Origin of the sequence: Bradyrhizobium genosp. SA-3, from assembly GCF_004212635.1 — a bacterium.
GTDB lineage: Bacteria > Pseudomonadota > Alphaproteobacteria > Rhizobiales > Xanthobacteraceae > Bradyrhizobium.
In genome coordinates this window covers 1-97702 of sequence record NZ_PSRT01000010.1, presented here as the reverse complement: position 1 = coordinate 97702, position 97702 = coordinate 1, and the positions used below count along the sequence as shown (strand labels likewise).

87 protein-coding genes, 1 tRNA gene and 3 pseudogenes are annotated in these 97702 nt (G+C 63.9%); 48 read left to right on the top strand and 43 right to left on the bottom strand.

Going from position 1 to position 97702, the window contains the following annotated elements; all coding sequences use genetic code 11:
• Together CWO91_RS05185 and CWO91_RS05180 are read left to right on the top strand one after the other, a co-directional pair.
• A pseudogene (locus CWO91_RS05185) lies at positions 1-377 on the top strand (long-chain fatty acid--CoA ligase); the annotation flags it as partial.
• An 84-nt stretch (positions 378-461) separates the two neighbouring features.
• Positions 462-1685: a GGDEF domain-containing protein gene (locus CWO91_RS05180; RefSeq protein WP_130212512.1), complete on the top strand. Its 1224-nt coding sequence runs from the start codon at positions 462-464 to the stop codon at positions 1683-1685.
• 132 nt (positions 1686-1817) lie between these two features.
• On the opposite strand, the gene mfd is transcribed toward CWO91_RS05180, so the two are convergent.
• Positions 1818-5336, bottom strand: coding sequence for a transcription-repair coupling factor (gene mfd, locus CWO91_RS05175; RefSeq protein ID WP_130212511.1), 3519 nt, complete (start codon positions 5334-5336; stop codon positions 1818-1820).
• Positions 5333-5623, bottom strand: a complete 291-nt coding sequence (locus CWO91_RS05170) for a succinate dehydrogenase assembly factor 2 (RefSeq protein ID WP_130212510.1) — start codon at positions 5621-5623, stop codon at positions 5333-5335. Before CWO91_RS05170 ends, mfd begins: the two co-directional genes overlap by 4 nt.
• A 198-nt stretch (positions 5624-5821) precedes the next feature.
• Here CWO91_RS05170 and recG point away from each other — a divergent pair, with 198 nt between their 5' ends.
• Complete coding sequence (gene recG / locus CWO91_RS05165; protein WP_130212509.1) at positions 5822-7930, top strand: ATP-dependent DNA helicase RecG; 2109 nt, start codon at positions 5822-5824, stop codon at positions 7928-7930.
• A 589-nt stretch (positions 7931-8519) separates the two neighbouring features.
• Complete coding sequence (locus CWO91_RS05155) at positions 8520-8945, top strand: DUF1236 domain-containing protein (RefSeq protein WP_130212508.1); 426 nt, start codon at positions 8520-8522, stop codon at positions 8943-8945.
• 50 nt (positions 8946-8995) lie between these two features.
• Here the strand turns inward: CWO91_RS05155 and CWO91_RS05150 are convergent, their stop codons facing one another.
• The 3 genes from CWO91_RS05150 to glmS all read right to left on the bottom strand — a co-directional run bounded on the left by CWO91_RS05150 (position 8996) and on the right by glmS (position 12638).
• Positions 8996-9850 carry an NAD(P)-dependent oxidoreductase gene (locus CWO91_RS05150; protein ID WP_130212507.1) on the bottom strand — a complete coding sequence of 285 codons (855 nt, stop codon included), beginning with the start codon at positions 9848-9850 and terminating at the stop codon, positions 8996-8998.
• Positions 9851-9954: 104 nt separating this feature from the next.
• Positions 9955-10728: a DUF502 domain-containing protein gene (locus tag CWO91_RS05145; RefSeq protein WP_091894454.1), complete on the bottom strand. Its 774-nt coding sequence runs from the start codon at positions 10726-10728 to the stop codon at positions 9955-9957.
• An 83-nt stretch (positions 10729-10811) separates the two neighbouring features.
• Positions 10812-12638, bottom strand: a complete 1827-nt coding sequence (gene glmS, locus CWO91_RS05140) for a glutamine--fructose-6-phosphate transaminase (isomerizing) (RefSeq protein WP_130212506.1) — start codon at positions 12636-12638, stop codon at positions 10812-10814.
• A 218-nt stretch (positions 12639-12856) separates the two neighbouring features.
• Between glmS and CWO91_RS05135 the strand changes: the two genes are divergently transcribed.
• Positions 12857-13075 carry a hypothetical protein gene (locus CWO91_RS05135; protein WP_130212505.1) on the top strand — a complete coding sequence of 73 codons (219 nt, stop codon included), beginning with the start codon at positions 12857-12859 and terminating at the stop codon, positions 13073-13075.
• A gap of 6 nt (positions 13076-13081) precedes the next feature.
• Here CWO91_RS05135 and glmU read toward each other — a convergent pair whose 3' ends face one another.
• Positions 13082-14449, bottom strand: a complete 1368-nt coding sequence (glmU, locus tag CWO91_RS05130) for a bifunctional UDP-N-acetylglucosamine diphosphorylase/glucosamine-1-phosphate N-acetyltransferase GlmU (protein WP_130212504.1) — start codon at positions 14447-14449, stop codon at positions 13082-13084.
• A 172-nt stretch (positions 14450-14621) separates the two neighbouring features.
• Here glmU and CWO91_RS05125 point away from each other — a divergent pair, with 172 nt between their 5' ends.
• Together CWO91_RS05125 and CWO91_RS05120 are read left to right on the top strand one after the other, a co-directional pair.
• Positions 14622-16043 carry a hypothetical protein gene (locus tag CWO91_RS05125; protein WP_130212503.1) on the top strand — a complete coding sequence of 474 codons (1422 nt, stop codon included), beginning with the start codon at positions 14622-14624 and terminating at the stop codon, positions 16041-16043.
• A gap of 181 nt (positions 16044-16224) precedes the next feature.
• Entirely contained in the window at positions 16225-16482 is a 258-nt protein-coding gene (locus CWO91_RS05120) for a hypothetical protein (protein WP_091894444.1), read from the top strand.
• A 127-nt stretch (positions 16483-16609) separates the two neighbouring features.
• On the opposite strand, the gene CWO91_RS42700 is transcribed toward CWO91_RS05120, so the two are convergent.
• Positions 16610-16756: a hypothetical protein gene (locus CWO91_RS42700; protein WP_165405232.1), complete on the bottom strand. Its 147-nt coding sequence runs from the start codon at positions 16754-16756 to the stop codon at positions 16610-16612.
• 154 nt (positions 16757-16910) lie between these two features.
• Between CWO91_RS42700 and CWO91_RS05115 the strand changes: the two genes are divergently transcribed.
• Entirely contained in the window at positions 16911-17291 is a 381-nt protein-coding gene (locus CWO91_RS05115) for a hypothetical protein (protein ID WP_130212502.1), read from the top strand.
• On the opposite strand, the gene CWO91_RS05110 is transcribed toward CWO91_RS05115, so the two are convergent.
• Positions 17251-18810: a beta-(1-6) glucans synthase gene (locus tag CWO91_RS05110; protein WP_130212501.1), complete on the bottom strand. Its 1560-nt coding sequence runs from the start codon at positions 18808-18810 to the stop codon at positions 17251-17253. The two genes, CWO91_RS05115 and CWO91_RS05110, sit on opposite strands and share 41 nt — an antisense overlap.
• Before the next feature lie 329 nt (positions 18811-19139).
• Here CWO91_RS05110 and CWO91_RS05105 point away from each other — a divergent pair, with 329 nt between their 5' ends.
• From CWO91_RS05105 to CWO91_RS05095, 3 genes are all read left to right on the top strand, one after another.
• Complete coding sequence (locus CWO91_RS05105) at positions 19140-19733, top strand: beta-1-3, beta-1-6-glucan biosynthesis protein (protein ID WP_130212518.1); 594 nt, start codon at positions 19140-19142, stop codon at positions 19731-19733.
• Positions 19734-19949: 216 nt separating this feature from the next.
• Positions 19950-22616, top strand: a complete 2667-nt coding sequence (locus CWO91_RS05100; protein WP_130212500.1) for a glycosyltransferase — start codon at positions 19950-19952, stop codon at positions 22614-22616.
• A gap of 291 nt (positions 22617-22907) precedes the next feature.
• Positions 22908-22983: transfer RNA gene (locus CWO91_RS05095), tRNA-Lys, on the top strand.
• 73 nt (positions 22984-23056) lie between these two features.
• Here the strand turns inward: CWO91_RS05095 and CWO91_RS05090 are convergent.
• Entirely contained in the window at positions 23057-23332 is a 276-nt protein-coding gene (locus CWO91_RS05090; RefSeq protein ID WP_130212499.1) for a hypothetical protein, read from the bottom strand.
• Positions 23333-24474: 1142 nt separating this feature from the next.
• Here CWO91_RS05090 and CWO91_RS05085 point away from each other — a divergent pair.
• Together CWO91_RS05085 and CWO91_RS42695 are read left to right on the top strand one after the other, a co-directional pair.
• Positions 24475-24867, top strand: coding sequence for a hypothetical protein (locus tag CWO91_RS05085; RefSeq protein ID WP_130212498.1), 393 nt, complete (start codon positions 24475-24477; stop codon positions 24865-24867).
• 944 nt (positions 24868-25811) lie between these two features.
• Entirely contained in the window at positions 25812-25970 is a 159-nt protein-coding gene (locus CWO91_RS42695) for a hypothetical protein (protein WP_165405231.1), read from the top strand.
• Between the two features lie 720 nt (positions 25971-26690).
• Here CWO91_RS42695 and CWO91_RS05075 read toward each other — a convergent pair.
• Both CWO91_RS05075 and CWO91_RS05065 read right to left on the bottom strand, forming a co-directional pair.
• Positions 26691-27362, bottom strand: a complete 672-nt coding sequence (locus tag CWO91_RS05075) for a hypothetical protein (protein WP_165405234.1) — start codon at positions 27360-27362, stop codon at positions 26691-26693.
• A gap of 1188 nt (positions 27363-28550) precedes the next feature.
• Positions 28551-31657 (bottom strand): annotated as a pseudogene (locus tag CWO91_RS05065) (DEAD/DEAH box helicase).
• A gap of 748 nt (positions 31658-32405) precedes the next feature.
• Here CWO91_RS05065 and CWO91_RS05060 point away from each other — a divergent pair.
• Entirely contained in the window at positions 32406-32651 is a 246-nt protein-coding gene (locus tag CWO91_RS05060) for a hypothetical protein (RefSeq protein ID WP_130212495.1), read from the top strand.
• 432 nt (positions 32652-33083) lie between these two features.
• Here the strand turns inward: CWO91_RS05060 and CWO91_RS05050 are convergent, their stop codons facing one another.
• Both CWO91_RS05050 and CWO91_RS05045 read right to left on the bottom strand, forming a co-directional pair.
• Positions 33084-33473 carry an NUDIX hydrolase gene (locus CWO91_RS05050; protein WP_130212494.1) on the bottom strand — a complete coding sequence of 130 codons (390 nt, stop codon included), beginning with the start codon at positions 33471-33473 and terminating at the stop codon, positions 33084-33086.
• Between the two features lie 147 nt (positions 33474-33620).
• Positions 33621-34700 (bottom strand): AI-2E family transporter, encoded by a 1080-nt coding sequence (locus tag CWO91_RS05045; protein ID WP_130212493.1) that lies wholly within the window; start codon positions 34698-34700, stop codon positions 33621-33623.
• 455 nt (positions 34701-35155) lie between these two features.
• Between CWO91_RS05045 and CWO91_RS05035 the strand changes: the two genes are divergently transcribed.
• Positions 35156-35383, top strand: a complete 228-nt coding sequence (locus tag CWO91_RS05035; RefSeq protein WP_128933662.1) for a hypothetical protein — start codon at positions 35156-35158, stop codon at positions 35381-35383.
• Between the two features lie 84 nt (positions 35384-35467).
• Here the strand turns inward: CWO91_RS05035 and CWO91_RS05030 are convergent, their stop codons facing one another.
• Complete coding sequence (locus CWO91_RS05030) at positions 35468-35680, bottom strand: hypothetical protein (RefSeq protein WP_130212491.1); 213 nt, start codon at positions 35678-35680, stop codon at positions 35468-35470.
• A 188-nt stretch (positions 35681-35868) separates the two neighbouring features.
• On the opposite strand from CWO91_RS05030, the gene CWO91_RS05025 reads away from it, so the two are divergent.
• On the top strand, positions 35869-36171 hold the full coding sequence (locus CWO91_RS05025; protein WP_027575377.1) for a hypothetical protein: 303 nt from the start codon (positions 35869-35871) through the stop codon (positions 36169-36171).
• A 5-nt stretch (positions 36172-36176) separates the two neighbouring features.
• Here CWO91_RS05025 and CWO91_RS05020 read toward each other — a convergent pair whose 3' ends face one another.
• A complete protein-coding gene (locus CWO91_RS05020; protein WP_130212490.1) occupies positions 36177-36410 on the bottom strand; it encodes a hypothetical protein in 234 nt (77 codons plus the stop codon).
• Positions 36411-36660: 250 nt separating this feature from the next.
• Here CWO91_RS05020 and CWO91_RS05015 point away from each other — a divergent pair, with 250 nt between their 5' ends.
• From CWO91_RS05015 to CWO91_RS05005, 3 genes are all read left to right on the top strand, one after another.
• A complete protein-coding gene (locus tag CWO91_RS05015; protein WP_130212489.1) occupies positions 36661-37248 on the top strand; it encodes a formyltransferase family protein in 588 nt (195 codons plus the stop codon).
• A 172-nt stretch (positions 37249-37420) separates the two neighbouring features.
• Positions 37421-37771 (top strand): hypothetical protein, encoded by a 351-nt coding sequence (locus tag CWO91_RS05010; protein WP_130212488.1) that lies wholly within the window; start codon positions 37421-37423, stop codon positions 37769-37771.
• Entirely contained in the window at positions 37716-38261 is a 546-nt protein-coding gene (locus CWO91_RS05005; RefSeq protein ID WP_165405230.1) for a hypothetical protein, read from the top strand. The genes CWO91_RS05010 and CWO91_RS05005 overlap by 56 nt, the downstream gene beginning before the upstream one ends.
• A gap of 49 nt (positions 38262-38310) precedes the next feature.
• On the opposite strand, the gene CWO91_RS05000 is transcribed toward CWO91_RS05005, so the two are convergent.
• On the bottom strand, positions 38311-38709 hold the full coding sequence (locus tag CWO91_RS05000; RefSeq protein ID WP_130212486.1) for a RidA family protein: 399 nt from the start codon (positions 38707-38709) through the stop codon (positions 38311-38313).
• A gap of 149 nt (positions 38710-38858) precedes the next feature.
• Here CWO91_RS05000 and CWO91_RS04995 point away from each other — a divergent pair, with 149 nt between their 5' ends.
• Both CWO91_RS04995 and CWO91_RS04990 read left to right on the top strand, forming a co-directional pair.
• Positions 38859-39734 carry a DMT family transporter gene (locus CWO91_RS04995; protein ID WP_130212485.1) on the top strand — a complete coding sequence of 292 codons (876 nt, stop codon included), beginning with the start codon at positions 38859-38861 and terminating at the stop codon, positions 39732-39734.
• 202 nt (positions 39735-39936) lie between these two features.
• On the top strand, positions 39937-41367 hold the full coding sequence (locus CWO91_RS04990) for a caspase family protein (protein WP_130212484.1): 1431 nt from the start codon (positions 39937-39939) through the stop codon (positions 41365-41367).
• A gap of 212 nt (positions 41368-41579) precedes the next feature.
• On the opposite strand, the gene CWO91_RS04980 is transcribed toward CWO91_RS04990, so the two are convergent.
• Entirely contained in the window at positions 41580-41822 is a 243-nt protein-coding gene (locus CWO91_RS04980; RefSeq protein WP_128933653.1) for a BrnA antitoxin family protein, read from the bottom strand.
• Between the two features lie 3 nt (positions 41823-41825).
• Entirely contained in the window at positions 41826-42803 is a 978-nt protein-coding gene (cysK, locus tag CWO91_RS04975) for a cysteine synthase A (RefSeq protein WP_091897794.1), read from the bottom strand.
• 219 nt (positions 42804-43022) lie between these two features.
• Between cysK and CWO91_RS04970 the strand changes: the two genes are divergently transcribed.
• Positions 43023-43241 carry a hypothetical protein gene (locus tag CWO91_RS04970; RefSeq protein WP_130212482.1) on the top strand — a complete coding sequence of 73 codons (219 nt, stop codon included), beginning with the start codon at positions 43023-43025 and terminating at the stop codon, positions 43239-43241.
• A gap of 1 nt (position 43242) precedes the next feature.
• On the opposite strand, the gene tgt is transcribed toward CWO91_RS04970, so the two are convergent.
• Positions 43243-44388 (bottom strand): tRNA guanosine(34) transglycosylase Tgt, encoded by a 1146-nt coding sequence (gene tgt, locus CWO91_RS04965; protein WP_130212481.1) that lies wholly within the window; start codon positions 44386-44388, stop codon positions 43243-43245.
• A 243-nt stretch (positions 44389-44631) separates the two neighbouring features.
• Here tgt and CWO91_RS04960 point away from each other — a divergent pair, with 243 nt between their 5' ends.
• From CWO91_RS04960 to CWO91_RS04945, 4 genes are all read left to right on the top strand, one after another.
• Entirely contained in the window at positions 44632-45777 is a 1146-nt protein-coding gene (locus CWO91_RS04960) for a patatin-like phospholipase family protein (RefSeq protein ID WP_165405229.1), read from the top strand.
• Positions 45778-45912: 135 nt separating this feature from the next.
• Entirely contained in the window at positions 45913-46656 is a 744-nt protein-coding gene (locus CWO91_RS04955; RefSeq protein ID WP_130212516.1) for a TetR/AcrR family transcriptional regulator, read from the top strand.
• 253 nt (positions 46657-46909) lie between these two features.
• Positions 46910-47512 carry a PepSY domain-containing protein gene (locus CWO91_RS04950; protein WP_130212479.1) on the top strand — a complete coding sequence of 201 codons (603 nt, stop codon included), beginning with the start codon at positions 46910-46912 and terminating at the stop codon, positions 47510-47512.
• 226 nt (positions 47513-47738) lie between these two features.
• A complete protein-coding gene (locus CWO91_RS04945) occupies positions 47739-48776 on the top strand; it encodes an aspartate-semialdehyde dehydrogenase (protein WP_130212478.1) in 1038 nt (345 codons plus the stop codon).
• Between the two features lie 97 nt (positions 48777-48873).
• Here CWO91_RS04945 and queA read toward each other — a convergent pair whose 3' ends face one another.
• From queA to coaD, 5 genes are all read right to left on the bottom strand, one after another.
• A complete protein-coding gene (gene queA / locus CWO91_RS04940) occupies positions 48874-49947 on the bottom strand; it encodes a tRNA preQ1(34) S-adenosylmethionine ribosyltransferase-isomerase QueA (RefSeq protein ID WP_130212477.1) in 1074 nt (357 codons plus the stop codon).
• Between the two features lie 144 nt (positions 49948-50091).
• On the bottom strand, positions 50092-50556 hold the full coding sequence (locus tag CWO91_RS04935; protein WP_008563933.1) for a peptidylprolyl isomerase: 465 nt from the start codon (positions 50554-50556) through the stop codon (positions 50092-50094).
• Positions 50553-50963, bottom strand: a complete 411-nt coding sequence (locus tag CWO91_RS04930; RefSeq protein WP_130212476.1) for a hypothetical protein — start codon at positions 50961-50963, stop codon at positions 50553-50555. The genes CWO91_RS04935 and CWO91_RS04930 overlap by 4 nt, the downstream gene beginning before the upstream one ends.
• An 8-nt stretch (positions 50964-50971) precedes the next feature.
• The gene (locus CWO91_RS04925) at positions 50972-51535 is read right to left on the bottom strand and encodes a peptidylprolyl isomerase (RefSeq protein WP_130212475.1); all 564 of its coding nucleotides are present in this window, start codon (positions 51533-51535) and stop codon (positions 50972-50974) included.
• Positions 51536-51575: 40 nt separating this feature from the next.
• Positions 51576-52070, bottom strand: coding sequence for a pantetheine-phosphate adenylyltransferase (coaD, locus tag CWO91_RS04920; RefSeq protein WP_091897761.1), 495 nt, complete (start codon positions 52068-52070; stop codon positions 51576-51578).
• A gap of 248 nt (positions 52071-52318) precedes the next feature.
• On the opposite strand from coaD, the gene CWO91_RS04915 reads away from it, so the two are divergent.
• The 6 genes from CWO91_RS04915 (at position 52319) to CWO91_RS04890 (ending at position 58919) form a co-directional block, all read left to right on the top strand.
• On the top strand, positions 52319-52576 hold the full coding sequence (locus tag CWO91_RS04915) for a hypothetical protein (protein WP_130212474.1): 258 nt from the start codon (positions 52319-52321) through the stop codon (positions 52574-52576).
• 199 nt (positions 52577-52775) lie between these two features.
• The gene (locus tag CWO91_RS04910) at positions 52776-54629 is read left to right on the top strand and encodes a potassium transporter Kup (protein WP_130212515.1); all 1854 of its coding nucleotides are present in this window, start codon (positions 52776-52778) and stop codon (positions 54627-54629) included.
• Between the two features lie 212 nt (positions 54630-54841).
• On the top strand, positions 54842-56065 hold the full coding sequence (locus tag CWO91_RS04905) for an acyltransferase family protein (RefSeq protein ID WP_130212473.1): 1224 nt from the start codon (positions 54842-54844) through the stop codon (positions 56063-56065).
• Between the two features lie 10 nt (positions 56066-56075).
• Entirely contained in the window at positions 56076-57209 is a 1134-nt protein-coding gene (locus tag CWO91_RS04900) for an ABC transporter permease (protein WP_130212472.1), read from the top strand.
• Entirely contained in the window at positions 57206-57940 is a 735-nt protein-coding gene (locus CWO91_RS04895; RefSeq protein WP_130212471.1) for an ABC transporter ATP-binding protein, read from the top strand. Before CWO91_RS04900 ends, CWO91_RS04895 begins: the two co-directional genes overlap by 4 nt.
• A gap of 31 nt (positions 57941-57971) precedes the next feature.
• Positions 57972-58919 carry an alpha/beta hydrolase gene (locus CWO91_RS04890; protein WP_165405228.1) on the top strand — a complete coding sequence of 316 codons (948 nt, stop codon included), beginning with the start codon at positions 57972-57974 and terminating at the stop codon, positions 58917-58919.
• A gap of 70 nt (positions 58920-58989) precedes the next feature.
• Here the strand turns inward: CWO91_RS04890 and gyrA are convergent, their stop codons facing one another.
• Together gyrA and CWO91_RS04880 are read right to left on the bottom strand one after the other, a co-directional pair.
• A complete protein-coding gene (gyrA, locus tag CWO91_RS04885; protein WP_130212469.1) occupies positions 58990-61734 on the bottom strand; it encodes a DNA gyrase subunit A in 2745 nt (914 codons plus the stop codon).
• 359 nt (positions 61735-62093) lie between these two features.
• Positions 62094-62588, bottom strand: a complete 495-nt coding sequence (locus CWO91_RS04880; protein WP_130212468.1) for a single-stranded DNA-binding protein — start codon at positions 62586-62588, stop codon at positions 62094-62096.
• A 452-nt stretch (positions 62589-63040) separates the two neighbouring features.
• Between CWO91_RS04880 and CWO91_RS04875 the strand changes: the two genes are divergently transcribed.
• The 3 genes from CWO91_RS04875 to uvrA all read left to right on the top strand — a co-directional run bounded on the left by CWO91_RS04875 (position 63041) and on the right by uvrA (position 68013).
• Complete coding sequence (locus CWO91_RS04875) at positions 63041-63811, top strand: outer membrane protein (RefSeq protein WP_130212514.1); 771 nt, start codon at positions 63041-63043, stop codon at positions 63809-63811.
• Between the two features lie 238 nt (positions 63812-64049).
• Entirely contained in the window at positions 64050-64748 is a 699-nt protein-coding gene (locus tag CWO91_RS04870) for an outer membrane protein (protein ID WP_130212467.1), read from the top strand.
• Positions 64749-65037: 289 nt separating this feature from the next.
• Complete coding sequence (gene uvrA, locus CWO91_RS04865) at positions 65038-68013, top strand: excinuclease ABC subunit UvrA (protein ID WP_130212466.1); 2976 nt, start codon at positions 65038-65040, stop codon at positions 68011-68013.
• A 16-nt stretch (positions 68014-68029) separates the two neighbouring features.
• Here the strand turns inward: uvrA and CWO91_RS04860 are convergent, their stop codons facing one another.
• From CWO91_RS04860 to CWO91_RS04850, 3 genes are read right to left on the bottom strand one after another with little or no spacing between them, the layout of a single operon-like run.
• Entirely contained in the window at positions 68030-68413 is a 384-nt protein-coding gene (locus CWO91_RS04860; protein WP_283810928.1) for a barstar family protein, read from the bottom strand.
• Position 68414: 1 nt separating this feature from the next.
• Positions 68415-68750: a DUF5615 family PIN-like protein gene (locus CWO91_RS04855; protein WP_130212465.1), complete on the bottom strand. Its 336-nt coding sequence runs from the start codon at positions 68748-68750 to the stop codon at positions 68415-68417.
• Position 68751: 1 nt separating this feature from the next.
• Entirely contained in the window at positions 68752-68979 is a 228-nt protein-coding gene (locus CWO91_RS04850) for a DUF433 domain-containing protein (RefSeq protein ID WP_130212464.1), read from the bottom strand.
• A gap of 97 nt (positions 68980-69076) precedes the next feature.
• Between CWO91_RS04850 and CWO91_RS04845 the strand changes: the two genes are divergently transcribed.
• On the top strand, positions 69077-69736 hold the full coding sequence (locus CWO91_RS04845; RefSeq protein ID WP_130212463.1) for an HAD family hydrolase: 660 nt from the start codon (positions 69077-69079) through the stop codon (positions 69734-69736).
• 116 nt (positions 69737-69852) lie between these two features.
• On the opposite strand, the gene CWO91_RS04840 is transcribed toward CWO91_RS04845, so the two are convergent.
• From CWO91_RS04840 to CWO91_RS04815, 5 genes are all read right to left on the bottom strand, one after another.
• On the bottom strand, positions 69853-70821 hold the full coding sequence (locus CWO91_RS04840; protein ID WP_130212462.1) for a cytochrome D1 domain-containing protein: 969 nt from the start codon (positions 70819-70821) through the stop codon (positions 69853-69855).
• A 2-nt stretch (positions 70822-70823) separates the two neighbouring features.
• Positions 70824-71387, bottom strand: coding sequence for an SRPBCC family protein (locus CWO91_RS04835; protein WP_130212461.1), 564 nt, complete (start codon positions 71385-71387; stop codon positions 70824-70826).
• Positions 71388-72412: 1025 nt separating this feature from the next.
• Positions 72413-73210 carry an AAA family ATPase gene (locus CWO91_RS04825; protein WP_091885450.1) on the bottom strand — a complete coding sequence of 266 codons (798 nt, stop codon included), beginning with the start codon at positions 73208-73210 and terminating at the stop codon, positions 72413-72415.
• Between the two features lie 117 nt (positions 73211-73327).
• Positions 73328-74188, bottom strand: coding sequence for a PCC domain-containing protein (locus tag CWO91_RS04820; protein WP_130212460.1), 861 nt, complete (start codon positions 74186-74188; stop codon positions 73328-73330).
• 9 nt (positions 74189-74197) lie between these two features.
• Positions 74198-75805: an acyl-CoA synthetase gene (locus tag CWO91_RS04815; protein ID WP_130212459.1), complete on the bottom strand. Its 1608-nt coding sequence runs from the start codon at positions 75803-75805 to the stop codon at positions 74198-74200.
• A 253-nt stretch (positions 75806-76058) separates the two neighbouring features.
• On the opposite strand from CWO91_RS04815, the gene CWO91_RS04810 reads away from it, so the two are divergent.
• Entirely contained in the window at positions 76059-76418 is a 360-nt protein-coding gene (locus CWO91_RS04810) for a hypothetical protein (protein WP_130212458.1), read from the top strand.
• 109 nt (positions 76419-76527) lie between these two features.
• Here the strand turns inward: CWO91_RS04810 and CWO91_RS04805 are convergent, their stop codons facing one another.
• Complete coding sequence (locus tag CWO91_RS04805) at positions 76528-76923, bottom strand: SPW repeat protein (protein ID WP_091885462.1); 396 nt, start codon at positions 76921-76923, stop codon at positions 76528-76530.
• A gap of 318 nt (positions 76924-77241) precedes the next feature.
• Here CWO91_RS04805 and CWO91_RS04800 point away from each other — a divergent pair, with 318 nt between their 5' ends.
• Entirely contained in the window at positions 77242-77517 is a 276-nt protein-coding gene (locus CWO91_RS04800) for a GNAT family N-acetyltransferase (RefSeq protein ID WP_130212457.1), read from the top strand.
• A 53-nt stretch (positions 77518-77570) separates the two neighbouring features.
• Here CWO91_RS04800 and CWO91_RS04795 read toward each other — a convergent pair whose 3' ends face one another.
• Complete coding sequence (locus CWO91_RS04795) at positions 77571-77957, bottom strand: DUF3597 domain-containing protein (protein WP_165405227.1); 387 nt, start codon at positions 77955-77957, stop codon at positions 77571-77573.
• Positions 77958-78289: 332 nt separating this feature from the next.
• Here CWO91_RS04795 and CWO91_RS04790 point away from each other — a divergent pair, with 332 nt between their 5' ends.
• The 8 genes from CWO91_RS04790 to CWO91_RS04755 all read left to right on the top strand — a co-directional run bounded on the left by CWO91_RS04790 (position 78290) and on the right by CWO91_RS04755 (position 88850).
• A complete protein-coding gene (locus CWO91_RS04790) occupies positions 78290-79198 on the top strand; it encodes a DUF2189 domain-containing protein (protein ID WP_165405226.1) in 909 nt (302 codons plus the stop codon).
• A 126-nt stretch (positions 79199-79324) separates the two neighbouring features.
• On the top strand, positions 79325-80149 hold the full coding sequence (locus tag CWO91_RS04785) for a lytic murein transglycosylase (RefSeq protein ID WP_130212454.1): 825 nt from the start codon (positions 79325-79327) through the stop codon (positions 80147-80149).
• Positions 80150-80552: 403 nt separating this feature from the next.
• Positions 80553-80705 carry a DUF1127 domain-containing protein gene (locus CWO91_RS04780; RefSeq protein ID WP_007590701.1) on the top strand — a complete coding sequence of 51 codons (153 nt, stop codon included), beginning with the start codon at positions 80553-80555 and terminating at the stop codon, positions 80703-80705.
• A 126-nt stretch (positions 80706-80831) separates the two neighbouring features.
• Positions 80832-82259, top strand: a complete 1428-nt coding sequence (trmFO, locus tag CWO91_RS04775; RefSeq protein ID WP_130212453.1) for a methylenetetrahydrofolate--tRNA-(uracil(54)-C(5))-methyltransferase (FADH(2)-oxidizing) TrmFO — start codon at positions 80832-80834, stop codon at positions 82257-82259.
• Positions 82260-82266: 7 nt separating this feature from the next.
• On the top strand, positions 82267-83361 hold the full coding sequence (locus tag CWO91_RS04770) for an AMP-binding enzyme (protein ID WP_165405225.1): 1095 nt from the start codon (positions 82267-82269) through the stop codon (positions 83359-83361).
• A 90-nt stretch (positions 83362-83451) separates the two neighbouring features.
• Positions 83452-84000, top strand: coding sequence for a CAP domain-containing protein (locus CWO91_RS04765; protein ID WP_165405224.1), 549 nt, complete (start codon positions 83452-83454; stop codon positions 83998-84000).
• A gap of 336 nt (positions 84001-84336) precedes the next feature.
• A complete protein-coding gene (locus CWO91_RS04760) occupies positions 84337-88446 on the top strand; it encodes a GAF domain-containing protein (RefSeq protein ID WP_130212450.1) in 4110 nt (1369 codons plus the stop codon).
• Between the two features lie 14 nt (positions 88447-88460).
• Entirely contained in the window at positions 88461-88850 is a 390-nt protein-coding gene (locus tag CWO91_RS04755; protein WP_130212449.1) for a response regulator, read from the top strand.
• Between the two features lie 122 nt (positions 88851-88972).
• Here CWO91_RS04755 and CWO91_RS04750 read toward each other — a convergent pair whose 3' ends face one another.
• Complete coding sequence (locus CWO91_RS04750) at positions 88973-89446, bottom strand: VOC family protein (RefSeq protein WP_130212448.1); 474 nt, start codon at positions 89444-89446, stop codon at positions 88973-88975.
• Between the two features lie 149 nt (positions 89447-89595).
• Here CWO91_RS04750 and CWO91_RS04745 point away from each other — a divergent pair, with 149 nt between their 5' ends.
• Positions 89596-90774 (top strand): aminotransferase class V-fold PLP-dependent enzyme, encoded by a 1179-nt coding sequence (locus tag CWO91_RS04745; protein ID WP_130212447.1) that lies wholly within the window; start codon positions 89596-89598, stop codon positions 90772-90774.
• Positions 90775-90788: 14 nt separating this feature from the next.
• Here CWO91_RS04745 and CWO91_RS04740 read toward each other — a convergent pair whose 3' ends face one another.
• Genes CWO91_RS04740 through yajC form a run of 6 tightly spaced genes read right to left on the bottom strand, consistent with a single transcriptional unit; the run spans position 90789 to position 96423 of the window.
• Entirely contained in the window at positions 90789-92033 is a 1245-nt protein-coding gene (locus tag CWO91_RS04740; protein ID WP_130212446.1) for a threonine ammonia-lyase, read from the bottom strand.
• Between the two features lie 45 nt (positions 92034-92078).
• Positions 92079-92942 (bottom strand): phytoene/squalene synthase family protein, encoded by an 864-nt coding sequence (locus tag CWO91_RS04735; RefSeq protein ID WP_130212445.1) that lies wholly within the window; start codon positions 92940-92942, stop codon positions 92079-92081.
• On the bottom strand, positions 92939-93322 hold the full coding sequence (locus CWO91_RS04730; protein ID WP_091885494.1) for an Mth938-like domain-containing protein: 384 nt from the start codon (positions 93320-93322) through the stop codon (positions 92939-92941). The genes CWO91_RS04735 and CWO91_RS04730 overlap by 4 nt, the downstream gene beginning before the upstream one ends.
• A 60-nt stretch (positions 93323-93382) precedes the next feature.
• Complete coding sequence (secF, locus tag CWO91_RS04725; protein ID WP_130212444.1) at positions 93383-94402, bottom strand: protein translocase subunit SecF; 1020 nt, start codon at positions 94400-94402, stop codon at positions 93383-93385.
• A 10-nt stretch (positions 94403-94412) separates the two neighbouring features.
• Positions 94413-96017: a protein translocase subunit SecD gene (gene secD / locus CWO91_RS04720; protein ID WP_130212443.1), complete on the bottom strand. Its 1605-nt coding sequence runs from the start codon at positions 96015-96017 to the stop codon at positions 94413-94415.
• Positions 96018-96066: 49 nt separating this feature from the next.
• Positions 96067-96423, bottom strand: a complete 357-nt coding sequence (gene yajC, locus CWO91_RS04715; RefSeq protein WP_130212442.1) for a preprotein translocase subunit YajC — start codon at positions 96421-96423, stop codon at positions 96067-96069.
• Between the two features lie 190 nt (positions 96424-96613).
• Here yajC and CWO91_RS04710 point away from each other — a divergent pair.
• Positions 96614-97588 (top strand): annotated as a pseudogene (locus CWO91_RS04710) (ATP-binding protein); the annotation flags it as partial.
• Positions 97589-97702: the final 114 nt, after the last annotated feature.

Below are 97702 nucleotides of genomic sequence, written 5' to 3'. Positions count from 1 at the left end.
GCGCGGCCATGGTGCCGATCGCGGCCTACGCGCCGCCGCAGCCGGTCGGCGAGACGCTGATCGCACAGCCGCCGCGCGACTATGTCGACACCGGCTTTGCCGCACGGCTCGACCGCCCGAGCGGCGCGATCTGCATCACCGCGCCGCCCTCCGGCATCATGGCCGTCGGCGGCTACCGGTTCCTCTCCAACGATCTCCAGGAATGGGCCCGCCGGCTCGGCCAGGGTGCCCTGCTGACCGCGCTACCTGACCGTCTCTCCGGCCACCGGCTGGCGGGCCGGGCCCAGGACAATGCCCGCGCCCGCGAGGCGCTCAGCGAGCTCGGGCTTAACCCCCTGATGGTCGAGGCCTTTCGCGACCGCTCGGGGCCGGTCTAGGCCCGGCTTCAGCCGTTCCGTTGACGCCGCATTAAGGCGGCCAAACTAGATTGCGCGGCACCTGTTGCGTGATCAGAGTTTGCAATGTCCCAGGCGGGCCCGATCCTGTTTGTGTCCAATCTCGAACGGCCGCCCTTCATTGCGGCGCTGGAGGAGGCCCGGCTTTTTCCCGTGGTCGACACCGACTGGTCGAGCGCCGCGCGCGCGGTCGAGCAGGTGCAGCCGGCCGCCGTTCTCGCGGTGATGCATGCCGGACACGAGCCGCACATGGCTCCGCTGGCGAAGAAGATCGCCAGCCAATCGCCCTACCTTCCCTTCGTCGCCATGGATGCCGCGGGCACACTGCCTCCCAACGCCCTACCCTTCGCCTCACGCAGCGGCAATCCCGACCGCCTGATCGCCCGGCTCCGCGCCGCGCTGCGTGTGCGCACCCTTCATGCCACCGTGCTGCGCCGACTGCCGGAGGCGACGGTCTCGCTGCCTGAGGCCGATCCCGCCCGCGATGCCACCGTGCTCCTGATCGGCCGCGGCGCGGCCTATCCTGCGCTCTCGGTTGCGCTCGGCGAACGCGTCGGCGTCATCGGCGCGCTCTCGATCGAAGCGGCCGCCAAGCATCTCAACACCCGCGACCTCGACGGCGTCGTGCTCGCCGAAGGCTTTACGGCACGCGTCACCGATGCCTTCTTGACGGTGCTCGCCGAGGACACCCGTTTCCGCAACCTGCCCGTCGTCGTCACCGCACACCAGCTCGCGCTGAGCTACGATCTGCCCAATCTCGAGCTGATCTCCGGCGAGCCCGTGAAAGTCGCCGCCAATGCACTGCCGCTGATCCGCCAGCATGCGATGGAAGCGCAACTGAGCCGCACTCTGCGCTCGATCGACGCCGGCGGCTGGCTCGATCCGCGCAGCGGCCTGCTCACGGTGGAAGCCTTCGCCCGCGATTTCGCCAAGGCGGTGGAGCAGACGCTGGCCCGCGGCGGCGGCCTCTCCGTCGCCCGCTTCGCCTTCGATCCCAATAATCCCCGTGCCCAGCTAGATGCCGCGCGCATCCTCAGCCGCCTGATGCGGCAGATGGATTTTGGCGTGGCGCAAAAGGACGGCTCGGTGATCGTGGTGTTCGCGGAGACCGACTTCCGCACGGCGCACATGATTGCGCGCCGTTTGTCGGCGGTGATGCGGCACACCTCGAACGGCAAGCATGAGATGCGCAGCGATCCCGTCGTCAGCGTGGACTCGCTGTCGCCGTCGGATACGGCAAGGTCGCTGCTGGCACGGCTGTCGGCCGACGCGTCGCGGGCGGCGTCGTAGTTTTTCTCGCGGGCTGGCGCAACAAACACCGTCATTGCGAGCGAAGCGAAGCAATCCAGTCTGTCTCCGCGGAAAGATTCTGGGTTGCTTCGTCGCTAGGGCTCCTCGCAATGACGTGGTGAGACCTGAAGCTCACGCCGCCTTCTTGCTCTCGGCGAGGTGCGCCAGTTGCCGCATGATCTCGGTGGTGCCGGCGAGACGCTCTTCCGGCGTCTCCCAGTCCTGCAGGAACACCACCTTCATGTCGGGCCGCACCTTGGCGGCCTGGCCGTGGCTGCGGATGAAGGTCACCAGGCGGTCGGGATAGGCGAAGGAATTGTCGCGGAAGACGATGACGGCGCCCTTCGGACCAGCATCGATCTTCTCGACATTGGCCCTGCGGCAGAATGCCTTGATCGCGGCGACCTTGAACAAATAGCGGACTTCGTCCGGCAGCACGCCGAAGCGGTCGCGCATCTCGGCGCCAAAATTCTCGATCTCCTCCTCGGTGTCGAGATCGGCGAGACGCCGGTACAGCGACAGCCGCACCGAGAGGTCGCCGACATAGTCCTCGGGAATGAGCACGGGCATGCCGATCGTGATCGACGGCGACCAGCGGTCGGCGGCGGGCTCGGAGACGCCGGCCTTGAGGTTGACGATCGCCTCCTCCAGCATCGATTGATAGAGCTCGAAGCCGACCTCCTTGATGTGACCCGACTGCTCTTCGCCGAGCAGATTGCCGGCGCCGCGGATGTCGAGGTCGTGCGAGGCGAGCTGGAAGCCCGCGCCGAGCGTCTCCAGCGATTGCAGCACGGTGAGCCGGCGCTCGGCCTGCGCGGTGATCTTCTGCTGCGCCGGCAGCGTGAACAGCGCGTAGGCGCGCAGCTTGGAGCGACCGACGCGGCCGCGGAGCTGGTAGAGCTGGGCGAGGCCAAACATGTCGGCGCGGTGCACGATCAGGGTGTTGGCGTTGGGGATGTCGAGGCCAGACTCTACGATCGTGGTCGACAGCAGGATGTCGAACTTGCCGTCGTAGAAGGCCGTCATGATGTCCTCGATCACGGCGGGCGGCATCTGGCCGTGCGCGACCGCGACCTTCATCTCCGGCACGTTCTTGTCGAGGAAATCCTTGACCTCGGCGAGGTCGTCGATGCGCGGCACCACGTAGAATGCCTGGCCGCCGCGATACCGCTCGCGCAACAGCGCCTCGCGGATCATCAGCGGATCGTGCGGGGCGACGAAGGTGCGGACCGCGAGGCGATCGACCGGCGGCGAGGCAATGATCGAGAGTTCGCGGACTCCGGTGAGCGCCAATTGCAGCGTGCGCGGGATCGGGGTTGCCGACAGCGTCAGCACATGCACCTCGGAGCGCAACGCCTTCAGCCGCTCCTTGTGCGTGACGCCAAAATGCTGCTCCTCATCGACGATGACGAGGCCGAGCTCGCGGAACTTGATCGCCTTGCCCAGCAGTGCGTGGGTGCCGACGACGATGTCGACCGAACCGTCGGCGATGCCCTTCTTGACCAGGTTGAGCTCCTTGGTCGCGACCAGGCGCGAGGCCTGCGCCACGTTGACCGGAAAGCCCTTGAAACGCTCGGTGAAGGTCCTTGCGTGCTGGCGCGCGAGCAGCGTGGTCGGCACCACGACAGCGACCTGCTTGCCTTCGAGCGCGACGGCAAAGGCCGCGCGCAACGCCACCTCGGTCTTGCCGAAGCCGACGTCGCCGCAGATCAACCGGTCCATCGGACGGCCGAGCTCGAGGTCCTTCAGGGTGGATTCGATCGCACCCAGTTGGTCCTCCGTCTCGTCATAGGGGAAGCGCGCACAAAACTCGTCGTAGAGGCCCGGCTGCACCGGCAGCTTGGGCGCCTCGTGCAGATGGCGCGCGGCGGCGATCTTGATCAATTCGCCCGCGATCTCGCGGATGCGGTTCTTGAGTTTTGCTTTTCGGGTCTGCCAGCCGGAGCCGCCGAGGCGATCCAGCTCGACCGTAGTCTGGTCGGAGCCGTAGCGGGATAGCAGCTCGATGTTTTCGACCGGTAGGAACAGCTTGGTTTCGGCCGCATAATGCAGCTCGAGACAGTCATGCGGCGCGCCGGCGACATCGAGGGTCTGCAGGCCGATGAAGCGGCCGATGCCGTGGTCGACGTGGACGACGATATCGCCGGCAGTGAGGCTCGTCACCTCCGAGATGAAATTGTCGAGCTTGCGGCTCGCCTTGCGCGGCCGCACCAGGCGGTCGCCGAGGATGTCCTGCTCGCTGATCAGTGCGATCTCGTCGGTCTCGAAGCCGCTTTCGAGGCCGAGCACGGCGAGCATGGTCTCATTGCGCGGGGTCGCCTGCACCGTCCGCCAGCTGTTGACGCTGGTGGTGTGGGCCAGCTTGTGGTCGCGCAGCATCGAAGTCATGCGGTCGCGCGAGCCTTCGGTCCAGAGCGCGATCACGACCTTCTTGCGCTGCGCCTGCAAGGCCATCACATGCGCGACGACGGATTCGAACACGTTGACGGTGGTGTCGTTGCGCTCCGGCGCGAAGTCACGACCCTTGCGCGCACCGGCATCGATGACACTCGTGCCATCGGCCGGCACGGAGAACTGCGTCAACCGCGCCAGCGGGATATCACCGAGGCGCCTGCCCCACTCCTCCTCGGTCAAATAAAGCCTGTCGGGCGGCAACGGCTTGTAGATGGCACCGCCGCCGGGATGCTCCATCGCATCGCGCCGGGCCTCGTAATAGTCGAGAATCTGCTTGAAGCGCTCGCGCACGGCGTCCTCGGCCTGCGGCTCGATCGCGACTGCTGCCCCTTGCAGATAGTCGAACAGCGTGTCCATCCGGTCCTGGAACAGCGGCAGCCAGTGCTCCATGCCCGGATGGCGGCGCCCTTCGCTGACGGCCTCGTAAAGCGCGTCGTCCCGCTCGGGCGCGCCGAACTCGGCGACATAGCCCATGCGGAAACGGCGGATGGTGTCGGTGACGAGCTGGAATTCCGAGATCGGCACGAGGTCGAGCGAACGCATGTCGAGCAGCGTGCGCTGGGTCTCGGCGTCGAAGGAGCGGATCGATTCCAGGCTGTCGCCGAAGAAGTCGAAGCGAACGGGCTGGTCGAGACCGGCCGGAAACAAGTCCAGGATGCCGCCGCGCACCGCGTATTCGCCGGGCTCGCGCACGGTCGAGGAGCGGTTGTAGCCGTTATGCTCCAGCCAGGCGACGATCGTGTCCATCGGCACCACGTTGCCCGGGGCAACCGACAGCGCCTGCGCCGCGACGAGCTCGCGCGCAGGCACGCGCTGAACCACGGCATTCACCGTGGTCAGCACGATCAGCGGCTTATCGCTGCCCGTCAGGGACGCAAGCCGTGCCAACGTCGTCAGGCGTTGCGCCAAAATGCCGCCATGCGGCGAGACGCGGTCATAGGGCTGGCAGTCCCAGGCCGGGAAGAGCAACACCGGCAGATCGGGCGCGAAGAATTGCAGCGCGCGTTCGAGCTGCTGCATCCGCGGACCATCGCGGCAGACCACCGCAAGACTGACCGCCGGCTTCTTCGGCCGCGCCGCGATGGCCCGGGCGAGATCGGAGACGACGAGGCCTTCGGCGCCCTCGGCGACATTGGCGAGCGTCAAGGCGCGGCCGGGCGTCAGCAGCTCGGCCGGTGATTTCATACCCTGCTTCATGCGTCGCGGTCCGCGATCGGATACGCCTTGATGCGGGCAAACAGCGCGCCGGTGACGTCGGCCGGAAGCACCTTGTCGCCGGTGATGGCGGCATAGAGATCGGGATCGTTGACCTCGAGCAGGCGCTCGAGCTCGATCAATTCAGGCTCGGACAAATTGCCGATCTCGGCATCCGCAAAGCGGCCGAGGATCAGGTCCATCTCGCGCGTGCCGCGGTGCCAGCAGCGGAACAGAAGCCGCTTGCGGCGGTCATCCAGCCCGCTGCTCGATCGTGTCGTTCCCGTCATGTCTCAAATCCAGTCAAACGCAGAAAGCCCGGACGTGCCGGGCGGGGTGGATATAGCCACTCGGACCGGCCGTGTCAGCCCTTTGTTGTCACAGTTCGCCCATCCGGTGCGTCATGGTCAGCCGGGCTCCGAAAAAAAGACGTGGATGCCAGGCATAAAGCCGGGCATGACGGCGAGGAACGATCTTAGATTCCACGAATGCGCCCCAGCCTGCTCAATCCGCTGTTTGCTCCCGTGACCAGCCTGTCCGGCGTCGGTCCGAAGCAGGACAAGCTGTTGCAATACCTGCTCAGCCGAAGCGAGACGCCGCGGCTGGTCGACCTGCTGCTGCATCTGCCAAGCCAGGTCATCGACCGCCGGGCGCGGCCAAAAATCCGCGACGCCGTCCAGGGAACCATGGTGACACTGGAGGTCACCGTCGATCGCCACCGTCCGCCTCCGCCGCGCAACGCGCGCGCGCCTTATCTCGTCTATGCCAGCGACGACACCGGCGACGTCGTGCTGACGTTCTTCCGTGCCAAGCCCGGCTATGTCGAGAAGCTGCTGCCAATGGGCGCGAAGCGTTACGTCTCCGGCACGCTGCAGATGTATGACGGCATGCCGCAGATCGTGCATCCCGATCGCGTGCTCGACGAAGAGGCGATCGCAAAGCTCTCCGGGATCGATCCAGTCTATCCGCTGACCGAAGGCCTCGCGCTCGGCTCGCTCCGCCGCGCGATCGCGCAGGCGCTTTTGAAGCTGCCGGCCCTGCCGGAATGGATCAGCCCGGAGGTGATACGCCGCTGCCACTTCCCGCCGATTGCCGAAGCACTCAATCGCGTGCATCAGCCGGTCGAGCTCACGGACATCCTGCCGGATCAACAGTTCTGGTCGCGCCTCGCCTTCGACGAATTGCTCGCCGGCCAGCTTGCGCTCGCCCTGATCCGTGCGGAATTGCGCCGCCCCGCCGGCGTGCGCAATGCCGGCGACGGCCACCTGCGCAGCAAGATCATCGACGCACTGCCCTACGCGCTCACGCCCTCGCAACGCAGCGCTGCCGCCGCTATCGCCGAGGACCTGAAACAGCCCGTGCGCATGCTGCGCCTGCTCCAGGGTGACGTCGGCTCCGGCAAGACCGTGGTGGCGCTGCTCGCTGCCGCCGCGGTCGCCGAGGTTGGCAAGCAGGCATCGTTAATGGCCCCAACCGAAATCCTGGCGCGCCAGCACATCAAGACCATCGCCCCGCTCGCCGAGCGCGCCGGCCTGCGGGTCGCGATCCTCACCGGCCGCGAAAAGGGCAAGGAGCGGCGGGAGTTGTTGGCGCAGCTTGAAGCCGGCGAGATCGACCTGCTCGTCGGCACCCATGCGCTGATCCAGGACGATGTGATCTTCAGGGATCTCGCCCTCGCCATCGTGGACGAGCAGCACCGTTTTGGCGTGCGCGAACGCCTCGCGCTGACGTCGAAGGGCGAATCCGTCGATGTCCTGGTGCTGAGTGCAACCCCAATCCCGCGCACGCTGGTGCTGACCTATTTCGGCGACATGGATATTTCCGAGCTGCGCGAAAAACCTGCCGGCCGTCAGCCGATCGACACCCGCGCGGTGCCGATGAGCCGGATCGAGGAGGTCATGGGCGGCGTCGGCCGCGCGCTCGCCTCCGGCAAGCTGGTCTACTGGATCTGCCCGCTGGTCGAGGAATCCGAGGCCGAGGGCACCGAGCACCTCACCAATGCGACGAAACGTTTCGAGAGCCTGCAAAAGCGATTCGGCGACCGTGTCGGCCTCGTCCACGGCCAGATGAAGGGCATCGAGAAGGACCGTGTCATGGGCCAGTTTGCTGCCCACGAGATCGGTCTGCTCGTTGCGACCACCGTGGTCGAGGTCGGCGTCGATGTGCCCGCCGCAACCATCATGGTGATCGAGAATGCCGAGCGTTTTGGTCTTGCCCAGCTGCACCAACTCCGCGGCCGGATCGGGCGCGGCTCGGAGGCCTCGACCTGTCTGCTGCTGTATTCGGAGCCGCTCGGTGAGATGTCGAAGGCGCGGCTGAAGGTGATCCGCGAGACCACCGACGGTTTTCGTATCGCCGAGGAAGACCTGAAGCTGCGCGGCGAAGGCGATGTGCTGGGCGTGCGCCAGAGCGGCCTGCCCGGCTATCGCATCGCGCGCCCGGAGGTGCACGGCCAGCTCATCGCCCAGGCCCGCGACGAGGCGCTGCGCATCCTGAAGGACGATCCGAAGCTGAAGGGCGAGCGCGGCGAAGCGCTGCGGTGCCTGCTCTATCTGTACGAACGGGACGAAGCGATCCCGTTGATCGGTGCGGGCTGAAGCGTTCTCGTGCGCCCGAGGCAAGGACAATGCAATTGCCCCAATGAAGGGTACGGTTTCCCTTGCTTCATTGCGAGCTGGCTCACATTCAGGGACGGATCACTCGTGCTAAAGGTATATTGGAACTGTCCCCACATCCCTGCTGGAGGTAGATCATGCAGTTCATCTCCACCGAATGGCAGTCCACTTCGACGGCTCCCTTAGACGGGGATCTCGAAATCTGCGCGCTGGACTTTGATGGTATCGTCCACTCGCTTCCCTTTCCCTGTCACAAGGATGGATCCAATTGGGTCGATCGATCGGGCAAAACGCACGCCGACATTCAGCCTACCCATTGGCGCATATGGGGTCATCCACGCTGATCCGTCGCCGGCGCAATGCCTCCGGGAAAGCGATGCTCGGGCACGATGGTACATTCCCGTCATTGCCTGCCTTGAGCGCACGCACGGAACTCTTGCCGTAGCCTGATCCCGGGGCATGATTACCCGTAGGACAGGCAAAGGCGCGTTCGTCGAGCCCCGCCGCGGAACGGAACGCACGATCGGCTCGTTAATTGCTCAAGGGCGGCGCAGACAGGAAGGAGCAGACCATGAGGGCTCCCACCATCGCCGCGCTCGCGATCTTACTCGGCGCGCCCGCAGTATCACTCGCGCAACCGGGTGGGCAAGGTGCGGTTGAATTGAGCGACGGCACAACGATATCGCAACACCCATCCCTGCCGAAACTCAGCCTCACCAACGCGCAGCGCGAGCAGATCCGCAAGACCGTGCTGACTGAGCATAACGAGATCCAATTCCGGCTGAAGACCACCCAGCCAGCCAAGGACTTTACCCCTGCCGTTGGCGCGACACTTCCAAAAGGCGTAAAGGCTCAAGGACTGCCAGCGCAGGTGTTCGCGCAATTGCCAGAGCTGCGCGATTATATGTACGTCAAGATGAAGGATCAGGTGCTGATCGTGGACGGCATGACCAACAAGATTGTCGATATGTTCTCGGAGACGCAACCACTGTCTTAGCCCAAGGTCTTGGCGCGAGACATTCGACAGATCGGGCATGCAAGTAGATTCTAGTCCTTCTTCGGGACATTCGCCGCGAACGCCTTCATCAGCGCGGCATCCATCGCCTTCGCCTTGGCATCCTCGGCGAGATGCTCGAACCACTTCGCAAAGCCTTCATAGATCTGGCTGGCCGGATGATCCGGACCCAAGAATCCCGAAATCTCCCGCATCTCCGCGACCCAGCGATACGCCTTCGGGATCATGTCCGGCAGCGCCACTTCGAGGCGCGCCAGAATTGCAGGCTGGCTGAGCGCGAGCTCGTCGCGCAGCGCGTCGGCCGCGCCCGCTTTCGTGGCCGCGACCACCATGGCCGAGCCGATGCCGGCGAGGCCTTTGACGATGCCGGCGTAGGACATCTTGAGTGCAGAGGCTGCGCCGACCGGGCCTTCGACGATCCGCACGTCGAGGCCCAGCTCTTTCAGCACGGCGACGTCCTTGGCGTGCTCGCCGGACATGTAGAAGGCCGGGCTCTTGCCACCACGCTGCGGCGGAAAGCCGATGATGCCGGCATCGACGAACGGCGCCTGCGCCGAGCCGATGATCTCCTCGATCCTTTGCACCGTGTCGACATTGACGGCGTTGCAGTCGACCACGACTGGCTTCTTCTCGCGCCGGACGATCAGCGCGGCCAGCCGTTCAGCCAGCGCCACGGCTTCGCCCGGCGGCACGATCGAGAGGATGATGTCGGCTTCGGCGAGCGCGTCGTCCTCGGCGCCGACCATGCCGGCGTCCGCCGCCCGTTTCAGCGTCGCCTCGCTCCGCCCCTTCAGGGACGTCAGCACCCGCGCGCCATTCTCGCTGAGGCGGCGAGCCACGGCGCTGCCCATGGCACCGGGCGCGAGGATCGCAATGGTTTTGGACATCATGCACTCCAGGTCGAATTCCGAACGATACGCTCAATTCAACCGGAGACTAGCAGAGGACGCGAACGCCTGCGTAAACGCGGCCACCCCGCGCGGGAATGGCCCTACTCCACTTTCGCAGGCTGCTGGGGTTGGAGCGCAGACGCGTTGGCGATGCGTGCGGCGTTCGCCACGCCCGCGAGCGCGGCGGCCTTCTTCGGATCTGGTGCCGAGCCAGGCTGCACAACGCCGGCCGACATGATCAACGTCGCGGCATCCTCGGCGCTGAGGTCGACCTCGATGATCTTGCTCTTCGGGACGTAGAAGAAGAAGCCGGTGGTCGGGTTCGGCGAGCACGGCAGGAACACCGAGACGTGCTCCTCCTGTCCCGGCAGGTTGCGCGCGATGTCCTCGTTCGGCGATTGCGAGATCAGCACGATCGACCACATGCCGGGCGAGGGAAACTCGACCAGGCCCACTTTCCGGAAGCTCGAGCCCTTGCCCGAAAACAACGTCTCGAACACCTGCTTGAGGCCGCGGTAGATGGCGCGCACCGCCGGAATCCGGCCGAGAAAGGTCTCGCCGACGTCGACCAGCGTCCGGCCGATCAGGTTGGCCGCAAGGAAGCCGACCAGCGTCAGCGTGAAGAATGCGACAATCAGTCCCCAACCGGGAACACCATAGGGAAGATAGGTTTCGGGCCGATAGGCCAGCGGCACGAACGGTCGCACCACGCCGTCGACCCAGGTGACGAACCACCAGACCAGATAAAGCGTGATCGCGATCGGCCCCGTCACGACGAGGCCGGTCAGGAAATAATTGCGAAAACGGCCCATCAGGCCGGTATGCGGTTCCGGGACGGGATCAAGAGGCGCAGGCGCGTCGTCGCGGGGGGTCATTCGGGTTCCAGGTCGGTCGCAGCACACAAGCTAGGGTCTTCTAGCAGGTTTTGGAAGACTGCGACCAACCGATATCCCTTGTGCTATTCCACGGTCACCGATTTCGCGAGGTTGCGCGGCTGGTCAACGTCGGTGCCCATCACCACGGCCGTGTGATAGGCGAGCAGCTGCACGGGAACGGCATAGACCATCGGCGTGAACGCCCCCGCCATGTCGGGCATCACGATGGTGACGAGAGAATCGACGGTCGCCTCTTCCGCGCCCTTGGCATCGGTCATCAGAATGATTTTGCCGCCGCGGGCCGCGACCTCCTGCATGTTTGAGACGGTCTTTTCAAACACCCGGTCATAGGGCGCGATGACGACGACAGGCATGGTCTCGTCGATCAGCGCGATGGGTCCGTGCTTCAGCTCGCCGGCAGCGTAGCCTTCGGCGTGGATGTAGGATATCTCCTTCAGCTTCAGCGCGCCTTCGAGCGCCAGCGGAAAACTGGTGCCGCGGCCGAGATAGAGCACGTCACGCGACTTTGCGATCTCGCGCGCCAGACGCTCGATCTCAACCTCGTTGGTGAGCGCATCCGACATCAAGCGCGGGACCTCAACGAGGCCATGGACGAGCCTGGTCTCGTCCTCATCGGACAATTCGCCGCGTGCCTTGCCGGCCGCAATTGCAAGATTTGCGAGCACCATCAGCTGGCAGGTGAAGGCCTTGGTCGAGGCGACACCGATCTCGGGTCCCGCCAGCGTTTGCAGCACGGTCTCGCTTTCGCGCGCGATCGTCGAGGTCGCCACGTTGACGACGGCGACCGTGTGCACGCCCTGGGCCTTGGCATAGCGCAGCGCCGCCAGCGTGTCGGCGGTCTCGCCGGACTGCGAGATGAAGATGGCGAGATCACCCTTGCGCAGGGGCGCTTCGCGGTAGCGGAATTCGGAGGCGACGTCGACCTCGACCGGCACGCGCGCAAAACGCTCGAACCAGTACTTTGCAACGAAGCCGGCATAGCTCGCCGTGCCGCAGGCCGTGATGTTGATGCGCTGGATGGTCTTGAAATCGAATGGCAGCTTGACCGGCAGGGAGACGCGCTCGGTCGCCATGTCGACATAGCGCGCGAGCGTGTGGCCGACCACCTCCGGCTGCTCGTGGATCTCCTTCGCCATGAAGTGGCGGTAGTTCGCCTTGTCGACCAGCGAGGTCGAGGCCGCATGCCTGATCTTGTCGCGGTGGACGGCGTGGCCGTCCTTGTCGAAGATCGTTGCGCTGTTGCGGGTGAGCACGACCCAGTCGCCGTCCTCGAGATAGCTGATCGTCTCGGTGAAGGGGCCGAGCGCGATGGCGTCGGAGCCGAGATACATCTCGCCGTCGCCATAGCCGATCGCGAGCGGCGGGCCGTTGCGGGCGCCGATCATGAGGTCGTCGTCGCCGGCGAAGATGAAGCCGAGGGCGAAGGCGCCGCGGAGTCGCGCCAGCGTCAGCTTGACGGCCTCGACCGGCTTGTTGCCGCGCGCGAGCAGATCGTCGACGAGGTGCACCACGATCTCGGTGTCGGTCTCGGTGTGGAACACCGTGCCCTTCGCCTCGATTTCCTCGCGCAGCTCGCGAAAATTCTCGATGATGCCGTTGTGGACCACGGCGACGCGCTCGGTCGCATGCGGATGGGCGTTGTTGACGGTCGGCTTGCCGTGGGTGGCCCAGCGGGTGTGACCGATGCCGGTGGTGCCCTTCAACGGCTCCGCTTCGAGCCGCTTCTCCAGGTTCTTCAGCTTGCCCTCGGCGCGGCGGCGCTCCAGGTGCTTGCCTTCGAGTGTGGCGACGCCCGCGGAATCATAGCCGCGATATTCGAGACGTTTGAGCGAATCCACCAATTGCTCTGCAACCGGCTCGCGCCCGAGAATGCCGACAATCCCGCACATGCGGATCACTATCCCCCAAATCGCCGAAAAATCGCCTAAACGACGCGGTCGGTTTTAGCGAAACTCCTACGGAACCAGATACTCAATAATTATTGCTGATTGAGACAGCGCCAAATCACACCGAGCCTCGCCTGCGTCGATTTGGCCGGCCTTTAACCTCGCACGTTAACTCATTGTCAACATGTTTGGCCAACGATTCCCGCCCAGGAGAGACGGCCATGAGAAGCTCATCCGACCGCAAAGGCCTGTCGTCGATGTATCTGCGCGCCAGCGAGACCTCGGGCACGCACCTTGCGCATTGGCCGCCGCCCATGCGCGGCAAGGAAAACAAGCCCGTCTTCATCAAGCATCCCGAAGGCGAGCCGGCCAAGCGCGCCAAGCCGCGCGGCTGGCGCCTGACCCGCGCGATCTTCTCCGAATTCGCGGACGACGAATAGCCTCGCTCACTTCTCCGGCTTCTTTTCGAGCTTCTTGCCGCCCGTCTTCATCTCGCGATAGCGCGCAGCACCGCCTTCGCGGATAGTCTGCTGGTTGCGCTCCAGCGCCATCGCATCGTCGGGCACATCGCGGGTGATCACCGAGCCGGAGCCGATATAGGCGCCGTTGCCGATTCTGACGGGAGCGACCAGCGAGGAGTTGGTGCCGACGAACGCACCCTGCCCGATCACCGTCTTGTGCTTCCCGAAGCCGTCGTAGTTGCAGGTGATGGTGCCTGCACCGATGTTGGATTTGGCGCCGACGATCGCATCACCGATGTAGGCGAGATGATTGGCCTTCGCTCCCGCCTCGAGAGTCGCGGCCTTGGTCTCCACGAAGTTGCCGATCTTGGCACCTTCGCCAAGCGAGCTGCCCGGCCTCATGCGCGCGAACGGGCCGACAGACGCGTTCTTGCCAATCGAACTCTGCACGATGTGCGAGAAGGAATGGATCACCGCGCCGTCGGCGATCGAGATGCCCGGGCCGATGACCACGAACGGCTCGATGGTCACGTCCTTGCCGAACACGGTGTCGGCGGACAGGTACACCGTCTCCGGCGCGACCAGCGTGACGCCGGCCTCCATCGCCGCTTTGCGTAAGCGCGCCTGCATCACGCTTTCCGCTTCGGCGAGCTGCGCCTTGGTGTTGATGCCACGCACTTCATCTTCACTGGTCTCGATCACGACCGACTCCCATCCCTGTTCGCGGACGATGCCGACTGCGTCCGTCAGATAATATTCGCCCTTGGAATTGGCATTGCCGATCCTGTCCAGGATCGCGAGGGCGCGGCGACCATCGATCGCCATCAGGCCGGCGTTGCACAGATCGATCTTGCGCTCCGCTTCACTGGCATCGGCCTCTTCGCGGATCGCGACCAGGCGGTCGCCCTCGACGATGAAGCGGCCATAGCCGGAAGGATCGGCGGCGCGAAAACCGAGCGCAGCGATCGCGGCGCCCCTGGCGAGCGGTTCGCGCAGCCGCGCGAAGGTTTCGGCCGAGATCAGCGGCGTGTCGCCGAATGCGATCAGGAGATCATCGACGCCCCGCGCAATCGCCTCGCGCGCCGCCAGCACCGCATGCGCGGTGCCGAGCCGCTCGGCTTGCACGAAGGTGAGCGCATCGAGGCGGCTGCGCCTCGCCTCCTCCGCAACTGCCTGATGATGGGGACCGATCACGATTGCGAGCGACGTGCCGGTTCCCTTTGGTGCGGCGGCGAGCACGTGGGCGAGCAGCGTCTGATGTGCGACGGGATGCAGCACTTTCGGCAGGCTCGATCGCATGCGCGTGCCTTCGCCGGCGGCGAGCACGATCGTGAGGCTGGAACGGGCGGTCATCGAAATCCTGTCAGATACGGCCGAATCAATTGGTGCGGCGGACGGCAGGCCGCCCTGATGCCATCGCCTTGCTACCCCCGCAAACGCCCGGAATTCAAGTGCGGGGCGTATTTCCTGTTAATGTTCCCTGATTGATTCGGGGAAGCCGGACAGGGCTGGGCACTCAACGTTCATGGCAAAGGATTCCGACCCACTGGCGGATGCCTTCGGCACCAAGGAGACCGGCGGGCTGTTCTCCGGACTTTTGGCCGAGGAAAGCGCATTCGACCGGCGCATGATGTGGCGGCTGGGCTCGTGGGGCGTCGCGGCCGTAGGGGCCGTCGTCATCGCCGTGATGGCCAATCAGGCCCAGCTCGGCTGGCGGCGCGACCAGGTCGCCTCCGCCGATCTCGCGCGCCAGGCCGACCGCCTCCAGATGCTGACCAAGGAGAGCCAGAACGAGGCGCGCCGGCTCGCCGCCGCCATCGAGACGTTGAACGGCGACCGCGACCGGCTCTATTCACGCGTCACGGTGCTGGAGCAGGGTCTCGATTCCGTCACCGGAGCCATCGCCAAGCAGGGCGCCGCGCCGCCGCAAGGCGCCAAGCCGCAGGATCTCGCGCCAGCGACCGCAGCTCCCAGCGTGGCGCCGGTCGCCTCGACGCCAGCTCCGGCGAGCGAGAAGCCGCGCGCTGAAGCCGCCAAGGATACTCAGAAGGAAACTGCGAAGGATACTCAGAAGGAGGCTGTGAAGGAGCCCTCGAGCCCGCCGCCGCAGACCGCGGCTGCCGCCTCGCTCGTGCAGCAGTCGCCGGCCATGACATCGGCGCTGCCGACCCTTCCGCTGGTGCCGTCCAAGTCGATCATGGCGCCGCCGGATCCGGCCGCGTCGAAACTGATTCAGCCCGAGGCAGCTGAGAAGGCCGCCGAGAAGAAGGCCGAGCCGGCTCCTGCTCCAACCGAGGTCGTCGCGGCAGCAACGAAGCCGCCGGAAGCAGCCGAGACCGAAGCCCCCGCGATCGCAGTCCAGCAGACGCGCTTTGCGATCGACCTCGGGGGCGCCAACTCGATCGACGGCCTGCGCGCACTCTGGCGCGGCGTGACGAAATCCAATCCCGAAGTCGGAGCACTGCGGCCGATCATCATGATCAAGGAAGGTGCCACGGGCCTCGGCATGCAGCTCCGCTTGGGTGCCGGGCCTCTGATCAACGCCGCCGCCGCCGCAAAACTCTGCGCCGGCCTCACCGAGAACGACCGCCATTGCGAGACCACCGTGTTCGACGGCCAGCGCTTGTCGATGCGCGGCGGCCAAGAAAAGGCGCAAGAGAAGTCGCAAGAGAAGGCGCAAGACAAGCGACAAGAAAAGACTCAGGACCGGGTTCAGGAGAAGAGCTCCGAGAAGAACCAGGACGCGGCACCGCAAGCCGAAACCGCGCCCGCGCCGAGTGCAAAGCCCGAGAAGCCGCAGCGCCGCCGCAGCTACTCCTCGAAGCGCTCATCAAAGCGTGAGGAGCCCGCGCCTGCACCCGCGGCCCAGCCGGCGCCGGCACCGGCGAAGCCGGAGACGGCATCAGCGTCTGCGGGATCGACGCTGTCGTCGTTCTTCCGGCGGTAGGTCGGAATCTACTTCCACCTGAACGCGCGGTGAATGCCGGCATGTTCCTGCGCGCGGAGATGGACTTAAATTTCGGTCCACCACCGAAACCAGCCACCGATTGCCCAGTTATCCCGGTTCTGAACGGAGCGCACGCGCGACATCGCTCGTGCCCGCGTCCATGACCAAGGGAGAAGTATACGTGAAGAAATTGATCATCGCGACGGCCGTCGTTCTGGCGGCATCCTCGGCGCTCGCGCAAACGACGAAATCGCCGGGCGCTTCGAGCAACGCGCCCGGTCAGCAGATGCAGAACACGACGAAGCCCTCGACAGCTCCCGGCGCTTCCGAATACGCGCCCGGTCACCAGACCAATACCACCGCGGGACCGGGCCACTCGGAAAGCGCGCCCGGACAGAAGATGCAGAACACCACGGGCTCGAGCACCAAGAAGAAGTGAGGCTGCCCGTCGCCTTTGTAATTTCGATAACCGGCGCCTGATCAAAGGATCAGGCGCCGGTCTGCATTTGGAAACAGAGCCGGAAGACGCAAGGTCGAATTTGATGGCTCTTTGCGCACGCGATGATTTACTCGATGCGCGCCTTTTCCTTCAGATCCCGAATGCGTATCTCCGCTTCATCCCTGGACTGGACGATTTCCGACCAATCCTCCACCCGCGCCTCCTTGCTCAACCTCTTGAGCTCGTTCAGCTGCTCCTGAGTTGGCTTGTCCATGCTCACTCCTTGAAGGCAACATGCATTGGACGTCATAACATTCAGAACTCAGCCCGCCCCTCGCGTGTTCCCAAAGGCTGCCTGGGCGAGCCAAACCAACAGAAACATCGCCTGCCCTGTTGCCTGCCCGCGCCATCCCGACCATATTGCCCCCATGAGAAAAAAGCCCTTCCGCCTCACGCCCTACCAGGTGCAGTTCCTGATCGTCGTCGGCTTCGTTTCCGTCGGCTATGCGCTCTATCTGCGCTACCTCGCGATCGAGCTGTCGCAAGTCGCGCTCGCCTGTGACGCCGGCCTGCAGACGCTGGTCTGCAAGGCGCGCTCGGTCTCGACCGTGCTGTTCAAGAATTCGGTGTTCGGCATCGTCGCGCTGGTGGTTGCGACGCTGAACCTGATGCGGCCGTCGATCGTGCTGCTCACCGTCGGCGTCATCGCCGCCGGCCTCGGCATCGTGCTCTACAATGTCGTGCTGTCGGGCCTTGCGATCGGCCTGTTCATTCTTGGATTTGCTCGGCCCGCGCCCGCCACAGCGTGAGCGCAAACAAAAGGTAGATCGCGCAGGTCCACAGCGACTGCCAATTCTCGCGGCCCTCGTTGAAGAGCACATAGACGGCCGACAGCGCCAGCACGCCCGCGAACACCGCCTCCGCGATCGGACGCTGGCCGATCTGCGGCCGGTTCAACATCAAGAGCGCGAACGGCACCACCGCCATCGTCAGCGCGGCGTAGGGGAAATCCTTGTAGCGCGGGTCGAACACGAAACCGAGCGCGGTCTGCGCCGCGATCACCGCGGTCATGGCCAGCGTCAGGCCGAGCACGGCGGTGAGCTTCGACCATTTCCGGCCCTCGCGCGGGCCGAGCAGGTCGAGGAATGTCGGAAGGCTGCGGCCGATCACCATCGCCTGCGCGCAGAAGATCGGCGACAGGATGCCGGCGAGTAACAGCGCGCCCCAGAGCAGCCAGCCACCGATGCCGTAGCTCTCGTAATACATCTTGTCGGCGCCGATCCCGAGCAGGATGCCCGCCGTCGTCGCCGAGATGCCGACGCCGAGCCAGGCCGAGAAGCGCGGCGTCCAGGGCCGCCGGCGCAGCGTGAGACCGGCAACCGCGAACACCAGCACGCTAAGGCCCATGCCGGCGCCCATGTACCATTTCCAGTACGGGAAATTGCTGATCGGCTCGCCCGGCGGATATTTCAGGCTCCGGCGCACCGAGTCATACAGACCCCAATAGCCGCCGACGGTGCCTTCCAGCTTGCGCTTCCACGGCTGGTCGTAGGACTCGATCAGGTTGACCCGGAACTTCTGTGCCTTCGCAAGGCTCAGGATTTCCGAGACGACGCGGGCCTGGTTGGTGCGCGACGGCAGCGCGCCATCGCGCATGCGGCCCTCGCTTGGCCAGCCGGTTTCGCCGATCAGGATCTCCTTGCCCGGAAACGCCACCGCCATGCGCTCGCGGATCGCCTCGACATGGCTTGCTGCGAATTTCGCGCGCACCGGGAAATCTTCCCAATAAGGCAGGATATGGATTGTGACGAAGTCGATGGCGTCATAGACCTCGCGGTTCTTCAGCCAGTACTCCCAGACGTCGGCATAGGTGACGGGCACGCTGACCTGTGCCTTGACCGAGCGGATGATGGAGACGAGATCGGCCGTGGTCATCTCGCCGCGGAGCAGCACCTCGTTGCCGACGATCAACGCGGTGATGATGGACGGGAATTCCTTGGTGAGGCGAACCGCGAGCGCGGCCTGCTCGAAATTCTTGGTGCGGTTGCTGGACAGCCAGATGCCCTGGAGCACTTTCAGCCCGCCGACCTTGGCGGCGATCGCCGGCACCTGGTCGAGCCCGTTCTCCATCGAATAGGTGCGGACGCAGTCGGTGATCTGCTTGAGCTGGCGCAGGTCCAGCTCAATCTGGTCGGCGTCGATATGGGTCCACGCATCCAGCGGCGACTGCTCGCCGCGGAACGGGGCGTAGGAGACGCATTGGACCTTCTCGGCGGGATCGATCGGGGCACGCGCGAGCGTGATCGGCGTCGCCAACCACCACCACACGGCAGCAATCGCACCCAGTGAAACGAGCAGAAGCGCCAGTGGCGTACGAAGAGAAATCGGTTCCGTCCTCCGCGAAGGGCCCGTCGATTACCTGCTTGCACGCCATCTGCCAAGGGGGTGCCCAGGTGCGGATCAGTTCCTCCCCCAGCGGAATTTGGCTGCGGCCGTTCGACCGGGGGCTAGGATCGTGACTTTGCTGGACAAAATTCCAAATACAGGTCATGGACTCCAAAGGACTTTTCCGCCGCATTGGAGACCCATTTGGACGCCATCACCGGCGCGTCCGCGAGGTCGGAATGCGGACGGTCAGCGGACATATTGGGGAATTCATGCGGCAACGGGTGTTCGAGTTACGAAATGCGGTCCTGCGGCAGTTCGCCGCCACCTTGGCCGTCTCCTGCCTTCTCGTTCTCGCCGGTCTCGGCGGCGCCTCCGCCCAGAGCGGCTCGCCCGCCCCCGACCAGAGCAAGGCCGCCGCCCAGCCCGCCGACGCCGCCAAGGACGCCGCCCAGAACCAGCGCCGCACCGACGAATTCGCCGAAGCGGCCCAGGTCATCAATGGTCCCGCCGGCAATCCCGAATGCGTCTGGCTCGGCCGGCGCGTGGTGCGGCTGATGTGGCGGGATGATCTCGATACCGCGTTCCGCCATCTCGACCTCTACGACCGTTTCGGCTGCCCCGGCGGCCACATCCAGGCTGCCTTCCGCTGCCTGACCCGCTTCGGCGGGCAGATCGACCCCAAGGTCGCCGAGACCCTGGATAGTCGCGTGCACGCCTGCTGGATCAACCCGGCCTCCCAGCCGCAGCAGGCGGCGGCGAGCGCCTCGCAAGCCGCAGCGCCAACGTCGGGCAATTCGCAAGCCCCTCAGCCGGCCGCCAGCCCCTCGCCTGCGGCAAGCCCGACGCCCGCGCCCCAGAAATAGCCGCGATCGTTTCAGCTGTCGTTCAGGAACGATCGGCCATAGACACGGTTGGCACTGCCACGCGTCGTTCGAAAAGGCCATGCCCTCATAAGGACATGAGGCCATGACAGTTGTGAAACCGCGCGGCAGAGGTATGCTCCCTTTGCCGCGGACTCGGTCGGATCTCGGGGTCGGATCCGCTTCCCTGCCACCTCAGCCCCTTGTGGTTTAGCCGCGATGCGCGTTGTCGCCGCCGTTCTGTTGCTTGTGTCCGCGCTCCACGCCGGCCTCTGGGGAGTCCTGCGTGACAAGGAACCCGCCCCTGATTTCAAGGGCCTCTTGCCCAGCGTCTCCTACGCACCGTTCGAGGGCTCGGCCCACCCCGACATCGACAACATCCCGACGATCGAGAAAATCCGCGCCGACCTGAAAACGCTGTCGACCATGACGCGCGCGATCCGCCTCTATTCGTCCACCGGCGGTGTGGAGCTGGTGCCGCCGATCGCCGCCGAATTCGGCCTCAAGGTCACGGTCGGCGCCTGGATCGACAAGGACAAGGACCGCAACGAGCGCGAGATCAAGGCTGCGATCGAGCTCGCCCGCAAGAACAGCAACGTCGTCGGCGTAGTGGTCGGCAACGAGGTGATCTACCGCGGCGAGCAGAAGGTCGAAGACCTCATCAACATGATCAAGAAGGTCAAGGGATCGGTCCGCGTGCCGGTCACGACCGGCGAGATCTGGAACATCTGGCGCGACAATCCCGACCTCGGCTCCAGCGTCGATTTCATTGCCGCCCACGTGCTGCCCTATTGGGAAAACTTCCGCTCGGACCAGGCCGTCGACCAGGCCGTCGATCGCTATAACCTGTTGCGCAACCTGTTCCCCGGCAAGCGCATCGTGATCGCCGAGTTCGGCTGGCCGAGCCAGGGTTACAATTTGCGCAACGCCGATCCGGGCCCGTTCCAGCAGGCGCTGATCCTGCGCAATTTCGTCAGCCGCGCCGAAGCCATCGGCATGGAATACAACATCGTCGAAGCCATCGATCAGCCCTGGAAATTCTTCGAGGGCGGCGTCGGTCCGTATTGGGGCATTCTCAACGCCAGCCGCGAGCCGAAATTCGCCTGGACCGGCCCGGTGGAGAATCCTGATTATTGGAAGCTGATGGGCATCGCGCTGCTGGTCGGCATCCTGCTGTCGCTGCCGATCCTGCGGCTTGAAAAACCGACCGCGAAGCAGGCCTTCCTACTGTCGGCAACTGCCAACGGCGTCGGCGCCTGGGCCGCCACCGTGTTCGCGTTCTGGAACAGCCATTATTTCATCTTCGGCTCGGCCTTCGCGCTGACGCTGGGCATGATCCTGCTCGTTCCCCTCGTCCTCATCGCGATGGCGCGCATCGACGAGATTGCCGCGGTCGCCTTCGGCCGGCCGCCGCAGCGGCTGATCACGAAGGACAAGCCGGTCGAGAACGTGCCGGAGAGTTACTACCCGAAGGTCTCGATCCACATCCCCGCTTATTTCGAGCCGGTCGAGATGCTGAAGCAGACGCTCGATGCGCTGTCGCGGCTGAACTATCCGAACTACGAATGCGTGGTCATCATCAACAACACGCCGGATCCTGCCTTCTGGCAGCCGATCCAGGACCATTGCCGCGCGCTCGGTGAGCGCTTCAAGTTCATCAACGCCGAGAAGGTGCAGGGCTTCAAGGCCGGCGCGCTGCGCATCGCCATGGACCGCACCGCGGCGGATGCCGAGATCATCGGCATCCTCGATGCCGATTATGTCGTCGATCCCGACTGGCTGAAGGACCTCGTGCCGGCTTTCGCCGACCCGCGCGTCGGCCTCGTGCAGGCGCCGCAGGAGCATCGCGACGGCGGCCTGTCGATCATGCACTACATCATGAACGGCGAATATGCCGGCTTCTTCGACATCGGCATGGTCCAGCGCAACGAGCTCAACGCCGTGATCGTGCACGGCACGATGTGCCTGATCCGCCGCGCCGCGATGGACATGGCCGGCGGCTGGTCGTCGGATACGATCTGCGAGGACAGCGATCTCGGCCTTGCGATCCAGGAGCTCGGCTGGACCACCCACTACACCAACCATCGCTACGGCCAGGGCCTGCTCCCCGACACCTACGAGGCCTTCAAGAAGCAGCGTCACCGCTGGGCCTATGGCGGCCTCCAGATCGTCAAGAAGCACTGGCGGCAGTTCCTGCCCGGCAGGAGCCGGTTGACGCCCGACCAGAAGCGCGAATATGGCCTCGGTTGGCTGAACTGGCTGGGCGCCGAAAGCCTCGGCGTGGTCGTGGCGCTGCTCAACCTCGTCTGGGTGCCGATCGTCGCCTTTGCCGACATCGCCATCCCCGACAAGATCCTGACGCTGCCGATCATCGGCGCCTTCATCGTGTCGCTGGTGCACTTCCTGTCGATGTATCGCGCCCGCGTCGCGATCAAGCCCGGCCAGATGCTGGGCGCCATGATCGCGGCGATGAGCGTGCAATGGACGGTGTCGCGCGCGGTCGCGCAGGGCCTCATCACTGAGCACATCGCGTTCGCCCGCACTTCCAAGGGCGGCCTTAGCAGGATGTCGATCGAGTTCCAGGCGTTCTGGGAGGCCGTGATCGGCACCCTGCTGGTGATCGGCGCCGGCGTCCTGATCGCCTCCAACAGTTTCCGGCAGATCACCGAGATCTACGTCTTCGCCGGAGTCCTGGTGCTGCAAAGCCTGCCGTTCCTGGCCGCCGTCGCGATCGCCATCCTCGAGCTCAGCCGGATCAACTCGTTCCAGTTCTGGCGCGACAGCGCGATCCGCTCCGCCGAGCTGATCGGCCTCCGCCCGGTCGCCCTGCCGACCCCCGGTACGCCGCAGCCGGTGCCGAACGAAGTGCGGCGCGAGGCGAACTGAGGGCTGGCAGGCCATCCTCGCTGTTCGGCGTGGATGACGGCCCGCCAATCAGGTTGAAATTCCTGACCTAAGCAACGGAAGCAGCGAGCGAATCCCCGCTCCTGCCGCGATCTTCGGCACCCACCCGCACTATTGACCTCCGCGCCCCATCCCCCTACACAGCGCGGGCCGACAGCATGATCCGGAAACAGCCGGTTTTCCCCGCAACGCAAGTCGAGCGTGGCGGCAAGACATGCTTCTCGAAATGACCGAACACGATGGCGTCCGTCTTCGAGCCATCAGCGGCCATGGGAGCGCGTAGCTCAGCCGGTAGAGCACGTGACTTTTAATCACGGGGTCCTGGGTTCGAGCCCCAGCGCGCTCACCAAAAGCTTTCCGGCTAATAGTCTCTGGCCACGGTTGGGCACGGGATTGATCAGCATTCCCAACCTAATGCGTTGTCACCGGGTTTTGCGGCGGAGCTTCTTGGCTAGCTTCCTTTGGTCATCGCCGTACTCTTTGGCAGCTTGCCGCGCTTGCTTGGTGCGATCTCGGAAAGTGTTTGGAGGAGGCATCTTTGCTATCGCTTCTTCCAGTTCGACCGCGATAGCCCTGTAGCGCGCGAGCAGCGTTGCGAACACGTTGCGCTGGAGCTGACTCTTTGCGGCCTTCTGCATGCGCTCGCATTCTGCGATTTGCCCGCGAAGTAGTTCTAAGTGGGCTTGCATGCCTTTCATGACATCATCGGGGGCGAAGGGTCCCGGCCTGGAGCGCCCCTCACCAATCGTCGTGCGTGAACAGAGCTCGTTGAATGTTGGCAGTACTGAGAATGAATTAGGACACTCCCAAAATCAAGTTAGGACACTGAGGGTCAGATACGGACAGCAGCCGACCGCGCATGAGAACTGTACGATGGACCAGAAGGGCCCGCCCGTAGCTGGCGGGCCGTGTCACACATGTGGCATGCCCGTTGCACAGTCGAAACCAACTGGGATTTCAGTGCTCAGTTTGAGAATGAAACGCTGCCGGGACATGTATTTCGAGCCCGGCAGCGTCTTGTTTTAGGACGAGTGGGACAGCCGCCAGCGTGGACCGGCGAGCCGCAAGATGTCCCGTTCGACTCGCCTAGATTTGCTTTCCGCGCATGCAATTGATCACAAACTCTCGCTTTGCGCGACCTTGTCCTTTCATAATCCCACCCGCACTCGAGAAACCACGTTCGCTAGCAAGCTGCTTGCATCTTTCCAAACTTTGGGGGGAGCCTCCGCGAGGCGTGCTCTGCTGCGCCTGTCCAGCGCCGGTGGTCAGAGCCAGAGTGAGGGAAGCAATTGAAATCAGCCTAATCATTAAATAACTCCCTACATGAAGGATGATCTAATCATTGCAAGGAAAAGATCGGAATGCTTCGCGCCGGAGCCAGAAATGCAAAAGTGGCGGACGCTCGGCACCACGGCCCCAGAGTACTCACGTTTGTCGATAGCCAGCTTAATTATCGGCGATCGACGCGATGGCGGCGGCTCCCGATCGCTCGTAGATTGTAGCGCAGGGGCCCGCCGGCGTGAACCAGCGAGCCTTCCGGTTAAGTTGCAGTGTCACCGTAATTTCGTAATTTCCGTAATTTCGCCTGCGATCGATGCATTCTGTTTCGGAAATTGGCGAGGACCTACTTCGTCGAGAAGCCGCCTGAGTTTTTGAGCCATCGAAGGGGCAATAGCCCGCTCGCGTTCCGCAGTCCAAGGAATTGATAATTTGCGAAGTACTTACGATGCCGCTTTGATGGCGGTATGCTTCGCGCTGTTCGTCACTGGACTCGGGATCTGCTCGCCGTTCATCGGGTATTCAGCGCGTCCGTGACATTGTGCGCAGAGGGAGACGGATCATGATCATCAGCATTGCCGCGGCTGCCCTCGCCCTTCACCTCGGGACCGTGGTGGTGCAAGACACTCCACCGGAGATTCAAACCGTCCAATACGGTGTCCCCGTTCACCCGCCTCCATGCGGCCACGGCTGGGACGTGAGCGCCCGTGACGGCATGTGCTATCCAAACGGATACCTTCCTCCTCAGGAGCAGGCTGCGCGGCAGTACTATTATCGCGGTGGCGGAGGCTACGGCAGATATCGAGTCCCCTGTGGTCACGGCGCAGACGTCGATATTCGGGATGGTCAATGCTACCCCAACGGTACGGTGCCGCCGCAGTTTCAGCAGGGCCGACAGGGCTACTACGGCGGCTATGAACGCCGCCCCAGACATCGTTCCTACTATTATTATTGAGGAGACCGCCAGCGTGAACTGGCGGGCGGTCGTTTACCGTAGCAGCCAAGCTTGCCCTCTGGCGGCTGACTACCGATATCGAGTTGCGGCGGCGAACCGAATCAACTTCGATCGTCCGGAACTCTGGAGGGGGAAATGATGCGTATTCGGTTGACTGTGTGCGCGACGGCCATGTTGGTTTTGAGCACTGCGAATGCATCGGCATTCTCGATGAGCTTTCGATGGTGTGGCCTCGGCTCTCCAGTGTTCGCATTGACCGGTGTGCCAAAGGGAACGGTTACCCTGCAATTCCACATGGTTGATCTTCAGGTCCCCAGCTACAATCATGGTGGGGGGACGGTCCCGTACAAGGGACAGTCCACGATAGCTTGTGGAGCACTGAACAACTATTCGCCCCCGAGCCCGCCGAGCGGCAGCCATTCCTATCAAATCACCGTCACTGCATTTGGGCCCGGTAATTCAAATCTTGGCTCGGCCACCTACGCACGCGAATTTCCCGAGAAGAAGTAAATCTGCCGGACACGACGGGCGCGGCTGGCGGCATTGTGGTAAGGCTTACCGCGTCCAGACGAAGTCGTTCATTCGCGGGTCGGCGCTGAAAGCATCTCGATCGAACGCGATAGAGATGCGGGTAGTGCACTTAATGAGTCGCGGAACGGGGTGGCCCCAGCGCAATGTCGCAGTAACTTCCTAGTAAAACTCCCTCGGTGTCCGATCATACCTCAGGCCTGTAATACAGCTTGAGCTTCCTCATCTGTCAGGAATCTCATTTCAGGCATGGCTCACCCCGCTTGGCGCAGAATTGCGCGCGTCGAGGCGGCACCTGGGTCGTGACGGGTCAAAGGCTCAAAGGTGCCCATCCACCGCTTGTCGGCATAGGAACGTTTCGACCGGCCGGGAATCCTACAAGCGCAATCCATCCAGTGCTCCTCGTGGATCAAACGATGGAAAAAGCGCTCGCATACGCCATCTCGGTGGCCCTCGTCGGCTTCGGTGTCTTGATCTTTTTCGCCGGCCTGTCCTCCAGTTCGCCTGCCCTATGGACAATCGTTGCGCTGGTCCCGATCACCATCGGGCTCGCGAGCGCCTTTGGCCCCATGTGACTGGATGTGGAAACCAGGCCTCAGATCAGTCAATGCTCGACCCTGGGCGGCCGCGCCAAGTGCTTCTTTGGCCGATCGGGTTTTACCGATGATGATTTGGGTTTAGCAGTCCGGCGAGTTGCTGCGGCCGGGTTGCGATCGACGCTCCGCCCCTGTTGCATGTGCTCGGCTGCGATCACGCGGGATCGCAAATTTTCTAACTCGGAAAGCCCGGAAACAAGCTCGTCAACGCGCTGCTTCAGAACAGCGGTGCGATCACAAGCGCCCATTAAACGCCCCCACGACACCCAAAGACCCACCCGGATGACCGGGATAATTATGCAAGCAAGTAATGCGGTGGCGAGGCGGTGGTTCCGATTGAAAGTGCTGCGCTTTAGTGACGGCCCCGGCCGTGGGGGCTTTTGGGTGGGGTGGAGGCCGGGGCCGCTGGAGGTGCTTGGACCTTTGGGGAAGGCCAAAGCCCATCGAAGGCTAGGAAAAATCGGCAATCACGTCTGTTCGCTTTCGGACATTGCCTGTAGCGTTCCATTACGGGGAACGGAGTCATTGCAAATGAAGGACTATCTGGCCCAGCTCGAGAAACTCCGGAAAGAACCGTCCATGAGGCATGGGGTCATGACTTGATGCCGGCGGCGATCAGTCGCCAGCGCACGAGCATGGGCCCCTTCGCGATACTGGGTTCGCGCCGATATGGCCCCAAGTGATTTGCTAGACGCCTCTTCAGCTTTCCGGGACTGAAACCGTAGCCGGCATGCTCAGCGGAGCTCCTCCAACCGAAACGGGCCCCACAGGTTTCGATTCCCGAGCGATCCGTTTGCGCATCACCGAGGATAGCCCATAGCGAGCATGCGCTCTTCGAATGGAGGACGTGACATCCGACATCATTGCGCTTTGCAGCGAGTCGACCTTCGCAATCAGCGTCGAAAGCTGCGAAGAAATCTTCCTCACATCGATCCGTTCGTCCGTGATGCTCTGGCGCAGAGACAGGAGCACCATTGAATCCTGCTGCAGCAGAGCTGCATTTTGCTGCACCGAGTCTTTGCTCTCCTTCAGCAAAGCAGTCTGTTGCTGCTGGGTCGACTGAATGTCCTTCAAAGCAGCGACAACCGGATCCGGCTTTGGCGCGGAAGCTTCCTGGCGCGGAAACAGGTCAGCCAAGCTGCTAACATTCAGCGACGAAAAACCAGACGGCGATGTGTAGATCGCCGCCGAGCCATTGATGGCCAGGGCACACACCGACAGGGCCAGGACCGATTTCCGGCTGGACCGCTTGATCGGCACTGGAGCTTCCGCGGCTGCGGGCTCATGCGCTGCTGCTGCGGCGGCTGCAAGTGCTGCAGGGTCGAGCTCTTCGGCGAAGCCTTCCGTTTCGAAAGTCGTGGTCACGTGCATTGACCCCAATGAGCGAGCAAAAGGAAGCCGCCCCTGGAACGTCCTCACGACGACTCCTTTACGCAGCACCCAAACACAACTGTCTAAAATTGTGGGCTTTTTGGATTAATTCCACGTTAGCGGCCTGGCCGGCTGACGGCCCGCGACCCCGGCCAATTACGGGGGTTAAGCCCGTCACCCCATGGCCAGCAGCAGTTTTCTCCGCAACGGATTTTCCGAAGAATGGCAGAATGCCACTGTTTTGCCCGACGCGTCAACCGGATTTCGCGACGAATGCAGAAGACATTGTACCAGCAGCACTTAGCTACTGTGCATGGGGTTGTTTTCGCGTTCTTGGCTAGTCGCTCAATCGAGAGGATGTGCTCGGGTACCAACTCCTCCACCAATCAATGCGCGGTGGCCGATTGGTTAGGCGCCGGATTCTGGACTCCGAGGGGCGCGATGATCCATTGCGCCGATCGTGTCTCTTCGCCGCTTCGCTCGCGGACTACAAGCCTGGCCCCGTCGGGCTCGGAACGCGTCTGGGCGACACAGTTGTTCGTCGCTCGACCTGTGCGTTGGCGTCCAGCATCTTGTCGCCAGCTCGTGCGGCTCGCGGCCGGCTGATCTGGTCCGAAAGGCTCGCGCCTCTCCCTGGCTGACCTTCTGAACCACCTTGAGCCTGTGTTGCCGATCTGTTTCGGGAGGACGCCAGGCCAGTGGTCATTTGATCCTCATTGCTCGTGCCGCTCCCAATCGCGCCGATCGGCAGACCGTTTTGGGCATGACCAACCCCGGCATTTCTCGCGGCCTGGGCTGCCGAGCGCGACTTCGCAGGCGTGGCGGGCTGAACGTTCGGATTTGTCGATTGGCTGTTGGTGTCCAGATTTCCGCCGGGGGAGGTGTCTTTCGTCCCCATCCCTGGGGGCGCCGAGCCACCCGCATTACCTGCACTCGTCCCCATTCCAGAAGGTGCCGACCCGCCGGCGCTACCCGCCCCTGTCCCCATGCCCGCTCCCGCGGACCCTGCATTTGCGCCGCCTGCTTGCGCCAGGACCAACAGACATGAGCTTGCGACAATCGCGACAATGACCGGAGGGATGGCATGGGACATCGGACAATCTCCATTCGCCAATCCCATTAACTATAACGGTGGAACCGGGTTCCCGCTACGAACTCCCAATTGAAGAAGCCGGCCGCTGAGCGCCTCTACCCCTCATCCAGCAGCTCGAACAACTCCTCCACCCGCTCAAACGGCGCATCTCGCATCGGGCTGTGATAGACGACGCGATCGCCGTCGCGTTGCAGCGACTTGCCCCGCGACTTCCGCAAGCGTCCCGGCAGGAACGTCGCGGCGACCGCTCCGGGGCCGACGTCGAGGCGGATGATGCCCCTACGCTTGCATTCGATCCTGAGCCAGGCTGCGGCGAAGAAGTCGCGCGCCACTTTCGGCAGTGGGCCGAAGCGGCGGGAGGTTTCCTCCTCGAGGTCGTCGAGGTCGTCTTCGTCATTGCATCGTGCGGCGCGTGCATAGAGTTCGAGGCGCACGGGCTCGGACTGCACGTAGGTCTCGGGCAGCATATCCCCGACCGGCAGATTGAGGTCGGGCACCCACACTGCGGCCCGGCCCTCATCGACCTTCTCCGAGGCCATTTTCAAGAGGTGACTGTAGAGCACGGGCCCGAACACCTGGACGTGCCCGGATTGCTGCTCCGAGAACAGGTCTCCAGCGCCCCTGAGATCGAGATCGCGCTCGCTGATGGCAAAGCCGGCGCCCGGCCGACTGAACTCCTCGAGCACGGCCAGCCGCTTCTCGGACTGCCCGGACTCCGTCTCGGTCAGCAAATGGGCGAAGGCGCGGATGCCGCCACGGCCGACGCGGCCGCGGAGCTGGTGCAGCTGGGCAAGGCCGAACTTTTCCGGCCAGCAGACCACGATGGTGTTGGCGCGGGGAATGTCGAGGCCGCTCTCCACGATGTTGGTCGCGAGCAGGACGTCGGCCCTGCCCTCGACGAAGCTCATCATGCGGTCGTCGATTTCGTCGGCCGCCAGTCTGCCGTGCAGACAGACGATGCGAAGGTCGGGAGCCACCGCCTGCACCCGCGCCAACATGGGATCGAGATCCTGGATGCGCGGACAGATCAGAAAACTCTGGCCGTGGCGCCGCTGCTCGCGCAGCAACGCGGAGGCGATGGCGGCATCCGACAGCGGTGCGATCCTGGTTGCGACCGGAAGCCGGTGCACCGGCGGCGAAGCGATCACGCTGAGATCGCGGAAGCCGGCAAGGCCGGCGGCGAGCGTCCGCGGGATCGGCGTCGCGCTCATCATGAGCACGTGAACGTTCTTGGCGAGGCCGGAGAGCTTGGCCTTTTCGGCCGCGCCAAAATGCTGCTCCTCGTCGATGATGACGAGGCCGAGATCATCGAACTTGACGTCCTTGCCGGTGAGCGCCTGCGTGCCGATCACGACCTTGATCCGGCCGCTGCGCAGTCCCTCCTTGGTCTCGCGCAGCTCCGCGCCTGATGTCGCCCGCGACAGGTTGCCCACCTCGATGCCGAACGGAGCAAAGCGCTTCTGGAACGTTGCGACATGCTGCCGTGCCAAGACCGTCGTCGGCACCGCGATCGCCACCTGCTTGCCGGACAGCACCACGGCGGCGGCTGCCCGCAGCGCCACCTCGGTCTTGCCAAAGCCGACGTCGCCGCAGATCACCCGGTCCATCGGGTGACCGGACGCGAGATCATCCAGCACGTCGGCGATCGCCTTGGCTTGGTCGCTCGTCGTGAAATAAGGGAAGCGCGCCACGAACTTCTCGTAGGCCGATCCCGGCAGAACCAGCTTTTCGGCGCGCGCCGCCGGCGCTGGCTGATGTGCCTGGCCAGCACCTTGCCCGCGATCTGGATTTCGCGTTCGGCTGAGGTGCGGCGCGCCCACCACGTGCTGCCATCCGCCTTGTCGAGCGCCAGCTTGCCGAGCTCAGCTGCATAAGGCCACATCAAGGCGAGATCGGGCGGCGGCACCAGCACCGCATTGTCGCCTGCGAACTTCAGGCGGATCATCTCCCGCAGCGCGCCGCCGCCGGTATTCACGGTTTGCAAGCCGTCGAGCACGCCAAGGCCGCGCTGGAGATGGACGACCACGGTGCCCTGCTCGGGCACGTCGGCATGATCGAAGGCCGCACTCCAGGCGCGCGCCATCGGCTGGGGATGATGCGCCCGGCTGCCGAGCACGTCGGACGCCGTCACGACGGCAAGAGACTTTTTCCCCGGCAGGACGAAACCGGCATCGAGATCGGCCAGCAGCGCCGTCTCGCCGTTCCGCCCGCGCGTCGCCTCGTCCCAGTCTTCGCAGCGCTGCGCCTTGACGCCGCTCATCCGCTCCATCACGCGCAGATCATCCTCCTGCGCCGCCACGAGCATCAGGCGCGAACCGGCCCGCCGCGTCTCCTCGACGAACGCCCGCAGCGCCTTCCTTGCGGATGTCAGCTTCGAAAACTCCGGCGTGGTCTGGAACGGCGCCGTCCGCGGCAACGCCTTCATGCCCTTGGCGAGCCGTTTCCAGTCAGCCCGCCCAAGATATTCGCGCTCCCGCTCGGCACGGGGCGCGGCTTCCTCGATCGTGCTCAGCCAGGCGTCGGCGTGCAGCGGGACGCCTGCATCGGCGATCCATTTGGCGCGCCCGCAATAGTCGAACAGGCTCGCGCGCTTGCCGCGTTTGCCGGCGAAGGCAAGCCGCTCGGACATGGGATCGACCAGAAGCTCGCTGGTCTCGAAGATGATGTCGTGCTCTTTCGGATCGAACGCCACGATCCGCCTGATCGCGCGATCCGAATGCTCGATCCGGAACGGCCCCAGCGCGCCTGCGGGAAATATCTCGAAGGTCTGGCCATGAAACAGCGCCCCGCCCGGATAGTCCGGCTCGTCGTCGAGATCATATCCGAGAGCTTCGAGGCGCGCCTCGAGGTCCCGCTCGGAGAACGCGCCGCCCACCTTCAAGCTTACGCTCAGGCGCGACAGGCTCGCAGGCGGCGGCAGGCGCTCCATCACGGCTTCCGCCGTCGAAACCAGAAACAGCGGCTTTTTGGATTTTGCGAGGCGTCGCAGGACCGAGGCTCGGCGCCCCGCGAGTTCGTGGGATGGCTCCAGCTGATCGAACGGCAAGGTGTTCAGTCGCGGAAACACCAGGACCTCGCAGGAAGGGTCGAGCGCGTGAATGACGCTGCCCAGCCGCTCGGCCCTGTTCTCACTCTCGGCAAGAAAAACGAGACCGCTGCGTCCGGACTGCTTCCATTGTGCAAGCAGATGGAGAGCCATCATCCCGAGGGGCGACGAAGACGAGATCGTTGCGCGCTGCGACCCCTTGCTCTTCTTGGGCGACTTCTTGGTCGCCCGCGCTTTTTTGGAAAGCCTCACTTGAACCCGTCTCTGGTCGTAAACCGCCGGCAACTGAACGCGAGCCGCTCTCATCCTGATTCGCCTGCTCGGCGCCATGCATATGGGATTTGCCCGGCGAACGCACGCTCGTGGGCAACCTCTGGGACGCCATCGCGATCCCGGCCGTTTGGCCGTTGATCGCCCAGCAGGTCGGAACTGGCTCCGCTCTGACGCATGAAATGCGCGTCCATGCTCTCGAGGCGAAAGTCAATACAATCGAGACGTTCTACTCACTTGCAGGCACGAAAAAGCCCCAGCGCTTGGAGCCACGCTGGGGCGTTCGTTCAAAATGAAGCGGTTAAGCAATGACGTCTTCATAGCAGCGATCTCGCCGAGCGTTTGTGAACTGGTTCACACGACTTGCGCCAAAACGACCTCAGTGCGAAGGCGCTGAGGTCGCCAACCTTTGTGGGGAAGGTTTTCTCGCGGCCCGGGGGCTTTTGGGGTTGGGGATGGGCCGTGAGCCTAGAATCTACGCGCGCCGAGCGAAGTCGTTCCAAGAAAGTGGGCCAGATGTCTGCAGCGCGGTCGGCGCACTGATGATCCGACCTGCCGGAACTGGGTACCGCATCCTTTCCGGTTTGAGCATGCACACGCCGCGCGCTAGGATTTCCCTTTTACGGAGGCTCATTTGAAACCATTCATTTTCATCATCATCGCGGCCATCGCACTGCTTGCAACGGCTCCCGCACGCTCACAGGCGTTGGTCGACCCAAGCAAGGTCGCCCCCGAATATCGGGAGGCGGCCGAGAAGCGCCGGGCCGAGCAGCTCCGGCAGCGCGAATGCGGGATGAAGGCGGATCTCGAGAAGGTGCTGCCCAGGGATCGCACCGCCTATCTCAACCGTTGTCTCGACACGATGGCTGCCAAGCAATAGCGGCTGCGCGCATTCTGCGAACAGCGGCCCACTTACCCGCATCGGCTGTCACCAAGCCTGTCGGCCAAGTCGCGAAGGCATTCAGGCTTTCTTCAGACATTTGAGATCACCTGAACACCCATTTTCAATAGTCATTGTCGATCGCGCATGAGTTTCGTCCAGATTCAGTGCACGCGCTGCAGGGGCGTGTTTCGCGATCGCGCCGGCCGGTTGCAGGACGGCTATCCCAGACAATGTCCGAGCTGCGAAGTGGTGCTGTTCTTCGCAGAGGACTCCCAACACCCCTTCATCAAGCGCGCGATGCGCAATGCGCGCACGGCCCGCAAGGAGCAGCGCGAGGCCGAGGCTATCCGGCTCGCTGCACCGGAGCCGCGCGCGCCCGGTCGAGGTCATCTGCCGGGCGGATGCGATCGGCGGGCCAAGAGGATTAGCTCACCGCCGCGACTTTCGCGGAAACAGGCGGTCGCGGATGTAGCGCGAGGTCGGCGTCAGGCGGATGCGGCGGGGCTTCTGCCAGGCGGCGCGGTCGATCTCCTTCTTGTCGCCGATCGCCAGCCTGCCCTTGGCGCCCTTGGCGATGAAGATCGCATCGCTCATCTTGCGGCCGGAGCGCTTGTTCCTCGCCTTCACTTCCTTCCAGAGACTGATCCGGCCGAGCTTCAGCTTGGGCAGCTCTTCCTTGATCTCGCGCCGCAGGCAGTCCTTGTCGGATTCGCGCGCACGCTTGCGCCCGCCTGGGAACATCCAGAGGCCGTCCGACCGGCGTCGGACCAACAACACCTTGCCGCGCCTCGCGGCAACCAGCTTGGAAGACTTCGCCATTACTGCCGTAGATCGGGACCAGAATCGTCCAGATCGTAACTTGTCTAGTCGAACAGACAAGTTCGGGGACGCATTTTGATCACAGACCGCGGAGCGGTGGGCTCCTGGTGCGACATGGCGGACCGAGCGCGCCGTCGAGGCGCGAGATCAGCCCTCGCTCGTCTTCGGCCGGTCCTCCGTCCTGATCCAGGCCATCATCATCTCCCAGGCCACCGACAGGATGATCGGCCCGATGAACAGGCCGACGATGCCATGGGCGAGCGTGCCGCCGATCACGCCGACGAAGATCACGATGGTCGGCGTGGTCAGGCCGCGCCCCATCACGAGCGGCTTCAGCATGGTGTCGATGAAGCCGACCAGGACGAGAAACACGGTGAGCAGCAGCGCCGTGGTCACGTCCTTGGCAGTCCAGATCCAGATGATCACCGGCAGCAGCACGAGGAAGGCGCCGATCTGCACGATCGAGAGCAGCAGCACGATGAAGGCGAGAAGGCCGGCGCTCGGCACGGCCGCGAGCTTGAAGCCGAAGCCGGCGAGCAGCGCCTGCACCACCGCGACGCCGATCACGCCTTGTGCCACGGCGCGGATGGTCGCGCCCGCAAGCTCCAGGAAATGCTCGCTCTGCTCGGGCACGATCCGGAACAGGAAGCTGCGGCCGGCTGCAACTAGCCGCGGCCCGTGCGGAAACAGGAAACCGGCGACGAACACCGACAGCAGGAACTGGACCGTTCCGAGACCGGCATCGCCCGCGAGCGACAGCAGCGGTCCCGCCAGCGGCTGAAGATACGGCGCCACCTCGCGCAACACCGCGCGGATGTTGTTGTAGGCCTGCTCCCAGAGGTCATAGAGCCACGGGCCGACCAGCGGCCACGATTTGAGCTGCTCCGGCGCCGACTGCAGCGCGAGGTCGCCGGTGCTAAGCTGATGCGCCAGCTCCCGCACACCGTCGACGGCGCTGAGGCCGAGCCAGGTCGCAGGGCCGATGACGATGCCGAGCGTGATCAGGGTCAGGATCGCTGCCGCTGTCTTCGGCCGGCCGCCGAGGATTTTGGCGACCCAGCTGAAGGCCGGATAGAACGCGACCGCGAGCACGCCGCTCCAGGCCAGGATCGGCACGAACGGGCGGATGATCAGGAAGGTCCAGATGATCAGCAGGCCGAGCAGGCCGAGCCGGATCACCAGCTGGATGATATCCTCACCCGTCAGGAGCTGACGGAGACTTTTCACGGCTACTGCTTTCCCTGCGACATGAACGCAACTTCCGGCGCTTGCGAGGCCTAGCCGTTATTGCCAGCAACAAGCCGGGCGTCAAGGCGACCGGTTCCCGCATATCCGCTAACTAGGAACGCATCGGACCAATCGGCATTTGAGGACGATGACGGCCGGACCCAGAGAGCCTGATGCGCATGCGGGGATTCACCGCGGGGTCCACTATTCGCTGAAGCGGAATGCCGCGCTGGGCTACTGGCGCTATGCCTATGCGATCGGCGACAGGGTCCGCTCCGGGCGGGTGCAAGGCAAGCTCCCGCTGCTCGCCATCAGGCGCGTGCAGATGCGCATTGACCGGGACTTGCGGCCTGGTTTGGCTAACGCCCGTTAAGTGGATTTCTCCGGGCCAGTTTACGCCGCTGCAAAAGCCCGTGGCTACCGTGGGTTGAGGTCCCCAAACAGCATTCTGTGCAATGGCCAACAGCATCTGGACGATCGAAGAATTCACCTGCCCGGGTTGCAGCATGAGCTACACCGCGACAAGGGAGGAACATGCCGAAGCGCATTCCGGCAGCTTCAAGTGCAGCATCTGCAGCAGCGTGGTGCATAGCTGGTCCGGTAAGCATCACTTTTTCGGCTGGGAAGCGGTTAAGACCAAGCCGCCCGTGTTCGGACGGCGCTGGGCGGGCGTTGGATGGTAGGGCCGAGGCATCGGTCGCGCTCGCCATCATTGCCCAGCGAAAGCCGGCAATCCCGTCGTTCACCGACCGCAGGGTGAGCCGCGATCAGCCGCCGCCGAAATTGGAGGGATCGAGATTCCTGTTCTCCGACGGCGGGATCGGCGGATAGCCGGGAAACCTGTACCAGCCGGGCGGCACGACGGCGCGCGTGTCGGGGCGGACCACGACATGGTGCCGCGGATGCGCGTGATACCTCGGCGCTGCGGCAGCCAACGCGCACGCTGACATCAGAACAAGCAAAGCCAGGACAAAGCGCATCGCACGGGCTCCAGACGTCCCCGCCCATCATGTGGTCAGCAGAACCTGCTCGCACCATTCATCTGTGCGTCACAACCGGTCACATCGGCGAGATCGCCGGAAAATCTGCCCAATTGCGCCGAAGGCGTTTGGACTCCGTTCATCGATCGCCGCTAGATCAGTGCGATCCTCCGCGCCTCACATCAGCCATGGCCGACCTCAACGCCGTCCTTACCAGGCTCAACGACCGACTGCTTCGCCTCGAGGGCGAGCTGTTCGTGCTGCGCTCGCTGGCACGCGCGACGCTGACGGCAGGCGATGATCACGCGGCGCGCATGCGCAAGCTGGTCGAGGCCGCGAAAGTCGCGCTCGACGACGAGGCCAAGCGTCCGCTCGACAAGCCGACGCGCAAATATGTCGATGCGGCAACCGCACTGGTGGAAGAGCTCCTGGTCGAGCCGACCCCGGCGCGGCCGCTGTTCACGGTCATCGACGGTGGCCGCCGCGACTGAACGTTTCAGACAGGAGACGATGGACCGAGACCCGCGCTTTCGGCCTTCAGCCGGCTGAGGCCTGCCTCGATGATTGCGATCTCCTCGTCGATCTGGCCGATTGGCAGGCTGAAATCAAAGCCCGACCTGCTCTTCAGATCGACGGCGAGCCGCTGCCGGTGCATCATCAGCTCGTCGAGGCCACGCCGGTTCTTCAGTCGGACATAGGTGTCGACGATCTGCTCAATCGCGCTGGACATGAAATCGGTCCCGGCCAAAAGGCCCGCGCGGCGCGCCCACGCCGGCGGGACATTCTCAGGTCGCGGTACGCAATACAAATCCGCGACGGATTCGTCGATACGCCAGGCTGGTTGAGAACGTATTACCATCAGATGATTTCGTGATGCGCTGTGCATTGTTGATAACCCGCGCAAACGCAGCGTGGGTGGTGACAGGACGTCCGGACGTGTTATCGGGGGATGACGCAGTTGCGAGACAGATCGGACACCCATGCGCATTACCCTCGTCGGCTCCCGCCATTTCGGCGTGACCACCCTGAATATGCTCCGGGAGCACAGTGTCTCGATCGTGCGGGTCGTGGTGGCCGATGCCGAGGATCGCCTCGCCGCTGCCGCCAGGGCGGCCGGCATCGAGGTGGCGGTCCAGGCCAATCCGAAGCTGGTGGTGGCCTCCGAGATTGGCCCCGATACGGATCTGATCATCACGGCGCATAGCCACGCCCGGATCGGCAAGGACGCGCTCGCCGCCGCCGAGTATGGCGGGATCGGCTATCACCCTTCGCTACTGCCGCGCCACCGCGGCAAGGCGGCCGTGGAATGGACCATCAAGGAAGGCGATCCGGTTGCCGGCGGCACGATCTACCACCTCGCCGACCGCATGGACGCGGGCGCCATCGCCGCCCAGGACTGGTGCTTCGTCAAGAAGGGCGAGACGGCGCGGGAGCTCTGGGAGCGCGCGCTGGCGCCTCTCGGCCTCAAGCTGCTGGCCGACGTGATCGACTACATCAAGGTTCACAAGGCGCTGCCGGCCAAAGTTCAGGACGAGCAGTTCGCGACCTCGGCGCCGAGTCTCTCCTGACGTTTACCCTTAACGTGAACCCGCGTTGATTCTGCTTCGAAAATCGGAGCCAAGAACCCAAATAAACTATTGTTCCCACAGGAACAATTTTCGATTTGGCATCGCAACAAATTTCCGTCACATTTCGCCCGAATAAACGTCAGCATATCAGACAAATTCAAGGACGGAATTCATGCGTTTTGGTCGCATTGCGGTGTTCTGTGCCGCCTCAATTTTCGCCGGCACCCTCGCCGCTCCCGCCTTCGCCCAGGGCCCTTATGACGGCAATTGGCAGGTCACGATCGTGACCAAGAGCGGCTCCTGCGAACCGACCGCAAGCTCCATCCTGACGGTTGCCGACGGCAAGATCACCGCACCCGGCGCTAACGTTTCCGGCACCATCGGCCGTGAGGGACTTGTGAAAGTTTCGATCAATGGTGCATATGCCAACGGTCAACTCAACGGCAACGCCGGATCGGGGAAGTGGAATGGAGCATCTGCAGGCATACCATGCAGCGGGCGGTGGGAAGCATCGCGCCAATAAACCAACTGAGGCTCGCGCTAGAGGCCGGCGGCTACTGATCGCGGCCGCCGTTTTGTTTGCGGCGGGTATCGCCCACACTGAAAGCAAAGCCCAGGCCGGCCCGTTTGCCCCGATGGCAGGCAGCTGGAGCGGCGGCGGTACTGTCATCCTCGATGACGGCTCGACCGAGCGGATCCGCTGCCGGGCCAAATACGCCCCGATCGGTCCGACCATGGAAATGTCGCTGACCTGCGCCAGCGACGCCTACAAGTTCAACCTCGGGGCCAGCGTCAAGGCAGAGGGCAGCGCCATCACCGGCAACTGGTCCGAGGCCAGCCGCAATATCAGCGGCTCGCTCCAGGGCCGCGGCGGTGGCGGAAATTTCGAGGTGGTCGCCTCCGCCGCCGGCTTCAACGCCAATATCGCGTTGAGGACGAGCGGCAACAAGCAGACCGTCACGCTGCGCGCCGACAGCCAATTCCGCGGCGCCAACATCTCGATGACGCGCTGAGCCAGATCACGTTCAAGACCATCGACCCGGCGACCTCGCCGGGTCTTTTTTATGCATTCGGCACGAACGCCGTGACCTCGATCTCGACCTTGGCCCGCTCGTCCACGAGACCGCTGATGTAGAGCAGCGTCGAGGGCGGGAAATTGCGTCCCAGCGTTTCCTTCCAGGCCGCGCCAATGCCGGCCCCGGCGGCCTCATACTCGCTGCGGCTGGTCAGGTACCAGGTCAGGCGGACGATGTGCTCGGGGCCCGCGCCGGCTTCGCCCAGGAGCTTGATGATCCGCTGCAGCGCGGTCGCAACTTGCGCCGCCATGTCGGGCGCGTAGTTGCCGCTCTCGCCGCCGCCGGTCTGCCCGGCCAGCACCACCCAACGCCCCGGGCCGTCGACCACCGCGCCATGGGAAAAGCCGCGCGGTTTTTTCCACTCGGCCGGCTGCAAGATGCGCATGAGCGAAGACCTCCCGATTTTTTCGTTGTTCGCTGACGCCTTAGCACACCGGGCTGCATCCCTGCATCCGCAGATTTGACCGTTGCAAACGGCAGCGATGTCGCTGATACCGGCTTTCCCCTCAGGCACGATTTCCCGCACTCACACCTATGACCGCGACACCGTCCAAATCGATGGCTGCACTTTGGATGGCCGGCTGGCTCGCGCTGATGCTGGTCATGGCGGTTGCCGGCCGCGAGACCACGAGCGAGCTCAACGTCTTCGAAATTATGGAAGTGCGATCTGTGATCGGGTTGTTTCTGCTTCTGCCGATCATCTACCGCGCCGGCGGCTTCAAGGCGGTCGCGACCAAACGCCTGCCCCAGCACCTCGCGCGCAACGGAGTCCACTATTTCGCGCAGCTCGGCTGGTTCTACGCGCTGGCGCTGATCGGGATCGGCCAGGTCGTCGCGATCGAATTCACCATGCCGATCTGGACGGCACTGCTGGCCGCAACTTTCCTGTCCGAGCGCATGACCGTCTGGAAGATCGCCGCCGTCGTACTCGGCATCGTCGGCGTCGTCGTGATCGTACGGCCCGCCACCGGCGAGATCAATCCGGGCCAGCTGATCGCGCTTGGGGCCGCGATTGGCTTCAGCACCTCCATGATATTGGCGAAGTCGCTGACCCGGACCGAAAGCGCATTGTCGATCCTATTCTGGATGATCGTCGTACAGATGGTCATCGGCCTGCTACCTACGCTGTACGTCTGGACATGGCCGTCAGCCTCCATGTGGGGTTGGCTCTTCGTCATCGGGGTCTGCGGCACATTCTCGCACTACTGTCTTGCTAGTGCGCTCCGGTACGCGGATGCGACCATCGTGGTGCCGATGGACTTCCTGCGGGTTCCGCTCACGGCAACCGTCGGCTGGCTGTTATATTCGGAGCGCCTCGACACCTGGACCGTACTGGGCGCGGCGCTGATCCTGTGCGGCAATCTCCTCAATTTAAGGCCGCCATCAGCGGTTCCTGCCCGCGCGCAGTGAACCTCGCGCCACCTCGCGCGACAAAACGAAGTGGCCGTGTGATTTGGATCACGTTGGGGAAGCATTCCATCGTGCACATTCGGCCACACAGCAGCGGGTTGAACGCAGCGGACCGCCGTTTTGGTGGCGCGAAGTCGGGCACTTCGTGTAGGTTCGTTGCCAATTTGTTGCTGCCTGCAATTCGATTCTGGGGGATTTCAGAATGCGCTATCTCACCCTCCTCGCTTCGCTGATGTGCATGGCACTGTCGATCAGTGCTGCGAAGGCTGACCGCCGCGTCGCCTTCGTCGTCGGCAACGGCTCCTACAAGAACGTCGCGCAATTGCCGAACCCGCCGATCGACGCCAAGGCGATGGCGGCGACGCTGCGCAATGTCGGCTTCGAGGTGATCGAAGGGTCCAATCTCAGCCGCGACCAGATGACGGAGAAGCTGCTCGATTTCGGCCGCAAGGCGCAGGGCTCCGACATCGCGCTGTTCTATTATGCCGGCCACGGCATTGCCGTCAGCGGCACCAACTATCTCCTGCCTGTCGACGCCGACATCAAGTCGGAGATGGACGTCAAGCTGGGGGCCGCCATTAACATCGACCTGACGCTCGAGCAGACCATGGGCGATGCCAAGGTCAAGCTCGTCTTCCTCGATGCCTGCCGCGACAATCCGTTCGCCGCCAAGATCAAGTCGAACTCGGCGACGCGCAGCGTCAACGTCCAGAGCGGTCTCGCCGAGATGAAGTCCGGCGAAGGCACGCTGATCGCGTTCGCCACCGGCCCTGGCCAGACCGCGCTCGACGGCCAGGAGGGCAACAACAGCCCGTTCACCCGTGCGCTGATCGACAACATCACCAAGCCCGGCGTCGAGATTCAGCAGGCGATGACGTCGGTGCGCGCCCAGGTCAATGAAGAGACCCGCAAGGGCCAACTGCCCTGGGGCCACACCAACCTGACCGGCTCGGTCTACCTCAACCAGGCCCCGGCAACGCAGGTCGCCAACGCGGCGCCGACCGCGGCCGGCACCGTGCCGGCGGCAACCGGCGGCGGCTCGGACGGTGTCGAACTCGAATATTGGCGCTCGGTGAAGGAGTCCAACAAGCCGGAAGAGCTCAACGCCTATCTCGCCGCCTATCCGAACGGTCAGTTCAAGGCGCTGGCGCTGGCACGCCTCGCGGCGATCAAGAGCGGCCCCTCGACCGCGACCCGCACGCTCAACGCTGGCATCGATCCCGCGACCTTTACCGACGAGGCCACTCAGCTCACCGAAGACCAGATCGGCCTCGACAAGAACCAGCGCCGCGACGTGCAGCGTCGCCTCACCGGCCTCGGCTTCGACACCAAGCAGACCGGCGTGTTCAGCGACGAGACCCGCGCCGTGCTCAAGCGCTGGCAGGCCGCGCGCGGCTATCCTTCGTCCGGCTACCTCAATAAGCACCAGCACAAGGCCCTGCTCTCGGAGATCGTGGCCGCACCGCCGACCGCCAGCGATAGCAGCCAGAAAGCGGCTCGGCGTGCCAGCGCCCCTGCACCCAGCAGCGCGCCGGCACCGGCTCCCCAGCGCAGCAACCCCGGCGATGCTGCCGGCGCGGCCTTCGTGGGCGGCGTCGTCGGCGGTATGATGGGCGGCATGTTCCGCCGCTGAGGCAGGACGCCAGCTTCAAAACAAAAGCCCGGCTCGCGCCGGGCTTTTTCCTTCTTTGGTACGACGGTGTCGCAGCACGCTCCGTCATTGCGAGGAGCCCTTGCGACGAAGCAATCCAGACTGTCACCGTGGAAAGATTCTGGATTGCTTCGCGGAGCCTGTCATCGGGCCGCGCTTCGCGCGGACCCGTTGGCTCGCAATGACGACGTTGGCTACGACTTCCCCGCAGCCTTCCGCAGCGCCTCGTTGATGCGGTCCTGCCAGCCCGGCCCGCCCTCCTGGAAGAACTCCAGCACGTCCTGGTCGATCCGCAGTGTGACCTGTTCCTTGACGCCGGGAACGGCGGTTTGCTTGGGCGGCGCCACGGCGACCTTGGCCGTCACCTTCTTGAACGCCGCCTCGGCTTCCGTCCTGGCATCGCCCAGCGTACGCGGCCGTCTCGGTTGATCCGCCATGTCCTAGATTCCCTCAAATAGAGCCGTGGAAAGATACCGCTCGGAGAAGGACGGCACCACCGCCAGGATGGTCTTTCCCGCAGCTTCGGGGCGCTTGCCGATCTGAAGCGCGGCCGCGATCGCGGCGCCCGAAGAGATGCCGCCCGGAATGCCCTCATGCCGCGCCAGCGCGCGCGAGGCCTCGATTGCCGTCGTCGAATTGATCTTCACGATCTCGTCGATCACGGAGCGATCGAGGATGTCGGGAACGAAGCCGGCGCCGATGCCCTGGATCTTGTGCGGGGTGTGCTGGCCGCCTGAGAGCACCGGGCTCTCCTCCGGCTCGACCGCGACCACCCGCAAGGAAGGTTTGCGCGGCTTCAACACCTGGCCGACACCTGTGATCGTGCCTCCGGTGCCGACACCGGCGACGAAGACATCGATGTTGCCGGCCGTGTCGTTCCAGATCTCTTCCGCCGTGGTGCGGCGGTGCACCTCGGGGTTGGCGAGATTCTTGAACTGCTGCGGCATCACCGAGTTCGGCGTCGTCTTCAACAGTTCTTCCGCGGCGGCAATGGCGCCGTTCATGCCTTGGGCTGCCGGCGTCAGCACCAGTTCCGCACCGAGAAAGGCCAACATCTTGCGACGCTCGATCGACATCGATTCCGGCATCACCAGTTTGAGCCGGTAGCCGCGCGAGGCCGCGACGAAGGCAAGCGCGATTCCGGTATTGCCGGAGGTCGGCTCGATCAGCACGGTGTCGGGCTTGATGATGCCTGCCTTCTCCATGGCGATGATCATGGCCGCACCGATGCGGTCCTTCACGCTCGCGGCCGGATTGAAATATTCAAGTTTTGCCAAAATGGTCGCGTTCACGCCGTGCATGCCGGGCAGTCGTTGCAACCGCACGATCGGCGTGTCGCCAAAAGCCTCGACGATCGAGTCATAGATCCGGCCGCGGCCGGGTTGGTGCGCTGCACCCGTCTTGGACGACGCGTCCATGATGAACTCCCTGTGGCAACAATCTGCGCTTCACGGCTCTCGCGCAGTTACAGACAGCTTGCGCCGACACGCAAGCGACAATGCGGCACATGTTAAATACGCTGCATCGCAAAATCGCGTGAGCTGCAAATATCAGAAAACCAACGCATTTGTGTTGCGACCTCGTCAACTGATTCTGCTTATGTTAGACTTAGGTTTCAAAGCAGGGAGGTCACCACGATGTCAGCAGTTGCTGAAGTGTTGTCGACCGTCGCGCTGAACCGCTATCCGCGTTGCAGCGAGTTGCCTACCTGTCCGGTCTGCGCCGACTCCATGGTCGCCGCCGAAGCATCTGCCTACGTCTCCGACCAAGTGATCAGCTATCTCTGGACCTGCGACAATTGCGGCTATGGCTTCGTGACCAAGCATGCCGTCAAGCAGCGCTTCGTCTGCAATTAATCTAGCGCGGGGCGATGTCGCCCCTCGTCCAGTCCTCGCGCGTACGCTGATAGAACTCCTCGAACCTTCCCTGTGCGACCGCGTCCCTGATGCCCTGCATCAGGGACTGGTAGTAAGCGACATTGATCTCGGACAGCAGCATCGCCCCCAGCGTCTCGCCTGCCTTGACGAGATGATGCAGATAGGCGCGCGCGCAGCTGCGCGTCGACGGCCATGAACTCTCTTCATCGAGCGGACGCGGATCGTTGGCGTGGCGCGCGTTGCGCAAATTGACCTGGCCGAAGCGCGTGAAGGCGACGCCGTGACGGCCATTGCGCGTCGGCATCACGCAATCGAACATGTCGACGCCGCGCTTGACTGCCTCGAGGATGTCGTCGGGCGTGCCGACGCCCATGAGGTAACGCGGCCGCTCTCTCGGCAGCAATGGTGAGGTCTCGTCAATCATCGCCAGCATCACCGCCTGCGGCTCGCCGACGGCAAGGCCGCCGATCGCATAGCCGTGGAAGCCGATCTCGACCAGGCCTTGCGCGCTGGCATGGCGAAGCTGCGGCACGTCGCCACCCTGCACGATGCCGAACAGCATGTAACCGGCGGACGCGCTCGCGAAGGCCCGCTTGCTGCGCTCGGCCCAGCGCAGCGACAGGCGCATCGCCCGCTCGATGTCGTCACGCTCGGCCGGTAGCCGCACGCATTCGTCCATCTGCATGGCGATGTCGGAGCCGAGGAAGCGCTGCACCTCGATCGAGCGCTCCGGCGACAGCTCGACCTTGGCGCCGTCGATATGCGAGCGGAAGGTGACGGCGTGCTCGCTGACCTTGCGCAGATCCGCCAGCGACATCACCTGGAAGCCGCCGGAATCCGTCAGCATTGGCCCGTTCCAGCCGGTGAATGTCTGCAAGCCGCCAAGCGCCGCAATCCGCTCGGCGCCGGGGCGCAGCATCAGATGATAGGTGTTGCCGAGCACGATGTCGGCGCCAGCGTCGCGCACCTCGCGCCAGTGCATGCCCTTCATGGCGCCCGCGGTGCCGACCGGCATGAAGGCCGGCGTTCTGACCACGCCATGCGGCGTGGTCAGGCGCCCGGTGCGCGCGGCGCCATCGGTGGCGAGCAATTCAAAGTGATTGGGAAGATCATTGTCGGGATTCATGGCGGTGCTTATTGCGTGTCGGAGGAGGCCGATCAACCCGCGCGAACCACGCCGAGGCTGGCTTGTGCCTCAGACTGGGACACAATTGGTGCGGATATGGGGGCCTGTCTCCCTTGTTAAACAAAACGATACCGTGTAGTTTTAGCCTCGGGGCTGGACGAGATGCCGCGGCGGATCTGCCGGCGGCGGTGCAAGCGTGATCGCCAGCCACCGACGATGCCTTACCATTCAAGTTCGACTGAAATGTCCGGCCGTTCGCATGGCTGGATAAGGCGAATAGGCGCCGTCCTGGTCCTGACGTGCAGCCTGGCGCTCGGTGCCTGCACATCCCTGCCCCGTACGCCCTATACGGCCGCTGAAGCCAGCACATCGCGTGTGCTCGATCTCGATGGCCTCCGGCGCTACGCCGACGAGCCCGTCACGAAATTCAGCTTCGAGAAGGACAACAGCACCGCGACGAAATCCTATCTGGCACTGTCGGGCGGCGGCGCCGACGGGGCCTATGGCGTCGGCGTGCTGAACGGCTGGACCGCGGCCAGAACCCGTCCGACCTTCTCGGTCGTCTCGGGTGTCAGCACCGGCGGCCTGATCGCGCCGTTTGCGTTCCTCGGCTCGCAATATGACGACACGTTGAAGGAGGTCTACACCAGCGGCATCGCCGAGAGCCTGCTGAACGATCCCAGCATCATGCGCGTGCTGTTCGGATCCGGCCTGTTCGGCAACACGCGGCTGCGCGAGCTCGTCGCCCGCTATGTCGGACCCGAGATCATGGCGCAAGTCGCGCGCGAGAATGCCAAGGGCCGGAAGCTGTTGGTGGTGACGACCGATCTCGACACTCAGCGCACCGCGATCTGGGACATGGGCAAGATCGCCGCGGTCGGAACGCCCGAGGCGCTAAAACTATTTCGCGACGTGATGGCGGCTTCCGCCAGCATTCCCCTGGTGTTTCCACCGATCATGATCGACGCCGAAGGCCTGGGCCGCAGGTTTCAGGAGATGCATGTCGATGGCGGCGTGACGGCGCCGGTGCTGACGCTGCCGGAAGCCCTGCTCTTCCAGGGCAGCCGCCTGCCGGACAACGCGAAGATGGACATCTACATTCTCGTCAACAAGAAGATCGAACGCAATTTCGAGCTCGTCTCCAACAGCACCATCGACGTCGCCTCGCGCAGCCTGTCGTCGATCACCCAGTCGCAGACGCGCTCGATCATCTTCTCGACCTATGATTTCGCCAAACGCAACCGCCTGGGCTTCCATCTCTCCTACATCGCGCGCGACTATCCGGCGGCGCCCTCGGAAGGGTTCGATACTGCCTATATGCGGGCACTGTATCAGTACGGCTATGACAAGGCAGCGTCCGGCCAGGCCTGGACATCGACGCTTCCGTGATCCCTCGTGACGGAACGAGGCCATACGGAAACCGTTGACGATACGGCCAATTCGGCCAGATTCGCGATGACGCCCCCGCTCCTGCGCGATATAGAGCGAATGACTGATATCACGACCGCGCAGGAATCATTGGGCATGGGATTGACTGCGACCAAGACAAGAACTGCCGCGCCACGGCGCGAGGTCCCGAAATCACGCGGCGGCCGGCCGACGAAGACCGCCGCCATCGAGCGTGATCAGCGGCTGATCGAGGTCGCCACGCGCCTGTTCCTGGATCGCGGTTTCGACGCAACCTCGCTCGACGCGGTCGCGGAAGCGGCGCGGGTCAGCAAGCCCACCGTCTATTCACGCTACGGCGACAAGCGCGGCCTGTTTGCGGCCGTGCTGAGGCGCGAGATCGCGCGCTGGCTTGCGCCGCTGTCGGCAGCGGCAGAGACGCAGCTCTCCAGCGCCGCGAACATCTCGGTCGAGCAGCGTCTGGTCGAGATCGGGCGCGAGATGTTGACATTCACCTGCGGTCCCGACGCCGTCGCCTTCAGCCGCATGATGACGTCACAGGCCATCAACTTCCCTGACGTCGCCAAGCTCGGCAAGGAGGAAGGTTGGCTCAAGGCCGTCGCCACCACGGCGCGCTTCTTCGACCATCTGGTGGCGCAAGGCGCACTCGATGTCGACGACACCACCATTGCCGCCGAGGTGTTTCTCGACGTCGTCGTCGGTCACACCCACCGCCTGGCGACGTTCGGAACGGCGCTCGAGATGAAGGCCGCGGAAAAGCGGATGCGGGCGGCGATCAAGCTGTTCCTGGCCGGCGCGCTGGGACCTGCCGACCGCATCCAGAGCGCCGCAAAGGGCACGCAGCGGCGCCCGTCCCGCTGACAATTCCGTGAGCGCGCGATCTATCCCCCAGGGAAGCACGGCCCTGCCATTGACCAAAACAAAACGATACGGTATGGTTTAGTTACCAGGCGAGACGGACCGCTTTATTCACCAGCCCCAAAGAGGTCCGTACCGCTTCGATCGTCGCGTCGGGTACAGCCCGGTTCGGCGTTCCGCGGCCGACCGATGCCCAAGGTCGGCCGCGAATTCTTTACGATCATCCGGCACACTCGCTGGCCCGAGGGTTTCGAGCATGACGACAGCCAAACGATGGACCTCGCAACTGCTTGCGATCGCCTTGCCCGCGCTGCTCCTCGCCGCACCGGCACAGGCGATCGTGACCGCGGGCACGCCGACCGCGCTTCACAGCGACACAGATAGTGATGCCGACGCGGACCGCCAGGCAGTCAGCCGCGAGATCGAGCGCTTTCGCAGCTCGTCGATCTCGATCAGCCAGGCCATGGCAATCGCGGAAGGCCGGCACGCCGGCGCCACGACGGCGGATGTGAGTTTTGACGGAGCCTCCGGTGTGCCGGTCTACCGCGTGAAGACCCTGCACAACGACCGGATCTGGCGCCACACCATCAATGCTTCGACCGGTGAGCTCGTCGGCGGCGAAGCCGCCCTCCCCCTCACCGAGCTCGACCTCGATGACCGCAGCAACCTCGCAGCGCTCGGTGCGATCAGGCATCGCCTCGCGGATGCCGTGCGCGTCGCCGAACGCGCGGCCTCGGGCAAGGCGATCAGCGGCGGGCTGGTGCGCGAACGCGGCCGGCTCAATTTCGCGATTGTCGTGATCAGCGGCGACGACCTCAAGGAGGTCATCCTGGAGCCGCCGGGCGCACGGGCCAAATAGCGACAGGCCCCGGCACCAACCAGGGCGAAAAGCCATTGACGGCTGCAAGACTCTCCCGCATAAGTCGCCCCCATGTTCACGACTACGAAACGCACGACCAAAACCACCACGGCCTTCGGGGCCCGGGGAGGCGTGCGCGCGTAGGTCGTCGACTTAAACGCATCAGCTCTACCGAAGCCCCGCCCTCGATGGTCCGGGGCTTTTTTGTTGCCTAATTCCCAATGTAATGGAGGACAAAGTGAGTAACGATCCCGTCGTCGCGATTGTCGGCGTCACCGGTGCGGTGGGCGCCGAATTCATCGCCACCATGGACAAGCGCGGCTTTCGCACCGGTAAGCTCAAGGCGCTGGCGAGCGCCCGCTCGGCCGGCAAGACGGTGTCGTTCCGCGGGCAAGAGGTCGTCATCGAGGAATTGACCGAGCGAGCCTTCGAGGGCGTCGACATCGCCCTGTTCTCCGCCGGCGGCAGCATCTCGAAGAAGTTCGCGCCGATCGCGGTCAAAGCCGGCGCGGTCGTGGTCGACAACTCTTCCGCCTTCCGCATGGACCCGAACGTGCCGCTAGTGATCCCCGAGATCAACGCGAACCGTATCCGCGATCACAAGGGCATCATCGCCAACCCGAACTGCGCCGCGATCACCGCGCTGGTGCCGCTGTGGCCGATCCACCAGAAGAACCGCATCAAGCGCGTCATCATCTCGACCTATCAGGCGGCCTCCGGCGCCGGCGCCGCGGCGATGGAGGAGCTCGTCGAATCCACCCGCGCCAATCTCAACGGGCAGGTCTATACGCCCAGGGTGATGCCGCACCCCTACGCCTTCAACCTCTTCAACCACAACACGGCGGTCGATCCTGACACCGGCTACAACGACGAGGAGACCAAGGTCATCAAGGAGACCCGCAAGATTTTCGAGGACGAAACCATCGCAGTCGGCGTCACCTGCGTGCGCGTGCCGGTGCTGCGCGCCCATTGCGAGGCCATCACCTTCGAATGCGAGAAGCCGATCAGCGAGGACCAGGTCCGCGCCATCATGGCGCAGGCGCCCGGCGTCAAGGTGGTCGATGATCGCGCCAAGAACTACTTCCCGATGCCGATCGACGCCTCGGGTCAGGACGACGTCCTGGTCGGCCGCATCCGCAAGGATCTCAGCGATCCCTCAGGGCATTCGATCTCGATGTTCGTTGCGGCGGATCAGCTGCTCAAGGGCGCGGCGCTCAACGCCGTGCAGATCGCCGAACTCTTGCCGCAGCGGGTGATGGCGTAACCGGTATCGTAGGGTGGGCAAAGGCGCGCAAGCGCCGTGCCCACCACTTCCCTCGCGCAATCAGGAAAGATGGTGGGCACGCTTCGCTTTGCCCACCCTACGGCCCTGCTCGAAACAGCAAGCACGCATCCCCGTACGAATAAAATCGATAACCAGCCGCGATGGCGTGCGCATAGGCCTGCTTCATCGTCTCCAGGCCAGAGAACGCCGACACCAGCATGAACAGCGTCGACTTCGGCAAATGGAAATTGGTCAGCAGGATGTCGACTGCGCGGAAGCGATAGCCGGGGGTGATGAAGATCGACGTCTCGGCGGCGAACGGCTGGATGCTGCCGTCCTCCGCGGCGGCGCTTTCCAGCAGCCGGAGTGACGTGGTGCCGACGGCGATGATGCGGCCGCCGCTCTTGCGCGCGGCGTTGAGCTGCTCGGCCGTCTCAGCCGAGATCGTGCCCCACTCGGGGTGCATCTTGTGGCCTTCGGTATCGTCCACCTTGACCGGCAGGAAGGTCCCTGCCCCGACATGCAGCGTGAGGCGGTTAATGCCGACGCCGCGGTCACGCAGCGCCTGCTCCAGTGCCGGGGTGAAATGCAGCCCGGCCGTCGGCGCGGCGACGGCGCCTTCGTTCGCCGCGAACATGGTCTGGTAGTCGGCGAGATCCTGGTCGTCAGGCGTGCGCTTGGAGGCGATGTAGGGCGGCAGCGGCGGGCTGCCGAGATCGGTGATGGCCTGGTCGAGCGCGGGACCGTGGAACGAGAACGACAGCGTCACCTCGCCTTCACTGCCCTTGGCCTCGACCTCGGCGTCGAGATGGCCGAGCAGGCAGACCTTGCCTTCATTGCCGAAGCGGATGCGGTCGCCGGCTGTGAGCTTCTTGGCCGGCTTCACCAGCGCCTGCCAGCGCGAGCCGTCAAGGCGCTTGATCAGCGTCGCCTCGATCTTCGGCTCGGTCTCGCGACCGATGCGACGCCCCCTCAGCTGCGCCGCGATCACCTTGGTGTCGTTGACGACGACCTGGTCGCCCGGCTTCAGCCATTGCGGCAGGTCAGAGATGGTCTGATCGCGCAACGCGCCGTTCTCTACGACCAGCATCTTCGCGGAGTCGCGCGGGCTCGCCGGGCGCAACGCGATGCGCTCGGGCGGCAGGTCGAAATCGAAGAGGTCGGTGCGCATGTCGGGCCGGGCGCGGCAAAGCCAAACCCTCATGGTGAGGAGGCGCGTTAGCGCCGTCTCGAACCATGAAGGCCGAGCTGCAGCAGCGGGGCCTTCATCCTTCGAGACGCGCGTTCCGCGCTCCTCAGGATGAGGGTCGAAGGCTTATTCCTTGTCCGCCGCCATCCGCGCCTTGACGATCTTGTCGGGGTTCTGCACCGGCTCGCCGCGCTTGATCTTGTCGACGTTCTCCATGCCCTCGGTGACCTTGCCCCAGACGGTGTACTGGTTGTCGAGGAAGCGGGCGTCGTCGAAGCAGATGAAGAACTGGCTGTCGCCGGAGTCGGGGTTGGCGGCGCGCGCCATCGAGGCGGTGCCGCGCACATGCGGCTCCTTGTTGAACTCGGCCTTCAGCTTCTTGCCGGAGCCGCCGGTGCCGGTGCCCTGCGGGCAGCCGGTCTGCGCCATGAAGCCGTCGATCACGCGATGGAACACGATACCGTCGTAAAAGCCCTCGCGGACCAGCTCCTTGATGCGCGCGACATGGCCGGGCGCCAGATCAGGCCGCATCTCGATGGTGACGGGGCCCTGCGTGGTCTCGAGGATCAGGGTGTTTTCGGTGACGCTCATGCTCGTCTCTCTTGCGTTGGGGGTGAAGTCTTCCGGGTGCGGAACTGGATCGCGAATGGACGCCCCGCAGCAGCGCCAGCCATTGCATCGGTAAACGGCACCGGCGTGCAGCGTTGCAACGTTTCCATCACCGCGATCCGGTATTGCAGCCGGTCATTGTCGGAGGCCTCCGCGGATTCATAGGTAATCCTCGGATGGCCCAGAATGTTTCCGGCCCGGTTAAAGCTCACGACGACGGTAATGTCGAGTGGGCGCGCCTTGGCCGGCGGCGGCGGCTTCCAGCAGGTGCGCAGATGCCGGAAAATGTCCTGGATGGTGTTGACCTGCGCGTTTTCGGCGGCCGCACTGGAGATGCCGAGCAGCAGCATCGCGGCAACCAGCAGGAGCTTGCCACCGCGGCGCGCCACGTCCTCTCCTACTTGATGTCGGATGCGACCTGCACCTTCACCATCTTGTCGGGATCAGTGACGGTGCCGCCGGCCGAGCCGGGCGGTGCCTTCTTCAGCTTGTCGACGACGTCCATGCCCTGCACGACCTCGCCGATCACCGTGTACTGGTTATCGAGGCTGCCGCCGTCGGCGAACATGATGAAGAACTGCGAGTTGGCGCTGTCGACGCTGTCACCGCGCCGCGCCATCCCGACGATGCCGCGTGCAAAGTGCACCTTGGAGAATTCCTGCTTCAGGTTCGGATATTTCGAGCCGCCGGTGCCGTTGCCGTTCTGGCCATCGCCTGTCTGCGCCATGAAGCCGTCCATCACGCGGTGAAACGGCACGTTGTTGTAGAAGCCCTCACGCGCAAGCTGCTTGATGCGCTCGGCGTGCTGGGGCGCGATGTCGGTCCTGAGCTTGATGACGATGCGGCCCTTGGTGCTGTCGATGACGACGGCGTTGGCCTTGTCGAGATTCGCCGGCAATTGCTGCGCCACCGCCGGCACCGCGAACACAAGCGCGGCAAGAACTGCGAGAATTCGGATCATGACAACTCCGGATCAGAAGAAATGAGGAAGCGCGCCGTTATCAGGCGAATTTTGCCTTGAGCTGTGCCGCAACCAGCGGCGGGACGAAGGCCGAGACGTCTCCGCCCATGCCGGCGATCTGGCGCACCAAAGTGGCGGTGATCGGGCGAACCATGGGAGAGGCCGGCAGGAAGACCGTATGCACCTCCGGCGCCATGGCCTCGTTCATGCCGGCAAGCTGCATCTCGTAATCGAGGTCGCTGCCGTCGCGCAGCCCCCGGATCATGATGGTCGCGCCGTGCTTGCGCGCCGAGGTGACCGACAGATCGTCAAAGGTCACGGCTTCGAACACGCAGCCGGCCTGGGCCGCCACCGGCCCGCAGACGTCGTGCAGCATCTTCAGCCGCTCCTCGGTCGAGAACAGCGGCTTCTTGCCGGGGTGGACCCCGATCGCGACCACCAGCCTGTCGCACAGCGACACGCTGTGCCGGACCACGTCCAGATGGCCGTTGGTGATGGGGTCGAAGGAACCGGGATAGAAGGCGATGCGCGGCATGGTCTCCTCCTACCGCGCCCGGCCCGGCCCGGCAAGCCGGGCGGGTTCCCTGGCGGTTTTTCCGCAAAACCATGTCGGAATCCCCCCGAATTGTTTCGTCCTGAGGGCGGCCACGAAACAAAGGGCGCAGCAACGAAACCATTTCCCGCTCCGGCGAAGACGTCTGGAAACTGGCCATCGTTACTTATCCAGCCAACGAATGACGGGCCGCACACAAGGCGCAGCGGCCGCATCACAGGGGACTGTCAATGATCAAGGCTCTTTCGGCGATCGCCATCTCTGCATGTGTTGCTGCCGCCCTCACCCTGCTGCCCGGCTTCGCCCCGACCGTCGAAGCCAGCGTGCCGCAGCCGCTGGCCAAGAGCGACCGGCTCGACATCCGCAGCAGCGGCAAGGACTGCTCGCAGCAGGCCTGGCCGAACTTCGAAGCCTCGTGCCTGCGCCGCGCCGGCACCAAGGCCAATGTCCGTGAGGCGCGCCTCGTGACCGCCGATCGGACCCCGTAGCCGGATCTGTCAGTTTCACGTCAGCTAGTCCGCTACAGACCCAACACAACCCCGTGGATATTTGCGACGTCTCGTCGCAGACTGCGTGACGCTCGCGCCCGTCGGAATGGCCCGCCGGGCGCGTTTCCATCGGGGGTCGCCATTGTCCAGTACGCCCGCAGTCGCTTCCGGCCACCATCCCGATCCGCTGCCGCTTGCCATGACCATGGGCGCCCTCGGGGTGGTCTATGGCGATATCGGCACCAGCCCCCTCTATGCCCTGAAGGAAGCCGCCAAGGCGGCTGCCCATGGCGGCACATTAAGTCATGATGCTGTCCTGGGGGTTGCCTCGCTGATCCTCTGGGCGCTGCTGCTGATCATCTCGCTGAAATACGCGCTGCTGATCCTGCGCGCGGACAATCGCGGCGAAGGCGGCATCGTCGCGCTGCTGGCGTTGCTGCATGCCCGCAACGCCCAGCCCGGCACCTGGCGGGCGCATCTGCTGGTCGTCGGCCTCGTCGGCGCCGCCCTGCTCTACGGCGACGGCGCGATCACACCCGCGATCTCCGTGCTCAGCGCCATCGAGGGCCTCAAGGTCGACGCCCCCTCGCTTGCGCCCGTCGTCGTGCCCGTGACCATCGCCATCCTGATCGGCCTGTTCATGATGCAGAAGCAGGGCACCGGCTTCATCGGCCGTATCTTCGGCCCGGTGATGCTGACCTGGTTCGTCGTGCTTGCCGCGCTCGGCATCCACGGCATCGTCAAGGCGCCGACGGTGCTGGCGGCGCTGAGCCCGTTCTATGCTTTCGACTTCCTGATCCACCAGGATTTCCATGTCTCCTTCGGAATTCTCGGCGCCGCCTTCCTCGCCGTGACCGGGGGCGAAGCCATGTATGCCGACATGGGGCATTTCGGCCGCTTCCCGATCCGGCTCGCCTGGTTCGCGGTCTGCTTGCCCGCACTGGTGCTGAACTATTTCGGCCAGGCCGCGCTCCTGATCACCGATCCCGCCATGATCGAGAACCCGTTCTTCCAGCTCTGCCCCGACGCCCTGCACTATCCGCTCGTCGCATTCTCGGCGGTCGCCACCGTGATCGCTTCACAGGCGATCATCTCCGGCGTGTTCTCGCTGACCCAGCAATCGATCCAGCTCGGCTTCCTGCCGCGCATGCTGATCCGTCACACTACGAGCGCTGCGATCGGACAGATCTACGTGCCGCTGGTGAACTGGCTGCTCGCCGCCGCGACGCTGGGAGCGGTCCTGAGCTTCGGCACGTCGGACGCGCTCGCCGGCGCCTACGGCATCGCGGTGTCGCTGCTGATGGCGATCACCACGCTGCTCGCAGCCCTGGTGGCGATCCAATGGGGCTATTCACCCTGGCTCGTGGTTGCCGTGAACGGCGCCTTCTTCGTGATCGACGTGATCTTCTTCTCGGCCAATTCGATAAAATTGTTCGAGGGCGGCTGGTTTCCGCTGCTGCTCGCCGGCCTCGTCGCGTTCCTGATGCTGACTTGGCGCGCCGGCGTGAAGCTGGTCGAGGCGGCCCGCGCGCGGCTGCGCCAGCCCGAGGAGGATCTGATCGAGACCGCCATCAATAAATGCCGCGCCAGGCTGCCCGGGACCGCCGTGTTCCTGGCCTCCGCGCCGCGCGGCGTGCCACTGGCGCTGACCCAGTTCGTCAAGCACAACCGCGTGCTGCACGAACGCGTGCTGCTGGTCACCGTGCTGATCGAGGAATCGCCGCACATTCCCGACGACGAACGCGCCGAGATCATCGACATCATCCCCGGCATCACCCGCGTGATCCTGCATTATGGCTTCATGCAGAACCCCACGATCTATGAGGGACTGAAGCTCACTTGCCGCCAGGGCAAGCTGCCCGGCATCGACCTCTCCGACATCACCTACTACGTCGGCCGCGAGACCATCATCCCGAGCGAGGACATTCCGGGCATGTGGGTCTGGCGCGAAGGCGTGTTCGCCTTCCTCCAGCGCAACGCAGAACGCTCCGCCGCGTTCTTCGGCGTGCCGACCAAGCAAGTGGTGGAGTTCGGCACGGAGCTCGAGATTTAGCCGACGCGTGGCGCGCACCGCGTAGCGAGAATGCGCGCAGCGATGCCCCACCGACACCGGCTGCGACAAGACCCGCGCCGACGAGCACGACGGCGCGCCGGGCGCTGGAGGCGTTGGCTTCAGCAAAACAGCGTCCGCTGCCCAGCGAATTGGAACCAGGTGGATCGCCTTCGGTTGGTTCCGGCGAGATCAATCCTGGGCTGGTGCTCCCCATGAACCCTGGCGCCAACGTCACATTCAGCAACTTGCGCGCTGTCGTCATCCTGATCGTGGTCGCCTTCCATTCGGCCCTTCCCTACCTCGCCTCTCAGCCGCCGCATCCGTTCGCCTTCGACGCGCCGCCCTATCGGTGGATCGCGTTTCCGATCATCGACCGCGAGCGCTGGTTCGGGCTGGACCTGTTCTGCGCATGGCAGGACGTCAGCTTGATGTCCCTGATGTTCCTTTTGGCGGGCCTGTTCACCCCGCACGGCCTCATCCGCAAGGGTGGCCCCGCCTATCTCGCGGAGCGCTGGTGGCGAATTGGATTGCCCTTCGTCCTGGCGGTCGCCCTCCTTAGTCCGGTGGCGTACTACGCCTCCTATCTGACGACCGCGACCGACACGTCGCCTGCGGCATTTTGGCAGCATTGGCGCGCTTTGCCGATGTGGCCCTCGGGCCCGCAATGGTTCTTGTGGCAGCTTCTGCTGCTCAGCGGACTGGCTGCAGCGCTGCATGAGCTCGTGCCATCGTGGCCACGAGCCGCGAGCCTCATCGTCGCCAAGTGCGACGATCGTCCCCTGCTCCTCTTCGCAGGTCTGACCAGTCTGTCGGCACTGGCCTATGTCCCCCTCGCAATGATCTTCACGCCCTGGGAATGGACCTTTCTCGGCCCATTGTCTTTCCAGCTAAGCCGCCCGCTGCACTATCTCCTCTATTTCTCTGCGGGACTCGCCATCGGCGGCTACGGCTGCGATCGCAGTATCTTCCGCATCGACGGCCCACTCGCGCGCCACTGGCCCACCTGGGTTGCCGCAGCATGTGCCTGCTTTGCACTATGGGGCGGGCTGACCTCGCTGACGATGCCGGATTGGAATGCCAGCCCGCCCGTATACCGTCTCGCCGCGGCTTTCGCCTTTCCGCCTGCATGCGCAACAGGCGTGATCGCTTTCGTGGCCAGTTCGCTGGCATTGTTGCGTCGCCGCTCGGCGCTCGCCGATAGTCTTTCGACCAATGCCTACGGCATCTACCTCACGCATTACCCGTTCGTGCTGTGGCTGCAATATGCGCTGCTCGGCACGAGACTGAATGCCGTCGCCAAAGCCGCGTTCGTCCTCATCGTGGCACTGGCTCTGAGCTGGGCCGCGAGCGGATTCCTCGCCGCAGGCGTCAGACTGCTGGTGCACCGGCATTCCAGACTCCCGGGCAAGGGCGCTATCTCAGATCAACCTCGATGACGGAACGTCCATGTCACTGGTCCCGACGCTCGCGTCCCGCAATCTCTTCCACGATCGCCTGCGTTTTGTCGCGACACTCGTAGGCATCGTATTTTCGGTCGTCCTGGTGATGATCCAGATGGGCCTGTTCCTGGGCTTCGGTCGCATGGTGACAACGATGATCGACCATGCGTCAGCCGATCTCTGGGTGCTGCCGAAGGGAGCGAAATGCTTTGAGGATCCTTCGCTGCTGGATGCGAAGCTGCGCGACAAGGTCGCATCCGTCGATGGCGTCGCCTCCGTGGTCCCGCTGGTCATCGGCTTCTCGGACTGGCGCCTCGAGAGCGGCGAGTTGACACCCATCTTTGTTGTCGGCGCCGATTTGCGTGATGGAAGCCTGAGGCCATGGAACGTGGTCGAGGGTGACGTTCGCGCGCTGTCGCAAAATGGAGCCGTAGTCGTCGACCGCTCCTACTACGATCGCCTCGGCGTCTCAAAAATCGGATCAACGGCCGAGATCCGCGGCCGCCGCGTGAAGGTCGTGGCCTTGACCGATGGCATCCGCTCATTCACCACGACGCCCTATGTCTTCGTCGACCTGAAAAACGCTCGCACCTACACCGGAACCTTTCCCGATCGCGCCAGCGATCTCCTGGTTCGCCTCAAGCCCGACGCCGATCGCGACACAGTTCTTAAGGCCGTTCGAGCTCAGGTTGGTGAGCACGAGGTGCTTACGACGGATGAATTCCGCAGCCGTAGCCGCTCGTTCTGGCTGTTCGGGACAGGCGCCGGCGCTGCGCTGTTTGCCGGCGCATTGCTGGGAGTGATCGTCGGCACCGTCATCGTCGCGCAAACGCTCTATTCGAGCACCAAGGATCACCTCAGTGAATTCGCCACCCTGCGGGCAATGGGTTCGTCGAATGCATATATCTACAGGGTCATCATCTATCAGGCGCTCCTCAACGCGATCATCGGCTTCATCATTGCGACTGCGATCGGCGCTGTCGTTGTGGAGGTGACTGCCAAGAGCGCGTTGCCCATCGTCATCACGCCGTGGCTAATTGCAGCCCTGTTCGTGCTGACGGTCGTGATGTGCGTAGCGTCGGCGATCGGCGCAATCGTGCGTGTGGTGCGGATCGATCCAGCAACGGTATTCATGCGATGAACGAAATCATCATTGAGGCCACCGCGATCAAGAAAACGCTTGGGCGTGGCGCTGGCGAGGTGAAGGCGCTGCGCGGGATCGACCTCACGCTGCGACGCGGCGAGTTCACACTGCTGATGGGACCGTCGGGCAGCGGCAAGACGACGCTGCTGCTCGTACTCGGATGCATGCTGGCACCAAGTTCGGGCACGCTCACCGTGTGCGGTACTCCCACGTCGGGCGTCGACAAGGAGGGACTGGCCAGAATCAGGCGCGACCATATCGGCTTTGTGTTCCAGTCCTATCATCTGTTTCCGACGCTCACCGCTGCACAGAACGTGCAACTCGCCCTTGACATCCGTCATGAGCGTGGACGCAAAGCCGGGAAACGGGCGCGGGAAGCGCTGAACCTGGTCGGTCTGGAGCAGAAGGCCGATACCTTGCCGGGCGAGCTCAGCGGCGGTGAGCAGCAGAGGGTCGCGATCGCGCGAGCCTTTGTCGCCAATCCCTCGGTCATTCTCGCCGACGAGCCAACTGCCGCGCTCGACGGCAATAACGGGCGAAGCATCATGCGGATTCTCGCCGATGCAGCCCATCAGCGCGAGCGCGCCGTGCTCGTCGTGACGCATGATCCGCGGGTCATTCCCTTTGCGGATCGCATCGTCGAGATCGAGGATGGCCTGCTGGTCGACACCGGATCCGGCGAACCCGAGCGGCTGCACCTGCCAAAGGCGGCCGCATTCAGGCCGTAAGAACCAAGCGAATGAAGCAAGAGGACGCACCATGAGCTTGCGCGCGGAAATGCTGCGTCTCGGTATCCGCATGTTCCTGAAACGGCACCGTCAGCCATTCGATGTCGGGACGTGGCGGGCCAACATGCATCGCATGGAGCGATGGGTGCCTCGTCCGCCACGCAGCACAAAGACAAGCGTCGTGCAGGCCAGTCACCTCAGACTACACCGGATCGCCACCCCGGCGTCGCAGCCGGGACGCAACGTGCTATATCTTCATGGCGGCGCCTATGTCTCGGGCGCGCCGATCTACTACCGGCATTTCACCTGGCGCATTGCGAATGTGACCAAATCGACGGTCTGGGCCCTTGAATATCGCCTCGCCCCCGAACATCCGTTTCCGGCCGCACTGGACGACGCCGTAGCGGGTTTTCTCTGGCTCGCCGGCGAGACGGGCGATCCAGGCGAATTGTTCGTGATGGGTGATTCAGCCGGTGGAGGATTGGCCCTGTGCCTTCTCCTGAGGCTGCGTGACGAACGCAAGCCGCTTCCTGCCGCCGCCGTTGCCATGTCGCCCTGGACCGATCTCGCGCTCACCGCGCCCTCGTTGATCGAGAATGCCGCATCAGATCCGATGTTGAACGTGCGCGATGTTCCGGAATTCGTGCGTTGCTATCTGGCAGGCGCCGACCCGTATAACCCCCATGCCTCGCCGCTCTATGGCGATGCGTTCGGCCTTCCGCCGGTGCTGATCCATGTCGGCAGCGACGAGATCCTGCGGGATGACGCGGTCCGCATGGCCGACAAGCTGAAACAAGGTAATCCGCGGAGCCGCCTGGAGGTCTGGCCGCGCATGCCGCACGTCTTCCAGCTATTCGTTCCGGTGCTGCCGGAAGCCCATGCGGCCATCACTCAGATCGGAGAATTCATCTCCAACCACCGTTGCGATACAGCTTCGTCGGCTCCCGGGCCAGCCGAAAGCGCGATGAGATCAGGATGAATCGTCATCGCGCTTATTGTTTGAGCATGATCTTTTCGGAAAACCGCTGCGCGCTTTTCCGGATCATGCGCTAGGCTCCGCCGCCGTTGCCGTTCTCTCCATTCCCGCTCTCGGCCTCTTCCGTGATGTGCTCGACCGAGACGACGTGCTCGTCCTCGGCCGTGTCGAACACGATCACGCCCTGCGTCGAGCGGCCGGCGATGCGGATGCCTTCGACTGGACAGCGGATCAGCTGGCCCTTGTCGGTGACCAGCATGATCTGGTCGGCATCTTCCACCGGGAACGACGCCACGAGGTTGCCGTTGCGGTTGTTGACGCTCATGGCGACGATGCCTTTGCCGCCGCGGCCCGTGGTGCGGTACTCGTAGGACGAGGTGCGCTTGCCGTAGCCGTTGACCGACACGGTGAGCACGACCTGCTCCTGCGCAGACATCTCGGCGTAACGCTCCTGGGCCAGCTGGAAGCTGCCGGAGGCCTCCTCGGCCTCTCCGTCCGCGGCGGTCTCCTCAGTGGCAGCTTCGCCTGCGACCGCACGGCGCATCTTCAGGTAGGCCGAGCGCTCGTCCGAGGTGGTCTCGACATGGCGCAGGATCGCCAGCGAAATCACCTTGTCGCCCTCGCCAAGCGCGATGCCGCGCACGCCCATCGAGGTACGCCCGGTGAACACGCGCACGTCGGTGACAGGGAAGCGGATGCACTGGCCGCCGGCGGCGGTCAGCAGCACGTCGTCGCGCTCGGTGCAGATCTGGACGTCGACGATCGCCTCGTTGTCGTCGAGCTTCATCGCGATGATGCCGGAACGGCGGACGTCGACGAAGTCGGACAGCTTGTTGCGCCGCACGTTGCCGCCTGTAGTGGCGAACATCACGTCGAGGTTGCCCCAGGTCGATTCATCCTCGGGCAGCGGCATGATGGTGGTGATGCGCTCGCCCTGCTCCAGCGGCAGAATGTTGATCAGCGCCTTGCCGCGCGCGTTCGGCGCGGCCATCGGCAGGCGCCAGACCTTTTCCTTGTAGACCTGGCCGCGCGAGGAGAAGAACAGCACCGGCGTGTGCGTGGAGGCCACGAACAGGCGGCTGACGAAATCCTCGTCACGGGTCTGCATGCCGGCGCGGCCCTTGCCGCCGCGGCGCTGCGCCCGGTAGGCCGACAGCGGCACGCGCTTGACGTAGCCGGCGTGCGAGACGGTGACGACCATGTCCTCGCGCTGGATCAGGTCCTCGTCCTCGACCTCGCCTTCCTGCTCCATGATCACGGTGCGGCGCGGCGTGGCGAACTCGGCCTTCACCTCGGCGAGCTCGGTCTTGATGATCTCGAGAATGCGGGCGCGCGAGCGCAGGATCTCGAGATAGTCGCCGATCTCGCCGGCGAGTTTTGACAGCTCGTCGCCGATCTCGTCGCGGCCGAGCGCAGTGAGACGTGCCAGGCGCAGTTCCAGGATGGCCTTGGCCTGGTCCAGCGACAGGCGGATGGTGCCGTCCGCGTTGATGCGGTGGCGCGGATCGTCGATCAGCGTGATGATGTCCTCGACGTCGCGCGCCGGCCAGTCGCGCGTCATCAGGGTGTCGCGCGCAGCGGCCGGCGTCGGCGAGGTGCGGATCACCTTGATAATCTCGTCGATGTTGGCGACCGCGATGGCGAGGCCGACCTGCTCATGCGCGCGCTCGCGCGCCTTGCGCAGCTTGTACTTGGTCCGGCGCGTGACGACCTGCTCGCGGAAGCCGACGAAGATCGTCAGCATATCCTTCAGGTTCATCGTCTGCGGACGGCCGGAATCGAGCGCGACGGCGTTGACGCCGAAGCTGGTCTGGAGCGGCGTGAACTTGTAGAGCTGATTCAGCACCACGTCGGGCACGGCATCGCGCTTGAGCTCGACGACGACACGGTAGCCCTCGCGGTCGGACTCGTCGCGCAGATCGGAGATGCCCTCGATCTTCTTTTCCTTGTAGAGCTCGGCGATGCGCTCGACCATCGTCGCCTTGTTCACCTGATAGGGGATCTCGGTGATGACGATCGCCTCGCGCTCCTTGCGGATCGTCTCGAACGTGACCTTGCCGCGCATCACGATGGAGCCGCGGCCGAGATGGTAGGCGCTGCGGATGCCCTGGCGGCCCAGGATGATGCCGCCGGTCGGGAAATCCGGGCCCGGGATGATGTTGTTGAGTTCCTCGATGGTCAGCGACGGATTGTCGATCAACGCCAGGCAGGCATCGATGACCTCGCCGAGATTGTGCGGCGGGATATTGGTGGCCATGCCGACCGCGATGCCGCCGGCGCCGTTGACCAGCAGGTTCGGGAACCGCGCCGGCAGGACCACCGGCTCCTTGGTCGAGCCGTCGTAATTGTCCTGGAAGTCGACGGTCTCGTTGTCGATGTCGTCGAGCAGCTTCAGCGCGATCTTGGTCAGGCGCGACTCGGTGTAGCGCATCGCCGCCGGCGGATCGCCGTCGACCGAGCCGAAATTGCCCTGCCCGTCCACCAGCAGTTCGCGCATCGAGAAAGGCTGCGCCATGCGCACCAGCGCGTCGTAGATCGCCTGGTCGCCATGCGGATGGTATTGGCCCATGACGTCGCCGACGATACCGGCCGACTTCTTGTGCTTCTTGTCCGGCGTATAGCCTTCCTCGTTCATCGAGAACAGGATGCGGCGGTGCACCGGCTTCAGGCCGTCGCGCGCATCGGGCAGCGCACGCGACACGATCACGCTCATGGCGTAATCGAGATAGGACTTCTTCATCTCGTCGAGGATGGAGACGGGGCGAATGTCCGAGGGTTGCGCCGGCTGGTCGCCGGGCTTGTTGTCGTCGTCAGCCAAGGGGAAATCCGGTGAGGTTTTATCTGGGAATCATATAGCGCATTGGGGGCCGGATAACCACCCTCGCGAAGGTCCGGGCAAGCGATTTTTCCGCCTATTTTTCCAACAACTTAAGCCCTTCCGAGCACTGCTCCCGAGAGGCCCGGAATCGCCCTTCCAAAATGACCTCTCACGCCTGGAAAACCGCGCCGCGAGCGGGCCCGGTCAGACTGTTTGCCACGGCGCAGTCCGAGTTCACGTCGAACATGAAGCGGGCCCGGAAAATCCGAGCCCGCCCCGCCGATTAGTAGAAATTGCTGACACGACACGCCAAACGCAGCCCGATCAGGCAATGCGCCTTGGCCGCGCGATCCGTGTTCTCAGAACGGGATATCGTCGTCCATGTCGCTGTTGCGACCACCGCCGGCGGCAACAGGGCGACGCGGCGCGCTGCTGACGGGACCGGAGGAGCCGAAATCCCCGCCCGGCTCATCGCCGAAGCTGCCGCCTCCTCCGCCGCCGCCGCGGCCGTCGAGCATTGTCAGCGTCGAGTTGAAGCCCTGGAGCACGACCTCGGTCGAGTACTTTTCGACGCCGCTCTGGTCGGTCCATTTGCGGGTCTGGAGCGCGCCCTCGATGTAAACCTTGGCGCCCTTCTTCAGGTACTGCTCGGCAACCTTGCACAGCCCTTCATTGAAGATCACGACGCGATGCCACTCGGTCTTTTCCTTGCGCTCGCCGGTATTCTTGTCGCGCCATGTCTCCGAGGTGGCGACGCTCAAATTCGCGATCGGCCGCCCGTCCTGGGTGCGGCGGATTTCGGGATCCTTGCCGAGATTTCCAACCAGAATGACCTTGTTGACGCTTCCCGCCATCGCCGCTCTCCACTCCAATGCCACTGAATTTCAAAGGTGAAAGTCCGCTCCTCGCGTTCCTCCGCCGCTCCGTTGAGGCGACCCTATACGCTTGCGGACGCCGCTCAGCCCATCACCCCCAGGGTTATCCCCACATATAGCATCGCCATCCGTTTCGTTCCAGATTTGTTCTTTGTGGACGATCGGGCGGCCATTGGGCTCAGTCCGGCCACGATGACGATGAAAAAAAAGCAGCCCCCGGATGGAACTTTTTGGGTTCCCGAGAAACGGTAAAAACTACTTAACATTCATCAAGTTGCACTTGGTTCAATCGGTTTGCGAGTGTGGCATTTCGGAGACGGACTTTGCCCACTCCTTAGGCTACGGTTGAGTCGGACTTAGTTCATATGGGCGTCGCGCCTGATCAACCGCTTCGGGGACGTGAAGAAGCGGACGAAACTGGGGAGACTGCAATGAATAAAATTCTGTTTGGTGCAATCGGTGCAATCGCGTTGGGCCTGTCGGCTCCTGCAAGTGCGGCGGATCTCGCTGCGCGCCCCTACACCAAAGCTCCGCCGCCGATGGTCGCCGCCATCTACGACTGGAGCGGCTTCTACATCGGTATCAACGGCGGCGGCGGCACCAGCCACAAGTGCTGGGACTTCGTGTCGCCGGGAACTGGCGCTCTGGTCGGAGAAGGCTGTCACAACGCGACGGGCGGCACGGTCGGTGGCCAGGTTGGCTATCGCTGGCAGTCGGCCAATTGGGTGTTCGGCTTCGAGGGCCAGGGCAACTGGGCAGACTTTTCTGGCGACAATGTCAGCGCGCTGTTCGCCCTTCGCAACCGCTCGAAGATTGACTCGTTCGGTTTGATCACCGGCCAGGTCGGCTACGCCTGGAACAACGTGCTGCTCTACGTGAAGGGCGGCGGCGCCGTTGTCGGTGATCGCTATCGGACCTTCGATTTGGCGACAGGCCTCGAGTTCGACCGGGCCAACGAGACCCGTTGGGGCGGCACCGTGGGCGCGGGCATCGAGTTCGGATTCGCGCCGAACTGGTCGGTCGGCTTCGAGTACGACCACATCTTCCTCGGCAACCGCACGATCAACTTCACCGGGTCCGGCAATTTCGTCGGTGCGCCGCTCGGTGTTGTCACTCGCTCCGAGCGCATCAGCCAGGATGTCGATATCGGCATGATCCGGGTGAACTACCGCTGGGGCGGTCCGCTCATCGCGAAGTACTGATATCTGCCTGATATCATTTAGAGATCAAGGGTCGGCCTCGTGCCGGCCCTTTTGTTTTTTGCGGTCCTAAACCGGAACAATAGGTTGGCACTTGCTACGTTTTGCCGCTGTTGTGGCTTTTCGGAGACACAACTTGCGGCTTTAGTGGTGTAAGCACGGCATTAGTTGGGCCGTTGAGTCCGCTGCCCTTCCGGCATGGAAGGCAACAACAGAAACTGGGACTGGGATTAGATTAAAGATGAAGAAGGTTTTGTTGGCTTCGGCCTGTTTGTTCGCTCTCGCTGCTCCGGCTTCGGCCGCTGATCTCGCAGCCCGCCCCTACACCAAGGCGCCGATCGCTCCGGCTGCCGTCTACAACTGGACGGGCTTCTATCTCGGTGTCGTCGGCGGCGGCGCTTGGGAAAACTCCTCGACCGATCCGAAGATGAAGGGCGGCTTCGTCGGCGGTACCGCTGGCTACAACTGGCAGACCGGCAACGTCGTGTTCGGTATCGAAGCCGACGGCACCTGGGCTGATGTCAGCGCTTCGATCACCGGTGCGACCGTTGTGCCCGGCTTCGGCGTTGTCAGCACCACGCTGAGCTCGAAGACCGACGCCATGGGCACCGTGCGCGGCCGCATCGGCTGGGCTGTCAACAACGTGCTGTTCTACGGCACCGGTGGTTACGCCTGGATCGACAACAAGGTCACCCTCAGCGCGCTCGGCGTGAGCGTCTCCGACAGCAAGTGGCACTCCGGCTGGACCGTCGGTGCGGGCGTCGAAGCGTTCTTCGCTCCGCAGTGGTCGGTCAAGGGCGAGTACCTCTATCGCAGCCTCGGCAGCGAGAACTACTTCTCGAACCTTGGCGCTCCGCTGGCGTCCGGCACGATCGACTTCCACACCGTGCAGGTCGGCGTGAACTATCACTTCGGCGGCCCGGTCGTCGCCAAGTACTGATCTGAAGTACTGATCCTCGCGACCGACGTCACATCGTCACGAAAGGCCGGCCTCGCGCCGGCCTTTTTGTTTTGACTGCCGTTTCCGCAGTTCCGCCCGCTCCTTCTGCTGCCAGATGCCGCCAGCGCACCAACAATCCGTTGACGATTCGCAAAGGCCACTGGAAATCCGCGCCCGTTCTTCCTACGTTCGCCGGCATACCCATCGGCGCCGATCCCGGTTCCGGGCGAAGCGCGCCTTTTGCATTGGCGCGATCGCGCGTCTTTGGGATTCCTCGAGGACCACCGGGATGGACGAAGTGATCAAGGCCAAGCGCCAACAACAGAACGCGGGCTCGAGCCTGCGTGCAATTACGATCCGTGGCGCGCGCGAGCACAACCTCAAGAACATCGACGTCGAGATTCCCCGCGACAAGCTGGTGGTGTTCACGGGGCTGTCGGGCTCCGGCAAATCCTCACTCGCCTTCGACACCATCTACGCCGAGGGCCAGCGCCGCTACGTCGAATCGCTGTCGGCCTATGCGCGCCAATTCCTGGAGATGATGCAGAAGCCGGACGTCGACCAGATCGACGGGCTATCGCCGGCCATCTCGATCGAGCAGAAGACGACCTCGAAGAATCCGCGCTCCACCGTCGGCACCGTCACCGAGATCTACGACTATATGCGCCTCTTGTGGGCGCGCGTCGGCGTGCCCTATTCACCGGCCACGGGCCTGCCGATCGAGAGCCAGACCGTCTCCCAGATGGTCGACCGCGTGCTGGCGCTCCCCGAAGGCACCCGCCTCTATCTGCTCGCCCCGGTCGTGCGCGGCCGCAAGGGCGAGTACCGCAAAGAGCTCGCCGAATGGCTCAAGAAGGGCTTTCAGCGCGTCAAGATCGACGGCACCTTCTACGAGCTCGCCGAAGCGCCGACGCTCGACAAGAAATTCCCGCACGACATCGACGTCGTCGTCGATCGCATCGTGGTGCACCCCGACATCGGCCAGCGCCTCGCCGAGAGCTTTGAGACCGCGCTGAAGCTCGCCGAAGGCCTCGCCGTCGTCGAATTCGCCGACGCGCCGGCGGCCGCGCCGGCCGAGGAGAAAAAGAAGACCGCAAAAATCCACGACAAGAGCGGGCCCGAGCGCATCCTGTTCTCGGAAAAGTTCGCCTGCCCGGTCTCCGGCTTCACCATCCCCGAGATCGAGCCCAGACTGTTTTCGTTCAACAATCCCTACGGTGCCTGCCCCGCCTGCGGCGGCCTCGGCGTCGAGCAGCATGTCGACGAGGATCTCGTCATCCCCGATAAGGAGCTGTCCTTGCGTAAGGGCGCGATCGCGCCCTGGGCCAAATCGTCGTCGCCCTATTACGAGCAGACGCTGACCGCGCTCGGCAAGCACTACAAGTTCACGCTCGACACCAAGTGGAAGGACCTCGCCAAGAAGACCAAGGACGCGATCCTGTACGGCTCCGGCGAGGACGAGATCAAGTTCTCCTACCAGGACGGCGTGCGCTCCTACGACACCAAGAAGCCGTTCGAGGGCGTCATCACCAACATCAACCGCCGCTACCGCGAGACCGAGAGCGAATGGGCGCGCGAGGAGCTGGCGAAATATTTCCACGACGTGCCCTGCGAGGGCTGCCGCGGGTTTCGGCTCAAGCCCGAGGCGCTCTGCGTCAAGATCGGCGGCAAGCATATCGGCGAGATTTCGGAGCTGTCGGTCAGACGCGCCGGCGAATGGTTCGAGACCGTGCCCGGTGCGCTCAACGCGCAGCAGAACGAGATCGCCGGCCGCATCCTGAAAGAGATCCGCGAGCGCCTCACCTTCCTGCTCGACGTCGGCCTCAACTATCTCACGCTGTCCCGCTCCTCCGGCACGCTGTCCGGCGGCGAGAGCCAGCGCATTCGCCTCGCCTCGCAGATCGGCTCGGGCCTGACGGGCGTGCTCTACGTGCTGGACGAGCCCTCGATCGGCCTGCACCAGCGCGACAATGCCCGCCTGCTCGACACCCTGAAGAGACTTCGCGACCTGGGCAACACCGTGGTCGTGGTCGAGCACGACGAGGACGCCATCCGGCTCGCCGACTACGTGCTCGACATCGGCCCCGGCGCCGGCATGCACGGCGGCAACATCGTCGCCGAAGGCACCCCCGCCGAGATCATGCGCAACCCGAAATCGCTGACCGGCAAGTACCTGACCGGCGAGCTCGAGGTCGAGGTGCCGGAGCGGCGCCCGCCGAACCATCGCCGCACCATCAAGGTGGTGAACGCGCGCGGCAATAACCTCAAGAACGTTACCGCCGAGATTCCGCTCGGCCTGTTCACCTGCGTCACCGGCGTGTCCGGCGGTGGTAAGTCGACGCTGCTGATCGACACGCTCTACCGCGCCATCGCCCGCAAGCTAAACAATGCCAGCGAAGGCGCAGCGCCGCACGACCGCATCGAGGGCCTCGAGCACATCGACAAGATCATCGACATCGATCAGTCGCCGATCGGCCGCACCCCGCGCTCCAACCCCGCGACCTACACCGGCGCCTTCACGCCGATCCGCGAATGGTTCGCCGGCCTGCCCGAGGCGAAGGCGCGCGGCTACGAGCCCGGCCGCTTCTCGTTCAACGTCAAGGGCGGCCGCTGCGAGGCCTGCCAGGGCGATGGCGTCATTAAGATCGAGATGCACTTTTTGCCCGACGTCTACGTCACCTGCGACGTCTGCAAGGGCAAGCGCTACAACCGCGAGACGCTGGAGGTCCTGTTCAAGGGCAAGAGCATCGCCGACGTGCTCGACATGACGGTCGAGGAAGCCGCCGAGTTCTTCAAGGCGGTGCCGCGCGTGCGCGAGACTTTCAATACGCTGCACCGCGTCGGCCTCGACTACATCCATGTCGGCCAGCAGGCCACCACGCTCTCCGGCGGCGAAGCCCAGCGCGTCAAGCTCGCAAAGGAGCTGTCGAAGCGCGCCACCGGCCGCACGCTCTACATTCTGGACGAGCCCACCACCGGCCTGCACTTCCACGACGTCAAGAAGCTCCTGGAGGTGCTGCACGAGCTGGTCGCGCAGGGCAACACGGTCGTCGTCATCGAGCACAATCTCGAAGTCATCAAGACCGCCGACTGGGTCATCGATCTCGGCCCCGAAGGCGGCGACGGCGGCGGCGAGATAGTGGCGTGGGGCCCGCCGGAGGATATCGCCAAGGCGCCAAGGAGCTATACGGGGAAATTTCTGGAGCCGGTGCTGAAGAAGGCGCGGAAGCCGAAGCGGCGGAGCACGAGCGAGGCGGCGGAGTGAGGCTAACTCATCTCTGCTAGAGTCTAAGGAGCCACTTTATCTGATCGATACAACCACTTGGAAATATGATTTGGAGCGGATGATCCGATTTTGTCATCTTGCGGGTCGCGTCAGCGAGTATAGCGACATAGACTTTCGCGCTCGCAACATCGCGCACCAACGGTACATCCGCGTGCTCTAAAATGATCCTGCCCGCTGGCAACCATGATAGATCGCGCAGGCACTCCTCGAGCGCATCCCAGTTTTCACTGAAGTAATCAGGAAACCTGAGCTGTTTCGCAATCAAGCGGAGAAGCAACATCCTATCGGAGATATTCGCAGGAAGGTTGGCGCGAGCAGCCGCTTTGATCGGTAGATCTTTCCAATGAAATAGGAACGGTGGTTCGAGTCCGCTCGTCACACTAACTACCGACGAATTCAATGACCGACTCGCCCCGCGCGACGGCTTCGACGATTTGCGGCATGGCGTCCAGAAACTGACGGACCAGCGCACGGTTGTCGATGTTGCCGACCCGGATCCACAGCACGGTCGGACCTTGCCCTTTCGCCACGCGAAGAAGTGAGAAATCGCGGTCCTTCGTTACGAGAACGGCCGATCGCGAAATGGCTTCGCTCCAGATCACCCCGTCGGTTGCGTTCGCCATCCCGAGCTCGGCGACATGAACCGCATCGTGTCCGACCCGACGCATCGCTTCCGCGAGTGCAGGTGGAAGCTGAGCATCGATCAGGTACAGCAAGCTATTTGGCCGCTATGATGGGGTGATCGACCTGGCGGGCCGCATAAGCGAGCACCGCGTCAATGTCGGCCTCTTCCAGATAAGGATAGTCTTCCAGGATGCTCTCGCGCGACTGCCCGGCGGAGAGCAATCCGAGGACGTCGGCAACCGTGATGCGCAGATCGCGAATGCACGGGCGTCCATGCATACGCTGCGGATCGACTGTAATCCTTGCCAGTAGCTCCGACATCTGTCACCTCTAGGAACGTCAATATAGCACCTCAAATGATATCTGTCAGCGCGTCGCCGCGGGCCTGACGCACGATCCGCTCGGCGCCTCCACCTCCATGCCCTACTCCCTCGCCATCTTCGACCTCGACGGCACGCTGGCCGACAGCTTCCCGTGGTTCCTACGCACTATCAACGACGTCGCCGACCGCTTCGGCTTTCGCCGCGTCGCGAATGAGGACATCGAAGAGCTGCGGCATGCGTCGAGCCGCGAGATCCTCTCCCGGCTCGAGGTGCCCTTGTGGAAACTGCCGGCGATCGCGCGGCATGCGCGGCGGTTGAAGGCGGAGGCAGCTAGCGAGATTTCGCTGTTCGCGGGCGTCGAGACGATGCTGCGGATGCTCGCCGAGAACGGCGTGCAGCTCGCACTGGTCACGTCCGACAGCGAAGCCAATGCGCGCGAGAAGCTTGGCGAGGCCGCGGCGCTGTTTTCGCATTTCGACTGTGCGGCCTCGCTGTTCGGCAAGCCCGCGAAATTCCGCCGGGTTGTCCGGCGTGCCGGCGTCGAGCCGAGCCAGGTCATCGCGATCGGCGATGAGGTCCGTGACATCGAGGCGGCGCGCGCCGTGGGCATTGCCTGCGGCGCGGTGTGCTGGGGCTATGCGGCACCGGCGGCGCTGCGGGCGCTGAAGCCGGATTGCACGTTCGAACGGATGGACGAGATTGCGGATGTGTTGTGCCGAGATCGCGGAATCGTAGGGTGGGTTAGCGAAGCGTAACCCACCGCTGTGCGTCTTCCGATCCTCCGTTGCTCGCGGCTTGGTGGGTTACGCCTTCCACTGCGACTCGTTGAGACATCTCGCGCGTGGTCCGGCTAACCCACCCTACGCAATCCCTACTCCGTCCTCCGCAAGAACGCCCCGAACGCCCGTGGGCCGTCGCCGGTCTTGACCTCGCCGATCACTTTCAGCTCAGCCGCATCGATGATATCGAGCACATTGCTCTCCCAGCACGCGACGATGATGCGCTTGCCGTCGGCGGTTGCATTGATGCCTTCGGGATAATCGCCGACATTGATGCGCTTGATCGGCCTCAAGCTCGCCAGGTCGAACACGCTGACGGTGCCGCCATACTGGTCGGTGACGAAGCCGCGCCCCTGCGTCAACGCTACCGCGTAGGGCCGCATCCCGACCGGCACGCGGCCGATCTCGCGGCCTTCGGCGATGTCGATCACGGAGACATCGTCGGAGCCGACATTGGCGGTGTAGGCGCGCTTGCCGTCAGCGTCGATGGTGACGCCGAACGGACGGGTGCCGACCTTGACGATTGCCTTGCGCTGGCGCGTTGCGGTGTCCACCACCGAGACGCTGTCGTCGTCGCGGTCCGCCGAAAGCAGCAGTTTGCCGTCCGGCGTCACCGCAAGGCCCGATGGCGAGGCGCCGACGGCGATGCCGGCCGTAACGCTGCGCGAGGCCGTATCGATCACCCGCACCGCCGCCGCATACCAATCCGCGACATAGACGGTGCGGCCGTCGGGCGCCACGGCTATGCCGAGCGGCCCGCCGCCGACCTCGATCCGCCCCGCAACCTGCCGCGCGGCCGCGTCCACCACAGTCACTGCCTTCGCATCGGGGCTCGTCACATAGGCAAAGCGCCCGTCCGCGCTGACGGCGACGCCCGCCGGCTTGCCGCCGATCGGGATGGTCGCAACGCTGCGCGAAGTGGCGAGGTCCACGACCATCAGATCGTCACTGAGCTGGTTGGTGACGAACGCCTCTTCGGCAGACGCGCTGCCAGGCCCCGCTATACCGAGACTTGCACCGCAAAGGCTGGCGGCCAAGGCCGCCAGGACCAGCGCTCGCACGATCAGCTACCGCTCTCGATCTTCTTCTTGAGCGCCTCGAGCCCAGCCTTGTATAGCCCGCTCACCGCCTTCACCGCGGCCTCATCGCTCAGCTCCGGCGGCGGATCATTGTTGGGATAGCCACGATAGAACGCGCCGGCCCATTCCAGCTTCGCGTTGCCATCAGGCGCGGGCGACACCGTCAAGGTCGAGGAATAATTGGTCACTGGCAGCACCTTCACGTCGACCTTGGTGATCCGGTACGAATAGCTCTGCATCTCGGGCTCGTATTTGTAGAGCTCCTCCTCGACCGTCGGTCCGCCCGTCAGGGTCAGCGTCCGCGTCGCGCCGATCTCGTTGCCCTTCTGGCCCTCGGTCTTGGTGACGGGCGGGAGCCAGCTCATGTCCTGGAAATTGCCGATCGCAGCCCAGACCTTGGCCGGCGGCGCGCTGATCTCGATCGATTCCCGCACCTTCTGCCGGGTCGGCCCATGGGCCCAGACCGGCTCAAAAGCCGCCGTCAGAGCCATCCCCACCACCGCCAGCGCCGCCACCCCGGCGATCGCCGTTCCCATCGTCATCCTCATACCGTTTCCTCATTCATCAATCTGCGCGACTTGAGGCGCGCTGAGGTCATCGTAGCGCATATTTGGACCATGGGGAGACCTGTTCGTGGCACGGCTGTGGCAAGGGGCGGTGCCCGTATCCAAACCATCCCTTGCGTTGCCCGACGGGCAAAACACACGAGGCCAGGGTCAATGCGTCCAGATCGCTTTACTCGAATTCGGAATTGTCGCATGTTTCGCCTACCCCAACCCGGGCCGAGGGGCGGATCGCGATCGTCACGAACGCGGGATGGGATGTGGTGGACGCGGGCAGCACCGCGCGCAGGTGGTTTGCAGGGCGGGTCACTCCGTGAGCGAACGCCACGCGCACACGACGGGTGCAGCCTGCGTACGGCAAGATCGTGTGGTCCTGGCGCCCGGGGTCTGTGCGCCAAGTGTTGCGGTGATGCATGCGGCCCGACCGGGCGCGCAACATCAGCCATCCGCAAGGCGACGGGGGCAATAGTGCATCGCTCCCCGGGGAGATCACGACATAAGCCGTAAAACCACTGCGCAGGGAAGGCCGGGATGTCCAGGCTGCCCTGTATGCCGCTGTGCATTTGTTTCCAGCGCATTTGCGCACAGCGGACCGCGGGTGCCAGCCGGCGCCCGGCCTTCCCTGCGCCCTCGGCATCTTCGAGGGCGACGACCAGCGCAAAGCTCGGGCAGATGTGCCGCGAGAACGGGAAACCGTGTGTGCGATTTAGATTCGAACAGATGAATTCCGCTGTCGTGCCCCGGACGCAGCGCAGCGCCTCTTCGGCGTGCGCTGCAGAGCCGGGGCCCATGCAGCAGCGCACCGCGCGGCCTCCGGGGTCCCGGCTCTGCGCCGCAACGCTCACGCGTTGCAGCTTGTCCGGGACACGAGAGTAGGTGCGCTGTTGCCTTCCACTCCGTCATTACGAGCGCCGCGAAGCAATCCAGTCTGCCACCGTGGAAAGACTCTGGATTGCCTTCGCTTCGCTCGCAATGACGATGGCGAGAGCGAGTGTGGCGATTGCCGTCAATTATTCCCCCAGCGTCGCCTCCACGAACCCGCGCGGGTCGTCGCAGAATTCACGCATCACCCGGTAATGATCGGTCTGCTCCACGGTCACCGGCTCAAGTCCATATTTCCCGAGCCGCAGCAGTTGTGCATTCGGATAGGCCATCAGCAGAGGCGCATGGGTTGCCATGATCACCTGGCAATTGCCGGAGAGATCCATGCGATGCAGGAGCTTGAGGAAGTCCATTTGCCGCGCCGGCGACAGCGCCGATTCCGGCTCGTCGAAGATGTAGATGCCCTGCTTCTGGCAGCGCTCCTCGAAGAAGACCAGAAAGCCCTCGCCATGGGAAAAGGAGAGATAGTCCGGCGCCTCCTGAACGCTTGCACCAAACACGCCCTCCATGGCTTGCGCGGCGCTCACGGCCGAGCGGTCGAGATAGCGCGCAACCGAAAAGAATGTCTCCGCCCGGAAGAACCAGCCGTCGGTCACCTTCGGGACCCACGCGGCCCGCAAGGCAGACGACAGTTCCTCGCCGGTGATTTCGATGCCGCCGCCGTCGATCTCCTGAAAGCCCTTGCGGCCGCCGGTGCTGGCAAAGCCGGCCATTCCCGCGATGCCTTCGAGGATGGTCGACTTCCCGGTTCCGTTCTCGCCGACGATGATCGTGACCGCGGACTCGAAGCTGTGATCGAACTCATCCCTGAAGACGGGAAGGCAGAACGGATAAGCCTCCCAGTCCTCGACCCGCGAGCGATCGAGCCATACGCGCCTGAGATAGGGCGCACGCAGTGTGGTCTGTCGCCGTCGTGTCCGGCTCATGCTCCTGCCCCGCTCCGTCCCCGCCGAAATCTTCATAGGAACATATCAGGAACACAAACTGCATGAAAGTGGCATCTGCGGAAGGTCGCAAGCCCCGGTCGTGCCTTTGTCCAAGGATTAGCCCATGGGCTCCAGCACCAACTCCATGGTCATCAGCACGGGATTGTCGCCGCGGATCAGGCGACCCTCGGCGAGGCCGCCGGTGTAGTCGATCAGGGCGACGTCGAGTGCGGCTTCGAGCGCGCCGGACGGACCGGCCTCGATCGCGCCGCACGTTATTGCCAGCTCAGTGGCAAACGGCTCGGTCACGCCGCCATGGGTGAAGCGCGCTCCGATGGTCGAGCCGACGCCGCCATGAATCTTGGCGCTGGCAATGCCGTGCGCGCGACAGAATGCTTCGAGGCAACCCGCAAAGTCCTGGTTCGGCCGCAACCGCATCGCAAACGCGCGGCCCGTGGCCTGCGCACCGGCGCTCGCAGCCGCCACAGGCCCGAACAGCTTGAAATTCGTCTCCGGATCAGGCTCGGCCGTGAACATCGCACCATCGAGACCGAAGGCTTCCACCTCGAACGGTTCAGCGACAACAGTCTCGTCCGGCAGCATGTGGCCGCCGCCGGCGCGGCCATCGGCCTCGGTCCAGAGCCCATGGCAATGAAAGAACGGCGCGCCGTCGCGCATGCCCAGCGTCATGCTGCCGAGCTTCGTGCGCGTCACGCCCTTGGGCCGGAACGTATCGCTGTAGAACGCAGCGTTCTCGCCAGTCTTCGACAGCGCCGGCATCACGTAGGCGAACGGCCCAAGCGCGCCGGTGCCAAAATTGAGCACGCCGCCGGCAAAACCCTCCGCGGCAAAACCGCGGCGCGCGGCTTCCAGCAAGGGCAGACCGGCTTCAAGCGTGAACGCGAAGGCGCGTCCCCTCGCCTCCACCCATTGGATGCGTTCTGCGCTAGGTGCGCCCGGCTGCTTGATGCTGCGCATGACGCCCGCTCAGCCTGCCTTCGTCTTGTCGAGATCGAGCAGGCCTCGCGCCTCGAGCTCATCACGCACCATGCGCTTCGGCACCTTGCCGTAGCCGGATTTCGGCAGCGCCTCCCAGAAGAAGAAGCGCTTCGGCATCTTGTAGCGCGGCACCTTCGGCGCGAGGAACGCCGCCATCTCCGCTTCACTCACCGGCTTCGCGCCCTCGCGCGCGACGCAGACGGCAACGCCGACCTCACCCCAGGTCGCATCGGGCACGCCGAGCACGGCAACCTCGCCGACGGCCGGATGCGTCAAGATCTTCTCCTCGATCTCGCGCGGATAGATGTTGGAGCCGCCGGAGATGTACATGTCGGAGGCCCGTCCCGTGATGTAGACAAAGCCCTCCTCGTCCATGTGACCGAGATCGCCGGTGCGGAACCAGCCGTTGCGGAACGCCTTCGTATTGGCTTCAGGGTTGTCGTAGTAGCCGGCGAACACCGCGGGGCCGATCACGCAGATCTCACCGCTCTGGTTGGCCGCAAGCTCGCGGCCTTCGTCGTCCTGAATCGAGACCTGCATGCCGGTGCGCTCGAAGCCGCAGGTGCCGATCCTCGCATGCGGGCCGTCCTCGGGATCGTGCAGCGCGGCCGGCAGCACGGTGATGTTGCCGGTGACCTCGCCAAGGCCAAAATACTGCACGATCACCTTGCCGAGCTTCTTCAGCGCCGCCTTCTGGTCCTCGCGATACATCGGCGCGCCGGCATAGATGACGTGGCGCAGCGAGGAATGATCGCATTTGTCGGCGGCGGGATGCTCGACCATCATCTTCAAAATGGTCGGCACCGTGAAGAGATTGCTGACGCGATGCGCCTCGATCAGGCGGAACGCTTCGTTGATGTCGAACTTTTCGGTCGGCAGCAGCACGGTGCGTGCACCGCGCGCGGTTTGCATCAGCTGATGCACGCCGGCACCGTGCGACAGCGGCGCGACCACCAGCGAGGCATCCTGCTCCGTCGTGCCGGGCGTCAGATCGGCGAGATGATTGGTGACGACGAATCCCATCTGGCCGTGGGTCAGCACGGCCGCCTTGGAGCGGCCGGTGGTGCCGGAGGTGAAGAAGAACCAGCAGGGATCGTCGTGCTCGACGGCGACGTTCTCCACGGCAGCGCCGGCTTGCGAGGCGATCGCGTCGGCCACCGAGCGCTCGCCGAACGAAGCCTTGCCGTCGATGCTCCAAGTGAATTCCAGCGCGCCGCCGCTCACGGCCGCAGCGTGCTCGGGAAACTCGATATGGCACAGAAACGCTTTCGCACCGGAGGCCTGCGCGAGATAGCTCACCTCATCCGGCATCAGGCGGAAATTGGTGGGGACCCAGACCGCGCCGAGCCGGAACGCGGCGAACATCGAAAAGAACATCTCGTCGCCATTCTTGGAATGGACGAGGATGCGGTCGCCCTTCGCAATGCCGCGCGCGGCGAGCGCCGCCGCCAGCGCCGAGACCTGCGCATCGATCTCGCGCCAGGTCCAGGACTTGTCACCCCAGACAAAGCCAGCTCGCGATCCATGCCGCCGCGCATTCTGGGTCAGCATGTAAGCGAGATTCATGACGCGGCGGGACATGCGCAGGGGCTGCATCGGGTTTCCTCTTCGACGGCGGACGGCACGTTAGCTGCCCGCTCATTGCAGCCCATTTATCGCCATCGCCAGTGCCCTCGCAAGGCCGCCGGATGCACGGCTCCCCGTAGGGCTGCACGGCGCGCGGCGGAGGCGAAGAGAGCGAGCAGGATCAGCTGGCGCATACGCTCGCCGGCGCGGGTGCAATAGTTCAGGGAATTTTAAACATGATCGGAGCAACCTCGCTCAGTTCTTGCGTTCAGAGTGTCACATCATGGTCAAAGCGCCCGCCGTCCTCCTGCTTACGCTGGCGCTTGCCGGATGTGCCGTGGCCCCGCAAGCGCATCTGGCCTCAGATCCCGCCTTCAAGCCCGCGCGCTATGCCTGGGATGGCGCCGGCGAAGATCCCAACCGGCCGTACGCAGCGTCCGGACCTGCGCGCACCGCAGCCCGATCCGAGCACGACCGATCGCACGGCGGACTTCAGCCCTCTTCGAAGGAATGGTGGCAGGCGCAGGACGGCACCGACGCCGAGCAGGACGCCAGGGTCAATCGCTCCCTGGTCATCTGTCAGGGTTGCCTCGGCCCGCAGCCGCAGCCCGAAGATTCCAGGCTCGCTAAAGCAGCCGATTGAACCGAACTGCCCTCGTGGATCGAGCGGCGTCCGGACGACTCAGATCTCGTCACGAGCTAAGGACACAGGCCCGCCACCCGCGGCCGGCGGGCCTGCCGATATCTGCTGCCTATTGTCCGTGCCTGAGCATGTCCTGGTCATTCAGATCCCAGTCCTGCCACAGCTGCAGTATGCCGAGCAGCACCACCACCGCACCGAGGCTCGTGTGGTAGATGCGGAGAAAGCCTTCACCGGAATAGCCGATCACGTAAGGCGAGGCGATGAGCCAAAGTCCGACCAGGATCGTCGTCACCTCTTGCCAGCGCTGCAAGGCAACATATTCGAGCTGGCTGATGCCAAACACGACCAGACCGACCGCGACGGCATTCAGGATCATCGTTTCGTGTCCGGTGACCGGCTGATCCTGGATGGGAAACCACGGCGAAGCCACGATCAGCGCGCCGAGCAGCATCCCGCACCAGTCTTCCCATGTTCGATGAGTACCCAAGAAACCAAAATCCGACATCGTACCCTCCTACAAGAGGCATACGTCTGCGGCTGGCAATCATGACACTCCGAATGTCTAGCGACCCTGCCGGCCGCATTCGGGCGTATGTCCTCTCAAGGACGTGGGAACCGCCGTGGGGCTTGCAAGGGCAATACCGAGGATTATTTGCACTCGCTGCATCATGCTCGCAGAGCGAGACTTCCATACTGCACTGCGGCCGCAAGGACGCGCGTTTGCAGATATCTCCCCTGCGGCAATCTCCCTTGGTCTCACCTTGGCAAGGGCGGGGTCAGCCTCCTAGATCAGGACGCAATCTGCACTTCGGAAGGATCCCGCATGGCGGCTTCGGTACGCGACAACAAGGACAGGAGCCGCTTCGAGCTCGATGTCGGCGGCGACATCGCCTTCGCCAATTACCGGCTGACGCCGTCGGCCGTGATCATCACGCACACCGAAACGCCGCGCGCTCTGCGCGGCCGCGGCATCGGGTCCGAACTGGTCAAGGGCGCGCTGGACTTGATCCGCCGCGACGGCAAGAAGGTGATCGCCGGCTGTGGCTTCGTCGTCGACTATCTCGACAGGCATCCGGAAAGTGCGGATCTCCTCGCCTGAACGCAAAAGGGCCCGCGAGATCGCGGGCCCTTGCGGTACGACCGAGCGATCGGTCAGTGCTTGATCTCCGGCGGCAGCTTGCCGCCATTGGCGGCGAGCTTGGACATCACCTGCTTGTGCAGCCAGACGTTCATGCTCGCCGAGTCGTTCATATCGCCGGTGTAGCCCAACTCCTTGGCGAGATCTTTGCGCGCAGCAAGGCTGGAATCGATGTCGAGCGCCTTCATGAGATCGACGATGGAGGTGCGCCATTCCAGCTTCTCGCCCTTGTGCGCAGCCACCGCCTTGTCGACGATCGCGGCGACGTCGACGGCTGCCATGGGCGCGGCAGCCGGCTCCGATGTGCCCGGCGCGGCCCCTGCGGGCGCGCTGCCGCCAGGCGCGACAGCAGCCGGATGGCTGCCGAAGATCGCGCTCATGATTTTCCCGAAAATGCTCATGTCTGCTCCCCGAAAAGGATCCGTTGGAAGGGCCTTGAGTGGCACTATAGACGATGTTCGTGCGTTGCGCCCGCGAAGTTCTGCGAACCAGCACGCAGCATCAGCTTATCTGCGGCGAAATGACGACCGAATGACATCGGCGAGGTTTGCACTGCGTCATCGAAATTCACCCAGGCGTGAGGGACAGGACTCGGAATTGGGAGTACGCTTGCGGTTCAGCTCGCGATGCCATCCGGAATTCGCGTCTGGTCGGAATCGCGATCGTTCAAAGAAGGCGGCCGCTTGCACCGTTGCCGGCGTAAGATCGGCCCTTGGCAAGGGAGCTAGCGACCATGGCCATACTCTACCAGGGCAATGTCCCCAGCACGGCCCGGACCGCGGAAGCGGCCGGACCGGTGATCCGAACCATCCAACTGTCCGACCTGCACGACGCGCTGAAGCGCGGCTGGGAGGACTTCAAGGCCGTTCCGAGCCACGCCATCATCCTTTGCGTGATCTATCCGGTGCTCGGCCTCGTGCTCGCCCGCGTGGTGATGGGCTATTCGGTGCTGCCGCTGCTGTTTCCGCTGGCCGCCGGCTTCGCGTTGATCGGGCCCTTCGCCGCGCTCGGTCTTTACGAGCTCTCGAGCCGGCGCGAACGCCATGAAGAGGCCACCGCCTGGGACGCCATGGAGGTGCTCCGCTCGCCCTCCTTCGGTGCGATGCTCGGCCTCGGCACGCTGCTGCTCGCTCTGTTCGTGACCTGGGTCGCTACCGCACAGGCGATCTATGTTGCGGCGTTCGGCTATGAGGGCGTGACCGGTATCTCGGATTTCATCACGCGCGTGCTGACGACGCAGCAGGGCTGGTGGCTGATCGTGGTCGGCTGCGGCACCGGCTTCCTGTTCGCGCTCGCCGCGCTCTGCATCAGCGCCGTGTCGTTCCCCTTGATGCTGGACCGTCATGCCGGTGCATTCGAGGCGATGGTCACCTCGCTGCGCGTCGTCGCGAAGAACCCGGCACCGATGGCGGCCTGGGGCTTGATCGTGGCGGTGCTGCTGGCGCTCGGCACGATGCCGGCGTTCCTCGGCCTCGCCGTGGTGATCCCCCTGCTTGGCCATGCCACCTGGCACCTCTACCGCAAGGTGATCGTGTCCGATCCAGGCGCACGTCCAGTGCCGCCTCCGCCGCATCGTCCGCGCAAGCCGGCCGCCGACTTCCCCGCCAACCTCTTCCCCTGGAGGAACAACACGGACGCCTGACGATATCGTGACGTGCGATCCTGCCCGGCTCGGGCAGGGTCGCGCTGTCACAGCCTTGCTTTGGCCGCGGTTACAACCGAGATTGCGCGCGCCGGTCAGATCACTTCACGGAATTCATTTCATCTGATGACCCCGACGATTTCTCGTCTCGCTCTTGCAGCCTTCGCCCTCTCCGCGTCCATCCTGTCAACCCAGCCAGCGCTCGCCGCCGTTGCTTGCGGCTCGGGCAATTTCGACGCCTGGCTTACGGACTTCAAAACCGACGCCGCGGCCAAGGGCATCTCGCAACAGGCCATTGCATCGGGGCTCGCCGGTGTGACGCTCGATCAGAGCGTGCTCAACCGCGACCGTTCGCAGAAGGTCTTCACCCAGACCTTTGAGGAGTTTTCCGGCCGCATGGTGCCGCCGCGCCTGCAGCGCGGCTCCAACATGATGAAGCAATACGGCTCGGTGCTGTCGCGCATCGAGCAGGCCTACGGTGTCCCCGGCGAGGTCTTGGTCGCGATCTGGGGGCTCGAGACCGATTTCGGCGTCAACACCGGCAAGTTCGCCACCATCCGCTCGCTGGCGACGTTGGCCTATGATTGCCGGCGCGCCGAGCAGTTTCGCGGCGAGCTGATGGATGCCTTGCGCATCGTCCAGCGCGGCGATCTCGCACCCGCCGACATGAAGGGCGCCTGGGCCGGCGAGCTCGGCCAGACCCAGTTCATGCCGTCGTCCTGGATGAAGTACGCGGTCGATTTCGACGGCAACGGCAAGCGCGATCTCCTGCACAACGCGCCCGATGTGCTCGCCTCCACCGCCAATTATCTCGCCGGCTATGGCTGGCAGCGCGGCAAGGATTGGCAGCCGGGCAGTCCGAACTTCGCGGTGCTCCAGCAGTGGAACAAGAGCGAGGTCTATTCCAAGACCGTTGCCTATTTCGCCACCCAGCTCGCCCGCGCGCCTTAAATCCTCGTTTTGCCATTCAGCCGATTTCCGAAGCGAATCGGCAGTCTTTTTGATGAACATATATTCATTTTTACGCTCCCTTCAGCGCATGCGATTCGCGCATGCCTAACTTGGGTTCAGACGCTGGAAGAATTCCTTGCGGGTGCGGAAACTTCCATCATGTATTAAACTGCATGATCCCCAATAACCCCGTGAATTCACGGACATTTATGGCACAAAACTGCTTGTCCCGCCCGCGGCTTGAGCGGGACTGCCCTCGGGTTAATCATCGGTTATCAGAGCTATGCATTCTTCGCCTAGCTGCATCGCAACATCGGAACTTTCGCACTGCACCACTCTCACCTATATTCATTTCAACGATGAGGCCCGGGCAAGGGCTGAATCGAACTACAGGAGACTACTAATGCTGCTCTCGCTCATCCGCATGATCCAGGCCTTCCGGGACTATCAGCGCAATGTTGCCGAGCTGTCCCAGCTCAGCGATCGCGAACTGGCCGATATCGGCCTCGATCGCTCGGACATCCCGCGCGTTGCCGCCGGCCAGTATCAGGGCTGATATCGTTCAGCCCTTCACCGGACGAACCGATAGCGCCCGCCTCGTGCGGGCGTTGTCGCATCTGGTGGCAGAAAACTCGATCTCGGCGATTCCACTGGGCGCCGAAAAGCGCTACCTGTCCGCCCCATGACAGGATCCCAATCCAACATCGTGCACGTGATTGGCGCCGGCCTTGCCGGTTCCGAAGCCGCCTGGCAGGTGGCCAAATCCGGCGTGGCCGTGGTGTTGCACGAGATGCGGCCGACCCGCATGACCGAGGCGCACCGCACCGACGGGCTCGCCGAACTCGTCTGCTCCAATTCGTTCCGCTCGGACGACGCCGCCAACAACGCCGTCGGCCTGCTGCATGCGGAGATGCGCCAGCTCGACTCGCTGATCATGCGCGCGGCCGATGCCAACCAGGTACCCGCCGGCGGCGCCCTGGCCGTCGACCGCGAGGGCTTCTCCGCGGCCGTCACCAAGGCGCTGAACGACCATCCCCTGATCGAGATCGCCCGCGGCGAGGTCGCAGGCCTGCCGCCGGCCGACTGGAGCAACGTCATCGTCGCGACCGGCCCCCTCACCTCTGCGCCGCTGGCTGATGCCATCCGCGAGCTGACGGACGAAAACGCGCTCGCCTTCTTCGACGCGATCGCGCCGATCGTGCACCGCGAGTCCATCGACATGTCGGTGGCCTGGTTCCAGTCGCGCTACGACAAGGTCGGTCCTGGCGGCAACGGCGCCGACTACATCAACTGCCCAATGACCAAGGAGCAGTATGACGGCTTCGTCGCGGCACTGATCGCCGGCGAGAAGACCGAGTTCAAGGAGTGGGAGACCAACACGCCCTATTTCGACGGCTGCCTGCCGATCGAGGTCATGGCGGAACGCGGCCCCGAGACGTTGCGCCACGGTCCGATGAAGCCGGTCGGCCTCACCAATCCGAACGATCCGACCACAAAGCCTTACGCGATCGTGCAGCTGCGCCAGGACAACAAGCTCGGCACGCTCTACAACATCGTCGGCTTCCAGACGAAGCTGAAATACGGCGAGCAGCAGCGCATCTTCCGCACCATTCCGGGATTGGAGAAGGCCGAATTCGCCCGCCTCGGCGGCCTGCATCGCAACACCTTCCTTAACTCGCCAAAGCTGCTCGATGGCCAGTTGCGCCTGCGCGCGCAGCCGCGGTTGCGCTTTGCCGGTCAGATGACGGGCTGCGAGGGCTATGTGGAATCCGCCAGCGTCGGCCTGATCGCCGGCCTCTATGCGGCAGCAGATGCACGCGGCGCGACACTGGCGAGCCCGCCTGGCACTACGGCGCTGGGATCGCTGCTCGGTCACATCACCGGCGGCCATATCGAAACCATCGAGCCCGGCACGCGCTCGTTCCAGCCGATGAACATCAATTTCGGCCTATTCCCGCCGCTCGCGATCGTGCCGACCAAGAAGGCCGACGGCACGCGGCTGCGCGGCAACGAGAAGACGGTGGCCAAGAAGCAGGCGATGAGCGCACGCGCGCTCGCCGATCTCGATCGCTGGATCGCCGATCACCTGCGCATTGCCGCCGCAGCGTGAGTTTTCGATGAGCCTCCCACAAGACGACGCCGCGGCACTCTCGGCGCGCTGGACCGAGGGCGTGCTGCTCAAGCGCGACGTGTTCTCGACCGTCGAGCGCGGCCGTTTCCGCAGCGAGAACGTCGAGGTCGACGCGGTGCTGCGCCGGCTCGACGAGGTGCCGTGGTGGTCGTACCTGCTGGCACGCCATCTGTTCGCCCGCGAGAAGCGCGCGCTAGAGCTTGCCAAAGGCCTTAACGTCGGTCCGGAGCTGCTGTGGGGCGGACGCCGCGCGCTGGTGCGCGGCTTCGTTGACGGCGTCGCGCTGCATCTGGCCAAGCCGCATGGCGACCTCGCCTATTTCCGCTCGGCCAAAGCCGCGCTGCGGCGGCTTCGCCGCGCCGGCATCTGCCACAACGATCTCGCCAAGGAGCAGAACTGGCTGGTTGGTCGCAACGGCCGCGCCTATGTGACCGACTTCCAGCTCGCGGCCTGCTTTGCGCGGCGCGGCCGGCTCTATCGCATCCTTGCCTATGAAGACCTCCGACATCTGCTCAAGCATAAGCGCTCTTACGCACCCGACGCACTGACACCGCGCGAGCGAAAAATCCTCGCGAAAAAATCGTTTGCCGCGAGCCTATGGCTTGTCACCGGCAAGAAGGTCTATCGCGCCATCACCCGCGGCCTGTTCAACTTCACCGACCGCGAGGGTGGTGGCCGCCGGCTCGTCAACGACGCGCCGGTGCTGGCGGAACTGATCCGCAAGAACCCGGCCGTGCGCGACACCGCCATCGTCGCCTTTGCCGACCGCCGCTCCGGCGTCGGGCTCTATGCCTTCGTCGAAGCCGACCAGGCCTCGCTCGAAGGCGAGCTCCGCAACGAGCTTGCGGCCGCCAAGGGCCCGAAGCCGCCGGAACACATCCAGGTTGTTCACGCCCTGCCCCGCGACACCAGTGGCAAAGCGCGCACCGAGATCCTGCAACTGGTCGCCATGAATCAGCTCGACCTGATCGAGCCGATGATGAAGAACGATCAGGACCGCGCCTTCCTCAAAGACATCCTCGAGCAGCGCAAGAACCTGCGCGACCGCTTCAATTTCGAGGCGGATCTGCCAGCGAGCTAGGGCCTGGCGCGCCTTGAAGCGTCCACATTGGCGATAGAGAAGCGTCGGATCATTCGGGCTTGGCGGGTTATGGGCATTCGGGGGACGGTGATGCATCGTGTGGTTGGCGGCCTGATCGCCGGCTTATTTTTGGCCATCACACCCGCAATGGCCGAGTCCCCCGCCGACCTGATCTCGAGCTTCCGCCTCAAGCACGGCGAAGTCCGCGTCGTCCGCGATTCAACCCTTGACCGCATCGCCACGGACCAGGCCCGCGCGATGGCGGCCAAGGACGATCTCAGCCACGACGCACTCGGCCCGTTCAACCGCCGTGTGGCGCCAGCCGGCGCGGGCCGCGCCGCCGAGAACATCGCCTACGGCTACGACAATTTCGAGAAGACCCTGGGGCAGTGGATCGACTCCTCCGGGCACCGCAAGAACCTGCTGCTGCACAACGCCTCCCGCGTCGGCATCGCGAGCGCCAAGAATGCCAGCGGCAAGCGCATCTATTGGGCGATGGTGATCGCCGGCGACTACGAGCCGAAGGGCAAGAGAAAGAAGGACAAGGAGCCTCTGGTTGTCGTGAAGCGCGAGGCCGCGCCCGCGAGCCCGCCCAAATCCAGCGGCTGCTACATCAAGCTGCTCAGCCTCTGCATCTGAGGCGAGATCGGCTCTCGCCTTGCCGTCCCGATCGTAGGCATTCCAGTACGTCTGCTCTGGCAATCGCGACGGAGACTTGGAGAGCCCGTCGGCGCACGTAAGCCGCGGCGCGGCGATCGCCTCCATCTGCTTTACATCCATCTTCGAGTGCACGCTCGTCACCGCCAGACCCGCCGGCGGAGGTGCACCTTGGCAGCAGGGCAGCGGGTAATTGGGCGCGCATCAACTTACGATATGGCTGGCCGAACGCGCTCCGAAGTGAAATAATCCAAGTCGAAACTGCCGCATATTTTGGCCGGATGCCGCGATGCATTCGGCGATATGGATTGCTATCCGATGCCCGCGCTCTCACAAGACGTGGTGGCGGATTTGAAGCAGGAAAACGCCCGGCTATTGGCCGAGCTGCGCGCCGCGCTTGATCGCGAGAGCGCGACTGCCGATATCTTAAGGGTGATCGCAACTTCGCCCCCCGACGTGCAGCCGGTCTTCAACGCAATCGCCACCAGCGCCAACCGGCTAATTGGAGGCTTTTCCACCACGGTGTTCCGCTTCATCGACGGAATCGCGCAGCTTGCGGCATTCACCCGGACGAATGCTGTAGCCGATGAACATCTGACCCATATGTTCCCGCGGCCGATTGCAGACTTTCCAAGCTTCCAACTCGCCTCATCGGGAAAGATTGTCCCTATCCCCGACACCGAGGCCATCTCCGAGCTGCAGATCCGAGACGTCGCCCGGTTGCGTGGTTTCCGCGCGATGCTCTTCGCACCGATCATGAAGGACGGCACTTCAATCGGCATGATCAGCGTCACGCGCGCCCAACCAGGCAACTTTGCCGAGCAGGACAAGCAACTGCTGCGGACCTTTGCAGACCAGGCGGTGATCGCAATCGAAAACGCGCGGTTATTCAGCGAAGTGCAGCAGCGCACAGACGACTTAACTGAATCGCTTCAGCAGCAGACCGCGGTCGGAGACGTCCTAAAAACGATCAGCCGCTCGACCTTTGATTTGCAGCCCGTGCTCGATACACTCGTCCAGACCGCGGCGCGTTTATGCAACGCTGAAATGGCCTTCATCATGCGGCGCGAGGGCAATCTCTACCGCGCCGGAGCAGCCGTCGGTTACACCGCAGAGTATGTCGACTTTCTCAGGAATCACCCGATCGCTCCGGGTCGCGGCACGATTACCGGACGGGCGGTGATCGAAAAGCGTCCGGTTCAAATCCTCGATGTCGCCTCGGACCCCGAATATACGCTGCAGGAATCGACGAACCTCGCTGGGCAGCATACGGCCGTTTGTGTACCGCTGTTGCGCCAGAACGAACCGATCGGGACAATTGTGCTCGCGCGTCAACGCACCGAGCCCTTCACCGACAAGCAGATCGAGCTCGTCACTACCTTCGCCGACCAAGCAGTGATCGCGATCGAAAACGTTCGTCTGTTCGATCAACTTCAGCGTCGGACCAATGATCTTACCGAGTCATTGCAGCAGCAGACAGCGACTGCAGACGTGTTAAAGGTCATCAGCCGTTCGGCCTTCGACCTTCACAAGGTGCTTGATACGCTGACGGAATCGGCAGCGCGTCTATGCAATGCGGACATGGCGGCCATTGCGCGCAAGGACGAGCGCGGATTCTATCATGCCACCGGCTACAATTTTCGCGTGGATTGGGTCAAGGTCGCCGACGTTCATCGGCTTCAGCCCGGCAGAGGCAGTTTGATCGGCCGGGTCCTCCTCGAACACAGGTCCGTTCAGATCCTGGACGTACTGGCCGATCCCGAATACGCATACCATGACATGCAGAAGGCCGCTGGCTATCGCACGTTACTCGGTGTGCCGATGATGCGCGAAGAGGAGCCGATCGGAGTTCTGTTCCTGGGCCGAACGACGGTTCAATCGTTTTCTGAGAAACAGGTCGAGCTGGTTTCGACGTTTGCCGATCAGGCGGTCATAGCCATCGAGAACGTGCGTCTTTTCGAGGAAGTGCAAGCCACGAGCCGTGATCTGCAGGAGGCCCTGACGCACCAAACCGGCAGCGCCAACATTTTGAAGGTCATCGCGTCCTCCCCGACCGAGATCGATCCGATATTAAAGGCGGTTGTCGAAAGTGCCTGTGAGCTCTGCGAAAGCTCCGATGCGGTGCTTCGCCTGAGAAGGAACGACCATCTCCAACTCGTTGCACATCACGGTCCGATCCAGCCTTCCCACGCAACGTGGCCCATCAATCGCAAATGGACCGCCGGCCGCTCGGTTCTCGATCGGAGTCCGGTCCAGGTCTCCGACATCACCTCGCCCGAGGGCGATGCATTTCCTGATGGACGAGAACTCAGACGCGACGACGGCGTGCGGACCATCCTCAGTGTACCGCTTCTGCGCGAGGGCGAAGCTATTGGCGTCATTACTCTCCGGCGCACCGAAGTGAATCCCTTCAACGATAAACAGATCCGCCTCCTGCAGACATTCGCCGACCAGGCAGTCATCGCGATTGGAAACGTTCGACTGTTCGAGGAGGTCCAGGCCAAGAGCCGCGACCTGCAGGAAGCGCTCACTCACCAGACCGGCAGTGCCAATATCTTAAGAGTGATCGCCTCCTCGCCGACCGACGTCGGCCCGGTCCTTAAGGCTATTGTTGAATGCGCGTGCGAGCTTTGTGAAGGGGATGATGCGCTAGCTATCCTGAAAGTTGCCGATGAACTTGTATCCTCGGCGCACCACGGTTCCATCCCGGCGGTTTGGCAACGACAAAAGATCAACCGCCAAACGCCTTCCGGTCGAGCGATTATCGACCGCGTACCTGTTCACATAAGCGATCTCCTCGGACCAGGGGGCGACGAGTTTCCCGTTGCAAGGGAATTCGCACGGCGCTCGAACGTTCGCACGGTACTCAGCGTGCCGCTGTTACGCGAGGGCGACAGCATCGGGGCCATAGCGCTTCGGCGCACCGAAATCAGTCCGTTCAACGCCAAGCAGATTGCTCTGCTTCAAACCTTCGCTGATCAGGCGGTGATTGCGATTGGCAATGTTAGGCTGTTCGAACAGGTACAGGAGCGCACGCGCGAGCTTACGGAGTCACTCGAGCAGCAGACCGCGACTGCTGAAGTCTTGGCGACGATCAGCGCATCCGCCGGCGAATTAGAGCCGGTCTTCAACAAGATGCTGGAGAATGCGACTCGCATCTGCGGGGCTCGGTTCGGTACCATGAATCTCTATGAGGAAGGCGGCTTCCGCACCGTCGCCCTATACAACGCGCCGCAGGCCTATGTTGAAGCCCGACTTTACCAGAGCATTCGTCCGCACCCCGCTAGCGGTCTCGGCACTGTCGAGAAGACGCATCAAACCGTCCACATCGAAGACATCCGGAGCCAGCCGCCTTACATCGAAGGCAACCCTAACGTCCGCGCGCTCGCGAACCTTGCGGGAGCAAGAACTCTCGTCATCGTTCCCATGCTTAGGGAAGACGAGCTAATAGGGACGATCACGATCTTCCGCCAGGAAGTCAAATTGTTCACTGCCAAGCAGATCGAGCTGGTTTCCAATTTTGCGAGTCAGGCCGTCATCGCTATCGAAAACGCCCGTCTCTTGAATGAATTGCGCAAGCGCACGAAGGAGCTTTCGCAGTCGCTTGAAGAACTACGCGCGGCACAGGATCGATTGATCCAGACTGAAAAGCTTGCCTCCCTGGGCCAGCTAACTGCAGGCATCGCCCATGAGATCAAGAATCCGCTCAATTTCATCAATAATTTCTCATCGCTCTCGTCGGAACTCATCAACGAGCTGAACGAAAAGCTGCGCGCGACTCAGTTGGACGAGAGGGTCAAACAGGATATCGACGAAGTCACCCAGACGCTCCAGGCTAACCTGATAAGGATTGTGCAGCACGGCGCGCGCGCCGATTCCATTGTGAAAAATATGCTGCTGCATTCGCGACAGGGATCTGGCGAGCGTCGAGCTGCCGAAATCAATGGGATCGTCGAGGAAAGCCTCAATCTCGCCTATCACGGCGCGCGCGCGGAAAAGCCGGGCTTTCACATCACGCTGGAGCGAAGGCTCGATCCTTCTGCCGGGATTATCGACCTGTACCCGCAGGAAATCACACGGGTCCTTCTCAATTTGATCTCAAACGGATTCTATGCCGCCATGAAGCGTAAGGAAGCCGCCGGAGATGGATTCGAGCCCGCCCTCAGCGCGACAACAAGAAGTCTCGGTCCAGCCGTGGAAATCCGCATTCGCGACAATGGTACAGGTATTCCAGCCGAGGTGAAGGAGAAGATATTCAATCCGTTCTTCACGACTAAGCCGGCTGGCGAAGGGACCGGGCTTGGCCTGTCGATATGTCACGATATTATCGTGAAACAGCATGGCGGCAGCATCGATTTGGATACCGAGCCAGATGCCTTTACTGAGTTCATTATCAGGCTGCCACGCACTGCGGCCGCGACAAAATAGGCTGGAGAGATGAGTTGAGCGTGTATATCTTGGTCGTTGATGACGAACCGGACGTCGAAGTGCTGTTTCGCCAGCAATTCCGACGCGATCTGCGCGACGGTCGTTTTCTTATGGAATTTGCACCGTCGGCGCCCTTGGCGCTGCAACGCGCTACGGAGATCCGGGACGCGTCTCTCATTTTAATCCTTTCAGATATCAACATGCCCGGCATGAGCGGCCTCGAGATGCTGCCCATAGTACGTGCGGCCCGGCCCGATGTTCCGGTTATCATGATCACGGCTTACGGTGACGCCGAGACCAAGCGCAAAGCGCTGGACAACGGCGCAACTGATCTGTTGACAAAACCGATCGACTTCGCGGCACTGCGCCAGGAGATCGACCTGAGGCTTGATCACGCCGCATAACGCGCCAAACGCTGACGCACATCGGTGCGCCTGTATTCCAGCAAACAACTTGCCGCGGTTCGAAGCAAAGGGGATCGAACGCCGGTAACCGAGCTGTATCGCCGCGCCCGCAGCCCCGACGATCAGCCCTGCCGCGCCGCCTCGATTGCGGCCACGTCGATCTTCGTCATCCCCATCATCGCATCAAAGGCGTGCTTGGCTTCAGGGCCGCCGGCCGCCAGCGCCTCGATCAATACGCGCGGCGTGATCTGCCAGGAGACGCCCCATCTGTCTTTGCACCAGCCGCAGGCGCTTTCCTGCCCGCCATTGCCGACGATGGCGCTCCAATAACGGTCTGTCTCCTCCTGATCGTCGGTGGCGATCTGGAACGAGAAGGCCTCGCTGTGTTTGAACATGGGCCCGCCGTTGAGTCCGAGACAAGCAACGCCAGCCACCGTGAATTCGACCGTGAGCACATCGCCGGCCTTGCCGGACGGGTAATCGCTGGGCGCGCGGTGAACGGCACTCACGGCGCTATCTGGAAAGGTCTTGGCATAGAAGCGGGCCGCCGCTTCCGCGTCCCTGTCATACCAGAGGCAAATCGTGTTCTTCGCCATCGCGGGTCCTTTCAAATCACCACCAAATCACGCCTCCATTTTATCATAACATCCGGATCAGCATGCTCCAGCCGCGGCTTCCATTGTCCGATCTTGCTCGCGTGCGTCATTGTGTCAAACTCAGGGAACCCTAACGCAGAGGCTCTTACTTGATCGACATCGACCAGATACGCACCGACACACCAGCCGCCTCCCGGCTTGCGTATCTCCACAATGCGGGTGCTGCTCTCATGCCAACGCCCGTTGCCACAGCGATGAAGCGGCACATCGACCTCGAAAGCGAGATCGGAGGTTATGCCGCCGCTGATCGCGAGTCCGCCCGGCTCGACGCGGTCTACGGCTCGGTCGCGCGGCTGCTGAATGCCGCGCCCGACGAGATCGCCCTCATGGAGAACGCGACAGTTGCCTGGCAGATGGCGTTTTATTCGCTTCCGTTTGCCCAGGGCGATCGCATTCTGACCGCCGAGGCAGAGTACGCCGCCAACTATGTCGCGTTTCTTCAGGTGGCCAAGCGTACAGGCGCGATTATCGATGTGGTGCCAAGCGATTCGACGGGCGAACTCGACGTCCACGCGCTCGAAGGCATGATCGATGAGCGCGTGAAGCTGATCGCCATCACCTGGGTTCCGACCAATGGCGGGCTGGTCAATCCCGCGGCAGCGATCGGCAGGATCGCGCGAGCGCGCGGCATTCCCTATCTGCTCGACGCCTGCCAGGCGGTCGGCCAGATGGTGGTTGATGTCGAAGCCATCGGCTGTGACATGCTGTCGGCCACGGGGCGCAAATTCCTGCGCGGCCCGCGCGGCACCGGCTTTCTCTACGTCCGCCGGGCGCTGCTGCGGCAGCTCGAGCCGCCGATGATCGACCACTTCGCCGCGCCCTGGATCGCGCGCGATGAGTATCGGCTCCGCGACGATGCGCGCCGTTTCGAAACCTGGGAAAACAATTACGCGGCCCGCCTCGGCCTGGGAGCTGCCGTCGATTATGCCCTCGCGATCGGCCTTGGTCCTATCGAACAGCGCTGCCGCCTGCTTGCAGACCGTCTTCGCAGCGGCCTCGCCTCCATTCGCGGCATCCAAATACGCGACCTCGGCCGCGCGCCGAGCGCCATCGTCAGCTTCACGGTGGAGGGATATGACGCGGACGCCATTGTCAGCAGTGCCGCTGCGGCGGGCATCACGATCGGCGCTTCAGATCCGTCGAGCACCCGCATCGATGCAGAAGTCCGCGCGCTGCCGCCGGTCGTGCGCGCCTCGCCGCACTATTACAACACAGAAGCCGAGATCGATCGGCTGATCGGGCACCTCGGGAGTTTGACGCCGCGATAAGTGACACGCTCTGCTCAAGTGCAACGCGCACTCAGTCCGGATGCACTGAGCCTTGCCATCACCTCGTCGAGATGGGCGCTGTCGCGGGTCTCGATGACCAGTTGCAGCAGCGTCGCCTTGGCCGGCAGGTCGGAGAAGGTCCGCTGGTGCGAGACCTCGATGATGTTGGCACCGGCTTCGGCGAGCAGCGCGGCGACTGCGGCCAATTGCCCGGGTCTGTCGGGAATATCGAGCGAAAGCTGGGTCAGTCGCCCCTCGCGCGCCAGCTCGCGGGTCAGGACGGAGGCGATCAGTCTCGTATCGATGTTGCCGCCGCTCAGCACCAGGCCGACTTTCTGGCCCGCGAAGCGGGACGGATCGGACATCAGCGCGGCAAGGCCGGCTGCGCCCGCACCCTCGACCACCGTCTTCTCGATCGAGATCAGGGTCGCAACCGCGCGCTCGAGCTCGGCTTCGTTGACGAGAGCGATGTCGTCGACGAGGCGGCGGACGATTTCGGTGGTGATCTTGCCGGGCGATTTGACCGCGATGCCTTCAGCAAGCGTGTCGCCCCGCGCCGGCAGATTCCCGTCATGGATGGCATTGTACATCGATGGATAGAGCCAGGCCTCGACGCCCAGGATCCGTAGCGACGGTTTGATCGACTTCGCGGCAATGGCGATGCCGCTGATCAGCCCGCCGCCGCCGATCGGGACGACCAGCGTATCGAGCTCCGGCACCGCCTTCAGCATCTCCAGCCCGACGGTGCCCTGCCCGGCGATGACAAGCGGATCGTCATAGGGATGGACGAAGATCATGCCGCGAGCCTCACCGTGGCTCCGCGCGAACGCGGCCGCCTCCTCCAGCGTCGCGCCCGTGACCACCACCTCCGCGCCGTGATGCCTGGTGTTCTCGATCTTCACCATGGGCGTGCCGACCGGCATGACGATGGTGGCGGGAATGTTGAGCCTTCTCGCGTGATAGGCGACGCCCTGTGCGTGGTTACCCGCCGACATCGCGATGACGCCGCGCGCGCGCTCCTCCGGCGTCAGCGCGGTGAGCCTGTTGAGGGCGCCGCGCTCCTTGAACGAGGAGGTGAATTGGAGGTTCTCGAATTTGAGCCAGATGTCGCAGTCGCAGATCTTGCTCAGCGTCCGGCTGTAGCTACAGGGCGTTTCGACGACGGCACCCCGGATGGTCTCGGCGGCCGCATGGATGTCGCTTGGTGCGACCGGGAAGTCGCCGAGATCGGAGGGCGCGCTTTGGGACAAGTCAGCCATAGGCCAGCATAGAGCATTTGGCCGCCTCAGGCGATAAGCCGACCCCTATTTGGTAAATTCCCTGGAGCGTGAAGCCCGCCACAGCGTCCACAGCGTACGCAGCCGCGAGGCCGGCTGCGGCGCGAACGGATTGCGCCCAGGTAGGGACAGGCGCTTGAGGTCGACCCGGACCTGGCTCAGCGGCAGAAACGCAGGCCGGACGGATGGCGGCACCTGCGGCAGCAGCGAAGAGGCCGTGGTCAGATGCTGGCGCGCCTCGCCCGCGAGCTGGTCCAGCACCGCACGCAAGCTCGGCGTCTCCTTGCCGGCGAACACATCTTCCATATTGCAGTTGTGGCTCGCCAGCACCTGCTGTGGCAGGAACAATTGCCGGTGCGCCGCATCACGCGGCAGGTTGGCAATGACCTGGACGATACCCTGGGCCAGCCCGGCATGACGGGCGAGATGCTCGGCCGCCTCCGACGACGGCGCCATGATCCGGGCTGCAAGGGCAAACAGCGCCGATGAGGTTGCCGCCAGATAGCCCTCCAGTGCCGCCATGGTCGGCATCGGATCGTTGTAGAGATCGAACTGGTGCTCGTCGGCGAGCAGCGACAGCGGCTCGACCGGCAGGTCGTAATCGCGGATCGCGCGGAGCAGCTCCGCCGCCACCGGATTGCCCTCGGCGCTGCCATGGACATGGCCTGACAGCATGTCGGTCCACCATTGCAGGCGAATCTCGCCGGGCAAGGGCTGGCTCACCTGGTCGCGAACGCGCACGATCTCGGCATTGAAGGCATAAAGCGCCAGCAGCGCGCGGCGCTCTGCGGCGGGTACGAACAGCGTCGCAACGTAACGCGGAAAGTCGTGGCTGCGCACGAGATCGGCGCAGAAGGCAACCGAGTCGGGTGGCGGCGCGGTGCTGCTCATGGCACCGCGATCAGCGCGGCCGCGACGCGGCGCCGCTCGCCGATCATGATGTTGTAGGTGCGCACGGCGGGGCCAGTCTGCATCGTGTCCAGCACCACCCTTACCGCCTTCAGGGCCTGGCGCAGTTCCGGCGGCGGAAGCCAAACCCCGGTTCCAGTGCCGACCAGGAGCGTGTCGATGCTGTTGGCGGCCGTGAACACGCGATCGAGCGAGTAGCGGTCGATCTTGGTGGGGTCCGTCACATCCCAGGCCCAGATCGCGTCGGGCAGGCACAGCAACGATCCTCGATGCGACATGCCAGCGAAGGCGAAGCCGCCCTTGCCATAGGCTTCGATCGGCGCCGAGCGCGGGAAATGGGGTGCGTTGGGGTCGCCAGCCATGAGCCAGGTCCGAATGAGCTTACTATCCCCGCAAACGCGCGCGAGGGTATGCGGTTCGGATCATGCCTTGTTTTTCTTCGCCGGCGTAGCCGTATCCGGCGCATCTTCGCGATGCTCGCCGACGCCGAGATAGATCAGGATCGGCGCCGCGATGAAGATCGAGGTGTAGGTGCCGACCAGCACCACGCCGAACATCATCACCGCGGTGAAGCTGTGGATGGCGTGTCCGCCGAACAAGAGCAGCGCGAGCAGTGCCAGCGTCACCGTGACGTGGGTGATGATGGAGCGCGACAGCGTCGAGTTGATGGACTCGTTGAGCAGCTGCGGCATCGGCATCTTCTTGTAGCGCCGCAGCATTTCGCGGATACGGTCGTAGATGACGACGGTGTCGTTGAGCGAATAGCCGAGAATGGTCAGCAGCGCGGCGATGCTGGTGAGGTCGAAATCGACCTGGCTGATCGACATGAAGCCGATCGTGAGCACGATGTCGTGCACGTTGGCGATCATGGCCCCTAGCGCAAACTGCCATTCGAAGCGGAACCAGAGATAGATCAGGATCGCGACGATCGCGAGCATCAGGCCGAGCATGCCGTAGGCCAAGAGCTCACCGGAGACGCGCGGTCCGACCACCTCGACGCGGCGATATTCGACGGAATCGCCGAGCGCTGCGCGGACCTTCTGCACGGCCTCCTGCTGGGCGGCGTCGCCGCCGGGCTGCTCCGCGACGCGGATCAGGACGTCCGCGGGGCCGCCGAACTGCTGCAGCTGGACTTCGCCGAGACGCAAGGAATCCAGCGTCGTGCGCATCGCCGCGATGTCGGCGGTGCCGGACTTGGCCTGCACCTCCAGCAGCGTGCCGCCGCGGAAGTCGATGCCGAAATTCAGCCCGTGGGTGAAGAAAAGCGTGATCGCGACGATCGACAGCGCCGCCGAGATCGGGAAGCTGATGCGGCGAAAGCGCGTGAAGTCGAAATGCGTATTGTCCGGGACGATACGCAGCGACGGCAAGAGGCCGAGGGCCGCGGCCACGGTGAGAATGGCGATGAGGACGCCGAGCCCGATGAGAACGGTGTGAGTCACGATCAGGCTCCTAGATCGGCACGCTCTGCGGCCGCTTCCACCGCACCCACCCGGCGACGATCAGCCGCGTCAGGGTGAAGGCGGTGAACACCGTGGTGATGATGCCGATGCCGAGCGTCACGGCAAAGCCGCGCACCGGGCCGGTGCCGATGTAGAACAGCACGGCGGCAGCAATGAAGGTGGTGATGTTGGAATCGAGGATGGTCGCCAGCGCCCGCTTGAAGCCGGCGTCGATCGCCGAGATCGCGTTGCGGCCGCCGCGCAGCTCCTCGCGGATGCGCTCGTAGATCAGCACGTTGGAATCGACCGCGATGCCGACGGTGAGCACGATGCCGGCGATGCCGGGCAGCGTCAGCGTGGCGTTGAGCAGCGACAACAGGCCGAAGATCATCGCGACGTTGATCGCCACCGCGACGTTCGCGAACACGCCGAACAGCCGGTAGGTCGCTAGCATGAACACGATGACGAGGATCGAGCCGACATAGGCCGCAAGCTCGCCCTTCTCGATCGAGTCCTGGCCGAGACCCGGACCGACGGTCCGCTCCTCGACCACCGTGAGCGGCGCCGGCAGCGCGCCGGCGCGCAGGAGGATCGCGAGATCATTGGCCGATTGCACGGTGAAATTCCCGGAGATCTGACCCTGGCCGCCGGTGATCGGCTCGCGGATGACGGGCGCCGAGATCACCTTGTTGTCGAGCACGATCGCGAACGGCAGTCCAACATTCTCTTGCGTCGCCTGCGAGAATTTGCGCGCGCCCGACGTATTGAACTTGAAGCTGACGACCGGCTCACCCGTGCGCTGGTCGAAGCTCGCCTGGGCGTCGGTCAGATCGCCGCCGGCGACCAGCACCTGCTTCTTGACCACGTAAGGTGTCGGCGGCGGCGAGGCGCTCATCAAGAGTTCGGATTCCGGCGGCAACCTGCCCTGCTGCGCCTGGTCCGGCGGCACGGAGGTGTCGACCATGCGGAATTCCATCTTCGCGGTCTTGCCTAGGAGTTCCTTCAGGCGCGTCGGGTCCTGGAGGCCGGGGACCTGCACCAGGATGCGGTCGTTGCCCTGGCGCTGGATCACGGGCTCAACGGTGCCGAGCTCGTTGACGCGGCGTTCGACGATCTGGATCGACTGCTCGATGGTCTTGCGCATGCGGTCGAGCATCGCGGCCTGCGGGATGCTCAGGCGGATCACACCGCCACCGGCATCGGTGACCTCAAGATCTCGCTGTCCGCCGGATCCCATGAGGCCGCCCAGCGGCTGCGACAGCTCGCGCAGCTTGGCGAGTGCGGCCTGCGCGTCGGATTCCTTGGTGATGCGAACCTCGACCGCGTCGTTGCGTACGGTAACGCCACCGGTGAAACCGATCTTGGCATCGCGCAGCGTCCGGCGAACGTCGTCGCGGATCTGGTCGAGCCTCTCCTTCCTCACATAGGCGGAGTCGACCTCGAGCAGCAGATAGGAGCCGCCCTGCAGGTCAAGGCCGAGCACGAGCCGCCGCTGCGCCCAGGCGGGCCAGGTCTTGACCTGCGCCTCGGGGAAGAAGTTGGGGACCGCGCAGAGGCACACGATCAGCGCCGTCAGGATAATCCCGAGCGCCCTCCACCGCGTGAAATACAACATCGACTAGACCTGTCAGATCAGGAGATTTAAGTGACCCGCGGGGAAGCACTCACTTCGCCGCGGTGTCGTCCTTGGCGCTTTCCTTGGTCGGCTCGCCCTTGGCGCGCACGCCTGAGATCATCTGGCGCATCTGCCGCACGCGCACGCCGTCGGAGATCTCGAACTCGATCTGGTCGTCGTCGACGACCTTGGTGACCTTGCCGACGAGGCCGCCCGAGGTCACCACAGTGTCGCCGCGGCGGATGTTCTTCACGAGGTCGGCGTGGTCGCGGACCTTCTTCTGCTGCGGACGCAGAATCAGGAAGTACATGATCACGAAGATCAGGGCGAACGGCAGCAGCGACATCAACATGCTGTTGGTGTCGCCGGCGCCCGCAGCCTGGGCATACGCAGGGGTAATCAGCATTCGGACGATCCTCGTGACAACGGGGGAAAGCCGGTCAGGCCCTCAAAGGCGACCGGTTCGGTCAAATTCGCGCGGACTATAGCGGCCATTGCCCCAATTGCAACGCTGCCAGACCGCCCTTTTGGCCCACCTTGCGGCGCGTCCTCGGGCCCGATAAGGCTGCGTTCTCAGGAACTTCGGACATGCCCAAAAAACCAGCAAAAGCCCGGCCGGCAAAGGCCCCCGTACCCCTGCCAAGAAGCCCGCCCGCGTCGCGGCAAAACGTCCCAAGGGCGCCGCTAAGGCATCCGCGGTCGATTCCTCCCAGGAGCGCATCGTCCGCGCGCTGGAGACCATTGCGGCGCAGCTCTCGGCCCAGGGCAACCCGACCCTCGAACCCGAGTCGTTCGAACGGGCGGACGCGTTCGTCTGGCACCCGGACGGCCGCCTTGCGGCAGTGCCGCGGGTCAGCCGCGTCGAGTTGTTCCTGCTGAAGGGCGTCGATCGGATGCGCGACATCCTGATGGAGAACACCGAGCGCTTCGCCAATGGCCTGCCCGCCAACAACGCCCTGCTCTGGGGCGCGCGCGGCATGGGCAAGTCATCGCTGGTGAAGGCGGCGCATGCCAGCCTCAACGCGGAGCGCAAACCGACCGACAAGCTGAAGCTGATCGAGATCCATCGCGAGGACATCGAAAGCCTGCCCGCGCTGATGGAGTGCTTGCGCGCCTCCGCCTTCCGCTTCATCGTGTTCTGCGACGACCTCTCCTTCGACGGCAATGATGCGTCCTACAAGTCGCTCAAGGCCGTGCTCGAAGGCGGCATCGAAGGCCGGCCCGAGAACGTCATCCTCTACGCCACCTCCAACCGCCGCCATCTGCTCGCGCGCGAGATGATCGAGAACGAGCGCTCGACTGCGATCAATCCCGGCGAAGCGGTCGAGGAGAAGGTCTCACTGTCGGATCGCTTCGGCCTCTGGCTCGGCTTCCACCGCTGCAGCCAGGACGAGTATCTCGCTATGGTGCGCGGCTATTGCAGCCATTTCGGCATCAAGATTGACGACGAGGCGCTGGAGCGCGAGGCGCTGGAATGGTCGACCACGCGCGGCTCCCGCTCAGGCCGCGTCGCCTGGCAGTTCGTGCAGGAGCTGGCGGGACGGCTGGGTGTGAAGCTGACGATGAACTGAGGACGTCGCCACGTTCTCAACTGTCATCGCCCGCCTTGTGCGCAATTGCGCGCTGAAGCGGGCGATCCAGTATTCCAGAGGCGGCTGTGATCGATCGAAACGCCGCGGTGTACT

Coding starts and splice junctions, on each gene's coding strand:
- CWO91_RS05180 (WP_130212512.1), top strand. CDS start 462: ATGTCCCAGGCGGGCCCGATCCTGTTTGTGTCCAATCTCGAACGGCCG.
- mfd (WP_130212511.1), bottom strand. CDS start 5,336: ATGAAGCAGGGTATGAAATCACCGGCCGAGCTGCTGACGCCCGGCCGC.
- CWO91_RS05170 (WP_130212510.1), bottom strand. CDS start 5,623: ATGACGGGAACGACACGATCGAGCAGCGGGCTGGATGACCGCCGCAAG.
- recG (WP_130212509.1), top strand. CDS start 5,822: ATGCGCCCCAGCCTGCTCAATCCGCTGTTTGCTCCCGTGACCAGCCTG.
- CWO91_RS05155 (WP_130212508.1), top strand. CDS start 8,520: ATGAGGGCTCCCACCATCGCCGCGCTCGCGATCTTACTCGGCGCGCCC.
- CWO91_RS05150 (WP_130212507.1), bottom strand. CDS start 9,850: ATGTCCAAAACCATTGCGATCCTCGCGCCCGGTGCCATGGGCAGCGCC.
- CWO91_RS05145 (WP_091894454.1), bottom strand. CDS start 10,728: ATGACCCCCCGCGACGACGCGCCTGCGCCTCTTGATCCCGTCCCGGAA.
- glmS (WP_130212506.1), bottom strand. CDS start 12,638: ATGTGCGGGATTGTCGGCATTCTCGGGCGCGAGCCGGTTGCAGAGCAA.
- CWO91_RS05135 (WP_130212505.1), top strand. CDS start 12,857: ATGAGAAGCTCATCCGACCGCAAAGGCCTGTCGTCGATGTATCTGCGC.
- glmU (WP_130212504.1), bottom strand. CDS start 14,449: ATGACCGCCCGTTCCAGCCTCACGATCGTGCTCGCCGCCGGCGAAGGC.
- CWO91_RS05125 (WP_130212503.1), top strand. CDS start 14,622: ATGGCAAAGGATTCCGACCCACTGGCGGATGCCTTCGGCACCAAGGAG.
- CWO91_RS42700 (WP_165405232.1), bottom strand. CDS start 16,756: ATGGACAAGCCAACTCAGGAGCAGCTGAACGAGCTCAAGAGGTTGAGC.
- CWO91_RS05115 (WP_130212502.1), top strand. CDS start 16,911: ATGAGAAAAAAGCCCTTCCGCCTCACGCCCTACCAGGTGCAGTTCCTG.
- CWO91_RS05105 (WP_130212518.1), top strand. CDS start 19,140: ATGCGGCAACGGGTGTTCGAGTTACGAAATGCGGTCCTGCGGCAGTTC.
- CWO91_RS05100 (WP_130212500.1), top strand. CDS start 19,950: ATGCGCGTTGTCGCCGCCGTTCTGTTGCTTGTGTCCGCGCTCCACGCC.
- CWO91_RS05090 (WP_130212499.1), bottom strand. CDS start 23,332: ATGAAAGGCATGCAAGCCCACTTAGAACTACTTCGCGGGCAAATCGCA.
- CWO91_RS05085 (WP_130212498.1), top strand. CDS start 24,475: ATGATCATCAGCATTGCCGCGGCTGCCCTCGCCCTTCACCTCGGGACC.
- CWO91_RS42695 (WP_165405231.1), top strand. CDS start 25,812: ATGGAAAAAGCGCTCGCATACGCCATCTCGGTGGCCCTCGTCGGCTTC.
- CWO91_RS05075 (WP_165405234.1), bottom strand. CDS start 27,362: ATGCACGTGACCACGACTTTCGAAACGGAAGGCTTCGCCGAAGAGCTC.
- CWO91_RS05050 (WP_130212494.1), bottom strand. CDS start 33,473: ATGGCGAAGTCTTCCAAGCTGGTTGCCGCGAGGCGCGGCAAGGTGTTG.
- CWO91_RS05035 (WP_128933662.1), top strand. CDS start 35,156: ATGGCCAACAGCATCTGGACGATCGAAGAATTCACCTGCCCGGGTTGC.
- CWO91_RS05030 (WP_130212491.1), bottom strand. CDS start 35,680: ATGCGCTTTGTCCTGGCTTTGCTTGTTCTGATGTCAGCGTGCGCGTTG.
- CWO91_RS05025 (WP_027575377.1), top strand. CDS start 35,869: ATGGCCGACCTCAACGCCGTCCTTACCAGGCTCAACGACCGACTGCTT.
- CWO91_RS05020 (WP_130212490.1), bottom strand. CDS start 36,410: ATGTCCAGCGCGATTGAGCAGATCGTCGACACCTATGTCCGACTGAAG.
- CWO91_RS05015 (WP_130212489.1), top strand. CDS start 36,661: ATGCGCATTACCCTCGTCGGCTCCCGCCATTTCGGCGTGACCACCCTG.
- CWO91_RS05010 (WP_130212488.1), top strand. CDS start 37,421: ATGCGTTTTGGTCGCATTGCGGTGTTCTGTGCCGCCTCAATTTTCGCC.
- CWO91_RS05005 (WP_165405230.1), top strand. CDS start 37,716: ATGGAGCATCTGCAGGCATACCATGCAGCGGGCGGTGGGAAGCATCGC.
- CWO91_RS05000 (WP_130212486.1), bottom strand. CDS start 38,709: ATGCGCATCTTGCAGCCGGCCGAGTGGAAAAAACCGCGCGGCTTTTCC.
- CWO91_RS04995 (WP_130212485.1), top strand. CDS start 38,859: ATGACCGCGACACCGTCCAAATCGATGGCTGCACTTTGGATGGCCGGC.
- CWO91_RS04990 (WP_130212484.1), top strand. CDS start 39,937: ATGCGCTATCTCACCCTCCTCGCTTCGCTGATGTGCATGGCACTGTCG.
- CWO91_RS04980 (WP_128933653.1), bottom strand. CDS start 41,822: ATGGCGGATCAACCGAGACGGCCGCGTACGCTGGGCGATGCCAGGACG.
- cysK (WP_091897794.1), bottom strand. CDS start 42,803: ATGGACGCGTCGTCCAAGACGGGTGCAGCGCACCAACCCGGCCGCGGC.
- CWO91_RS04970 (WP_130212482.1), top strand. CDS start 43,023: ATGTCAGCAGTTGCTGAAGTGTTGTCGACCGTCGCGCTGAACCGCTAT.
- tgt (WP_130212481.1), bottom strand. CDS start 44,388: ATGAATCCCGACAATGATCTTCCCAATCACTTTGAATTGCTCGCCACC.
- CWO91_RS04960 (WP_165405229.1), top strand. CDS start 44,632: ATGTCCGGCCGTTCGCATGGCTGGATAAGGCGAATAGGCGCCGTCCTG.
- CWO91_RS04955 (WP_130212516.1), top strand. CDS start 45,913: ATGGGATTGACTGCGACCAAGACAAGAACTGCCGCGCCACGGCGCGAG.
- CWO91_RS04950 (WP_130212479.1), top strand. CDS start 46,910: ATGACGACAGCCAAACGATGGACCTCGCAACTGCTTGCGATCGCCTTG.
- CWO91_RS04945 (WP_130212478.1), top strand. CDS start 47,739: ATGGAGGACAAAGTGAGTAACGATCCCGTCGTCGCGATTGTCGGCGTC.
- queA (WP_130212477.1), bottom strand. CDS start 49,947: ATGCGCACCGACCTCTTCGATTTCGACCTGCCGCCCGAGCGCATCGCG.
- CWO91_RS04935 (WP_008563933.1), bottom strand. CDS start 50,556: ATGAGCGTCACCGAAAACACCCTGATCCTCGAGACCACGCAGGGCCCC.
- CWO91_RS04925 (WP_130212475.1), bottom strand. CDS start 51,535: ATGATCCGAATTCTCGCAGTTCTTGCCGCGCTTGTGTTCGCGGTGCCG.
- coaD (WP_091897761.1), bottom strand. CDS start 52,070: ATGCCGCGCATCGCCTTCTATCCCGGTTCCTTCGACCCCATCACCAAC.
- CWO91_RS04915 (WP_130212474.1), top strand. CDS start 52,319: ATGATCAAGGCTCTTTCGGCGATCGCCATCTCTGCATGTGTTGCTGCC.
- CWO91_RS04910 (WP_130212515.1), top strand. CDS start 52,776: ATGACCATGGGCGCCCTCGGGGTGGTCTATGGCGATATCGGCACCAGC.
- CWO91_RS04905 (WP_130212473.1), top strand. CDS start 54,842: ATGAACCCTGGCGCCAACGTCACATTCAGCAACTTGCGCGCTGTCGTC.
- CWO91_RS04900 (WP_130212472.1), top strand. CDS start 56,076: ATGTCACTGGTCCCGACGCTCGCGTCCCGCAATCTCTTCCACGATCGC.
- CWO91_RS04895 (WP_130212471.1), top strand. CDS start 57,206: ATGAACGAAATCATCATTGAGGCCACCGCGATCAAGAAAACGCTTGGG.
- CWO91_RS04890 (WP_165405228.1), top strand. CDS start 57,972: ATGAGCTTGCGCGCGGAAATGCTGCGTCTCGGTATCCGCATGTTCCTG.
- CWO91_RS04880 (WP_130212468.1), bottom strand. CDS start 62,588: ATGGCGGGAAGCGTCAACAAGGTCATTCTGGTTGGAAATCTCGGCAAG.
- CWO91_RS04875 (WP_130212514.1), top strand. CDS start 63,041: ATGAATAAAATTCTGTTTGGTGCAATCGGTGCAATCGCGTTGGGCCTG.
- CWO91_RS04870 (WP_130212467.1), top strand. CDS start 64,050: ATGAAGAAGGTTTTGTTGGCTTCGGCCTGTTTGTTCGCTCTCGCTGCT.
- uvrA (WP_130212466.1), top strand. CDS start 65,038: ATGGACGAAGTGATCAAGGCCAAGCGCCAACAACAGAACGCGGGCTCG.
- CWO91_RS04850 (WP_130212464.1), bottom strand. CDS start 68,979: ATGTCGGAGCTACTGGCAAGGATTACAGTCGATCCGCAGCGTATGCAT.
- CWO91_RS04845 (WP_130212463.1), top strand. CDS start 69,077: ATGCCCTACTCCCTCGCCATCTTCGACCTCGACGGCACGCTGGCCGAC.
- CWO91_RS04835 (WP_130212461.1), bottom strand. CDS start 71,387: ATGAGGATGACGATGGGAACGGCGATCGCCGGGGTGGCGGCGCTGGCG.
- CWO91_RS04825 (WP_091885450.1), bottom strand. CDS start 73,210: ATGAGCCGGACACGACGGCGACAGACCACACTGCGTGCGCCCTATCTC.
- CWO91_RS04820 (WP_130212460.1), bottom strand. CDS start 74,188: ATGCGCAGCATCAAGCAGCCGGGCGCACCTAGCGCAGAACGCATCCAA.
- CWO91_RS04815 (WP_130212459.1), bottom strand. CDS start 75,805: ATGCAGCCCCTGCGCATGTCCCGCCGCGTCATGAATCTCGCTTACATG.
- CWO91_RS04810 (WP_130212458.1), top strand. CDS start 76,059: ATGGTCAAAGCGCCCGCCGTCCTCCTGCTTACGCTGGCGCTTGCCGGA.
- CWO91_RS04805 (WP_091885462.1), bottom strand. CDS start 76,923: ATGTCGGATTTTGGTTTCTTGGGTACTCATCGAACATGGGAAGACTGG.
- CWO91_RS04800 (WP_130212457.1), top strand. CDS start 77,242: ATGGCGGCTTCGGTACGCGACAACAAGGACAGGAGCCGCTTCGAGCTC.
- CWO91_RS04795 (WP_165405227.1), bottom strand. CDS start 77,957: ATGAGCATTTTCGGGAAAATCATGAGCGCGATCTTCGGCAGCCATCCG.
- CWO91_RS04790 (WP_165405226.1), top strand. CDS start 78,290: ATGGCCATACTCTACCAGGGCAATGTCCCCAGCACGGCCCGGACCGCG.
- CWO91_RS04785 (WP_130212454.1), top strand. CDS start 79,325: ATGACCCCGACGATTTCTCGTCTCGCTCTTGCAGCCTTCGCCCTCTCC.
- CWO91_RS04780 (WP_007590701.1), top strand. CDS start 80,553: ATGCTGCTCTCGCTCATCCGCATGATCCAGGCCTTCCGGGACTATCAG.
- trmFO (WP_130212453.1), top strand. CDS start 80,832: ATGACAGGATCCCAATCCAACATCGTGCACGTGATTGGCGCCGGCCTT.
- CWO91_RS04770 (WP_165405225.1), top strand. CDS start 82,267: ATGAGCCTCCCACAAGACGACGCCGCGGCACTCTCGGCGCGCTGGACC.
- CWO91_RS04765 (WP_165405224.1), top strand. CDS start 83,452: ATGCATCGTGTGGTTGGCGGCCTGATCGCCGGCTTATTTTTGGCCATC.
- CWO91_RS04760 (WP_130212450.1), top strand. CDS start 84,337: ATGCCCGCGCTCTCACAAGACGTGGTGGCGGATTTGAAGCAGGAAAAC.
- CWO91_RS04750 (WP_130212448.1), bottom strand. CDS start 89,446: ATGGCGAAGAACACGATTTGCCTCTGGTATGACAGGGACGCGGAAGCG.
- CWO91_RS04740 (WP_130212446.1), bottom strand. CDS start 92,033: ATGGCTGACTTGTCCCAAAGCGCGCCCTCCGATCTCGGCGACTTCCCG.
- CWO91_RS04735 (WP_130212445.1), bottom strand. CDS start 92,942: ATGAGCAGCACCGCGCCGCCACCCGACTCGGTTGCCTTCTGCGCCGAT.
- CWO91_RS04730 (WP_091885494.1), bottom strand. CDS start 93,322: ATGGCTGGCGACCCCAACGCACCCCATTTCCCGCGCTCGGCGCCGATC.
- secD (WP_130212443.1), bottom strand. CDS start 96,017: ATGTTGTATTTCACGCGGTGGAGGGCGCTCGGGATTATCCTGACGGCG.
- yajC (WP_130212442.1), bottom strand. CDS start 96,423: ATGCTGATTACCCCTGCGTATGCCCAGGCTGCGGGCGCCGGCGACACC.